This window comes from Amycolatopsis sp. TRM77291, from assembly GCF_054166285.1.
Genome location: NZ_JBSZHF010000001.1, coordinates 2,367,582 through 2,482,924 on the forward strand (window position 1 = coordinate 2,367,582; position 115,343 = coordinate 2,482,924).

A 115,343-nucleotide genomic window follows, 5' to 3' on the forward strand; every position below is an offset into this window, starting at 1 on the left:
GTCCCAGACGTTCGGCAGGACCAGCATTTCCCCGCTGTGCAGGGCACGGAGCGTTTCGGCTCCAGCGTTCAGATCGGTCATCGGTCTCCTCCTCGATCGGTACCGGACAGGGCGGGTGCCCGTGGTGTTCGGGCCGGTCGCCTGCCCGGCATCCCCAAGGCGACCAGCAGTCCCGTGAAGGCGAACGCGACGACGGTGCCCATCGCCGCGGTGAAACCGCCGCCGAATTCCTCCGGCGACCCGTGACTTCCGGAGCCGGCGAAGACGGTGACCGCCACCGCGACGCCGAACACCCCGCCGAAGATCCGCAACGTCATGAACGCGCCCGACGCCTGCCCGATCTCGGGCGGCCGGACGGCCCCGACGACCGATCGCTGCGCGGCTGGCATGGCCGAAGTGAGGCCGACGCCGCTGACGATCAGCCCCGGCAGCAGGGCGGCGTAGCTTGTGCCGGGCGCGGCGACCAGGGCGATCCAGCTCATGCCTACGGTCTGGAGCAACAGGCCGGCGGCCACGAACGTGCGCGCGCTGTACTTGTCCGCCAGTCTGCCCGCGACGGGCGCGCAGATCATCAGGGTCGCGGTCCACGGCATCAGGCGCAGTCCCGCCTCGAACGGTCCGAGTCCTTGCGCCGCCTGGAAGTACTGCGGCAGGAAGAACAACGTGCCGTACAGCGAGGCGAAGACGCAGAAGTTCGCCGCGTTCGCCGTGGAGAAGGCCCGCAGCCGGAAGAACCGCATCGGCAGCATCGGCGCTTCGCTGTGCCGTTCCCAGTACACGAACGCGATCACCAGCGCGACGCCGAGCGCCAGCGAGCCCAGTACTTCGCCACTGCCCCAGCCCGCGAGGTTTCCCCGGACCAGGCCCCACACGATGCCCAGCGATCCCAGCGTCACCAGCACGACGCCGCCCAGGTCGAATCGCGTGGCCGGTCCGGTGCTCTCGTCGACGCGCCGGAGCGTCAGCAGCACCGCGGCCACGCCGATCGGCAGGTTGAGCCAGAAGATCCCTTGCCAGGCCAGCCCTTCGGCGATGACACCGCCGATGAACGGGCCGCTGAACGTCGCCAGGCCGGTGAGTCCCAGATAGAGCCCCATCGCTTTGCCGCGCTGTTCGGGCGGGAAGATCGCGCTGATCAGGGTGAGCGACAGCGGCAGCACCATCGCGGCCCCGACGCCCTGCGCTGCCCGCGCGGCGATCAGCGTGCCGATGTCGGCCGACAGCGCGCAGCCCACCGAGGCGACGGTGAACACCGTGATGCCGGTGGCGAACATCCGGCGGCGGCCGAACCGGTCGCCGAGTGCCGCACCGGTGAGCAGCAGGACGGCGAAGCTGAGGTTGTAGGCGTTGACGGTCCATTCGAGCTGCTCGATCGACGCGGTCAGATCCCGGCGGATCGTGCCCAGCGCGGTCGTCACGACCTGGCTGTCCAGCGCCATCATGAACGACGCCAGTGAGGCGAGTCCCAGAACCCACACCTGTTTGGGTGTCAAGGTTTCTCCTTGGTGGAAGGTTTTCGGGCATGACGGGACACACGCCCGGCGGGCGTGGCCACGGAAGAGCGGTCGGTCAGCCGCGCAGCGAGCGCGGAAGGCCGAAGGCGGCGAGCAGCGAGTTGTCGAGGAACCGGGTCACCGCCGTGATCCGGTCACCGGCCAGTTCCAGCACGAGCACCCCGTGCGCGTGGCCGATCGGCGTCCCCGGATCACGGAGGTAGCAGCCGAAGGCTGGCTGGCCGTTCGCCCGGGTCGGGACCAGTGAGTACCGGCGGCCATCGCAGTACGCGACGGTCGCCAGGAAGTGCCCGACGGCGTCCGGACCCTGGTACTCCAGGGGAAGCGGGGGCATGGTCAGCCACGCGTCGTCGGTCAGCAGCGCCACGATGGCGTCGACGTCGCCGGCCTCGAAGGCGCGGGTGAACTCGTCGACGATCCGGCGTTCCCGCGGCGAATCCGGCAGGGGAGCGGTCTCGCGTCCGCCGCCGGGGATCTCCTTTGCCAGCGCCGAACGAGCCCGGTTCAGCGCGCTGGTCACGGCGTTCTCCGTGGTGTCGAGGATCCCGGCCACCTCGGCGGCGCGGAAGCCGAGGACGTCCCGCAGCACCAGCACGGCCCGCTGCCTCGGCGGAAGTTGCTGGAGTGCCGCCAGGAAAGCGAGCGAGATCGACTCCCTGGCCTCGTAGCGTGCCTCCGGCCCGGGCAGCTGATCGGCGATGCCGTCGAGCAGGACGTCGGGGTAGGGCTCCAGCCAGCTGGGTTCTGGGCGGCGGCGCGACGGCTCGGGCAACTCGACCTCCGGTCGGTAGGCCGCGTGGTCGTGCGGGCGGCGATCGCCCGCACGCAGCGCGTTGAGGCAGCGGTTGGTCGCGATCCGGTACAGCCAGGTCCGCACGGAGGCGCGTTCCTCGTACGCGCCGATCCCGCGCCAAGCGGCCAGCAAGGTCTCCTGCAGCAGATCCTCGGCGTCCTGCACCGAGCCCAGGATGCGGTAGCAGTGCACCTGCAGCTCACGGCGATACGGCGCGACGAGATCACGGAACGCCTCGCCGTCACCGGTCTTCGCCAAGGTCAGCAGCTCGTCCGCCCCCATGCCGGTTCCTTCCTCCTGTGGTGTCCCTCGAAAGGATGGACACCGGCGCCGCCGGAAACTGGTCGGTCGTCGCCCAGTTTCCTCCGAATCCGAGGAAAACCGGTTCCCGGCCCGCCTGCGGGTGGTTACACTCCTCGCGAATCATCCCGGCGAGGAAGGACAGGACAGTGCGTCATCACCACGCCGTCGTCGTCCCCTCGGTCCGCTACGAGGTGATCCTCGTGTCTCCGCGCGTCCGGTGCCTGCCGCGCGGCTAGCACCGGCCCGCTGACGAACGCCTGACTTTTCCGCGCCCTCTTCCCGTCGTTCCCCGGCGGCGAGGGTGCGTGCCCGCGTTCGCCCGAATCGCGCGTTCCGAGCTTTGGAGATCACTTTCGAAAGGCCCGCGCCATGCGCACCGTCCCGCTGTCCGCCGTCCGCAATCTGGGCATCCTCGCCCATGTCGACGCGGGCAAGACCACCCTCACCGAACGGATCCTGTACTTCACCGGCACCACCTACAAACGCGGTGAGGTCCACGACGGCACGACCGTGACCGACTTCGATTCCCAGGAGCGAGACCGTGGCATCACCATCTTCGCCGCCGCCGTCAGCTGTACGTGGGACGGTCATCTCGTCAACCTGATCGACACCCCCGGTCACGTCGACTTCTCCGACGAGGTCGAACGGTCGCTGCGGGTCCTCGACGGCGCTATCGCGGTGTTCGACGGCGTCGCCGGGGTCGAGCCGCAGAGCGAATCGGTGTGGCGCCAGGCCGACCGGCACGGCGTACCGCGGATCGCGTTCGTCAACAAACTCGACCGCGCGGGCGCCGATCTGGACGCGGCCGTGGAGTCCATCCGGGAGCGGCTGCATCCGCGTCCGCTGGTGGTCCAGCTGCCGATCGGGGCGGAACACGGTTTCGTGGGCGTCGTCGACCTGCTGCGGATGCGGTCGCTCGTCTGGGCGGACGGCGCCGGGACGGCCGAAGAAGGACCGGTTCCGGAGTCCCTTGTGGACGAAGCGAACCGGCGGCGGCTGCTGCTCGAAGAGACCGTGGCGGAACTCCATCCGGCCGCGCTGGAGGAATTCTGCGAGTCTTCGGCGGTGTCGACCGACACGCTGGTCTCGGCGCTGCGCGAGCTGACTCGCACGGGGGACGGCGTCGTGGTGCTGTGCGGCTCGGCCTACCGCAACCGCGGTGTGGAGCCGTTGCTGGAAGCCGTGGTGGCGTACCTGCCCTCGCCGTCGGATGTGCCGCCGGTGCGGGGCGAGTACGAAGGCACGACCCTGGAACGGCCCGCCGATCCGTCGGCGCCGTTCGCGGCACTGGTGTTCAAGGTGACCTCGACCGCCACCGGGCGGTTGACGTACCTGCGGGTGTATTCGGGCACTATCCGGACTTCGGAGGCGGTGATGGACGTGGGCGCCGGTCGTGCCGAGCGCGTCGGCCGCATCCTGCGGGTCCAGGCGGACCGGCACACCAGGGTGGACAGTGCCGTCGCGGGCGACATCGTCGCGGTGGTCGGGCTGAAGACGGCTCGGGCAGGCACGACACTGTGCACGCCGTCGGAGCCGCTCCTGCTCGAGCCGCCCGTCGTGGCCGATCCGGTCGTGTCGGTCGCCGTCGAGGCACGGACGGGAACCGAGACGGAACGGCTGATGACGGCGCTGGCACGGCTGGTCGAGGAGGACCCGTCGCTGGGCATCCGGACCGATCGCGAGACCGGCCAGACCCTGCTTTCGGGAATGGGTGAACTGCATCTGGAGGTGGCGGTGGAGAAGATCCGGCGCGATCACGGGCTGGACGTCGGCGTCGGGCGGCCTCGGGTCGCCTACCGGGAGACGGTGGCGCGCGGCGTGTCCGGTTTCGTCTACCGCCACGTCAAGCAGGACGGCGGCGCCGGGCAGTTCGCCCACGTCGTCATCGACACGGAACCCTTGGCGGACGGGGAATTCGAGTTCGAGTCCACTGTGGTCGGTGGCCGGGTGCCGAGGGAATACGTCCGCGCCGTCGAAGCGGGCTGCCGTGACGCGCTGGCGGAGGGCCCGCTCGGCGGTCATCCGGTGACCGGTGTCCGGGTCACGCTGACCGACGGGGCCACCCACTCGAAGGACTCGTCGGAGATGGCGTTCCGGACGGCCGGGCGGTTCGCGCTCCGGGAGGCGTTGCGTGCCGGCGCGATGACACTGCTGGAGCCGGTCGCCGAAGTGACCGTCACCGTGCCCGAAAGCGCCGTCGGCGTGGTGCTCGGTGACCTCGCGGCCCGGCGTGGCCGGGTGCTGGGTTCGGCGGTGCGCGCGGGAACGTCCGTGGTCACCGCGACCGTGCCGCTGGCCGAACTGTTCGGCTACGCGACCCGGCTGCGCAGCCGGACCCAGGGCCGGGGCACGTTCACCGCCCGGCCGACCGGGCACGCCCCGGCGCCGGTGGAACCGGTCCGGTAGCTCGACGATGGCCCGCCCACGGCACTGTGGGCGGGCCATCGCCCGAACCGCTGTCACCCGGCNCCGGACCCAGGGCCGGGGCACGTTCACCGCCCGGCCGACCGGGCACGCCCCGGCGCCGGTGGAACCGGTCCGGTAGCTCGACGATGGCCCGCCCACGGCACTGTGGGCGGGCCATCGCCCGAACCGCTGTCACCCGGCGATCGGGCGCCGGGTGACAGCCGTCTTCAGCCGGTCAGGCCACCGGCCACGGCGGACGGCAGTTCTGCCGCGGCAGCGCGTGCGATCCGTTGGTGTACACGCCGTCCGCGATCGTGTCCTCCATGATCGAGCGCCGATCGGCAGGCCGGGCCCACTGGTAGCACAGGTGCTGGGCGAAGTACCCGCCCGGCGCTTCGATGGTGTCGAAGTGGCAGACACCGTCGGTTTCGATGCAGTAGCGGATGTACGGGATACCGCCGAAGTCGGTGCGGCCGGGGCCGAACGACACGTAGCCGCCGAACGGCGACGGCGCCCCGGTACCGGCCGGGAGCACCGCGCTGATCCCGCGTCCCGGCGGACCGACGGGCTGCATCGGGTCGGCGAAGATCTTCGCCCTGAACCGCGACTTGTCCACGGCCAGCTTCCCGTCGGCGATGTCGTTGAGCACCAGGTTCGCGACCAGCGCGCCTTGCGAGTAGCCGACGACGGTGAATTCGGCGCCGGGGTTCTCGTCGAAGGAGCTTTGGGCGACACGGCGGGCTTCTTCGTGCCCGCGCGCGACGCTCTGGTCCATCGGCGTCTGGTCGCAGTTCGGCGCTCCGGCGGCCCCCGCCGGGTAGTGGACCACCTTCTTGATCCCGCCCCGCAACCAGGCGTCGTTGTAGACGGTCGCGGCCCCGTCGCAGGTGCCGCCGATGAGGATGTAGTAGCGCGACTGGTCGGCCTGTGCCGTCGGCGCGACGGCGCCGAGCAGACCGGCGGCCAGCGCGGTGGCGGCCAGGACCCCCCTGAGTTTCTTCATCCATCGTCCTTTCGTTCGATTACGGTGCGTGTCCGAACGCTAGGGACGAGTCATGAAATTTTGATGAAACCCCCTCAGCGGTGCGCTAGCACGTTGACCACGTGACCACCGGGATCGCGGACGAAGAACCGCCGGACGCCCCAAGGTTCGTCGGTCAGTTCGTGCACGATCTCGGCACCGGACGCCTTCGCTTCCTCGTACGCCGCGTCGACGTCGTCCACCTGGATCGAGACGGCCGGGACGACGGGCGCCGTCTCGTCGTGGGTCATGAGACTCAGCTGCACTTCCGGCCGCTCCGGATCGGCCAGGGTCACGATCCAGCCGTGGTCCATCACCACTTCGAAGCCGAGCACCCGCTCGTAGAAGGCCCTTGCCTGCTCAAGTGACTTGGTCTCGAGGTCGGCTACCACTCTCTTGATCGACATGTGCCGATACTGGCACAGGGGTCCGACGGTTTCGGGGGAGCAGGAGCGGGGTCGCCAGCATGAGCGCGCCCGCGACGCCGACCGCCACGCGGGGTCCGGTGAAGGCGGCGAGCAGGCCCCACAGCGCGGTCAGCGAGGCGGTGGTGAGTTTGCCGGCGATCGACCAGGCCGACAGCGTGCGCGCCGCACGATCGAGGGGAACCTGCTCGAGCCTGCTGGTGGCAAGCACCGGATTGAACACGCCGATGCAGGTGATCAGGCCGAATTCGACGACGATCACCAGGATCAGACCGGGAACACCGGGCTGGATGAACACCAGCCCGACGGGCCAGCAGACCCGAAGCCAACCGGCGACGAACAGGACCCTGTCCCGGCCGTACCGGGCGACCACGGTCCGCGAGAGCCTCGCCCCGAGCAGCCCGCCGAGACACGGCACGGCGAAGGCCACCGCGTACTCCCACGGCGCGAACCCCAGTCGCCCGAGCATCAGGACGGCCATCAGCGGCGCGGTCGCCATGATCAGGCCGTTGACCACGATCGTGTTGACGAACAGCGGCCGCAGCACCGGGTGGGTGAGGATGAACCGCCAGCCTTCCCGCAGGTCGCGGCCGGTCAGCCGGGGGCCTTCCGGTTTCACGGGTGGCGGCTCCGAACCACCGACCGCCCGGATCCCGAGCGCCGAAAGCAGATAGCTGACCGCGTCGGCGGCGATCGTGACCACCGGCCCGAACAGGCCGACGGCGAACCCGCCCAGCGGCGGGCCGAGGACGGTCGCCGTCCAGGTCGTCGATTCGAACCGGGCGTTCGCGACGAGCAGGTCCTCCCGTGGCAGCAGGGTTTTCAGGAACGCCCCGCTGGCGGCGAGGAACGTGATGTCGGCCGCGGCGACGACGACGGACACGGCGAGCAGCTGACCGAAACCGAGCAGCCCGAACGCGTACGCCACCGGGACGGTCAGCAGCGCGACACACCGGACGAGGTCCATCGCGATCATCACCGGCCGTTTGCGGCGGAACTCGACCCAGGGGCCGAGCGGCAGCGCGACCACCGCGCCGGCGACGAGCCCGGCCGACGCCAGGAGCGACACCTCCGTGGTGCCCGCGCCCAGCGCCACGATGGCGATCAGGCTGAACGCGTCGAACGCGAACCTGGTCCCGAACGCGCTCGCCGCGTACGCCGCCCACAGCCAGCCGAACCGTCGCCCCAGCGATCTCCCACCCACTCGCGAGATCCAAGCAAGCCGGGTCGCGCAAGTCGAACAACGGGTCGTTGGCGGGTCACAACCGCGGGTTGTGCGACCCGCTCAGAGGTCCCCGAGCGCGGTGACCGGGGACTCGACGCAGTCGGCGACGAACCGCAGGAATCCGCCGGCGGTCCCGCCGTCGCACACCCGGTGGTCGAACGCCAGGGTCAGTTCGCAGATCTTGCGCGCCACGAGTGCGCCGTCGACCACCCAGGCGCGGTCAATGATCCGGCCGATACCGAGGATCGCCGCCTCCGGGTGATTGATGATCGCGGCCGAGCCGTCGACCCCGAACACTCCGTAGTTGTTGACCGTGAAGGTCCCGCCGGTGAGTCCCGCCGGGCCGAGTTTCCCTTCCCTGGCCTGCGTGGTCCGCTCTCCGATCGCGGCCGAAAGCTCCCTTGTGGACAATGAGCCCGCGTCGCGGACCACCGGAACGACGAGACCGCGGTCGGTCTGCGCGGCGAAACCGAGGTTGATGTCCCGCAGCTGGACGATCTCGTCGCCCTCGACACGCGAGTTCAGCTCCGGGTACTTCCGCAGGCCCGCCACGGCGAATCGGGCGACGAGACCCAAAAGGCTCACCGGGCGATCCGGTGCCGAGGCGTTGAGCGACTTGCGCGCCGCGACGAGTCCGGTCGCGTCGACGTCGACCCAGACCGTCGCTTCGGGGATCTGACGGCGCGAAGTCGTCAGCTTGTCGGCGACCGCCTTGCGAACGCCGGTCAGCGAGATCCGAGTTTCGCCGTCTCTCTGTTCGGGGACGGTGAGCGCGGCTTCGACGTCGGCGCGCCGGATGATGCCGCCCGGGCCACTGCCGGTGAGCTTCGTCAGGTCGATCTTGTTGTCCGCGGCCATCTTGCGGACGAACGGCGAGATCACGCCGGGCGCTTTCGACGGCTTGTCCGGAGCGGTCACGACGGTGCGTGTGCGGCGGCGTCTCGTCGTTGTGGTCGTGCCGTAGCCGATGAGGACGTTGCCGCTGCCTTCGCTCGCGGTCGTCACGCCGGGTTCGGCGAAACCGGGGCCGATGGTGAGCAGGGGAGCGCCGACCGGCAGCGACTGACCGGGTTCGCCGTGGAGGCGGGTGACGACGCCGGCGAACGGCACCGGCACCTCGACCGCGGCCTTCGCGGTCTCCACTTCGACGACGGGCTGGTCGACGCCGACGGTGTCGCCCTCCGCGACCAGCCAGGTGACGATGGTGCCTTCGGTGAGCCCCTCACCGAGGTCCGGGAGCAGGAAGTCAGGCACCGGCCACCACCGGTTGGTCGTTCCACTGCAGCCGGGCGACGGTGTCCAGGATCCGGTCGACGTCCGGAAGCTGGTGGCGTTCCAGTTTCGGCGGCGGATAAGGGATGTCGAAGCCGGTGACCCGCAGGACGGGCGCGTGCAGCTGGTGGAAGCACTGCTCGGTGACCCGGGCGACGACCTCGGCGCCGTAGCCGCCGAATCCGGCCGCCTCGTGGACGACGACCGCGCGCCCGGTGCGGCGCACCGAAGCGGTCACGGTCTCGTCGTCGAACGGGCTGAGCGACCGGAGATCGACGACCTCGACGTCCCAGCCCTCCGCCGTCGCGGCCTCCGCGGTCTCCAGCGCGGTCGCGACCATCGGGCCGTACGCGATCAGCGTGACGTCCTTGCCCTCGCGGCGCACGACCGCGCGGTCCATGGCCGCCCCGTCCCGGGTGAAGGACACGGGCTCCTTCGACCAGTAGCGGCATTTGGGTTCGAGGAAGATCACCGGATCCGGTGAGTCGATCGCGTCGCGCAGGAGGTCGTAGGCGTCCTGCGGAGTGCCGGGCGTGACGACGCGCAGGCCGGGCGTGTGGGTGTAATAGGCCTCGCTCGAATCGCAGTGGTGCTCGACGCCGCCGATCCCGCCCGCGTAGGGGATGCGGATGACCATCGGCAGCGACAACGCGCCGCGGGTGCGGTTCCGCAGCTTCGCGACGTGCGAGGTGATCTGCTCGAAGGCGGGGTAGGCGAAGGCGTCGAACTGCATTTCGACCACCGGGCGGAACCCGCCCATCGCCATCCCGACCGCGAAACCGACGATGCCGGACTCGGCCAGCGGCGTGTCGAAACAGCGCTCCTCACCGAAGTCGGCGGTGATGCCGTCGGTCACCCGGAACACGCCGCCGAGCGGGCCGACGTCCTCGCCGAAGATGAGCACGCGGTCGTCGTCCTTGACCGCGTCGCGCAGGGCGGCGTTGAGCGCCTGTGCCATCGAGATCTCGGTCATCAGGCCTCCAGTTCGGCGGCGACCAGCGCGCGTTGGGCGGCCAGTTGGCGGGTCGGGACGGCGTACACGTGCTCGAACAGGGACAAGGGGTCGGGTTCGACGTCGGCGTTGAGGGTGTCGCGCACCCCGGCGGCGAACGTCTCCGCCTCGGCCCGGAATCGCTCGATATCGTTGTTGGACAACAGTTTCTTGGACGTGAGACAGGTTTCGAGACGGCGAACCGGGTCGGCCGCGCGCCACTTCTCGACCTCGGCCTGGTCGCGATAGCGGGTCGCGTCGTCGGCGTTGGTGTGCGCGTCGATCCGGTAGGTGTGCGCCTCGACCAGGACGGGCCCGCGACCGGACCGCGCGTGCGCGACGGCGTCGTCCAGCACGGAAAGGACGGCGACGGCGTCGTTGCCGTCGACCTGCTCGGAGCGGACGCCGTAGCCGACGCCCTTGTAGGCCAGCGCGGGGGCGGCGCTCTGCTTCTCGAACGGTACCGAGATCGCGAAACCGTTGTTCTGCACGAAGAACACCACCGGCGCCTTGAACACGGCCGCGAAGTTGAGTGCCTCGTGGAAGTCGCCTTCGCTGGTGGCGCCGTCACCGATGAGCGCGAACGCGACGCTGTCTTCACCGCGGCGCTGCATCGCGTGGGCGAGCCCGGCCGCGTGGAGGGTCTGGGTGGCCAGCGGCGTGCACTGCGGGGCGACGCGGGTCTCGGCGGGGTCGTAGCCACAGTGCGCGTCGCCGCGAAGCAGCGTCAGGATCTCGCCCGGTTCGAGCCCGCGGGCGACGAGCGCGACGGAGTCACGGTAGGTGGGGAAGAGCCAGTCGGAGTCGGTGAGGGCCAGCGCGCTCGCGACCTGGCAGGCCTCCTGGCCGGCACTCGACGGGTAGACCGCGAGGCGGCCCTGCTTGGTCAGCGCGGTCGCCTGGGCGTCGAACCGGCGGCCGAGCACCATCAACCGGTAGGCCTCGACGAGCCGCTCGGACGGCGGCTCGGAGTAGTGACCGTGCTCGTCGACGCGTGTGCCGTCTTCGGCGAGGAACCGCACCGGAACTTCGGACGGCAGCAACGCGGCGGCAGGGGTCTCCCGCGACATGGCGCAGCACCACCTTTCACAGACATATGATGCTGAGATGGTGGTTTCCGGAGTCCCAGTGTTCAAGAGGCACGCGAAATGAGCGACAAACTGTCCGCCGGATCGGTTCAGTCAGGCCAACCGTCCAGTAGTGGCGTGGCTCACGGGGCGGATCCGGGACGAACGGTCCTTGCCCTCGACGACATCGATCGCGCGATCCTCGCCGAACTGACCGCCGACGGCAGGCTCGCCGTCCGCGCCCTGGCGGAACGGCTGCACATCTCGCGCACCAACGCCTACGCGAGACTGGACCGGCTGATGTCCGACGGCGTCATCACGGGCTTCGGCGCGAGGATCGATCCGCGGCGCGCCGGACTCGGGACGAGCGCGTACATCCTGATCACCGTCGAGCAGACGTCATGGCGGACGATGTCGGCCGAACTGCGGCAGATCCCGTTCGTCGAGCACGTTTCGCTCGTCGGCGGCGACTTCGACATCCTCCTGCTGGTACGGACCCCGGACAACGCTTCGCTGCGCGATGTCGTGCTGGAACGGCTGCAGGCGCTGGACGGCGTGCGGTCGACGCGGACTTGGCTGATTTTCGAGGAGCAACCGGGCGTCGCCCCTCGTGAGTGGTGAGGACGGGTTCTGGTGGCGGCGGCCCGGCACCTTCCTGTAACGCTCTTCGCCTTCTCACCGAATACAGGCGGGTTCGATGGCGGAGGCGGAGGAATCATGGCGCAGGTGCCAGGCCGGTGGCTCCGCCGTCATCCGGGTCGGTGCGCCGCGGGCGAGACCGGAGCCGTGGCACCCTGTTGACCGAGACGCACCACCGAACACCCCATTCGGGTGATAACGGTTCGGCATTCGATGTATCTGACCTACTCCCCATTGACACCTTCCTACGATCGCGGCGACTGGGTGGAGGAATGCGGTGACGGTGGAGGGCGCGGGTCAGGACTACCTGACGCGGCAGATCGGGGCTCTGCTCGAAGCGATTCGTGAGGAGGGGCCGGTCGGCGAGGGCAGGCGCAGTTTCCGCCTCGCGGGGCATCTCGCGGCGGAGGGCGGGTTCCACCTCGGCGACATCCTCGCCGCGACGGCGCAGTTGCTGGCGGTCCACGCGTGGAACAACGGCTACCTCGCCGCGGCGGAGCTGCTGACGCGGCGCATGCGGGATTTCGGTGCCGAATCGGTGGAGCTGGTGCGGTACCTCGTGCGCTTGGAAACCGGTTGCGAGCAGGGCTGGCTCCCGCACGCGGATCGCGACGAACTGATCGCCTACGCCCGGCGCGTCCAGCGTGCCGACATCGAGGAGCGCGCGCAGTCCATCGAGCCCTCGTTGCCCGGGGTCACCGATCCCGAGCGTCCTGATCGGATGGCCAGTGAGTCGTGAGATGGTGCTCGGGGTCCGCGAGGATGCCGCGGATCACCGAGCCGGCGGCCCCGCGGACGGCGGCCCCGGTGCCGAGCGCCGAGCGGACGACCCGCACCGGCGACCACGCCGTGCTGGGCACGCGGCGTTCCAGCTCGGCGAGGAGTGGCTCACGCAGCCACGGCTCCAGCCGCGCGTAGGTTCCGCCTAGCACCACCGCCGGAACGTCCATCAGATTGACCACAGTGGACAGTCCGACGCCGAGATGCCCGGCGGCGGTGGTCGCCGCGGAAACAGCCGCGTCGTCGCCGGATTCCAGCGCGGAGACGAGATCGTCCACCGTGTCCACGCCCGCGAGCCGCAGGATCTCCTCCTGTCCCGCCATCCGTTCCAGGCAGCCGTTCGCGCCACACGAACACGGCGGTCCGTCGGGTGCCACCGGCAGGTGGCCGATCTCGCCGCCCGCGCCGCGGACGCCTTCGAACAGGGCGCGGTCCAGCACGATGCCCGCGCCGATCCCGATCTCCCCGGACACATGGACGAAATCCGGCAACGCCGAGCCGTGCCAGAGCTCGGCGAGGGCCGCGAAGTTCGCTTCGTTGGCGACGGTGAACGTCTCGCCGAGCCGGTCGGCGAGGTCGACGTCGCGCCAGCCCAGGTTGGGCGCGAGCCGCACGAGCCCGGATTCGACCAGGCCCGGAACCGCGATACCGACGCCGCCGACGGGGACGCCCAGCGCGTCCGCCTGCTTCCGTGCTTTGCGCAGGAACGCCGAGACGCGCTGGAAGACGCGCGGGGTCCGGTTGTCCGCGTACCGGACCTCCTGTGCCCGGACGGTGCCGGTCAGGTCGACGAGGCAGCACGCCAGGTAGTCGACGCCGATCTCGATGCCGAGCCCATGCGGGCCGGTGGGGGAGAGCGACACCACGGTGCCGCGCCGTCCGGGGCCGACGCGCTGTTCCGGCTCGCCTTCGGCCACGAGATCCGCCGCGATGAGGCGGTCGACCACGGTGGACACGGTGGCCTTCGTGAGTCCGGTGGCGGCGGCGAGGCCTGCCCGCGAAGTGCCCGGCCCGTCCGCGATCGCGCCGAGGACGAGGGCGGCGTTGTGCTGCCGCACGGTGTGCTGTCCCGCCGGGCGCGTGCCGATCATCGCGCGATTGTATTCGTTCGATGCCTGAACGAAAGCCTTGACCCGCCGGAGCGCCGTCGATAAGTTCAGGCATCAAACTAATTGGGAGGCGAGATGGCTCAGGCACCGACGCGTGAGGACAAGTTCAGCTTCGGGCTGTGGACCGTGGGCTGGCAGGCGAACGACATGTTCGGCCCGGCGAGCCGACCGCCGCTCGATCCGGTCGAAGCCGTGCACCGCCTTTCGGATCTCGGCGCCTGGGGGATCACCTTCCACGACGACGACCTCGTCCCGTTCGGCTCGGACGGCGCGGAACGCGCACGGCATCTCAAGCGCTTCCAGGGCGCGCTCGACGAGACCGGTCTCGTCGTCCCGATGGTCACCACGAACCTGTTCAGCCACCCCGTCTTCAAGGACGGCGGCCTCACCAGCAACGACCGCGACGTCCGCCGGTACGCGCTGCGGAAGGTGCTGCGGAACCTCGACCTCGCCGCCGAACTCGGCGCGTCGACGTTCGTGCTCTGGGGCGGCCGCGAAGGCAGCGAGACCGACGCCGCGAAGGACGTCCGCGCGGCGATGGACCGCTACCGCGAGGGTATCGATTTCCTCGCCCAGTACGTCCTCGACCAGGGCTACGGCCTCCGGCTCGCGCTCGAACCGAAGCCGAACGAACCACGTGGCGACATCCTGCTGCCCACCATCGGACACGCGCTGGCGTTCATCTCCACGCTGGACAACCACGAGATCGTCGGCGTGAACCCGGAGGTCGGGCACGAGCAGATGGCCGGGCTCAACATCGTCCACGGCATCGGGCAGGCCCTGTGGCAGGGCAAGCTGTTCCACATCGACCTCAACGGCCAGCGCGGCCCGCGGTTCGACCAGGACCTCGTGTTCGGGCACGGCGACGTCCTGTCGTCGTTCTTCCTGGTCGATCTGCTGGAGCACGGCGGCTACGACGGGCCGCGGCATTTCGACTACAAGCCCCTGCGCACGGAGAACATGGACGGCGTCTGGGCCAGTGCCGAGGCCAACATGGCGAGCTATCTCCTGTTCGCGGAACGCGCCCGCGCGTTCCGCGCCGATCCCGAGGTGCGTGCCGCGCTGGAAACCGCGCTCGTCCCCGAGCTGGCGACGCCGACCCTCGGCGAGGGCGAGACGGCGGCGGATCTGCTGGCCGACCGATCGGCGTTCGAGGACTTCGATCCGGACAAGGCCGCGGAACGCGGTTACGGCTTCATCCGCCTGTCCCAGCTGGCCCTCGAACACCTCACCGGGGCACGCTAGAACCGGTCGACGTCCAGGACGGCCTTGGCGAACTCCGCCGGGGCCTCCTGCGGGACGTTGTGGCCGATCCCGTTCAGCACGCGGTGCTCGTACTTGCCGGAGAACTTCGACCGGTACGCCTTCCCGTCGGTGTTCGGGCCGTCGAAATCGCTGCCGATGGTGATGGTGGGCACCGAAACCGCCGGCCCCTGCGCGAGTTTCGCTTCCAGCGCGTCGAGTTTCGGGTCGCCGTCGGCGAGGCTCAGCCGCCACCGGTAGTTGTGGATCACGATGGCCACGTGGTCCGGGTTGTCGAAGCAGGCCGCGGAACGGTCGTAGGTCGCGTCGTCGAAGGCCCACTTCGGCGACGCGATCTTCCAGATCAGCTTGTTGAAGTCGTGGCGGTTCTTCGTGTAGCCGAGGATGCCGCGCTCGGTGGCGAAATAATATTGGTACCACCAGCCGAGCTCGGCGGCCGGGGAGAGCGGCTGCTTGTTCGTCTCCCGGTTGGTGACCAGGTAGCCGCTCACCGAGACGAGCGCTTTGCACCGTTCGGGCCACAGTGCCGCGATGATGACGGCGGTGCGGGCGCCCCAGTCGAAGCCGCCGAAGACGGCCTTCTCGATCTTGAGGGCGTCCAGCAGCGCGACGATGTCGGCGGCGATCGCGGACTGCTGGCCGTTGCGGAACGTGTCCTTCGACAGGAACCGGGTCGGCCCGTAGCCGCGCAGGAACGGCACGATCACCCGGTACCCGGCCGCGACCAGGCGCGGGGTGACGTCGACGTAGCTGTGGATGTCGTAGGGCCAGCCGTGCAGGAGGACCACCACCGGGCCATCGGCGGGGCCCGCTTCGGCGTAACCGATGCTCAGTTCCCCGGCGTCGATCTGCTTGATCGGGCCGAACGACGTGTTACCGCCGGTCGTGGCGGGCGCGGCCGCCGGTGCCGCCGCGGGTTGGGCCGAGCAGCCCGCCACGGTGGCTCCCGCCGCGGCGGCGGCGACGGCCTGCGCGAACCTTCTCCTGCTGAGCATCTTGATTCCTCCCGCGAAACGTCTGGTACGGGACGAAATTAGGAGGACGGCTCCTGGCGCGGCGACCGTCGGACGACGTCACCGGTGTAAGTCACTAAGCGACTTCCGGCTCGACCTCCACGAAGGCCGCTTCCAGCCTGCGGATCCGGGCCCAGAACTCGGGCTCCCGGCCTGCCTCGAGAACACCCAGATATCCACCGGGTACGACGCGCCCCACGAACGGACCGGACGTCCAGACCCGCCAGCCGCCCGTGGCGTCGTCGCCCGAAGCGGACGCGGGATCGTCGGTCCCACGGATCGCCGCGATCGGGCACGGGAGCCGCGTCCTGGCGGGCCCGCGGTAGGCGTTCAGCAACTGGAGGTCGCCGAGAAGCAGGTCCAGTGCGTACTCCCAGCTTTCGGGCGAGTCGCGGTAACCCGCGACGGGGGTGAGCCCGGTGCGGCCGAACACCCGTCCCATCGCCGACGCGCCCGCCTTGGCGTTCTTGTCCGGTGAGCGCCGCTGCGGGGCGCACGCGTCCACGACGATCAGCGCGCCGGGGGCGACGCCGAGCCGTTGAGCGGTCTCCAACGCCACGAAGGCGCCCATTCCGAAGCCGATCGCCACGGAACGGGAGAACCACGCCTTCGGTGTCGCGGCGGCAAGGTGTGTGGCGAGTTCTTCGAGAGACGACGCCGGGGATTCCGCGAGCCGTTCTCCATGTCCGGGATATTCGAGGGCTCGGATGTCCGCGTCGACCGCTCCCGCGAGCGCGTCGAACGCCCGGCTGATGCCGCCCGCGGGAGGAAACAGCAGGTAGCCGGGTCCGCGACTGTCTGATGTGGACAGTGAAACCAGTGCGGCCGTCATGATCGAAAGATACGCGCGATTAACCCGAACGGGGTAACGGTTCGGATTCGACCAAGATCAATTCACCCGGCTGAGGGAGGTTTCGGCGAGAAGGTTGCCCGGCCGTGTCGTATCTGGCGCTCCCCGTTCGACGTCCTGATAAGAGCCGGAAGGAGAAAGCGATGAACACCACGACACTGGCCTCGACCACGCGGCTGAACCCGGTGAGCCGCACCCTGCCGGTTCTGCTGGCGATGGAGGACGACGCCGAAGACGTCGGCCGCCTGTCCCCGGACGACCGCCTGACCTGCCACGTGCACGGCCGCTGGATCCACCAATGCGTGGCTTCCCCGCTGCACGTCAACCCGATCACGCGGCACCGCTGGTGCCGTTCGTGCGCGACCGCGTTGACCGTCTCCGTCGACGAACTGTCCGGCGACGTCACGATGTCCTGTCCTCGGTGCGGTCACGGCGAAAGCGCCGCCTCTGCCCGTCTGATCGCCGCCTGTCGCGCGAGTTTGGCCGCGGCACGCCGAGGCGCCGGCGCGCGGGCGGCCTAAGCGGTTATGTCGAGGACCCGCTCGATGATCAGGTCGCGATCCCGCGGGCGGAGATAGAGGTAGTGACCGGCGTCCGGCAGGATTTCGACGTCGGCATGGGGGAGCAGGCTTTCCAGCCGTGCGGCGGCAGCGGCGGAATCGTGCACGACGCTGCGTCCGCCGAACAACGCGAGCGTGGGAACCCCGATGGACCGCAACGCCCCCTCGGCCGGGCAGACCTGGAACGGCACCCGGGCGCGATAGCACCGGATCCCGGCGAGCACGAGCCGGGCGGCGGGCTGATCGAAGACGTCCTCGCCGGCGGACCACGTCAAGAACCGGCGCCACAGCCGGTCGCTGTCGAGTACGGCGGCGACCAGGCCGTACAGGAACACCTTCCGGGTGAACGGCGCCGAGACGGTGGTCCCGTCCAGCAACACGATGGAGTCGAGTCTGCCGGGCGCGTGGATCGCCTGGTTGACCGCGTGCCAGCCACCGGTCGAACCGCCGACTAGACGCACGCCGGTCAGGCCCAGGTTCTCGAAGACGTCGTCGAGGGCGCTCGCGCGGTCGCGGACGTCCTTGAACGGAACCTTTTGCACGCTTCGGCCCGCTTCGCCGAGAGTGTCGATCGCGTAGACGGTGTGCCGTGACGCCATGGCGGGAATCAGCGCCGCGAAACAGACCGAGGTCGCCATGAATCCCGGCAGCAGGGCGATCGAACTGCCACTGTCGCCGTAGCGGTAGACCCGCGTGGTGCCGTGGCGGGTCTCGACGTCGAAGGTCGCGTCCGGTTCCGGGCATTCGGCCATGGCGCGGTCATAGGCGGCGAAGTAGCGTTTTTCGGCCGCGGGATTTCTGAAAGCCCCGATTTTGTTCATGACCGGAACGCTAGGAAAGACCGTCGTCCTGGTCTTGAACGAAAGTAAGATGACCGCATGGGCGGGTGGGGTCTCGTGGTGCCGCGGCGGGACATCGTCCGCGCGCCCGGCGAGCGGGTTCTCCGATGGCCGCACCCCGCCCTCGCCGCCCATGTGTCGAGTTATGTCGCGCACGACCTTCCCGGCGCGGGAACGAACTCCTGGCAGGTCACCCCGTTGTCAGTGCTCACCTGGGTGATCGACATCGACGCGCCGGCCAGGGGGCCGGAGATCCCCATTTCGCCGGTGCTGGGCTTGAGGGACCGGCCGTTACGAGTCGACCAGGCCGGCGCTTCGCGCGGGATCATCGTCACCCTCACGCCGCTCGGTTCGTACGCGTTGTTCGGGATTCCCTTGCGGGAACTGGCGAATTCGGTCGTCGCGGCGTCGGACCTGCTGCCATCGGCGTCGTTGACCGAACGGCTGGCCGAGGCAGCGGACTGGCCGGAGAGATTCCGGCTGCTGGACGAGTACCTCGCGGCGAGGCTCGTTCGCGGCCCAGAGCTGGCCGCACCTGTCCGATACGCGTGGGACCGGCTTTGCGCCGGCCTCGTCCGCGTCGACGTTCTCGCGGACGAGATCGGCTGGAGCAGACAGCACCTCAACGTCCGGTTCCGGGAACAGATCGGCCTGAACCCCCGCACGGTCGGACGGGTCGCCCGGCTCAATCGCGTGCTGGCACTCCTGGACCGGGCGCCGTCGCTCTCTTGGGCGGACGTCGCGCATTCGGGTGGCTACAGCGACCAGGCCCATCTCGTCCGGGAATTCCGGGCGCTGACGGGATGCAGCCCGACCGAGGCCGGGAAACCGGCGGGGCTGTTCGTTCCGCCCCGGTGAAGCCGTTCGTCTCTCGAAAACACACGCACGCGGATTTCCCGCCGTACAACGAGCGTTCACCCGATCGGCGGAGGTAGGTTGCGAGCATGACCCGGGTTTCGACGCCTGCCGAGGCTGCCACGAGGATCACCGGACGCGCCGTCGCCAGGCAGCGGAGCCTGTCGAACGGGGTGACCGAAGTGGTACTCGACAGCGGCGACACCGTGGTCGTCAAACGGGGTCACGCCCCGAACGCGACACCGGCCGAGGCCGCGGGCCTGCGGTGGCTGGGGGAGCCCGGCGCGGTGCGGGTGCCCGAGGTTCGCGGGCACGACGGCGAATGGCTGGTCACGGAACTGGTCGGTGGCGGACGGCCGACGCATCACGCGGCGGAGCGACTGGGGAGGGGGCTCGCGGAGCTGCACGCGGCGGGCGCGCCGTCGTTCGGCGCGGCGCCGCCGGACGGGCCCGCCAACGCGTGGATCGGCCTGGCCCCGATGGACAACACGCGGGGCGACGACTGGCCGACGTGGTACGCCGAACACCGGGTGCTGCCCTACGTCCGTCGCGCGGTCGACGAGGGCACGCTGACCGGTGATGAAGCCGCTGTCATCGAGCAGGCCTGCGCAAGGCTCCCCGAAGTGTCCGAACCTCCCGCGCGCCTGCACGGCGACCTGTGGAACGGCAACGTGCTGTGGGGAGCCGTCGAGGCGTCGCTCATCGATCCGGCCGCGCACGGCGGCCATCGCGAAACCGACCTGGCGATGCTGCAGTTGTTCGGCTGTCCGCTGCTCGACCGGGTGCTCGCCGCCTACCAGGAGGTCGCCCCGCTCGCCGACGGCTGGACCGACCGGATCGGCGCGCACCAGCTGTTCCCGCTCCTGGTGCACACCGTCCTTTTCGGACGGTCCTACGCCGGGCAGGCGGTCGCGGCGGCGAAGGCGGTCGGCCGGTAGCTCAGCGCGCGAGCCGGTCGAGCCATTCGCCGAGCATCGCCTGTTCGGCGGGGGTCAGGACGTCAACGGGTTCCTTGTCCAGCGCGGCTTTGAGCGCGATCGCGCGGCAGGGGATGTCCGAGGCCTTGTCCGTCTTGTCGCCGCTGTCGCCGCTGTCGGTGGTGATCGCCGCGATCACGTGTTCGCGCGCGGCGATGAGCAGGTCCGGATCGCGTTGCTCCGGCGGGCTCGCGAGGAACGAGAGGATCACCCCCATCCCGGTCGCGTGCACCAGCTGCGCGGCCTGTTCGACCGGGACCCGCAGCCTGCCCGCCTCGGCGATGCGCTCGATGATCCGGCGGAGCATCGCATCGGCCTCCCGGCGCGCTTCGCGGACCCGGGGCTCGCCGTACATGAGCATGTAGAAGGCGGGCTGGTGCAGGCCGAACTCGACGTGCAGGTCCCAGCCTCGCCGGAGGTCGCGCACCGGGTCGCCGGTCTGCCCGAGAGCGTGCTTTCCCTCCAGGTAGCTCTTGAAGCCGTACGAGGCGACGGCGTCGAGAAGTCCGTTCTTGTCACCGAAGGTCCGGTAGAGCGTCGGCGCCTGCACACCGGCGGCGGCGCTGACCGCACGCGTCGACAGCGCCTCGCGCCCGCCCTCCTCCAAGAGCTCCGCCGCCGCGCGGATCAGCCGGTCCTTCGTCGTCGCACTCATGTATCGATGATAACACCGATCAGGTAGCGACGGTTCGCTATCGCTGATACAGTGATCCCGTTATCAACGGAAACCCCTGATGGGAGCATTGGCATGGCACGCGTAGCGATCGTCACCGGCGGTTCGCGGGGTATCGGCAGGCAGTCGGCCGAGCGGCTGGCGTCCGACGGGTTCGCGGTCGTCGTCGTATACGGCGGCAACAAGGACGAGGCGCAGGCCGCGGTCGACGCCATCACCGCCGGCGGAGGTCAGGCGATCGCGGCGCAGGCCGACGTCGCCGACGAGCAGGCCGTCGCGGCCGTGTTCGACACCGCGGAGAAGACCTTCGGCGGAGTCGACGTCGTGGTCCACGCCGCGGGCACCCTGCACCTCGCGCCGGTGGCCGAACTGGATCTCGACCAGCTGGACCGGTTGCACCGCACCAACATCCGCGGCACCTTCGTGGTCGATCAGCAGGCCGCCCGCCGCGTCCGCGACGGTGGCGCGATCATCAACTTCTCCACGTCGGTGCTCGGCCTCGCGCTGCCGGGATACGCCGCCTATGCCGCCTCGAAGGGCGCGGTCGAGGCGATCACCCTGGTCCTCGCGCGTGAACTGCGCGGTCGCGACATCACCGTGAACGCGGTCGCCCCCGGTCCGACCGCCACGGCGCTGTTCCTCGACGGCAAGGACGAAGCGACCATCGCGAGCATGGCGGCGCAGCCCCCGCTCGAACGCCTCGGCACCCCGTCCGACATCGCCGAGGTCGTCTCGTTCCTCGCCGGGCCGGCGCGGTGGGTCAACGGCCAGGTCCTGCGCGCCAACGGCGGCATCGTCTGAGCGGCGGCCCGGATCCCGGGCCCCGGGCGCGTCGCGAAAGCCACTTTCGCGACGTCAGATGTCCTGAAAGTGGCTTTCGCGGCATGAAAAGCGGGCGGGCCCGCCGCCGAAGCACGAGCCCGCCCAAGTCCTTTATGGACAGATCAGACGACGGTACCCTCGGAGTCGTCGTCCGAGTCGGTCTCTTCGATCTTCCACTTCAGCTGGAACTCGACCTCTTCCTCGCCGTCACCGCGCTCGTGCTCGATCGAGAACTGCGCGCGGGCGGGGATGCGGAACCGTTCCCCGGCGATCTGGATGCGGAAAGAGGTCTCGGATTCGAGCGCGTCGGCGAGCCGGCGCAGTTTCGCGACGACGTCGGCGGTGGAGTAGACGCGTTCGACGTCTCGGGGAGCGGTTCCGGTCACGGTTTCCTCCAGGGTCCGACACCCTGGCCGGGTGTCCGTGCCGTCATTCAATCGCGTGATCATCATGTCGTGGTGGCGGGGTCACAGTGACCGGGCGAGGCGGAAGCCGACGTCGTCGACACGGAAGGTCGGGTGGCTGCGGCGCCGGACCGAGGCCCGGCAGCTCCAGTGCTCGTCGAACCAGCCACCGCCCCTCAGGACCCGGTACTCGCCGTACACCTCGGCGTCGTACACGTCCCAGCACCATTCCCAGACGTTGCCGAGCATGTCGTGCAGGCCCCACGCGTTGGGCGCCTTGCCGCCGACTTCGTGCACGGACTCCGCGGAGTTCTCGCGGTACCAGGCGATCTCGTCGAGCGGCCCGTAACGGGGGCCGGCCGTGCCGGCGCGGCAGGCGTGCTCCCATTCCGCTTCGGAGGGCAGCCGGTAGCCGTTCGCGGCCCGATGCCAGGCCAGGGAATCGAGCTGGTAGACGGGAGTCAGGCCTTCGCGTTCGGACAGGGTGTTGCAGAACGCGAGGGCGTCTTGCCAAGAGACATCGACAAGGGGCAGCCTGCCGGTCCCACGGGTGACCGGAACCGGGGCGAGCAGAAAGGACGCGACCTCGACGGTCCAGTTCCGTTGCGTCCGCCGGTCCGTCAGCGTCACCTCGCCCGCGGGCACAGTGATCATCTCCATGATGCGGCCGATGCTACCCAGCGCGGGGGGGGGGGGGGCGGCCGCCNCCTCGACGGTCCAGTTCCGTTGCGTCCGCCGGTCCGTCAGCGTCACCTCGCCCGCGGGCACAGTGATCATCTCCATGATGCGGCCGATGCTACCCAGCGCGCGGGCGGGTGGCTCGACGTCCACCCGCCCGCGCGGTTCATGAGCGCTTCCCTCGCAGGACGAGCGGCAGCGCGAGGAGAGTGATCGCCGCGCTGATCCAGATGGCGTGCCGGTAGTCACCGGTCGACTCCGTGACGAAACCGGCGAGCATCGGGCCCAGGAACGCGCCCGCGTTCAGCGCGACCGTCGCGAACGAGCCACCGAGCGTCGGAGCTCCCGGAGCCACGTGCATGACCCGGGCGACGAGCGCGGAACCACAGCCGAACGACAGTCCACCTTGGACGGCCGTCACGGCGAACAGGGCGACCGGGTGCGTGCCGACGATCGCCAGCACCGCCCAGCCCACCGGCAGGGCGCACAACCCGAGCACCAGGCCGCGCCGGAGTTCGCCGTCCCCCTTGCGACCCGCCACGGTGACACCGAGGAACGCGCCGACGCCGAAAGCCGCCAGCAGGCCGGAAACCGCCCCGGTTGGGAGGTGGGCGACATCTGTCGCGATGACCGCGAGGAAGGCGAACGTCGCGAAGGTGGCGCCGTTCACCAACGCGCCGAGGAGCATCGCCTGCCGCACGGGAGGTGCTTTCAGTTCACGTGCTTCGCGCCTGATCGAGACTTCGTGCGGCTCCGCCGCGCCGGCGGGCGCGGACCGGAACACCAGCACCAGCGCGGGAACGCACAACGCGGCGACGGCCCAGAACGCGGAACGCCAGCTCGCGAGGTCGCCCAGCACGGCACCCGCCGGCACTCCGGCGACACACGACAGCGTGATACCCGCGAGCAGGACCGCGGTCGCCCGCGCCTGCTTTCCCGGCGGAGCCAGAGCGACCGCCACGGGCATGGCGACGGCGAGGAAGCCGGCGTTGACGATGGCCGCGACGATCCGGGTGCCGAACAGCAGCGGGAAACTCGTCGTCACGGCGCCGATGACGTGCACCACGACGAAGGCGGTCAGGAAACCGGCCAAGGCCCGGCGGCGAGGCCAGCGCGCGCTGAGCACGGCCATGGCTGGTGCGCCGACGATCATTCCGACGGCGTAGGCCGACGTCAGCGCGGCGGCCGCGCCCACCGGGACGGACAGGTCACCGGCGATCCCCGGCACGAGACCGGAAGCCATGAATTCAGAGGTGCCTTGCGCGAAGACGGCAAGGCCGAGGACATAGACGAACAGGGGCAACGGACGACTCCCAAGGGAAAGTGAGCAGGAGGAGCCGTGCGCGAGGCAGGAGGAAACCCGGCCGGGCGCACGGAAACAGCGCTCCGGTCACCGGGAAGCGAGAGGACCGGCGCCTAACGGCCGGACACGACGACTCGCCGCCGGATGACCGGCGGCGGGGTTCTGTCCGACTCGGGGCTCGTCACGGGACGCACACTACACACGTCCGCCTTCGCGTCTCAACCCGATCGGAACAGGCTCCGTTCCGCGTACCGGAACGCTTTCGTTGCCCGCCGGAATGAACCCGAGTAATGCGCTCTGACCTGCGGTTTTTCCTAATTGTTTCGGTACTTGGATTCGGTTAACCTCGACCTCATGATTCCCACTGTTGTCTGGGGTACAGGCAACATCGGCCGTGCCTCCATCCGGGCCGTCGACGCGCATCCGGCGCTGGAACTCACCGGGGTGCTCGTGCACGATTCCGCGAAGGTCGGCCGTGACGCGGCCGCGCTCGCGGGAATCGACGGCGAACTGGGTGTGGCGGCGACCGATGATGTCGAAGCGGTTCTGGCGGCAGGCCCCCGGGCGGTGGTGTACGCGGCGTCCGGCGACATCCGGTCCGCCGACGCGCTGGCCGACATCGTCCGTGCGATCCGGGCCGGTGCGGTGGTGGTGACGCCCGCGCTCTACGCGTTGTACGACCAGCGCAACGCGCCCGCGGAACTGCGCGAGCCGGTGCTGGCGGCGATCGCGGAGGGCGGCGGCTCACTGTTCGTCTCCGGCGTGGATCCGGGGTGGGGCAACGACATCCTGCCGTTGCTGATCAGCGGGCTCGGCACGACCGTGGACGTCGTCCGCTGCCAGGAGATCTTCGACTACTCCACCTACGATCAGCCGGATTCCGTCCGCTACCTCGTCGGGATGGGGCAGCCGATGGACTACGAGCCGCCGATGCTGGCCCCGTCGGTGCCCACGATGGTGTGGGGCGGGCAGGTACGGCTGATCGCCCGCGGCCTCGGCGTCGACCTGGACGAGATCCGCGAGACGCTCGACCGCCGTCCGCTGGAGAAGACCGTGACCACGCGGGCGATGGGCGATTTCGAAGAGGGCACTCAGGGCGCGGTCCGCTTCGAAGTGCAGGGGATCGTGGACGGTGAGCCCCGGATCGTCATCGAGCACGTCACCCGGATCCATTCGTCGTGCGCGCCGGACTGGCCGATGCCGCCCAGCGGCGACGGGGCGCACAAGGTGATCATCGAGGGGCGTCCCAGGATCGAAGTCTCGGTCGAGGCCGTCGACGAGGGCGAGAACCGGTCCGCCGGCGGCAACGCGACCGCGGTCGGCAGGCTGGTCGGCGCCATCGACTGGCTCGTGGACGCCGAACCGGGCCTTTACGACGCACTCGACGTCCCCCTGCGACCGGCGACCGGCAAGCTCGGAAGGAGCGCGCGATGAACATCGACATTCCCGAGGGCAAGGACCCGATCGGCTACGTGTGGGGCGAGATGGTGCCCGGGATCGGTGTCGCGGCCTCGCAACTCTCGCTCGCGGTCTACTCGCACACCACACTGGGGCTCCGCGAGTTCGAGGCGGCCCGGTTGCGGATCGCGCAGATCAACGGCTGCGTCTTCTGCCTGGACTGGCGGACCGAACGCGACGGGGTGAAGGTCGAGGAGGAGTTCGCCGACGCGGTGACCGAGTGGCGCACCACCGACGCGTTCGACGAGCGGACCCGGCTGGCCGCCGAGTACGCCGAACGCTACGCGCTCGACCACCACGGCATCGACGACGAATTCTGGAAGCGGATGGCCGGGCACTACAGCCAGAAGGAAATCGTCGAACTGAGCATGAGCATCGGCTCCTGGCTCGCCTTCGGGCGGCTGAACCACGTTTTGGGGATCGACACCGTCTGCGTTCTTCCGAAAATGTGAGAATAGGCCGGGGTGGCGGCCCCGGCCTATTGTGGATCGTCGTCACAGATCGGTGGCGACGATCTTTTCGATATTCCTTTCCGCCAGCGCGGTAATGGTGACGAACGGATTGACCGAGGTGTTCCCCGGAATCAGCGCGCCGTCGATCACGTAAAGCCCCGGATAGCCGTGCAGCCTGCCGTAATTGTCGGTCGCCTTTCCGAGTATCGCGCCGCCGAGCGGGTGGTACGTGAGGTGGTCGCCCCAGATCTTGTAGGTGCCGAAGAGGTCGGTCCGGTAGATCGTGCCTTCCTTGGAATTGATCTTGTCGAAGATCGTCTTCGCCATGTCGATCGACGGCTGCTTCCACGCGGTCTGCCAGTCGAGGTCGACCCTGTTCGCGCTCGGGTTCCAGGAGAACGTCGCGCGGTGCGGGTTCTTGGTGATCGACAGGTAGAACGAGGCGTAGGTCTCGATACCGGTCGGCAACGGCGCGACCTCGGCGAACGCGCCGCCCGCCGCCCAGTTGTCGATACCCGCGGTCGGGATGGACGACTGGAGCGCCCCGGTGGCGTCCCACATGTGGTTCGCCCGGCCGCACATGACGTTCCCGTTGTCGCCCCAGCCCTTTCCGACCTCGTTGCTGAGGTTCGGCAGCGCGCCGGTTGCCTTGAGCTTGACCAGCAGTTTGCTCGTGCCGACGCTGCCGGCGGCGAAGAACACCTTGTCCGCGGTGACGGACTTCGTCGCCGTCACGGTGCCGCCGGTGTCGAGCTGCTCCATCACCACGGTGTACCCGCCGCCGGACGCGGGCGTCACCGACGTGACGCGGTGCAGCGGCGAGATCGTCACCCGGCCCGTCGCCTTGATCCGCGGGAGATAGGTCTGCTGCAACGATTTCTTGCCGGCGTTGTTGCCGTAGAGGATCTCCCCGGCCAGCGCGGACCTCGGCACCGTGCCCGCCTGCTCCTTCTTCATGTAGTCCCAGTCGTACACGTCCGGGACGAACAGGAACGGGAAGCCGGACCGCTGCGCGTGCTTCCGGCCGACCCGTGCGTACTGGTAGCACTCGGCGGTCTCGAACCAGTTCGGGTCGATGGTGGCGACGCCGAGCCCCGCGTTCGCGCGCGGGTAGTAGACGCCGTACATCTCGTCGGCGTTCACCGTCGGAAGGACGGAACCGAAGTTCTCGCGCTTCGGCGTGACGGCCATGCCGCCGTTCACCAGCGAGCCGCCGCCGACGCCGCGGCCCTGGTAGACGGTGATGCCGCCGAACTCCTCGGCGTCGAGGATCCCGGTGTGGCGCGGGACGTCCTTGTCCAGCGGGAAGCCGAGGAAGTTGCTCAACGGCTGCTTGGTCCGCGTCCTCAGCCAGAACGAGCGGTAGTCGGGCTTGGTGGTGTTGGCGAAGATCTTGCCGTCCGTGCCCGGCGTGTCCCAGGCCATGCCGAGTTCGACGAGATGGACGTTGACGCCGGCCTCGGCGAGCCGGAGCGCGGCGACGCAGCCGCCGTATCCGGAACCGACGACGAGTGCCGGGATTCGGGCGGCATCGGCGATCGAACTTTTCGCGGAAGCGGTCCCGCCGAGGGCGGCCGCGCCCAAGATAGAACCAGTTCCTGCAATAAAGAGGCGGCGGGATAACTGTCCGGAAGCGCTTCTCCGCATGGTTTCGTCGCTCACGTGATCTTCCTCACCGTTGAGGGATTTAGAACAAGTTATACCTGCGGCTATGCCGGGTGGCAATAAAGCGGACGTATGGGCCACTATGTACGGTTGTGGAGTCCACTCGAGTTGATCGCTGGCTGTGGGCCGTCCGGCTGACCAAGACGCGCCCGGACGCCGCGGCGGCGTGCCGTGGCGGCCATGTCCGCGTGAACGGCAAACCGGCCAAACCCGCGACCACGGTCGTGGCCGGTGACGAGGTGCGTGCGCGGGTGCACGACACGACGCGGATCCTGGAAGTGACGCGCGTGATCCAGAAACGGGTCGGCGCCGCCGACGCCGCGACCTGCTTCATCGACCGGACGCCCGCGCCGCCGCCCGAGGCCGCCATTCCGGTCGCGCGGCGGGAGCGGGGTGCGGGGCGTCCGACGAAACGGGAGCGCCGCGTGCTCGACCGGTTTCGCTCAGGTGAGCACTGACCCGTTGGCGCACAAGGTGTCGCCGAGCGCCGAGCGCGCGTAGAACACCTCGCGCCCGGTCCGGCGCCGGGTGATCAAGCCGGTGTCGTGCAGCACCTTCAGATGCTGACTGACCGCGCCGGGCGCCATCGAGAGCCGCCGGGCCAGCGCGGTCGTCGTCGCGCTCTCGGTGAGGGCCACGAGCACGCGGGCGCGGGTCCGCCCGATCAGGGCGTCCAGCGCGCCGGTGGTCGGGACGATGTCCCGCGCCCACACGGTGGCGACGCCGGGCGCGGGATAGACCAGGATCGGCTGATACGGCTCGGCCATCACCGCGGTGTCGGGCCAGTGGAAGACACTCGGGATCAGGATGAGCCCGTCGCCGCCCAGCGGCCCGCTGCGGGTCCACGCGCGGGTCCGCACCCGCAGCCGTCCGTCGTCCCAGGAGATGTTCGGGTGCAGGTCGTTGAACAGCGCCCCCGCTCCGTCGCGGGCCAGCTGACGGGATCGGCGGAGGATCTCCGCTTCGAACAGTCCCCGGATCTGCGGCCAGAACCGGGCCAGCGCAACGTCCCAGTAGAGCCGGAGCTCTTCGGTGGCACGCGCGACCCCCGCGGCGGGGTCCGCCAGGAACCGCTGTACGACCTCGCTCGCGGCGGCGGGGACCCGGGAGGCCTCCGCGACGGCCTCGTCGAGATCGGCGCGGGCGATCCGGTCGAGTTCGGCGTCGATGTCGGGAACCGGACTGGACGGCGGCGGAGTCAGGAAGTCCGCGAAGTAGGCGCCGAGCGGGACCAGCGCGAAGAGCAGACGCAGATCGAGGTCGCGGAGGAGCGGGCGGACGGCGCGGATCCACGGCAGGTGCACGGCATGCCTGCCGGGGTCCTGGAGCAGCCGCAGGCTGGCGATCGCCTCGGAAGCGGGGGAGAACGCGAAGCGCAACCGGGCCAGGTCGCTCGACGTGAAGTCGAACTCCGCCCACGAGGATTCAGCCACAATTGAAACTTTTATCGGCTCCGGTACCGCCGGTCAACGATGGACCGCATGATCACCCACACCTCCCCGCTCGCCGGGCCGCGGTCGCTCCCGCGTCCGTTCTGGATGCTGTGGCTGGGGATTGTCATCAATCGGGCCGGCGCGATGGTGCAGCCGTTCCTGTCCGTCTACCTGACCCGCGTGCAGGGCTTCGGTATCGGCGAGACCGGCGCGGTGATGGCCGCGTTCGGGGTCGGCTCGGTGCTTTCGCATGTGGTCGCGGGCAGGCTCGCCGACCGGCTCGGCCGCCGGGCGACCCTGACCGGTGGCATGCTCGCGACCTCCGTGTCGATGGTCCTCATGGGCGCCGCGAGCGGATTCGCGTTCGTGGCGGTGACGGCGTTCCTGCTCGGGCTCACCATCGAGTCCTACCGTCCCGCGTCGCAGGCGATGGTGGCCGATCTGGTCCCGCCTTCGGTCCGGCCGCGGGCGTACGGCCTGCTGTTCTGGGGCGTGAACCTCGGTTACGCCGTCGCGATGGTGGCGGGCGGCTGGTTCGCCGACCGCGGTGCGACCGCGATGTTCGGCGTCAACGCCGCCGTCGCGGTCGCCTTCGCGGTGCTCGTCTGGCGGGCGGTGCCGGAGTCCAGGCAGGCCGCGCCGACGGGTGGCGCCTGGGGGTCGGTGCTCCGGGACCCGGTGATGCTCGCCTTCAGTGTCGTGACGACGGCCTACGGCGCCATGTACGCGCAGGCGTTCACCACCTTGCCGCTCGCCATGGCCGGCCAAGGGATCAGTGGTGTCCACTTCGGACTTGTCATGGCGCTGAACGGTGTCCTGATCGTCGCCGTGCAGCCCTTGGCCGGGAAACGGCTCTCACGGCTCGATCCCAACCGGGTGCTGGCGGCGGGGACGGCCATCGTGGCCACCGGGTTCGCCCTGACGGCCTTCGTGCGCGACGCGGGAGGGCTCGCGGTCACGGTGGCGGTCTGGACGGCGGGGGAGATCGCGGTCGCGGGCTCGATCCCGACCATCGTGTCCCTTCTGTCGCCGCCCGCGCTACAAGGCACGTACGCGGGGGTGTCCGGGATGAGCTGGTCGGTGGGCGCGGTTCTCGCGCCGGTGCTCGGCTCCCTGCTGCTGCCGTTGGGGCCGGGCCCGTTTTGGGGCGGTGTCGCTGCGGTGGGGATGGCCGCGGCCTTGGGGGCGATCGCTCTGGGCGTGCCGGTGCGACTCCGTTCACATACATGGACGTGATTCACATCCGTTGACGAGCGACAGGGACGTGAACTATAAAGACGGGGTCCGGGTGTACACGCCGCAACACCTTCCGTCAGTCCGTCACGGAGGTTTCGGGTGTCCCGAAAAAGTCCTCTTCGTCGTGCCGCCCTACCGGCGGTCGCCGCCGTGGTCGCCACCGCCGCGCTCCTGCAGGTACCGCCCCAGGCGGCGGACGCGGCACCGGGACCCGGCGCGCTGCCCGGCCTCGACCTCGGAGCGGCCAACCGCCGCGCGCCGGTCCCTGGCCTCTACGACTGGTCCAAGGCCGGATATCGCGGCGGTGCCACGCTGCCCGGCTCCGGTGAGGTGAATCCGAACGCCACCTGCCAGGTCACCGCGGCCGAGCTGGCGAGCCAGTACAACGTCAAGCCCGACGACGGCGCCGACGACACGAACGGGATCCAGGCGGCGATCGACGGGATCAAGAGCGCGTGCTCGCCGTCCGGGAGCTACACGAAGCTCAGCACGATCACCTTCCCGGCCGGCCGGTTCGACGTCACGCACGAGATCCACGTCGACGCCGACTACCTGATCCTGCGTGGTGCGGGCAAGGACGCCACGAAGTTCGTCTACAAACCCGACGCGAACACCCTCTACGACACCCTCACCCCGGACGGTTCCGACTGGGACGAGGACGGGATGACCTCGGGCGCGGGCAAGGGCGGCTGGCTGTGGCCAGGCCGCGGGCTGTTCCGTGTCCAGTCCAGGGGTGTGCACACGTCCTATTCGAGCGATCACGCCTCGGCGCCCGCGAACCGCAAGGACATCTTCGAGGGCACGATCAACGTCCATTGGAAGGCCGGGGTGAAGCTGCGGGGCAAACCGGGCGACACCGCGTTCGCCGCGCGGACGGGGGACAAGGTCGTCCACCTGGCGAGCAGTGGGGCGCTGACCGCGCTCGCCGCCGGGAACCTGGTCAACATCAGGGCGGCCAACTCCCGGAAGTTCTACGAGCAGCAACAGGCGACGCCGACCACGTTCCCCTTGCTGAACATGCACATGCGCCAGCAGATCTTCACGATCGCGGCGCTCGACACGTCCGCGCGCACGATCACCCTGGACAAACCGCTCGAATACGACGTCCCGGTGAACTCCACTTCGGACGGTTCGGCGCCGATCGACGGTGCCACCTACGACTCGAAGGCGGCGCCGCTGGTCGACCCGGTGCTCGGTGTCGGGTTCGAGAACCTCGGCTTCACCCAGGACATGCCGGGCCTGAACCCCGCTGAGGCGAACAACAACTACGGGAACATGGCGCCGGCCGCGGAGATGCACGGGATCGTCTTCAAATGGGCGGCGAACTCCTGGGTCCGCGGTATCCGCGCGGACATGACCGGATCGCATCCGATCGTCACCGAGGAGGCCAAGAACCTCCAGATCGTCGACAACGAACTCAACGGTTCGTGGAACAAGGGCAAGGGCGGCAACGGCTACTTCCGCGGCTCCCGGGTCTGGGATTCGCTCTACGCCGGTAACACCTCCACCCTGCTGCGGCATTTCACCTTCCAGTGGTCCGCCGCGGGCAACGTGGTGATCGGCAACTCGTTCGACTCCGACCTGAACCTGCACGGGGGATGGGAACGCAACAACTTGTTCGAACTCAACACGGTCAAGGTCCCGTACGCGCACCGCTCCGGGAACTGCCGGGCCAACTGCGGTGAGGAGGGCGGCGGCGGTCCCGACGACTCGAACTGGTTCCCGATCTGGTGGGGCGCGGGCAAGAAGGCGGTCAAGTGGTCGGGCGCTTCCGGGTACCGCAACGTGTTCTTCAACAACGCCATGACCAAACAGCTCGTGGACAACGGCCCGTATAACGACTTCTACGCCGACCGGCACCGCGTCTACTCCTTCGGCTGGGACGGCACCACGTTCAAACACCTCGACATCGGCGGCACACCGATCGCCGACTGGGCGAAGAACGAGCAGCGGGACTACACCGGAGGGCACGGGGTCGACGCGAGCAAGACCGATGCCGCGTCGTCACTGTTCCTGAAGTCCGTCGACGGCACCCCGCCGTCTTCCCCGACTTCATCGTCTTCGCCGACGAGCCAGACCCCGAGCGCGTGCCTGAACGCGACGTTCACCCGTAAGTCGGTCTGGGACAGCGGCTATGGAGGCGCCTTCACGATCAGCAACACCTGTTCGGCCCCTGTCGGGTCGTGGACGGTCGAGTTCGATCTGCCCGCCGGGACGACGATCACCGGTTCGTGGAGTTCGGTGCCGACCAGGACCGGGCAGCACTACCGATTCGGGAACGCGGCCCACAACGGCAGCGTCGAACCCGGCGGCACGGCGACGTTCGGCTTCAACGCCGCCGGTCAGGGACTCCCGGTCGCGTGCTCGATCGCCGGAACGAAATGCGGAGGCACGGAATGACGAGGAAACGACTGCTCGCCGCGATCGCGGCCACGGCGTCTGCGGCGGGCCTGTTCGGCGCCGTCGTCACGGCCGAGGCCGCCGCACCCAGCCTGACCGCGACCTTCGCCCAGAGTTCGGCGTGGGACAGCGGATACGGCGGTAAGTACACGTTGACCAACGCGGGCGACGCGAACAGTACACAGTGGACGATCGAGTTCGATCTCCCCGAGGGCACCACGATCACGACGTCGTGGAGTTCGGTGCTGACCAGGACCGGCCAGCACTACAAGGTCACCAACGCCGGCTTCAACGGCACGATCAAACCCGGCGGCACCGCGTCCTTCGGTTTCAACACCACGGGGCTCGGCCTGCCGACCGGCTGCACGATCAACGGCAGCCCGTGCGGGGGAGGGGCGCCGAGCACCACGACGACCCCGCCCACCACCACGAGCGAACCGCCGGCCACGACCACCAGCGTTCCCGCGGGAGACGTGATCGACGTGAGCACGGCGACGGAACTGCGGGCCGCGCTGGCCGCCGCGAGCCCCGGCCAGACCATCCGGCTGGCCGCCGGAACCTATCGGGGTTCGTTCGTGGCCACGAAACCCGGCACGGCGGGCGCGCCGATCACGGTGACCGGACCGGCGACGGCGATCCTGATCAACGACGGCCCGTCCGGTGAAGCGCCTTCCTGCCCGGCACCGACCGCGGGCTGGGACTCCGGGTACGGGTTCTGGCTCTACGGCGCGCCGTACTGGCACCTCAAGGGCTTCACCGTGCAGGAGTCGAAGAAGGGGATCGTCGCGGACAACTCGCACCACACCGTGATCGAGGCGGTGCGGGTGCACCGGATCGACGAGGAGGCCGTGCACTTCCGCCGTTCCTCGGCGGACAGCGTCATCCGCGATTCGACGATCAGCCACACCGGCCTCGTGCAGGCGGGTTACGGCGAGGGCGTCTACCTCGGCTCGGCGAATTCCAACTGGGCGTGCCACGGGAACTCCGGCGGGGCCGACCGCAGCGACCGGATCCAGGTGCTCGACAACCACATCGGACCGTACGTCGCCGCGGAGGCCATCGATGTCAAGGAGGGCACCGTGGACGGCGTCATCCGGGGCAACACCTTCGACGGCCAAGGGGTTTCCGGGCAGAACTCGGCAGACTCCTGGGTCGACGTCAAGGGATCCGGTTACGTGATCGAGGGGAACACCGGCACCTTCGCTTCGCCGGGGACGTTCGCGAACGGCTACGAGACGCACAATCCCGCGACCACCCCGTCGTTCCCGAACGGCTGCGGGAACGTGTGGCGGGACAACAAGTCCGATCTCGGCGGGGTCGGCCAGTACGCCATCAAGATCACCTCGACGTCGAAGTGCTCGGAACGGCCCAACGTCGTCCACGCGTCCAACACCGTGTCGAGGGCGGTGAACGGGCTGACCAACATCCCTGTCACACCGTGACGTGCGCCGGTGACGGGAGCGGCGCGGCTCCCGTCACCGGCGGGTCAGTCCCGGACCGCGGTGATCGCGACGGTGGCGTAGCGGACGGTGAACCGTCCGCCCATCCTGTCGATCGCCGCGCCGACTTCAGCGAGGATCTCTTGTCGCACTGTGGATTCGACCCAGGTGAGCGAACCGAACGTCGGAAGCTGGCCCAGCCATTCGTCCCGGGTGTAGACCCGGTCCCAGTCGTGGCGGCTTCGTTCCGGTTCGCCGAACCCGCCTGCTTCGCGCAGGCCGTCGGCGACCTTCACGATGAGTGGCCCGTACGGGTCAGAGGGCTGTTTCGGCACGCTGTCGAGATCGATCGGGGAATCCGGCACGAGCCGCCGGTAAGCGTCCGCCAGGGCGTTCGCGACCTCTTCCGGCGGTTCGGGTACGTGCCAGAACGCGGCCAGGAGTCCGCGGGGCCGTAGTACTTCGGCGGCCTTGGCGGCGCCCGCCACCGGGTCGACCCAATGCCAGGCCTGTCCGGAGACGAGCAGATCGAACCGGCGTCCGGCGGGATCCCATTCCTCGAACTTCGCGACGTCGACGTCGATGCCGCTCCGGCGGGCGAACTCGGCCATCCGCGAGTCCGGCTCGACGCCCAGCACGCGGCAGCCCGCCGCCTGGAGTTGGCGCGCTTCGATACCGGTGCCGGCGCCCACGTCGAGGACCTCACGGCCGGGGGCGGCGTCGATGAGGTGACCGATGAGTTCCGGGGGATAGGCGGGCCGGGTCCGGTCGTAGCGTTCGACGTCCACGCCGAAGGATTCCGCGGCCTGTCGATAGCGATGAGGCTCTTGTCTCGACGGTAGAGTGGGCATGCGCCCACCTTAAGTGGGCACTTGCCCACTCGTCAACACAAGGGAGCCGTATGCCGACCGGAGTAGCCCTGCGCGCCGTCCGTGCGCAGTTGTTCGACGCGGCGGAGCGTGTCCTGCTGCGAGACGGGCCGAGCGGGCTCACCAGCCGTGCCGTGACCACGGAGGCGGACTGCGCGAAAGGCGTGCTCCATCGGCATTTCGACGACTTCGACGGATTCCTGGCCGAGTTCGTGCTGGATCGGATCGAGAAGCTGGACGAGAAAGGCCTGCGGGAGGCCGTCGGTACCGGAACGGTGGTGGACAACCTCACCTCGGCGCTCACCGCGGTGTTCGGGTCGGTCGCGGTCGCGATCGTCCCGCTCGTGATCTTCCGCGACGAACTGCGCGCCCGGTTGCGCCGCGAGTGGCCCGCCGGGGTTCCGGTGCTGACCCAGGCCGCCGTGATGATCGGCGGCTATCTCGACGCGGAACGGGCGAAGGGCCGGGTCGCGGCGGACGCCGACGTCGAGACCCTCGCGGCCACGCTGATCGGTGCCACGCACCTGCTCTACGCCGACCGCACCGCACCGACGCCGGAAACGGCACAGGTGCGGAAGGTGGTGGAGACGGTGATCGGGACGTAACTCGCGTGCTTGAAGGCGTAACTCACGTGATTGGAGGCGTAACTTCGTGTGCTGCCTCTGATCACGCGAGATACGCCTTCAATCACGCGAGTGCGGTGCCTGATCACAGGCAAGCGAAAGGCGGCGAGTCCTCAGTGGACTCACCGCCTTCGGTGGATCAGGACTGCGCGGCGGTGACCGTGTGCCGCAGCAGCAGTGAGGTCGTGACCGGGCCGACGCCACCGGGGACCGGCGTGATCGAGCCGGCGATCTCCTCGACCGCGGCCTGGTCGACGTCGCCGACAAGCCCGCCTTCCGGAGTCGGGTTCGTGCCGACGTCGATCACCACGGCGCCGGGCTTGACGTGGTCCGCGCCGATGAAGTGCGCGCGGCCGACGGCGACGACCAGGACGTCCGCGGTCTTGGTGACCGCCGCGAGATCCTTGGTGCGGGAGTGGCAGACGGTCACCGTCGCGTGCTCGCCGAGCAGCAGCAGAGCGGCGGGCTTGCCGACGATGGTCGAGCGGCCCACGACGGCGACCTGGGCTCCGGACAGGGCGACCTGCTCGCGCTTCAGGATCTCCAGCACCGCGGCGGCGGTGGCGGGCGCGTAGGTCGGGAGGCCCGCGGTGAGACGGCCGAGGCTGACCGGGTTGGCGCCGTCGACGTCCTTGGCCGGATCGATGTGCGCGCCGACGTGGTCGAGCGTGACCCCTTCTGGCAACGGGGTCTGGCAGATGATGCCGTGGACCGACGGGTCCGCGGAGAGCTCGTCGAGTTCGCGGGTGACGTCCTCGCCGGTCGGCTTTTCGAGCTGGACCACACGGCAGTCGACGCCGACCTTCTTGGCGGCGCGCTCGATCGAGCGCACGTACCAGGCGGTGGCGTCGTCGTCGGTCGGCACGAGCACGGCGAGCGTCGGGGCGGTGCCCGATTCGCGGAGCTTGGCGGCGGTCTCGGTGACCTCGGCGGTGATGGCGGCGGCGATCGCGCGCCCGTCGATCAGGGTCATCGGGCGAGCCTTTCGCGAACCTGGGCGATGAGGGCGTCGGCGCGCCCGGCGGCGGGGGTGTACTCGGTGAGGCGGGCCTCGGTCTCCTTGCGGAGCTGCTCGTCCGACATGGAAGCGAGGTTCACCTCGACGTTGACCACACCGGATTCGAGCGCGGACTTGGCGGACGAAGCCGCGACCGCGATGTCGGAGATGACGTTGGTGTTGGCGCCTTCGAGGATCGAGGCGGCGACGTCGATGACCTCGGCGGCGAGGGCGGCCGTGCGCAGCGGGACCTCGGCGGCGCCGACCAGCGCGGCCTGGATCGCGGCGGTGCGCGCCTGCTTCTCCTCGTCGGTGGCCTTGGGGAGCTTGTACGCGGCGACCACCGCGTCGAACGCGGCGGCGTCGTCGGCGGCGAGGCCGAGAGCGCGCGCACGGAGGTCTTCGGCCTTGGCCAGCGCCTCGGTCATGGTGACCTCGTGCTCGGCGTACTTCGGCTTGCCGATGGTCAGGTTGCACACCATGGAGACCAGGGCGGCACCGACCGCGGCGTTCATCGCGGCACCCGCGCCACCACCGGGCGTCGAGGCCTTCGATGCCAGCTCGTCGAGCCACTGACCGACCGGTTGAGCCTCCACGCGATGTTCCCTTCCCGCTGGTTTTGCCGTCGCGCCGAAGCCTACCCGGGGGTTCCCGGACAGCCCGAAGGCCACCTTCGCGACGATCGACATCGGCGAAGGCGGCCTCCGGCAGGCGGGGTCAGGACCGCTGGTACTCCTCCCAGGTCAGCTTCGGCGTGACGGCGGGGCCGTCGTCGGAACCGCGGCCGGCGAGGCCGTTGTAGCCGAGGTAGTAGTCACCGGCCTGGTGCTGCGCACCCGACGACAGGTCCGGATCGGACAGCGCGATGGCGTGGATGTGGTAGGCGAAACCCTGCGCCGGGGTCCGGACCCAAGCCGCGAAGCCCACCTGACGCAGCTTCCGCGCGACGTCGGTCCGCGTGGTCGAGGACATGCCCTCGACGCCGATGTCGAGCGCGCCGCCACCGTCGTGCGTGCCGGCCGAAGCGCCGACACCGCCGGGGTTGTACGAGCCCTGCGTGATGGTGAGCTGCCTGCCGAGCAGACCCTCGGCCTTAACCAGCATCGCCTTGGTGCGCGTGTTCATCGTCTTGCCGTGGTAGGTCAGGCGGCTACCCGCCGAAACCACCGCGGTGACGGTGTACCGGCCCTCGCCCAGCTTCTCGAGCGACGTCTTGCCCGGCAGGCCGGAGGCGTCGATCCCGGTGTAGCCCAGCGACTTCTGGTAGCTGGAGTACGCCGTGATGGTCGACGTCCCGAAATGGCCGTCGACGTACTGCTGGGCGAGCAGTCCCTTGTCGGCCAGCGCCTGCTCCACCAGCACCACGCTGTCCTTGGCGCCGGGGGTCAGCGCGCTGTCGGCCCGGCGCGGGTCGATCTGCGCGGCCTTGAGCACCGCTTCCATGCTGGCCGCGGGCAACGCGGTCACTTCGGCGCCGGCCGGTGCGGCGGCCACGCCGAGGGAGAGCGCGGTCGCTGTCGCGAGCACGGCTACCTTGGTCAACAATTCCTGCCTCCTGAACGGATTCGGTTGTCCGGACAGCATGGGCAGCGTGAATACAAGGGCCGTACAAACGAACCTTTCTCAGGTCCTTGTCCCCCGGACGGGTGTCACTCCGGCGAAATCGGAAACGAGCTGATAAGACTTCCGGTGGACGCCGAAAGGTCGAGACCCACATGGTGCTACGGACTCAGCCACCCTCAAGGGCTCATCTCAGACTGCTCGCGGCGGCGGACTCGGCCCCGCCGGCGCGGCGCCGCGACCGGTACAGCGAGATCCCCGACCGGAGGCTCGCCGCGATCCTCGCCGCGGAGGACGTGGCCGAGGAACACGGGCTGAGCGCGCACGTCCGGACGACGTGTTACGTCCATCGCGGCTGGGTGCATCAGTGCATCTCCGATCCGATGCACGTCCTGGTCGTCTCCGGGCACCGCTGGTGCCGCCGCTGCGATCGCACGGTCGAAGTCCGGGTCGACGAGACCTTCCCGGGCTCGGTCGAGCTCTTCTGTGACGGTTGCGGTGTCCCGCCGGACACTGTCGCGAACCGCGAGGTCCTCCTGGCCTGCCGGACCAGTCTGAGCGCCATGCACGGCGGGGAAGCGTCGACGCTCTACGTCGTCCCCGACCGCTGACCGGCGCCAGATAGCACCTCGCAAGGGCGCCGAACGGCCGTATGGCCTTCCGCTGTCCGGCGTATTCAGTGGTTTGGACCACCACTGTTACCGAAGCGTGATCTGGACATATCGCACGGACGGCTACTTTGTTGTGGCGCGCAACGAATTGCTTCGCCCGTGGATTTCCAACGCCGGAGGTGTCACGACGTGAACCGGATCCTTGTGCGGTCTCCATGGCGGAAAGGGGTGCGCGGCGTGCTCGCCGCCGGCCTTTCCGCACTCCTGATCGCGGCCGGGCTGGGCGGTGCCACCGCCGCGGCCGCCGACTACAGCCAGAGCGCCGCCTCCTTGAACACGAGTCAGGCGCAGTTCTCCTTCACGCCGTCGACGCCGGCGCGGTACGTCGACATCCACTACACCGGCGTCCCGGGGGTGGGGCAGCAGAACGTCCGGATGACCGAAAACGGCGGCACGTGGCGGCACACCGTCGGTTCCCTGTCGGCGGGCACGGTGCTCGACTACTGGTTCACCTACGAGAAGAGCGGGCCGCAGTACGACACCCCGCACTTCACGTACACCCACGGCGGCAGCGGCACGACCGTCGCCTCGCCGACGTTCGATCCGCCGGGTGGCAGCTATCCGAGCGCCCGCTCGGTGACGTTGTCGAGCGCGACCGCCGGCGCGACCATCCGGTACACAGTGGACGGTTCCACGCCGACCGCGTCGTCCACTGTGTACACCGGCCCGATCACGGTCTCCGCCACCTCGACGATCTCCGCGATCGCGCTCAAGGCCGGTTCGGCGAACTCCCCGGTGGCGTCGGCGAGCTACACGATCGGATCGACGCAGGCCACTTGCCCGGCGCAGGCCGAGGTCCCGGACTTCGGCCCGAACGTGCGGATCTTCGACCCCGGCATGTCGGCGTCGTCGATCCAGGCCAGGCTCGACGCGGACTTCAACGCGCAGAAGGACACCCTGACCGCGCAGTTCACCGAGCGCCGGTACGCGCACCTGTTCAAGCCCGGCGTGTACAACGGCATCCACGACAACGTCGGCTACTACACCTCCGTCGCGGGGCTCGGGCAGAACCCGGGCGACGTCGTGATCAACGGCGACGTGACCGTCGACGCGTTCAACGAGTCGGACAAGGGGGTGGCGCTGCAGAACTTCTGGCGCTCGGCGGAGAACCTGGCCGTCGTCCCGAGCAGCGGATCGACCCGTTGGGCCGTCGCGCAGGCCGCCCCGTTCCGGCGGATGGACATCCGTGGCGGGCTCCAGCTCTACCCGGCCAGCTACGGGTTCGCCAGCGGTGGCTACACCGCCGACAGTAAGGTGTCCGGGCAGACCGCGTCGATCTCGCAGCAGCAGTGGTACACCCGGGACAGCAGCTACGGCAGCTGGGACGGCGGGGTCTGGAACATGGTCTTCTCGGGGACGAGCGGCGCCCCCGCGAACACCTTCCCGAACCCGCCGGAGACGACGCTCGGCACCACGCCGGTGTCCCGTGACGTCCCGTATCTGTACCTCGACGGCTCCGGCAAGTACCGCGTGTTCCTGCCTTCTTTGCGCACCAACGCTTCCGGGCCGAGCTGGGCCAACGGCGGCACCCCGGGCAGCTCGCTGCCGATGAGCCAGTTCTACGTGGTGAAGGCGGGGGACACGGCGGCGTCGATCAACACCGCGCTCTCCCAGGGCTGCAACCTGTTCTTCACGCCGGGCGTCTACCACCTGAACCAGACGCTCAACGTGACGAAGGCGAACACCGTCGTCCTCGGCGTCGGCTACCCGACGCTGGTGCCGGACAACGGTGTCGACGCGATGAAGGTCGCCGACGTGGACGGCGTCCGGATCAAGGGCCTCCTGTTCGACGCCGGGACGACCAACTCGCAGTCGCTGCTCACGGTCGGGCAGGCGGGCTCGACGGCGAACCACTCCGCGAACCCGACCACCCTGCAGGACGTGTTCTTCCGGATCGGCGGCCAGATCGCAGGGAAGGCGACGAACAGCCTGATCGTCAACAGCCGTGACACGATCATCGACCACATCTGGGCCTGGCGGGCCGACCACGGCAACGCGGGCACCTACGGCTGGACGATCAACACCGGTGACACCGGCGTGGTCGTCAACGGCGACAACGTGCTGGCCACCGGCCTGTTCGTCGAGCACTACCAGAAGTACCAGGTGATCTGGAACGGCCAGAACGGCAGGACGATCTTCTTCCAGAACGAGATCCCGTACGACGTCCCGGATCAGGCCGGCTGGAAGAGTCCCAACGGGCTCAACGGATACGCCGCGTACAAGGTGGGGGACAACGTGACCTCCCACGAGGCGTGGGGCCTGGGCAGCTACTGCTTCTTCAACGACAACCCGTCGGTGAACCTGTATCACGCGTTCGAGGTGCCGAACCGCTCCGGCGTCCGGTTCCACAACATGGTGACGGTTTCGTTGAACTACAAAGGGACCATCACGCACGTGATCAACGACGCCGGGGCGGTGACGCCACCGGACACGCGGCCGAGCAACCTGGTGAGCTACCCGTAGTGTCCGTCCCCTGAAGTACGTGAAGGACCCCTTCACTGCGCTAGACGCAATGAAGGGGTCCTTCACGTTTCTCTTCTGTATAACGCCCTATACCGAGCGGCGACAAGCACCCGAGGTTAGGCTCAGGACCATGATCAGCAGGGATGCCCAAGCCGTCGTCGAAGAACTGCGCGACCTCTTTCGATCCGGCGTCACGAAGCCGGTGGAGTGGCGGCGGACGCAGCTCGCGGGTCTCAAGAGGCTACTGTCCGAGCAGGCCGACGTCTTCATCGAGGCGCTCTACGCCGATCTGCGCAAGAACGCCGTCGAGGCCAAACGTGCGGAGATCGCGCTCGTGCGCAACGAGATCGACCACACGCTGGAGAACCTCGACGCCTGGCTGACCCCGGAGCCCGCCGGTCTCCCGAACCCGCTGCGGCCGGGCGAAGGCCGCGTCGTACGCGAGCCGCTCGGGGTCGCGCTGATCATCGGGCCGTGGAACTACCCGTTGCAGCTGGTCCTCGCGCCGCTCGTCGGGGCGTTGGCGGCGGGGAACTGCGCGGTCGTGAAGCCGAGCGAACTGTCCCCGAACACCTCGGCGGCGATCGCGGAGCATCTGCCGGACTACGTCGAGGGCGTCCGGGTCATCGAGGGGGCGATCCCCGAGACGACGGCGCTGCTGGAGCAGAAGTTCGACACCATCTTCTACACCGGGAACGGCACGGTGGGCCGGATCGTCATGGCCGCGGCGGCGAAGCATCTCACGCCGGTCACGCTGGAACTGGGTGGGAAGAGCCCGGCGATCGTCGAGCCGGGAGCGGATCTCGCGGTGACCGCGCAGCGGCTCGCGTACGGCAAGTTCGCCAACGCGGGCCAGACCTGCGTCGCGCCCGACTACGTCCTCGCGATCGGTGACACCGGCCCGAAACTGGCTGAGCACCTTGCCGAAACGATCCGCGCGATGTTCGGCGAGGACCCGGCCACCAGCGACTCCTACGGCCGGATCATCTCGACCCGCCATCACGACCGGCTCGCCGCCCTGCTGGGCGACGGAACGGTCGTCGTCGGTGGTCAGGCCGACCGGGACGAGAAGTACATCGCGCCCACCGTGCTCACCGGCGTCTCCCCGGACGACCCGGTGATGCGGGACGAGATCTTCGGCCCGATCCTGCCGATCATCGACGTCCCCGACGTCGACGCGGCGCTGGCGTTCGTCAACGAGCGCGACAAGCCGCTGGCGTTGTACGCCTTCACCGAATCGGAGGAGACGAAGCGCCGGATCGAGACGGAGACGTCGTCGGGCGGGCTGGTGTTCGGTGCCGCGATCATCCACCTCGCGGCGCCGGAACTGCCGTTCGGCGGGGTGGGGGAGAGCGGGATGGGCCGCTACCACGGGCGCTACTCGATCGACAACTTCAGCCATGTGAAGGCCGTGCTGGACAAACCGCTCGCGGGGTGAGTCAGCGGCCTGCCCGGCTGCCCTCGTAGGCGCGCTCACGGAGCCCGCTGATCCAGCCGGGCCGCAGCTCCCAGCCGGGCGGTGGGTTGAGCATCGGATCGATGGCGGGACGAGGGGAGTCGTCGTCGACCTCGTCGAGGGTCAGCCTCGCGCAGGGGTTCCGATGTCCGTTCGCGCGGACGGTCTCGAAGAGGAAGGCCACCGGCCCTTCAGCCACCAGCCGCCTCAATCCGTCCAGCGACGCTTCGGCGTGCCGTGGCGTCTCCGCGCGGGCCGACAGCCAGACCAGTTCGCCCTTCGTGCGGTACGGCAACAACGTGCTGTAGCGGCCGGCGGTCCAGGCGCGAGCCGGCCGCGGCAGCACGCGGCCGATGAGGCCGGTACCCGAAGTGGTCAACGTGAGATCCCATGGATGACCTCCGACGGCGGGGATCCGCACCGCCAGCCCCAGCGCGTCAGGCGCGCGTCCCGGGAGACCGGCGCCCTTGGACATCCGCACGGTGACGGCGACCGGTTCCTCCGGCAGGGCGAGCTCATCACGCCGTAAAGCCTGAAGTTCACCGTTGAGCAGTAGACCGTTCGGGTGGAAGGCCCTGGCGCCGCGAAGTGCCGCCAGGGCGTGAAATCCGGCGCGGAAAAGCCTGCCGGCGGGCCCGGCCTGCGGTGTGTCGTCCTCGGCCACGATCTCCACCCTCCTGATGACGTGTGTGCTCCGCAGGGGCTACCCCGGACAGGCCGGGTTACACGCGAATTCGCACGGAATCGAAAACCCCCGTTTCCCGGTGTGACGGGCTTTCCCCCGGGTACTCGCGTGCTGTTCGCCCATCGGGCGTCCGACAGTCCTGTTCCACCTGGATCGGAGGAAATCATGACTGCATCGCCGGCCGCGGTTCGGCGGGCTCCGCGCCAGCTCATCGCCCTCGGCGTGGGCGCGGTCTTCCTGCTCGTCGGCCTTCTCGGCTTCATCCCCGGTATCACCACGAACTACGACCAGCTGAGCGGTGCCGGGCACGAGTCCGGCGCGTTGCTGCTCGGCGTGTTCCAGGTGTCGATCCTGCACAACATCGTCCACCTGGCGTTCGGCGTCGCGGGCATTCTGCTGGCCCGGACGGTGAGCGGCGCGAAGGCCTTCCTCGTCGGAGGCGGGGTGATCTACCTCGTGCTCTGGCTGTACGGGCTGCTGATCGACCACGGGTCGGCGGCGAATTTCGTGCCGGTCAACACCGCCGACAACTGGCTGCACCTCGGGCTCGCCATCGGGATGATCGCACTCGGGCTCATTCCGCTCTCCGGTTCCAAGGCGCCGATCGCCGACTCGCGCTGACCCGTTCTCTTCTCAATTCTCTGGAGGTTTTCTGTGTTCCGTCATACCAAATCGCTCCAATTCGAGGCTAAACCCGAAAAACCGGACGCTTTGTACGCCCGTAAGCTGCAGGAGCTCATCGGCGGCGCCTACGGTGAAATGACCGTCACCATGCAGTACCTGTTCCAGGGCTGGAATTGCCGGATCGAGGGCAAGTACAAGGATCTGATCATGGATACGGCGACCGAGGAGATCGGGCACGTCGAAATGCTCGCGACGATGGTCGCCAGACTGCTCGAAGGCGCGCCCGCCACCATGGTGGCCGAAGCCGCGAAGGATCCGGCCACCGCGGCGATCCTCGGCGGGATGGACCCGCAGCAGGCGATCATCTCCGGTGGCGGCGCCACGCCGAGCGACAGCCAGGGCTATCCCTGGAACGGCCGCTACGTCGTGGCCTCGGGCAATCTCCTGGCCGATTTCCGGGCGAACGCCGCGGCCGAGGCGCAGGGCCGCTTGCAGACGGCCCGGTTGTACAACATGACCGACGACCCCGGTGTGAAGGCGATGCTGCAGTTCAACCTCGCGCGGGACACGGTGCACCAGAAGCAGTGGCTCGCCGCGATCGAGGAACTCAAGGCCGACGGCCTGGAGAGCGACATCGCGCCGACGGCGTTGTTCGACGAGGAGAACCAGGAGCACAACAACACCATCTGGCATCTGTCCGACGGCCCGGACGGTTCGAAGGGCGGCTGGAGCTTCGGCGAAGACGGCATCGAGTACCTGATGGAGCCCGAGCCGCTCGGCGGACCGGGCACCGCTCCGAAGCCCGATCCTGCGCTTTACGGCACCTACGCGCCGCTGCAGGACGCGGTCGGGACGGTCAAGGGCAAGGTCAAGGACGCCAAGAAGAAGGCCACCAAGTCGAGCAAGAGCTAGCACCCCGATGTGAAGGGCTCCTCCCCGCGGCCGAGGGGAGGAGCCCTTCACATGTGTGGGAGACGGTCTTGCCACAGGGGTGAGGGGGTCGTGAGTGGCAATGATCGTTCTAAACCCCCTTTGCCACTCACGACCCCTTCGGCATACCCCGGAAAGTGTCCCTTGTGGACAGCCCGGAGAAGCCGGAGAAGGCAGTCGACGATGTCCAGTTCGTGTGTCAGTCGGCGTTCTTCGTTTCGGCTTCGGCGACCGCGGCCGCTTCGTCGTCGTCCATCGCCGCGGTGTCACGCGGTGGGAGGAAGGGCTCGTCGTCGGCGGGGGATCCGGAGGCCTGCTCCTTGCCGCGCGCGAGTTCGGCGTCCAGTTCGGCGCCGAGGAGGACCGCGATGTTCGAGATCCACAGCCAGATCAGGAACACGATGACACCGGCGAGCGAGCCGTAGACCTTGTTGTACGAGCCGAAGTTGCTGACGTAGAAGGCGAACCCGGCGGTGGCCGCGGCCCAGAGCAGCACGGCCACGATGCCGCCCGGCGTCAGCCACCGGAATTTCGGCTGCCGCACGTTGGGGCTCACCCAGTAGAGCATCGCGAACGCGAGTCCCGCCAGCAGCGCGATCACCGGCCATTTCACGATGTCCCAGACGAGGACACCGGTCGACCCGAGACCGATCAGGTCGCCGAGGTAGCGGGCGATCCCGCCGGTCGCCACCACCCCGGCGGCACACAGGGCGAGCACGATCAGCACGGCGATGGTGAGCCCGATCCGCAACGGCACGGTCTTCCAGATCGGGCGGCCTTCGGGCATCGAGTAGATGACGTTGGACGCCCGCATGAACGCGCCGATGTAGCCGGACGCGGACCACAACGCGCCCGCGGTGCCGATGATCGCCGCGGTTCCGGCCAGCCCGCCGGTCTTGGACAGCTCTTCGATCGCGCCGATCAGGATGTCCCGGCCCTGACCGGGCGCGATCCGGCCGACGTTCTCGACCAGTGCCTGGGTGGTCGACGGACCCATCAGACCGAGGATCGCGGTCAGCACGAGCAGACCGGGAAAGAGCGAGAGCACGCCGTAGTAAGTGAGCGCCGCCGCCCAGTCCAGCATGTTGTCGCGGTTGAACTGGACGAATGTCCGCTTGAGCACCGCCCACCACGATCGTCGGGACAACTCGGTGGGACCGTCAGGGTCTTTCGCTGTGGTAGCCAAGGGAACCTCCTGCTGGGGATTCCTTGGCTTACCCGGTGGCGCCGGGGCGAAAACGGGTGATCAGGCCGGGCGAGTCCGCGGCGGTGGCGGGGGCGGGACCGCCTTCGCGAGCACGATGTCGGCCAGCCGGATCGTGGCGAGCCCGCGTTTGGTCTCCACCGTGCATTCCGTGCCGTCACGGGAGCGGAGGTAGCCGAGCGCGTCGGTGAACCCGCCCTCGATCCGGTACCGCACGACGACCCTCGTGCCGAGCGGGACGTCCGGCAGGGTCACCGGTTCAGGTGGGCGGTGAGCTCGTCGTCGCTCGGCTCGACCAGATGGGTGCCGTCCGGCCAGACGATCGTCGGGATCCGCCGCTCACCGTTCTGCAGTGCCCGCACGGTCTCCTCCGCGCCGGAATCCGCTTCGACGTCGACGTAGTCGTACTCGATGCCCTTCGAGTCCAGGAGGGCACGGCTGCGTTTGACGTCGGGGCACCAGCCGGCGCCGTACACGATGAGGTCGCTCATGGATCACAGCATGCCAGGTCGCGGTCCGGCGGCGCGTGCGGCGAGTGCCGCACGGTCGGCGAGCCCGGTCTTGGCGAGCAGGCTCGCGACGTGCTTCTCGACCGTCCGCGGCGAGATGTGCAGGCGGGCGCCGATGTCCTTGTTGCCCATCCGCTCGGCGAGCAGCACCAGGACCTCGTACTCGCGCACGGTGACGCCGGACGCTCGCAGGTCCCCCGGGACGCGGTCGACCCCGGAGCGGCGCTGCCGGACGGGTGCGCCGATTTTGCGCAGGAGGGTCCGGCAGGCGGCCGCGACCGCCGGGATCTCCCTGCGGTGGAAGTACTCTTCGGCCTCTTTGAGCCAGCCGGCCGGATCACCCCAGCCGTCGGCGGCGGCCGGTTCGGCGATCAGCCGGAGCCCGAGATGCCGGGCGAGGGGATAGGGCGCCGACGTCTCCAGCGCGGAGGCCACAGCCTGTCCGGCCGCCGCCGTGTCGCCTCGTCTGCCGTGCTCGACCGCGTGCGCGAATTCGACGAACTGCCGGTTCCACCGCATCCCGCTTACGGCGGAGCCGTCCTCGGGGCAGGCGGCGCCGTGGAGGGTCTCGACCAGCGTCCGGAGCCCGTGCCTGCCGGCGAGGTGGAACCGGCTCGGCCGCCGTTCCTCCAGCTCGACGACCTGGCCGAGTTCGCGGCGAGCCCGGTCGAAGTCCTCTTCGAGCAGTGAACAGAAGACCCGCGCGAGCCCGATGCTGAGCACCATCTCCTGCGCGTTCTCTCCGCCGCTCTCCCGGAAGTCGTCGAGCGCCTGCTCCATCGCCGGGCGGTCCGCCCGGTGCCCGGCGGACATCGCTCTCGTCATATGGGCGTACTGCAGCAGCGCGGTCAACCGGAGCCTGCCGAGCACGGCGAGATTCTCCGCCAGCAGCGCGTGCGCGGTGCCGAATTCGCAGCGCAGGATCGCGTGCATGGTGCGCACGGAATCGACCGCGCAGTGCAGTGTGATCGACCCGGTGCGCTGGGCGTCCGCGCGGGCGAGCAGGAGGGTCTGCTCGTCGCCGTTCATCAGCACGCGATGCCCGCCCAGGCGGACCAGCGCCTGGGTGCGCAGATGGTGGAGATGGTTGTCCTCGGCGGTCCGCCGCGCGAGCTGCATGTAGTGCTCGGATTCGGTGAGATCCCGCGACAGCGCGAGCATGCCGAGCACCTGCAGGGCCTGGCAGACGACGAACGGCTGCTCGGTCGCCTCGGCCACCTTCCAGGCCTGGCGCGCGAGCCGTTCCGCCGTGTCCGCCCGGCCGGGAACGTCCAGCCAGAGGTTCGCTTCGACGGCGTCGAGCGCGGCTCGCTGGGCAGGGGAGATCGCCGAACCGAGGGGAGCGCGGGCGCGTTCGATCTGGGCGAGGCATTCGTCGTGCCGCCCGGCGATGTAGGCGGCCCAGGCGAGCTGGGTATGCAGTTTCGCGGCCCGTTCGAGGGTGCCGATCTCGCCGAATCCGGCGGAAAGCTCGACGGCGCGGTCGAACTGACCGGTCTGCCCGAGCGCGTGCACCAGCGTCTCCAGCACTTCGGCCCGATCACCCGCGTCGGCCCCGGCGAGCAGGTCGACGGCTTTGGTGAGCATCGTGACCGCGGAGTCGGCGGCGCCCGCGTCGAGGGCGCGGCGGCCGGTTTCGGCGAACAGGCGACCGGCCGCCTGTTCGTCCAGCGCGGTCAGCCGGAGCGACGCGACGAGGGCGCACAGGTCGCCCGGCAGCCCAGGGTAGAGCTTTTCGACGGCGTCGGCGGCCTGACGGGCGAGTGCGGCCTTCCGTGCCGGTGACTGGCGTGCCAGCAACGCTTCGGCGGTGAGCGGATGACGAAAGGCGTACCAGCCGGGCGTCGTCTCGTCGGTGGTCACCAGGTTCGCCGAGACCGCGGCGCTCAGGTGGTTGTGGAGGGTCCGGTCGTTGGTGCCGGTGACCGTCTGGACCACCGTCAGCGGGAAGCGGCGGCCGATGATCGCCGCGACCGACAGCAGTTCGCCCGCCTGCTCGCCGAGTTGCTCCATCCGGGCTCCGATGCTGGTGACCAGCGCGGCGGGAACGCGGGCGCGGAGTTCGCCGATGACTCGCCAGCCGTCGGGGCCCTCGACCAGCAGTCCGTCGTTCACCATGCCGTGGAGTAGTTCCTCGACGATGAACGGAAGGCCGGCGCTGTTGCGCCACAACAGGTCCGCCGCGGCCGACGGAAGCCGCTCCGGCTCGGTCTCGAGGCAGGCGGCGGCGAGGGCGCGGGTGTCGGCGAGGCCGAGCCTGCCCAGTTCGACGACGACGCAGCTCATCCGTTGCGCGCCGGTGGTCGCCAGGCGGAGGGCGTCGGAGGGTTCGTTGCGGAGCGTTCCCACGAAGAGGACCTGCGCCGCGGACAGGTTGTCGACGAGGTATTCGAGAATGAACAGCGTCTCCGCGTCGGCGTCCTGGAGATCGTCCAGGACCAGGAGGGCGCCGCGGTCGCGGCTGGTGACGGCCAGCAGCCGGAACACCGCTTCGGCGAGCACCAGCAGGGAGCCCGACTCCCGCGGCCGGTCGCCCCGGCCCCAGTCGGGGATGAGCTGGGCGAGCACGGGGATGAACGGGTCGAGTTCGGCCGCCGACGGCGGGCCTCCGCCGCGGAAATGCGACCACAGCGCCTGGGCCAGCGGACGGAACGGGACGAGCGGGCCGATCGAACCGGCCCGTCCTTGCAGCACCGGGATTTCGGCGGAGACCGCTCGTGCGGCGGCTTCGATCGCGAGCCGGGACTTGCCGATCCCGCCTTCACCCACGAGGAAGATCGCGCCGCCGCGACCCGCGATTGCGCGATCGAGAGCTCCGGAGAGCTCGGCCAGTTCGGCGTCGCGGCCGATCACCCGCGACGAACGGATACCCACCGCCGTGACTATAGCGAGCGGATTCCCGCGTCACCGGCGCGAAATGATCACGGAGGCGGGTGGCGCGAACCCGCCTCCGTGAGCCTGTCTCAGATCCAGCCGCCGGTGAAGACGCTGACGACGGACGGCGAGCCGGGGTCCGTGGACAGGGTGGCGAGCGGGTTGGCGCTCAGCCGCGGCTTGCCGCCCGCCAGCGCGTGGTTGCGCGAGCCGACCTCGAGGGCGCGCGGCAGGTTCACGGCGCCGAGGACGTCTTCGGTGGCGGGCAGTTCTCTGTCGTACATGCGGTTTTCTCCTCATACTCGATTTACCGGCGGAACTACGCTGGCCGCGGGATGCGGCCGGTCTGGGCGGAGCAGGAGCGCGGAGGGGACCCGGTCACCGAATCCCAGCCGCAGCAGGCCGTAACCGATTCCCGCCAGACCGCTCAGCAGCCCTGGCGAGGGCACCGCGCCGGGCGTCCCGCAGCGGGCACCGCGCTGGTCGATGGCGGCGAGCAGATGACCGGTCCGGCGGCGCACCGCGGCGGCGGCGCCAGTGTGCCCGTTCTCCGCCAGCACGCACAACACGTCCAGCACTCCGGACTCGCCGTGGCAGAGGCTGAGATCCTTCAGCGGCGCCCCGTCGGCCAGCCGTTTGATCGTCCGGTCGAGATCCCTGGCGTGCCCGGGATCGGGCAGGCGGGCGGCGAGGCCGAGCGCGTCACCCGCGAGACCTCCGCACCAGCCGCCGGTGCTTTCCACCCGATCGTCCGCCCTTCCGGGAAGTTCTTCGCCGGAACGGTCGTGCGCCCGCAACACCCAGTCGATCCCGGCACCACCGCGGGCGAACGACTTCTCTCGCGGACGTTCACGGCCGAGCAGCTCTCCGGCGTAGCGGTCGGCCCGCGCCAGCGCCGTGTCCAGTCCTGTTTGGACATACACCGACCGCATCGACGCGAGACCGCCCGCCAGCCCCGTCGTGAACCCGGACGGTGTTTCCGGGGTGGCGTCGGGCATCAGGTCGACCGCCTGCTCCATGAGATCGCCCGCGGGAAGGCCGACCAGGGTGCTGAGCCGGGCGATCGTGTACGCGACGCCGCCCAGGCCGAGAAGGCCACCACATCCGGCTGTGGCGGCCAGCTCCCGGTCGGCGCGGAGCGTGGCGAAAAGGCCGGGCAGCGGGCTGATCGCGTACGCGGCCAGATCGCGGTATCGCGCGATCCCGGTCAGTTCGGCGAGCTGGGCGAGGAACAACGCGACACCGCAGTAGCCCTCGCCGAGCCCGGCGCCCATCGGCAGCACGGTCCAGTACCGGTCGTCGACGAGCTCGATCCCGAGCCAGTTGGAGCGGTGTTCGTCGGAGAAGGCGTTGGCGACGATCTGGTCGGCGATGCCGCACGCGGTGACCAGCAATCGTTCCGCGTCGGGCGCCTGGTTCGGCGCCGCCGTTTCCGCGGTCTCGCCGCCGAGATGGCCCACGGTAGCCGTGCTGATGGCGAGGGTGGCCGAGATCAGCCATTCCTGGTCGCGCTGGTCGAGGGGATCCATGTCGGCGAGTTTCGCCAGCACGGTGTCCAGCGACGGCCGTTCGACCACGCCTTCGACGTTCTCGCCGCGTGAATCCACCAGCGACGTCGAACCGGGGTTCGAGGTGAACATCGGCACGTCGCCCGCCCAAAGGTCGTCCCGCTCGTGTGGCGCCAGGCGGAGCAGCTTCTCCTCCTCGGCGGAATCCTCTTCGAGCAGGTCGAACGCGCGGTCGCGGTCGGCGGCGTCGCGAAGCAGGTCGGGATGGGTGGTCTCGTCCAGCAACCGGAAGTAGAAGTTCGTCGGCCGGATGAGCACCCGGATGGGATCCTCGGCGCAGCGCCGGAGATGCTCGGCGAGTTCGTCCCGCGCACTGGAGATCGCGTCGTAGCCGAGCCGGAATCCGGCTAGCAGCGCGGCGCTGTGCTCGGCGGGCGTGATGTCGCGGCCGTCGAGACGCGGCAGGTTGTTCCCGCCCGCGAGTTCGCCGGGCACCCGGACCAGCCGCATGCGGTCGGTGCCCGGATCGGCCCAATCGACGCGGTCGGTGGGCAGCTTGCCACCGCGGCCGGCGAGGCCGGAGATGTCGACGGCACCGTGCTCGCCCGCGAAGAGCTGTGGGAGCAGCAGCGTGCGCTGGACCGAGCGCGCCAGCATCGCCGCCGCGGGGTCGCCCTCCGGCGGATCGGGCGGCGATGGCTGGAAGAGCGTCTCGATGTCGATCAGCACCGGCTGGTCGCCGCAGGCGATGATGTTCTCGTAGTGGACGTCGGTGGCGTCGAGCGCGTACAGGAGCGCCAGGAGGATGCCTTGCCGCCGGTAGAAACGGTCGACGTCACCGATATCGGCGCACGGCCGGTGCTCGACGAACCGGAGCCAGCCGTAGCCCGCACGCGGTAGCGCGTCCGCGGTCCGCAGTTCGAGTCCGGGCAGCCGTTTGTTCAGCAGCGTGACGACGTCGGTGAACCGCTCGTGCAGGATCAGCGGCCGGGGTTTGTAGATCACCTTGGCGCCGCTGGAGAACCGGAGCAGTTTGACCGAACGGCCGCGGGCGTGCGAATCACCGAACCCACCCGCGACCTCGACGAGCGTGCCGAGTTCGCCGTCGACGACCGAGCAGGGCAGCAAGGCGGCGTCGGCCGAGAACCGGGCCAGCGTTTCGGCGTGGGTTTCGACGGCGTGGAGGCACGCCTGGGCGACGAGCCGGGCCAGCACCGGGTACTCCCCGAACAACCGGACGAGCCCGGCCGGAGTGGCTTGCCGGCGCGCGAAATCCGAGAAGCGCTCTTCGGGCGTCTCACCCCGGAGGTTTCCGGCCTTGCGGTCGCGGTGGAGTTCGAGGACCAGTGTCCGGACCGCGAGCTTCAGCAGATGCTGGTCGAGCTGAGCCGCGAAACCCCGGCGGAGGGCTTCGACATCGGCGCCCGGGAGATCGTCCGGGACCGCGTCACGGGAAGCGGCGTGGACGAACGGCCTGAAGACCCCGGCGAAGTCGACACGCCAGTCACCGGCTGGGGGACGCTCCGGCAGAGGCGCGGTGATCGCGTGTTCGGCGAAGACCGCCCAGGTGGGCTTGTCCGCTGTCCGTTCGCGCGGGGTCTGGCCGGGTACCCACCACCTCGGCGGCAGGGACGTCGCAGATGGTCGGGGCGTCACGGAAGCCATGGTTTCAGCCCGCGGTCACACGCACATGGGGGCCACACCCCCACATTCAGCGCACGCACGAAGATGTCCGGAGAGTGACGGACGAGAGAGTCTTCAGCGGAATATGGGGTCCCGGCACCCATGCGCGGGGACCGGTCCCGGCCGCACCATGGTCGGGTGGCGCGGAACTCGGGCGCGGGCCGGTTACTGGGGGTCCGGCCCGCGTCCGCCCGGAACCCTTGAGAATTGACGCTCTTTCCTTTTTCGGCGATGAAAAACCGGAACCCGGTAAAGGGACACGACCGTGTCCCTTTACCGGGTCGCAAACACGAGGGGCCGACCCGCGCCAACAGATTGGCCCCCGTCAAACCCTGTGCTTAGAGCGTCAGACCAGCCATCCGAGCACGTGGGCCAGGTGCGCGAGCAGACCCGAGATCAGGTCGTGGCCGTGGTGCACGTGCTGGGTGAACATCTGCATTGAGGGGCTCCTTGTATCGGATTTCGTGTTCGGTTGTGCTCTCGCGAGGAGCGATCGAAGATTTTCACCACGTTGGCACGCTGTCAAAAAACGATTTCCCGGGCCGTCGGCGAGTCGTGAATCTTCCTACGATAAACACGTAAGTCTTTCGTGTTTTGCGCCAGGGGTGGGCTTCGCGGGCGATGACACTGTGCGTAGCGAGCGCGAGGCGGCTGATGTGGAAGCTAAGCCTCCGCTACGGCAAGTGGGCGGGCGGGAGACACGAATTGGTGATCCACACGCCACGAATGGTGAGTCGGCGAGAATCACCGATACGGGTGACGGCACTCCGCGGCCGATAGCTCGAAGGAAGCCGCTTCGCTCCGGCCGATCGCGGGACGGTGATCGCCGGGGCTTCCTGAAACGGGGAGGCGCGGGCACCGGCGAGGTCCGGACCGGTGGCCACTTCAGCGCCGAGGGCGCCCGGCAGGCTCCGGTGGGGCGATTTCGCCCCACCGGAGCCAGACACACGGGTTACCGCTTGATGTAGAGATCCCACGTCCAGGTCGACGCGGAGCAGAAGTAGGCCGACCACCGGCCACTCTGCTGGCCGGAGTGGCCGTTGATCCGGCAGTCACCCTCTGTGGACCAGCTGGATTCGTAGTAGTACCTCGGATCGACACCCGCGCCGGCAGGCTGCGCGAACGCGATCGTCGACGCCAGCGCGCCCAGGACGGCGGCGGTCGCCGCGATCTTCTTCTTCACTTGTGTAGCCCCAGTTCTCTTCTTCGAACACGTGCGTGCACAAACAATCACGAACCGGGCCCGCTTGTCCGCCGAACGGCCGAATTCGAGCCGTCCCGGCAAGTCTCATGAGATGGAGCGCAGTCGCCCTCGGGACTGGCTGTGCAAGTGGTCGACGGCCTGCGCCGTCTGGTCGTCCGCGGGCAGGAACACGACGATCTGCTGATCGTCGGCTGGCAGTTCCAGCGTTTCGCGCGTCAACCGAAGTTCGGCGCCGGACGGATGTTTGAGCCGCAGAACGCCTCGTCGTGGTACGTCATGGCGGTTCAGCCTGCGGGTGAAGTCGGTGCCCGCGAGCGGGATCAGCTCGGCGGCGAGCCATTCGAGATTCTCGACGGAGGGCGCGAGCCACAGGTCGAACGCCTGCTCGTCGGCGACGGAATCCCAATCGGTGAAGAAGGTGCGCGCGCGTGGATCGGTGAAGACGTAGCGCGTGATATTCGGGGTTTCGGCGTCGAGCAGACCGGTGCCGCTGGTGACCGTCGCGTACGTGCCGGTGCAGGCGAGGACGTCGCCGAGCCTGTTCGTCACGATGGCGATTCCCGGTTCGAGCATGCGCAACGTGTCCATGACGGACCGGCGCACCTGACGGCGCGGCGGGGCGGGCATGAAGTCGGCGGAGCATCGGTCCCCGGTGATCTTCGCAAGGTAGCGAAGGTGGTTGCGCTCCGAGGTGGCGAGGCTGAGCGCGTCGGCGATCGCGTTCACGACCGCGGTGGACGGGTTGCGGTCACGCCCCTGCTCGATGCGGGCCAGGTATTCCACGCTGATGCCCGCTCGAACGGCGAGGTCCAGACGGCGTAGTCCTGGCGACCGGCGGCGGCCTCGGTCCGGCAGCCCCAGGGATCCCGGCTGGACGGCGTCTCGTCTGGCCCGGATGAAGTCACCCAACGGCGTACCCATGGCCATCAACTTACGGTGCGATTTTCCCTGAGCGCACGACTCAGGGTAGCCCTGTGGGGACCAGCCTGAGCATGGTCTGGTCGCCGACGCGAGAGGGCCCGAACATGGGCGCATGGCTGACATGGGTTCCGCATTGGACGCACGACAGCCGGCACGTCGTTCCGGCCAGGCGTTGCTGCTCTGCGGTTTGCTGGTGATCGCGGCGAACCTGCGGCCGAGCCTGACCGGTGTCGGTCCGCTGCTGGATCGAGTGCAGGGTGACCTGGGGTTGTCGGCTGCCGTGGCCGGTCTGCTGAACACGTTGCCCCTCCTCGCTTTCGCGGTGATCTCCCCGCTGGTGCCGGGGCTGGCCGCTCGCCGCGGGCCCGAGCGAGTCCTCGCGGGCGCGCTCGTGGTGCTGACGGTGGGGATCGCGATCCGGTGGATCCCCACCGTGGCCGGCCTGTTCGGCGGGACCGTGCTGATCGGGGCCGGTATCGCGGTGGGCAACGTGCTCCTGCCGAGCCTCATCAAACGCGACTTCCCCACGAAAGTGGGTTTGCTGACGAGCGCGTACGCCACCGTCATGGGTGGTGTCGCGGCCGTGGCCTCCGGGGTGGCCGTGCCGATCAGCGAGGTCGCGCCCGGTGGTTGGTCCACCGCTCTGGGCTGCTGGATCGTGCTCGCGCTGCTGGCGTTCACGCTGTGGTCGCCGCAACTGCGGACCCCGCCGCCGGTCGCGGCGGCGGTGCGCGGTGGACATCGGCTGCCGTGGAAATCGGGCTTGGCATGGGCGGTCACGACGTTCATGGGACTGCAGTCACTGGGCTTCTACGTCGTCGTGACGTGGCTTCCCGGGGTGGTCCAGGACACCGGGATCAGCCCTGCCTCGGCGGGATGGCTGCTGTTCCTCTTCCAGATCGTCGCGGTGCTGACGAGTCTGGCCGCACCCGCGTTGCTGCGCCGGGCGCGTGACCAGCGGGGGTTGGCGACGGTGAACTCGCTGATCATGCTCGCCGGCTACGTCGGACTGCTCTTGGCGCCGGAATGGGCCGTGGTGTGGACCATCGTCCTCGGCTTCGGTGGCGGCGCCTGCCTGGTGCTCGCTCTGGCCTTCCTCGGTCTGCGTGCCCAGGACGCGGCCGGGGCGGGAGCGCTGTCGGCGATGGCACAGTCGGTCGGATACCTGCTGGCGGCGGTCGGACCGGTGCTGTTCGGGTTGCTGCACTCCGTCAGTTCGGGCTGGCGCGCACCGCTCGTCCTGATGTGCGTCGCCGCGTTCGGGCAGGCTGTCATCGCGATGGTGGCAGGCAAGGGGACCGTGCGTCCCTCCGGTGATCACCGGTCACCCGATCGAACTCGAGCGCCTGCTCGTTGATCAGGCGCGTGCCACCGTCTGGTGGGCGGTCACAAGCCGTCCACCAGACGGTGGCAGCGGGTCGGCGGGCTCCACCAATGGTAGGAATGCCTGGTGACCGAACCGAATTTGATCGAAGCAGCCGCCGAAGAGGCAGTCACCCTCACCAGTGAACTGATCCGCATCGACACCACCAACACGGGTGACCCGGACACGCTGGTCGGTGAACGCGCCGCGGCGGAGTACGTCGCCGAGAAGCTCACCGACGCGGGCTACGAGATCACCTACGTCGAGTCCGGCGGCAAGAACCGCCACAACGTGATCGTCCGGCTGCCGGGCGCCGACCCGTCGCGCGGCGCGCTCCTGATCCACGGTCACCTCGACGCCGTTCCCGCCGACGCCTCCGAGTGGTCGGTGCACCCGTTCTCCGGCGCGATCCAGGACGACTACGTCTGGGGCCGCGGCGCGGTGGACATGAAGGACATGTGCGGCATGGCGCTCGCGCTGGCCCGCCACTACAAGATCAACGGCATCGTCCCGCCGCGTGACCTGGTTTTCGCGTTCCTGGCCGACGAAGAGGCGGGAGGAAAGTACGGGGCGCAGTGGCTGGTCGAGAACCGGCCCGAGCTGTTCGAAGGTGTCACCGAGGCGATCAGCGAGGTCGGCGGCTTCTCGATCACGCTGAAGGACAACGTCCGCGCGTACCTCATCGAGACGGCCGAAAAGGGCATCCGCTGGATGAAGCTGCGGGTGCGCGGCACCGCCGGTCACGGCTCGATGATCCACCGCGACAACGCCGTCACCAAGCTGTCCGAGGCCGTCGCGAGGCTGGGCAACCACCGCTTCCCGCTGGTCATGACCGATTCCGTCCGCGAGTTCCTGGACGGCGTCACCGAGATCACCGGCTGGGACTTCCCCGAGGACGACATCGAGGGTTCCGTCGCCAAACTCGGCAACATCTCCCGGATGATCGGCGCGACCCTGCGCGACACGGCGAACCCGACGATGCTCACCGCGGGCTACAAGTCGAACGTCATCCCGTCCGTCGCGGAGGCTTCGGTCGACTGCCGGATCCTTCCCGGCAGGCTGGAGGCGTTCAACGCCGAACTGGACGAGATCCTCGGCCCGGACATCGAGAAGGAATGGATGGAGCTGCCGCCGGTCGAGACGACCTTCGACGGCGCCCTGGTCGACGCGATGACCAACGCGGTGCTCGCCGAGGACCCGGGCGCCCGCACGCTCCCGTACATGCTTTCCGGCGGCACCGACGCGAAGTCGTTCCAGTCGCTCGGGATCCGCAACTTCGGGTTCGCCCCGCTGCAGCTGCCCGCGGACCTCGACTTCTCGGCGCTGTTCCACGGGGTCGACGAGCGCGTCCCGGTCGACGCGTTGAAGTTCGGCGTGCGGGTACTCGACCGCTTCCTCCGCTCTGCCTGATGCCCGGTCTGCTGGCCGCCGACGGGACACCCCTGCACTTCGAGCGCTGGGGTGATCCGTCGGCGCCGGTGACCGTGGTGCTCCTCCACGGGTACGCCCTCGACAGACGAAGCTGGCGCGCCATCGCGCCCGTGCTGGCCGAGGCGTCCTCGGAGGAACCGCTGGCCGTGGTGGCCTACGACCAGCGCGGCCACGGCGAATCCGGTGAGGTCCGGGCCTCGTCGGCGACCATGGGGCACCTCGCCGACGATCTGGCCGAGGTCCTGGAGAAGGTGGTCCCCGCCGGCAAGGTCGTCCTGGTCGGTCATGACATGGGCGGCCTCGCGATCCTGTCGCTCGCCCAGCGCCACCCGGACGTCTTCGCGGCGCGGGTGGCGGGAATCGGGTTGCTCGCCATGTCGGCGGGCGGCGTCACTCCGGACGCGATCTGGCCGAACGCGCTCGGGAAACTCGGCCGCGACCTGGAGATCGTCTTCGGGACGAAGCTGATCGGCCTGGTGCGGGAGCACACGAGCAAAGCGGTGACCGCGGGGCTGCGGTGGTGGCTCTTCGGCGACGACCCGGTACCCGCCGACGTCGAACTGACCGTGCGGATGATCCGCGGCAACTGGCCACAGACGGTCTCCGCGTTCCGCCCCGCGCTGGACGCCTACACGCGGGAATCGGCGTTGTCGCAGGTCGGTGCGGTACCGGTGACGGCGATCGTGGGGGAGCGCGACAAGCTCGTGCCGACGGCGGACGTCGAGGAGCTGGCGGGCGCGGTGGAGAACGGGACGGCCGTGGTGCTGCCCGGCGTCGGGCATGTCGTGCCCCTCGAGGCGGCCCCCCAGGTGATTCCCCGCCTTCTGGCGCTGACTCGCCGACAACACGGCCTGTCTTGACAAGTTCTGTTTTCGGTGAAACCGTCTTGGCATGTTTTCCGTCGCGGTGATCGAGGACGCGGAAGCGGCCGAAGTGTCGCTGGATCCGGTCCGGGCCAGGCTGCTCGCCGAACTCGCCGAACCGGCGTCGGCCACGATGCTGGCCGCGCGGGTGGACCTGCCGAGACAGAAGGTGAACTACCACCTTCGCGCGCTTGAGAAGCACGGACTGGTCGAGCTCGTCGAGGAGAGGCGGAAGGGCAACGTCACCGAGCGCATGATGCGCGCGACCGCGTCTTCGTACGTCATCTCGCCGACGGCGCTCTCGGCCGTGCAACCCGATCCGGCCCAGTCACCAGACCGGCTGTCCGCGCGCTGGCTGCTCGCCGTGGCGGGCAGGCTGGTGCGCGATGTCGGCCTCCTGATCACCGGCGCGACCAAGGCGCGCAAACGGGTCGCGACCTTCGCGATCGACGGCGAGGTGCGGTTCTCCTCCGCCGCGGACCGGGCCGCGTTCGCCGAAGAGCTGACCGCCGCGATCACGAACCTGGTGAGCAAGTACCACGACGAAGACGCCGAACACGGCCGGGACCACCGGATCGTCGTCGCCGTCCACCCGAGCGTCCGCACCGAGCCCGAGGAGCGCTGAATGGGCCACGAATTCGAGATCACCGACCGCGTCGAGGTCGACGCGACACCGGAACAGGTCTGGGACGCCATCGCGACCGGGCCGGGGATCACGTCGTGGTTCATGGGGCGCAACGAGGTCGACGGAGGCGTCGGAGGAACGGTGAAGACCGCTTTCGGCGGTTTCGAACCCACCTCGGCGATCACGTCGTGGGACCCGCTGGAACGGCTCGTCTACGGCACGGAACCCGCGCCGGACGGCCGCTTCGTCGCCTACGAGTTCCTCATCGAGGGCCGCTCCGGCGGCAGCACCGTGCTGCGGACCGTGACGAGCGGCTTCCTGCCCGGCGACGACTGGGAAGACGAGTTCGAGGCGATGACCGCCGGCGGTCAGCTGTTCCTTCGCACCCTCGTCGAGTACCTCAACCGCTTCGCCGGCCGGAAGGCCCTTCCGGTGACGGTGTTCGGGCCGATGATCTCGGAGTGGGACAGCGCGTGGCTGACGCTGGGCCGGGAGCTGGGCCTGGCCGGGCGGCCGGAGAAGGGGGACCGGGTCCGGCTGTCCACCGGACCAATGTCCACTGTGGACGGCCAGGTCTACTTCACGAACGAGCAGACGGTCGGGATCCGGACCGAGGACGCGCTACTGAGGTTCGTCCGCGGTTTCGCCGGGCCGATATGCGCGATGCATCACCTGTTCGGCGACGTCGACTCCGCGGAACAGGACAAGCTCTGGGCCGAGTGGCTCGGCCGGGTGTTCAAGTGATGAGGCCGGGCAGGGGTGTGGCGGTGCGCTTCCGGCGCAACCACACCCTCCGCGTCCCATCGGAGTAGAGCCGGACGGTCGACAGCTCCCAGCCGGCGAACTCGGCGTGGATCGACAGCTGCGTCGCCGCCGCCCGCCGGGAAACACCGGGCGGAAGCTGCAACCGCCGGTATTCCCAATCCCCTTCGACCACCGCCTCGTCCACGACTGTCATGGCGTGATCACCTGGATCCCTTCTCCGATGGCCGAGCCGACGACCACACGGCCGCCCTGCTCGTCGACGGTGACCGAATCTGGCTGCCGCACGGTGGGGAACCGGTGCTTCTCGATCGGTTCCCCGCCGCGGACGTCGAAACCGACGACCTCGTTGCGTCCGGTGAGCGTGACCCAGACGAGGCCACGGGGGCGGTCGTAGGCGATGCCGTACGCGCCGCCGGGAACGGGATAACGCTGGCGCAGCAGCAACGGCGTCGTGGAGAACGCCAGCAGCGCTCCCGCCCGCGCGTCGGTGACGAAGACACGTCCGAGATCGTCGGTGACGGCGTTGGCCGCGCCGTCGCCCGCCCGGAGGCCCTCGCCGATCGTGCCCTCGTCGAGGTCGACGGCGAACAGAGCGGTGCGGAGCTTGTCGAGGACGACCACGCCGTCGCCGGTGTTCAGCACGTCGTCGGCGCTGTAGATCTGGCCGGTGATGGTCTTCGGTCCCGCGTTCTTCGACAGCACCTCGACGGCCTTGCGGTCCCGCACCGAGACCAGCGTCGCGTCACCGTCGGCGAGACCGGCCGACGGCTGCCCCGCGACCGGGACCGTCTCCAGCGCGCCACCGGGCAGCGAGACCTTCGCCAGCAGGCTCTTGCCAGGGACACTGGCGAGCACCTGGGATCCCGAGACGGTGAGCCGCTCGGCCGGGCCGGGCAACGCCACGGTCGCCTTCGGGGCGTCCAGGGCGGCGAGATCGTAGATACGCAGCGAAGGTGGCTCCGAAACGGCGACGACCAGCGTCTTGCTCGCCTCGTCGGTCACCAGCGCCTTCACGCCAGGCGTCGCGAACACCGACCCCGCGGGCTTGACCGTCACCGCGGGGGAGACCGCCGCGGTCGCCGCGACGGGGTTCTGCACGATCTGCAAGGTGTCGTTCGGTGTGTCGTCCGTACTACAGGACGAGAGCACCAGGATACCGGCGAGCGGGATCGCGATCCGGGAAACGGCGGACAGCCGACCCACCTTGGTGCCTCCACCTGCTACTCGTCGTACGGACCTGTCCAGCATCCTCCACGAACTCCACCACGTCACGTCCGCGTCACCCAACAGTCACCTGATCCAGTATTCGAGACGGCTCACAGGCCGCGTTCCGGGTACCCGACCTCGATCGCGCTGACGTCGTCGAGCGCCGAACGGATGGCGGGCGGGAGGGTGATCTCCTCGGCCGTGAGCGAACCGGTCAGTTGACCGGTGTCACGGGCTCCGACCACGGGCGCGACCACTCCGGGCCGGTCGCGGACCCACGCCAGCGCGACGGCCAGCGGCGACGTCCCGAGGCCGTCCGCGGCCGTCGCGACCGCCTGCACGATCCGGGCGGCACGATCGGTCCGGTGATGTTCGACATAGCCGGCGAAAACACTCGAAGCACCACGCGAATCGGCGGGAGTCCCGGTGCGGTACTTACCGGTGAGCACACCCCGGCCGAGCGGTGCCCACGGCAGGAGCCCGATCCCGTGGTGCTCCGCGGCTGGGACGACCTCGCGATCGACTCCGCGTTCCAGCAGCGAGTACTCGACCTGCGTCGAGACCAGCGGGGCGACGGCGGAGCTGCGGGCCGCGGCGGTCGCGAGCTGCCAGCCCGAGTAGTTGGAGACGCCGACGTAGCGGACCTTTCCGCAGGTCACGGCGTACTCGAGGGCGGCGAGCGTCTCGTCGACCGGCACGGTGGTGTCCCACGCGTGCAGCTGCCAGAGATCGATGTGGTCGGTGCCGAGCCGCCGGAGCGAGCCGTCGAGCGCGCTCAAGAGGGCACCGCGCGAGGCGCCGCCACCGAACGGGCCGTCGGTGCGGCGGGCGACGGCCTTGGTCGCGAGCACGATGTCGTCCCGGGGGACGAGGTCGCCGAGCAGCGCACCGAGGACGCGTTCGCTCTCGCCCTCGCCGTAGATGTCGGCGGTGTCGACCAGGGTGCCCCCGGCGTCGACGAACGCGACCAGCTGGCTGGCCGCCTCCTCCGAGTCGGTGTCGCCACCCCACGTCATGGTCCCGAGGGCCATCCGCGAGACCCGAAGTCCCGACCGGCCGAGCTGTCGCTTTTCCACGACGGGCGAGCCTAGCCGGAAGGCAAGTGCGGGACGCGGAGCAGGTGAGCGTGTCGTGATCGAGTACCACCGTGCGGGTCATCGCCGTGTCAACACCCTGAACGGAGGAGTGACTCTCCGGTGGATACATTCACGCCGTGCGACTCGGACTGAACTTGGGCTATTGGGGCGCGGGGAACGACGCGGCCAACCTGGCATTGGCGAAGAAGGCGGACGAACTGGACTACGCGGTCGTCTGGGCCGCGGAGGCCTACGGGTCGGACGCGCCGACAGTGCTCTCATGGGTGGCGGCGCAGACCTCACGGATCGACGTGGGCAGCGCGGTGCTCCAGATCCCCGCGCGGACGCCGGCGATGACCGCGATGACCGCCGCGACCCTGGACACGCTTTCGGGCGGCCGGTTCCGCCTCGGCCTGGGTGTTTCCGGCCCGCAGGTCTCCGAGGGCTGGCACGGCGTGAAGTTCGCGTCGCCGCTGGGCCGAACCCGCGAATACGTCGAGATCGTCCGCAAGGCGCTGAGCCGCGAGCGGGTCCGGTACGACGGCGACCACTTCCAGCTGCCCCTGCCCGGCGGTCCCGGCAAGGCGCTGACCCTGACCGTGCACCCCGTTCGCGAAGAGATCCCGGTGTACCTGGCCGCGATCGGCCCGAAGAACCTCGAGCTGACCGGCGAGATCGCGAACGGCTGGCTGCCGGTGTTCTACTCGCCCGAACACGCCGGTGAGCAGCTGAAGCTGATCCAGGCCGGTGCGGACAAGGCCGGGCGCACCCTCGACGGCTTCGACGTCGTGCCCACCGTCCCGCTCGTGGTCGGTGACGACTGGAAGGCCTGCGCCGACGCGGTCCGCGGCTACGCGGCGCTGTACATCGGCGGGATGGGCAGCCGGGAGAAGAACTTCTACAACCAGCTCGCCTGCCGGATGGGCTTCGAGCGCGAAGCCGCCGACGTCCAGCAGAAGTACCTGGGCAGGGACTACGAGGGCGCCATGAAGGCCGTCCCGCTGGAGTTCATCGACGCGACGTCGCTGCTGGGCCCGAAGGAGCGCATCGCCGAACGGATGCAGGCCTTCGCCGGGTCCGGCGTCACGACGCTGACCGTCGCGCCCGCCATGCCGGATCCGGAGGGCTCCGCACGCGCCCTCGAGGTCGCGGCCGAGGCGATCGAAACGGCCGGTGTCGCCTGATGGGCTGGTTCGAAGCGCTGGTCCTCGGTCTCGTCCAGGGCCTGACCGAGTTCCTGCCGATCTCCTCCAGCGCGCACCTGCGGATCACCGCGGCGCTCGCCGGCTGGGACGACCCCGGCGCCGCGTTCACCGCGGTGACCCAGATCGGTACCGAACTCGCGGTCATCCTGTACTTCTCGGCCAAGATCGGGAAGATCCTCCGCGCCTGGTTCTTCTCCATCTACAAGAAGGACTGGCGCCAGGACCCCGACGCCCGGCTGGGCTGGCTGATCATCGTCGGCTCGCTGCCGATCGTGGTGCTGGGCCTGCTGCTGCAGGACGCCATCGACGAAACCTTCCGTGACCTGCGGATCACCGCGACGACACTGATCGTGTTCGGCCTGATCCTGCTGGTGGCCGACCGCATCGGGAAGCAGCAGCGCACTCTCGACCACCTGACCGTGCCCCACGGCCTCGGCTTCGGGTTCGCCCAGGCGCTGGCGCTGATCCCGGGTGTCTCCCGCTCCGGTGGCACGACCAGCGCCGGGTTGCTGCTCGGCTACACCCGCGCGGAGGCGGCGGAGTACTCGTTCCTGCTGGCGCTGCCGGCGGTGTTCGGCTCGGGGCTGTACAAGCTGACCGACATCGGCAAGGACGGCGCCCCGGCGCAGTGGGGGCCGACGATCCTGGCGACGCTGGTCGCGTTCGGCGTCGGGTACGCCGTCATCGCCTGGCTGATGTCCTACATCAAGACCAAGAGCTTCGTGCCGTTCGTGATCTACCGGCTCGTGCTCGGCGTCCTGCTGTTCGTGCTGATCTTCACCGGTGTCCTCGACCCCGGCGCCGGTCCGCACATCTGATCCCGAGCATCCAGAGGACGAAACGCAGGGGTGGGCAAAGCACGACCCGTAGGGTGGGCCACGTGAGTACTGTGATCCTTCTGCGCCACGGCAAGTCCACGGCGAACGGTTCGGGCGTCCTTGCCGGGCGCACGCCCAAGGTCGGCCTGGACGACACCGGCCGGGCGCAGGCGGCCGCGCTCGTCGAGCGTCTGGCGCCGGTCCCGCTCGCGGAACTGGTGGTCTCGCCGATGCTCCGCTGCCGCCAAACGGTCGCGAAGCTGGCCGAGGCACGCGGTCTGGACAAGCTCAAAGAGCCCGGTTTGTCCGAAGTGGACTACGGCGAATGGACCGGACGCGCGCTCAAGGATCTGTTCAAGGAACCGCTGTGGCGCGTCGTGCAGGCGCATCCCTCGGCGGCGGTCTTCCCCGGCGGGGAAGGGCTCGCCGAGATGCAGGCGCGCGCGGTCGCCGCCGTTCGCGCGCACGACGCGAGGATCACCGCGAAGCACGGCGAAAACGCGGTGTGGCTCTTATGCAGCCATGGCGATGTGATCAAGGCGATCCTCGCCGACGCGCTCGGCCAGCACCTCGATTCCTTCCAGCGGATCGTGGTCGACCCGGCGTCGGTCTCGGTCGTCCGGTACACCGAGACTCGTCCGTTCGTGTTGCGCGTCAACGACAACGGCGGCGACCTGGCCGGTATCGCCCCACCCGAACCCCCGGCCAAAGCCAAGCGCGGCAAGGGAAAACGCAGCTCCGACGCGGTGGTGGGCGGTACCACCGGAGCGTGACCACTTCCGCCGTGGCGTCACCGCCACGGACGGCATCCACCGGCCCCTCGCTGCCCGTAAGGTGGCCAGACCAGCAGATTCGACGACCCGGGAGCAACACCGATGATTTCGCAGGACAACCCGTTCGCCGCGCCGAGTGAGCTGCCCTACGCCCTTCCGCCGTTCGACCGGATCGCCGACGAGCACTTCCTTCCCGCCTTCGAAGCGGGCCTGGCCGAGCACGCCGCCGAAATCGAGGAAATCGCCGGCTCGGCCGAGCCGGCGACCTTCGAGAACACCATCGTCGCGCTCGAAAAGTCCGGCAGGCTGCTGTCCCGGGTGTCCAGCGTGTTCTTCAACCTCGCCGGGTCGAACGCGAACGACGAGATCCAGCGCGTGCAGGCCGAGATGGCGCCGCGGCTGGCCGCGCACGCCGACGCCATCAACCTGAACCCGGCGCTGTTCGCGCGGATCAACTCCCTGTTCGAGCGCCGGGACGAACTCGGCCTCGACGCCGAGTCGCTGCGTCTGCTGGAGCGTCACCACACCGACGTGCGCCGTGCCGGCGCCGGGCTTCCCGAAGCCGATCAGAAGCGCCTGCGTGAGCTGAACGAACAGATTTCGACGCTGTCGACGCGGTTCCAGCAGAACCTGCTCAAGGACACCAACGAACTGGCCGTGGTCGTCGACGACGTCGCGCAACTCGCGGGTCTCGGTGATGACGAGATCGCGACGGCCGCCGAAACCGCAGGCGAGGAGGGCAAGTACGTCCTCAAGCTGACCCTGCCGACCGCGCAAGCCGCGTTGGGTTCGCTGGAAGACCGCGCGCTGCGTGAGCGGATCTTCACCGCGTCGGTCTCCCGCGGCAACCGGGGCAACGAGTTCGACAACAACGAGGTCGTGGCCCAGCTGGTCCGGTTGCGTGCCGAGCGGGCCGCCGTGCTCGGCTTCCCCGACCACGCCTCGTACGTCATCGAGGACGAGACCGCGAAGACCGCGGAGGCCGCCGTCGGTCTCCTGGAGCGGCTCGCGCCCGTCGCGGTCGCCAACGCCAAGGCGGAGGCCGAAGAGCTGCAGCGGTACCTCGAAGCCGACATCCCCGGCGCGGTCCTGCGGCCGTGGGACTGGGCGTTCTACGCCGAACGCGTCCGCAAGGACCGGTTCGAGGTCGACACCGCCGCGCTGCGCCCGTACTTCGAGCTGAACCGGGTGCTGACCGACGGCGTCTTCTTCGCCGCGTCCAAGCTGTACGGCCTGAGCTTCACCGAGCGGGAAGACCTGCCGAAGTACCACCCCGAGGTCCGGATCTTCGAGGTCTTCGACGCCGACGGTGCGGAACTCGGCCTGTTCCTGCTCGACTACTACGCCCGCGACTCGAAGCGCGGCGGCGCCTGGATGAACAACTTCGTCGACCAGACGAGGCTGCTGGGCACGAAGACGGTCGTGGTGAACGTGCTCAACGTCGCAAAGCCGCCGGCGGGGGAGCCGACCCTGCTGACCTTCGACGAGGTCGTCACCGCGTTCCACGAGTTCGGGCACGCACTGCACTCGCTGCTTTCGGATGTCGAGTACCCGATGTTCTCGGGCACCAACGTCCCGCGTGACTTCGTCGAGTATCCCTCGCAGGTCAACGAGATGTGGATGCTCTGGCCCGAGGTGCTGGCCAACTACGCCAAGCACCACGTGACCGGTGAGCCGCTGCCGCAGGAGCAGATCGACAAGCTCCTGGCGTCGCAGCAGTACGGCGAAGGCTTCTCGACCACCGAGTACCTCGCGGCGTCCCTCCTCGACCAGGCATGGCACGCGCTGGGCACCGAGGACAACGTCGAGGACGTCCAGCGGTTCGAGGCCGAGGCGCTGACCAAGGCCGGTGTCGCGCTGGAAGCCGTGCCGCCGCGCTACCGCACCACCTACTTCGCGCACATCTTCAGCGGCGGCTACAGCGCCGGGTACTACTCCTACATCTGGAGTGAGGTCCTCGACGCCGACACCGTCCAGTGGTTCCGGGAGAACGGCGGGCTCACCAGGGAGAACGGCGACCACTTCCGCCGCGAACTCCTCGGCCGGGGCGGCAGCGTCGACCCGATGGCCGCCTTCCGCGCGTTCCGCGGCCGCGACCCGGAGATCGAGCCGCTCCTGAAGCGGCGCGGCCTCGCGGGCGCCTGACCCTGACGGTTCCCCCGCCCGGACACCCCCAGTGTCCAGGCGGGGGAACCGCGCTCAGGCGGCCAGTTCGGCGACGGCCGCGGCCACGTCGTCCACCTCCCGTTCGGTGTTGTAGTAGTGCGGGCTCAGCCGGAGGCACCAGTCGACGTCCTTGTCCCCGAAGTCGAACTGCGCGAACTCCCGGTAGCTGAGCGCCGAGTTGATCCGGCGGGCGTCCATCGCCGCCTTGAAGGGCACGGCTTCCCAGCCCTTGATGGAGAACGTCACCAGCGCGCCCAGTTCCGGGCCCCGGTCGAGCACTTCGACGCCGGGGATGGCGGCGAGCCCGTGCCGCAGTCTCGCCGCGAGCGCGGGAGTGCGCCGTGAGATCGCCTCCAGGCCGACCTCACGGGCGTACCTCGCGGCGGCGGCGCATCCGAGCACGGTGGCGTAGGGGAATTCCCATTCTTCGAACCGGGAAGCGGACTTCGCCGGTTCGTACGCGCCGGGCGCGCTCCAGCGGGCTCCGTGCATGTCGATGAACAACGGCTCGTGCCCGGCGTCGAGGAAGCGGTCGGAGACGTACAGGAACCCCGAACCACGTGGCCCGCGCAGGAATTTGCGACACGTCGAGGTGAGCAGGTCGGCGCCGATCTCCTCGACGTCGACGGGGTACTGTCCGATCGACTGGCAGGCGTCGACCAGGTAGAGCAGGCCGAGGTCCCGGCAGTGCCGCCCGATCTCGGCGACCGGCTGGACGAGGCCAGAGTTGGTCGGGATATGCGTGGCGGCGACCAGCTTCGGTTTCTTGGCGCGCATCAGAGCCGCCATCGCTTCGACGTCGACACCGCCCTCCCGCGAGTCCGGCGCGTGCACGACCTCGACTCCGAAGCGCTTCCGCAGCGACAGGAACGCGATCTGGTTGGAGATGAAGTCGTTGCGGGTGGTGAGGACGACGTCGCCGGGTTCGAACCGGATCGACGACAAGGCCGTGGAGTAGGCGTGGGTGGCGCTCGCGGCGAAGGCGATGTTGCGGGGCCGCGCGTTGATGAGCGCGGCGATCTCGTCGTAGAAACCGGTGACCTCGGCCGCGCGGGCCGCGGCGGCCTCGTATCCGCCGATCTCGGCTTCGAGGTTCAGATGATCGAGCATCGCGGCCAAGACCGGCTTCGCCAGAAGCCCGCAGCCGGCGTTGTTGAAATGGATGACCTTCTCGCAGCCCGGGGTATCGGCTCGCAGGGCCGGGACGTCCAGTAGTGATTCCGCCGGAATTCCAGTAGCACTATCATGTTGCTTCATGTCGGATAGTAGCACTTCCGCGCTCGTCGCCCAGTTGCGTTCCCTCATCCGCTCGGCGGCCGCGGGGGAGAGGTTGCCCAGCAGCCGGGAGCTGATCGAGCGCTACCGGGTCGGCCCGGGAACGGTCTCTCGCGCCATCGCCCTGCTGGCCGCCGAGGGTGCGGTCGTGACCCGTCCCGGGAGCGGGACGTACGTCGCGACGAAGCCGGCAGCTGCGGGCGAGCCGGTCGACACGGCGTGGCAGACGGTCGCGCTGACCGATCGCAGCATCGACACCAGATCCCTCACCGGTGTCCTCGGCCCGCCACCGGAGGGTGCGATCTTGCTCGACGGCGGCTATCCGCATCGGTCGTTGCAGGCGACTCGCTCCCTGAGCGCGGCACTGGCGCGGGCGGGCCGCCGCCCGGACGCCTGGGATCGCGCACCCGCCGCCGGTCTGCCCGCGCTGAGGGCGGTGTTCGCGGGCCCGGCCGGTGCGTCACCGGACGACGTCCTGATCACCGCCGGCGGACAGAGCGGGCTGTCCATGGCGTTCCGTGCCATCGCGGCGCCCGGCAGCCCGGTCCTCGTCGAATCGCCGACCTATCCGGGGGCGCTCGCCGCCGCGCGGGCGGCGGGGCTCCGGCCGGTGCCGGTCCCGATCGACGAGGACGGGGTCCGCCCGGACCTGCTGGCCGAGGCGTTCGCGATGACCGGTGCCCGGCTGTTCTACTGCCAGCCGGCCTTTCACAACCCGACCGGGACGGTGCTCGCGGCCGAACGGCGTACGCGGGTACTGGACGTCGCCCGGGCGGCGGGCGCGTTCGTCCTGGAGGATGACTTCGCCCGATACCTCTCCCACGGGGCGGCCGCACCGCGTCCGCTGATCACCGACGACCGCGACGGCGCGGTCGTCCACCTGACGTCGGTGACCAAGGCCGCCGCGCCGAGCCTCCGGATCGGCGCATTGATCGCGCGAGGGCCGGTCCTCGACCGGATGAAGGCGATCCGGCGGGTCGACGACTTCTTCGTCTCCCGCCCACTGCAGGAGGCCGCCCTCGAACTGCTCAGCGCGCCTTCGTGGGAACGGCACGTCCGGAGGCTCGGTTCAGAACTGCGGGAACGATGCGTGAAAGCGGCCGCGGCGCTGGCGGGGAAGTGTCCTGAGTGGACTATCGCGCGGCTCCCCGAGGGGGGCCTTCACCTGTGGGTGCGACTGCCCTCGGGGAGTGACGCGAACGCGCTCGCTCGTGTAGCGAGAGAGCGAGGAGTTGTGGTCGGGGCAGGGGAGAGGTTCTTCGCCACCGAGCCGTCCGGACCGTTCCTCCGGCTGAACTTCGCGGCCGCCGCCGACATCGCCGAACTCACCGAAGGCATCCGGCGGCTCGACCCGAATGTATAACGACCTATACAGTCCGGCTCAGGACAAAATCGCTTCCAGGAACAGATAAACACCACCGCCGAGGACGACGTCGGTGGCCACTCCGGCCGTGACCTCGGCCTTGGTGTGATCGCCGAGCTCGACGCGGGACCAGCAGACCCAGCCGACGCCGAGGAAGAGGAGCGCGAGCCAGGGGCCGTAGACGCGGATGAGCATCACGGCAGCACCCGCGGCCACCATCGCGTGCATCGAGATCTTGAACTTCAGCCCGAAGGTGATCGCGAGCGCGGCGACCAGGCAGACGAGTTCCGCGGCCGCGAGCGCGATCATCTCGTGCGGGGAACCGCCGGCGACGAGAATGGCGAATCCGGCGGCCAGCGAGCCGATGCAGACCGCGAACGGGACGAGCCGTCCGGCGCGATCGGTGACGTGGTGACTGTCCCACTTGCCTTTCCGGGCGCCGCGCACGATCACGGCCATCGGGATCAGCGAGCCGGTCACGCCGACGACGAGTCCCCACAGCACGGTCTCGCCGAGGTGGTGGGCGGTGACCTTCCAGGCGACGACCAGCGGCAGGCCGAGCACCCAGACCCAGGGAGCGAGCACCTCGGTGGCGAACCGCGCGAGGTGCCGGCGGATCCCGGGGGCTTCCGTCGCCTGGGTGGGCATGGCGTGTGGTCTCCTCGGGATCGTGGCCGGATCGGCTCCTGCCGGACTCGCGCCCGGCAGGAGCGGTGATCATCGTTCCAGACCGCGGCGCCCCGCTCGCGCGAGGATGTCGGCGCCGGCCGGATCGGCGCGGACGGCGTCGTCGAAGCCTTCCTTCGGCAGCACGGTGTTCCCGGCCACGGCCACGGTCTGGGGCGGGGTGTCGTAGCCGTCGGGCAGGGCGTCCCAGAAGTTGCCGACGAAGGCGACGTTCTCCATCGGCGGGCCCACCTGTAGCACGATAGGGGTGTCGGCCCGGCAGACGATGTTGCCCAGCACAGTGATCCACGCCGCGCCGTAGTCGGCGTACAGCCCGAAGTTGTACGAGGTGAGGACGTCGCGGATCACGTTCCCGCGGACCAGCGCCCCGCCCGCGAACGACGAGCCCTGTGGGGCCGACAGGTAGATCCCGCCGCCGTCCATCAGCTTCCCCATGCTGCGTTCGACGAGATTCGAGAGCACCTGGGTGGCCTTGGCCTTCTCCCCGCCGGTGATCACGATGCCGTTGTGCGGGACGTCGTGGATCTCGTTGTGGGCCACGGTGGTCTCTTCGGACTCGACGACGAGGACGGCGGGGGAGCCGCGGTACTCGGTGCCGATGTGGTGGACGAGGTTGTCCTCCATGGAGACCCGGGTACCGGCGTGGACGGCGATCCCACTGCCGGAGATCTCGTCGAAGACGTTCGCCCGGATGCCGACATCGGTGCCGCCCTCGATCAGGAGTGCTCCCGCACCGAGCCGGGTGAAGTGGTTGCCCTCCAAGGTGACCCGGTTCGCCGACGTGAGGCTGACGTTGGCGGGCAGCTGGACCGGCTCGGCAGGTACATGGACGTAGCCCACCTCGGCACCGAGGTCGATCTTCTGGAATTCGCCCCGCTCGTAGCGGGCGTTGCCGTGATAGTGCAGGTAGCCGCCGGTGCGGGCGACGCCGGACCAGGTCGCGTCGGCGAAGGTGAAGCCACGCAGCACGAGGTCGTGCACGCCCCGCCCGGTGATGAGCGACTCGAGCATCGGGGCGACGACCCTGGTCTTGCCGATCTCCTCGCCGGGGCGGGGACGGTAGTGCAGGACGTGGCCGTCCCCTTCGGTACGGCTGACGGCGAAGGTGCCCGGTTCGGTCAGGAAGGCCACGTTGTTTTCGAGCAGGGAAGGCGCGGCGAGTCCGTCCCAGGTGCCGTCTCCGCCCGCGCCGTACCACTTGGAGTCGTAGAGGGAGTTGGCGCGGTCGAAGGCGGGCTGAGCCATGGTGATCGTGGTGGAGGTGGTGTCGCCGGTGATCGACGCGACCGCGAGGCGTGCTTCGGACCATGGGTAGACGCCGGGGTAGACGAACTCCAGATCCGACGGGTCCGGCCACGATTGCGGCACGGTGCTGTCCGTGACGTAACCAGTCGCTGTTTTCGTCACGTTCCCGGGTAGACCCGTGGTGCGGGTCGCCCTTGCGGCGGGCCGGCCGTCCACGGTTAGCCGTCGCGGGGCGAGGTCTCCGACCGGTGCCGTCCAGATACCGTCGCGGCCCGTCGCCCAGCCGGTGATTTCGTGGCCGCCGCTCAGTTCGACCTTCGCCTGTTCCGGTGTTCCGTAGCCATCCGCCTGGTAGATCACGCGGAAACCGTTCGAGCCGGAATCGCCGAGTGCGTCGTCGAAAACAACGGGTGCCTCAAGATGGTGGACACCTGCGCCGAAGGTGACGATGACGTCGCCGGTCATTCCGGCGGTGATGGCGCGGACGGCCTCCTGTGCTGCTTTCGGGGAGCCGAACGGCCGGTCGGCGGTGCCTGCCCAGTCGTCTCTACCCTCGGGGGACACGAAGAACCTGATCTCAGGCATGCTGAAGCGCTCCTGTGAAGTGGTTTATGGGATATACTGAGGTTTATCAGCTAAACACGAACGAGCGACGAGCGTCAAGGGAGTGCGGGTGGCGGAAGACGACGCGCAGCCGGATCCGGAGCGTGCGATCGAACTGCTGTGGGGAACTCCCGAGCCGGAGCGGCCGGGGTTGAGCCTAGGCCGGATCGTCGCCGCGGCCGTCGAAGTCGCGGACGCGGAAGGGCTCGCCGCCCTGTCGATGCGCAAGGTCGCTGAACGGTTCGGCACCACCACCATGTCGCTCTACCGGTACGTACCCGGCAAGGCGGAGCTGGTCGAACTCATGCGCGACGCCGTGTACGGCAGGTTCCCGATGGAGCCTTCGGACGGGCTCGGCTGGCGAGCGGGACTCGAACGGTGGGCGCGGCGGGCATGGGAGATGCATCGCCATCACCCGTGGCTGGTGGACAGTGCCGGGAGCCGTCGGCTGCCAGGGCCGAACATCATGGCCGGATACGACCACGCGCTGGATGTGGCCTCGCGGAGTGGTCTGGCGCCGGCGCAGGTGATCGCGGTCGTGAACCTGGTGGGCGGCTTCGTGGAGTCCGTCGCGCGCCAGGCGGGGGAGACCGCGGAACTCCAGCGGCGCACCGGTGTGTCCCATGAGCGCTGGTGGAGCGAACGTGAGTCGCTGTTCGAGCGGATGGACGCCTACCCGGCCTTGGAGCGGCTGTGGAAGGACGGAGGGATGGACGCTCCGGTCGACCCGTTCGAATTCGGGTTGCAGCGCACTCTCGACGGCGTGCAAGCGCTCATCGAAAGCCGAGGGCGTGAGGTAATGCGTGACGAAACTGAGCTCGGCGAGTGTGCCGTCTGTGGCAAGGAGCTGGATGGGGGCGGGCGGGGCAGGCCTCGGGACTACTGCTCCAGGGCTTGCCAGCAGCGGGCCTACCGCCGCCGCCAGGCTGGGACTTCCTGAGGTGTTCCGTCCCACCGTGGTCGAACTCGCCGTTCTTCGCGCCGAGAACGAAGGCCTTGATCTCGTGCGGTTCGAGAACAAGGACGGGGCTGATCTCGCCTGGGCTTCGGGATCGGCTATACGGCGGGGCGGATCTGTCGCAGGGGGAGCGGGTGTCCTTCCGTCAAGGTGCCACGATCACCCATCCCGGCTTGGTCGCGGAATATCAGCACTCGGCCCCGGGGGAGGGGAGCACCTCATACGGGTGAAGGCCTCCGGGTGGGGGAGGGAGACGACAGGTCCCGAAACCCGCGCCGAGGCTTGTCGGCGACGCCCTCGGTTCGTCGCTATCAAGGTGTATAACGACCTATTCAGCGTGGCGTCGAAAAAGATCATTTCATTCAGTTGAGAAAGATCCGCAAAGACTGTCGGGGCCTCTGGTTAGGGTTGCCGAGTGATCACCGAGGTCTTGCTGGAGCAGCCCGAAGAGGACGTTCGGACGCCGGTGCTCTTCAAGGGTTTCCTGGAACCCGGAGCGCAGGCGGCCCAAGCGCTGCTCGTGCTGGGGAAGATCGCCCGCACCCGGTTCTGGATGCCGCCGTCCATGGTGAACCGGCTCATCGCCGAGTCCGATCCGGTGTTCACCGCGGACAGGACGACTCTGCGTGTGGAAGCCTTTTCCCCGTGCTGCGGGCTTTACGCCAGGCTCGATCTGCCGGAGGTGGGTGACCTCGGCGAGGGCTGCACGAACGTCGATCTGTCCGACGCGACGAGGACCGTCCTCGCGGGAGTCGTGGCCCAGGATCCCTTGCACCTGACCGTTCGTGGTGAAGGAATCCGCCTTCGCACGCTGGACGGGCGGAACGACGAGTCCGTGGTGCCGCTGCCGGACCGCTGGGTGGCGGGATTCGCCGAGGTCGCCGCTGTCACGGAGGGTGCCGTCGAGAGGGTGAATCTGGACAAGGCGGAGACGCGGAACTTCCTGAGGCGGCTTCCTACCGCCGTAGGCCGGTCGTGGGTGGTCGCGTCCGGCCGCGGGCTCCGGCTGACCTCACGGCCGGGACGTGACTCGATCCCGGCGACCGGATTGCATCGGCTGCGAGTGATCGAGCCCCTCGTCCGGTTCGCCCAAGGGCTGACCGTCTACACGCGACCGGACAGTGAGGTCGCCACCTGGGTGCTTGAGCTGGACCGAGCGCGGCTCGTCGTCACATTGTCGCCGGAGCCGTCCCGTGGCTTCTCGGGCGAAGGCGGGTGGCTGAACTCGCTGGCCGCCGGGCTGGAAGCGCCGGACGTCGTCGCGGGTCGCGCCGGTCACGACGTCGTCGACGGCACGTGGTTCCCACGTGAACTCCCGAGCGGGAACGCTCCGGCGAACGGCCGCCTGGCGAAGGCTCGCGAGCTCGTCGCCGCCGGAGCGGTCCGTTTGTTGCCGGACGGTGGATACGAGATCACGCGCGCCGGCTCCGTGCAACGCGTCCGGCTTTCGCCGGCCGGGTGCACGTGTGCGTGGTGGGCCAAGCATCAGGAGACCCGGGGCCCGTGTTCGCACGTCCTGGCGGCCCGGATGTCATCGGCGGAGTCGTGATGCCGCCTTAGCCGCTTTCGAACTGCCTTTGAAGCGGGCCAGCCATTCCTTCGTTTCGGCGCTGATCGTCCCCGCTCCGCGTTCCACGAGGTCCGCGGCGAGTTCCAGAAGCGCGAAGATACCGCGTTGTGAATGCTCCAGCTCCGGCAGCAGAGTGTCCAGTGTGGACAGAACGGCGACCGGGTGTTCGTTCGCGATGATCGAAAGCCGGGATGCCAGCCGGGGTGCGATGAGGTACGGGCCGAGCACTCCCAGGGCCGCGCCGAGCGCACGGGGGCCGAGCATCCGTCGGTCGAGGAGGGTCAGTACGGCGTCCGTGCCCAGTTGGACGGCGGTGGAGCGTTTCAGCGTGAGGGTGGTGGCGAGGAGCATCGTGCCGGGGAAGCCCGGGATCGAGGGGCTGTCCAGGAACGGCGGCAGTGCGGCCTTCTCCACGGGGTCGCCGAATTCGGTGTTGTTGAAGAAGAGGTTTCCGGCGACGGCGGCTTCGATGTGGTCCCGGTCGTAGGGGGAGGCGACCGCTTCGTGGCATTCGGTGAAGCCGAGCCATTCGGGGGCCGGGCCGTCGAACGGCACGCCCAGCCAGGGAACTTTCGGTGAGGCCGCTTCCGGAGTCGGTTCGATGTCCAGTGTGGTCAGGTTGTGGCGGCCGCTGGGTCCGGCTTTCGCCGTCCAGGTGAGCGGCGGTCCGGGTTCTCCGCGGAGCGCGGCGGCGGGGTCGGCGGATTCCGGGTGCCGGGCGCGGGCGGCGGCGAGGGCGATCCAGCCGGTTTCTCGGCTGGCCGGTCCGCCGAGCGCGTAACGGATGTTGTCGGCGTGAGGTCCGGTGAGTTCCGCGGCGAGGGCGAGGGCTTCGGGCCTGGTGTCCGGGGCGAGTCTCAGGAGGGCGTCGACGACGTCGTCTTCGGCCGCGTCGGGGTGTTCGAGCATGCGGGAGACGAACACGACGGGATCGAGCCAGCCGCCTTGGTGGGTGGCGGAGGAGACGGGGGCTGCGGTGCCTTCGAGCAGGGCGGTGATCCGGTGGTGGAGCGGACGTCGCCAGTCGCCGACCTTGGGTGGGTGCGGAACGTCGTGGCCGGTGAGGCCGAGGACGAGGGTGGCGATCATCTTCGGCACGGCCGGGCCGTATCTCTGGCCGTCGATTCTGGCCGCGCGTTTCACCAGTGGTTTGAGGGCGTCCGGGAGTTCGTCCGCGACGCGGTGGGCGCCGTCGAGGGCGGCCAGGAGGAGGTCGGCTTGGTCGGGGTCGGCGAGCAGGGACGAGAAGGCCTCGGCGACCGCGGCCGGGGTGCCGGGGATGTCGAGCGGGATGGTCAGTGTCTTGCGCTGGTCCCATGGCGGTCGCGTGGGTTCCGGGTATTCGGCGGTTTCGATGGCGGGTGCCTCGTCCGGGGTGACGCCGAGCCGGGCGATGGCGAGAGCACGGACGTTGGATGCCTCATGGGTGAGTGCCGCTTCGAAGACCTCGTCGGCGAGGCCGCTGAGGTCGGGGCGTCGGTCGGCGATGCGGCCGGCGAGTTTGAGGGCGCGTTCGGCGGTGGTGGCGCCGCGTCCGGCCGCTGCCGCGGGGAGGTGCTGGAGCGCGACTTCGTCGTCGAGCGTGCCTTGTTTGTCCACGAGGGACAGTGCTTTGACGGCGAAGGAGACGGTGCGCGGGAGGCCGCTTCCGCATAGCCGGGCGTAGCGGTGTTGCGCGTTCCTGCGTTCGGCCGGGGTGGGGGCGAGCGCTTCGTGGAGCGCGGCGTACCACTGGGCGCGGAAGGCGGCGAAGTCGCGCGCGAGGATGTCCAGGGTGAGGTCGAGCAGTCTGGTGCGGTCGACTTCGCCGGTCTTGGTGAGTTCGAACAGCGCGGTGGACCATTTGTCCTGGTCGCGGACGTATTTGTCGAAGGCGGCGAAGCTGGCGTCTCCGTTGCCTTCGATCGTGAGTAGTTCCCAGAGTTCGGTGAGGGCTTCGGGTTCGGTTCGGAGCCGCTCTGCGAGGGGTTTGCCCCCGAAGCGGCTGACCCAGCGGAACCAGCCGGCGTGGTACTCGGGTGTCCGGATGGGTTCGAGGTCGCCGTCGAGGATCATGCGGCGGACGGCTTCCCAGGCGGTCTGGTGGCCGATGACGCGCAGCGCGATCGTCTTGCGTTCGGCGAGTGGCCGGTCTTGGAGGACCCGGTCGAGGATCGTGGGTGAGGCGATCCAGAGTTTGGCGAGCAGGGGGTCGCTCGCGGGGAGGACGGCCCAGAGCGCGGTGGCGGCTTGCTGGCCTCTGAGCGGGTTGCGGACGCCGTAGGTGTTGGGCTTGATCTCGATGAATTCGCTGCTGTCCTTGAACGCGGCCAGGAGTTCGGGGACGAGGGCTTTCCGCTCGGCGCGGGTGAGTGCGAGGACCCGGGTGAGGACTTCCGAGGGTTGGCCGGTGAGGAGCGCGTCGAGCTGCACGTGCCCATTGTGTCGTGAGTGGTGGGGACGGTCAGAGCCAACCGGGCCTTCACGAGCCGCGTTCTCCGACGGCGAACCGCCGAGTGACGCGAAAGCCACTTTCGGGACATCAGAGGTCGCGAAAGTGGCTTTCGCGACCTCTATTCCGGCCGGGCTGTTCGCACCGGCGATGTCACGTGACTGGAAGGACGTCGCGCGTGATCAGGCGGACGTCACGCGTGTCTGGATGGACGACACGCCCGTGGCCGGATCAAGGCGCGGCTGTTCCGGCGCTGCGACGGCAGCGGAGCCGGATCGACGACGCGATCGGTGAGCTGGAGACCACCCGCGCGAACCTCGACACGATCATCGGCAGCGAAAAGGCGGCCGCGTCCCGGGGGACACGGCCGCCTTCGTGAGGTGGTTCAGGCTCAGATGAGGCCGAGCTTCTTCACCGCGTCGCGCTCTTCGGCCAGCTCCTTGACCGAAGCGTCGATGCGGGCGCGCGAGAAGTCGTCGATCTCCAGGCCCTGGACGATCTTGTACTCGCCGTTCGCGGCGGTGACCGGGAACGAGGAGATCAGGCCCTCCGGGACACCGTAGGAACCGTCGGACACGACCGCCGCCGAGGTCCAGTCACCCTCCGGGGTGCCGTTGACCCAGGTGTAGACGTGGTCGATCGCCGCGGAGGCGGCCGAGGCCGCGGAGGACAGGCCGCGGGCCTCGATGATCGCCGCGCCGCGCTTGGCGACGGTCGGGATGAAGTCGTCGGCCAGCCACTGCTGGTCGGTGATGACCTCGGTCGCGGGCTTGCCGGACACCTCGGCGTGCGCGATCGACGGGTACTGGGTCGCGGAGTGGTTGCCCCAGATCGCGACCTTCTTCAGCTCGGTCACCGGCACGCCCAGCTTCTTCGACAGCTGCGCGAGGGCGCGGTTGTGGTCGAGGCGGGTCATCGCGGTGAAGCGCTCGGCCGGGACGTCGGGCGCGTGCGCCTGCGCGATGAGGGCGTTGGTGTTGGCCGGGTTGCCGACCACGAGGACCTTGATGTCGCTAGCCGCGCCGGCGTTGATGGCCTCACCCTGCGGCTTGAAGATGCCACCGTTGGCCTCGAGCAGGTCGCCGCGCTCCATGCCCTTCGCGCGGGGACGGGCGCCGACCAGCAGGGCGACGTTCGCGCCCTCGAAAGCCTGCTTCGGGTCGTCGAAGATGTCGATGCCCGACAGCAGCGGGAACGCGCCGTCTTCGAGTTCCATCGCGGTACCCTCAGCCGCCTTGACCGCCTGCGGGATCTCCAGGAGCCGCAGCTTCACCGGGGTGTCCGGGCCGAGCAGCTGGCCGGACGCGATGCGGAAGAGCAGCGCGTAGCCGATCTGGCCGGCCGCACCGGTGACGGTGACGTTGACAGGGGCTTGGGTCATTGCGGTTCTCCAGCTTGAGGCGACATCGACTTGTACCGAGATGCTAGTCCTGTCCGGAGTCGCCGTTCGGGTGCGTCCAGTCACTGTTTTCTTGATCGATGCGGTCCGCGGCCACGTCACACCGCCGGGTGACCCGGCTCACGTACTCGACGACGCCGTGCGCGGTACGGAAAGCCTGTCTCACCGGAATCGTCAACGGTGAATCCGCGAAAGCGGTTTTCATATCGTGCGAAGTGAATGGTGTTTTCCCGGGGTGCCGGTGTTCCCATTGGCTCCGGAAAACGGTTACAGACCACATCTTCATTTCATGAACCGATTGCCGGGATGTTTGCGTCCGATCGGCGGGCGGCATCGTGTAGATCGTTTCGCTAACATGAGTCCGCCCAGATCCCCGCCCCCGTGTGAAAGTCTCCGGGAAGGACCCCATGCTCAATGCAATGGTCGCCGCCGTATCCCTTTTCTCGTCGATAATAACGCCGAACAGCATGTCTCCGCCGCCGGGACCGCCGCCGGATCGCGTCGTCATCGACGTCGTCACCGTCAACGGTTCCGGATGTCCGCCGGGTTCGTCCGCGGTCGCCGTCGCCAAGGACAATACCGCGTTCACCGTCACCTACAGCGAATACACCGCCCAGGTCGGCGTCGGCGCGAAACCCACCGACTTCAGGAAGAACTGCCAGCTCAACCTCAACATCCACGTTCCGCAGGGGTTCACCTACGGTATCGCCAGTGCCGACTACCGCGGTTTCGCGTCTCTCGAATCCGGCGCCAAGGCGCTGCAGCGGGCGAATTACTACTTCCAGGGGAATTCGCCGACCGCGCATGTCAGTCATCCCGTCAACGGGCCGATTTCGGACAACTGGCAATTCCGTGACGAGGCCGAAGGCGGCGTCATCATCTACAAGCCGTGCGGCGAGGACCGGAACCTCAACGTGAACACGGAACTGAGGGTCGGCGCCGGTTCGTCGGATCCGAAGAAGACCACCAGTTTCATCACGATGGATTCGACCGACGGCGCGTTCAAGACCACCTACCACTTCTCGTGGAAGACCTGCCCGACCTCCTGACAGCCGCTCCCGGGTGACGGCCTGCTTCCCGGTCCGGAAGAAGGCCGTCCCACCCATGCCCGGTCAGGGTCTTGGCCGCCCTGAAGGAGGGCCTCAGCGCTCGTCGCCGCCCGCCCGGCGGCGACGAGCCTTCCAGACGACCTCGTTTTCGGCGGTCACCCCTGCCCGGTGACCGAAACCGTTTCGTCAGATCGTCTCGCTGACCTCGAATCCGCCCGGTTCCCGCCGTGTGGAAGCTTTGGGAAGGATCCCATGCTCAACGCGCTGGTTGCTGCCGTAATGCTTTCCTCGTCGGCCGTCACTCCGAACGCCTGGGTGCCGCCTCCGTTGCCGTCCGACAAAATAGTCATCGACGTCGTGACCGTCAACGGAACCGGATGCAAACCGGGTACGGCGGCCGTTTCCGTCTCACCGGACAACACCGCCTTCACCGTCACCTACAGTGAATACACCGCCCAGGTCGGCGTCGGCGCGAAACCGACCGATCTGCGGAAGAACTGCCAGCTCAACCTGTATGTGCACGTGCCGCAGGGATTCACCTACGGCATCGCGGGCACGGATTACCGTGGCTTCGCATCCTTGGCCGCCGGGGCCACCGGGCTGGAACGGGCCAACTATTACTTCCAGGGCAATTCCCCGACGTCCTATGTGACCCACAGTCTCAAAGGCCCGTTCGAGGACAACTGGCAGTTCACCGACAATATCGAAGTCGGCGCCATCGTCTACAAACCCTGTGGCGAGGACCGCAACTTCAACATCAACACCGAACTGCGGGCCGCGGTCGGCACTTCCGATCCGAAGAAGACCACCAGTTTCGTCACGATGGATTCGACCGACGGTTCCATCAAGACCACGTACCATTTCTCGTGGAAGAACTGCCCCAAACCGAAGAACTGATCCCTGACGGCTCGTGAGTGGTAAGGACGGTTCTAACCGTCCTTACCACTCACGGCTTGCCGGACGGCTCCGGATCGGTGGCCTCGACCCCGAACGCACGGCCCAGCGCGATCACCGTCTCGTCGAGGTGCCCGAGGCTGGTGAGCACCGAACGCGCCCGCGGATCGTCGATCCGGTCGGCCACCGGCGTACCGTCGTCCCGGATCAGCGTCCCGTGCCCCGAACCGCCGGGATCCCCGATCGCCTTCCTCAGCACCGCGACGTTCTCCCGGATCCGCCCGGTGTACAGCAGCAGCCGGTCCGCCTCGTTGAGCAGCAGCCCGGCCTGCGACCGCGCCGCGACGTGACGGGCGCGGAAGGCGATCGTCTCCACCGTGGTGAGCACGTGCCAGCCGTAGTCACGACGGCTGCTGAGATTCACCGGATGGGTGAGCGGCTCGATCGTCGTGCGGACCTTGTCCACCGCCCGGTCCAGGTCACGCGACTTCTCGATGACACTCACGTTCTCCGCGCCGGACAGCAGGCCCGCGGCCTTCTCGACGAACTCGTCCAGCTCCTCCAGCAGCGCCGAGACGTCGTCCAGCATCACCGCTCGCGTGCGCACCGGCACGATCACCACCGCCGCCAGCACCCCGGCCGCCGCGCCCACCGCGGTCTCCGCGACCCGGATCCAGAGCACCTCGATGCTGAATGTCCCCAGCAGGCTGTAGAGCAGCCCGAGCATGCTGGTGATGAAGAACGCCATGATCACCTGAGACACGCGCGCCATGTAGACCATGCCGAACACGCACACCAGGATCAGCGCCAGCGTCGCCGGCACACTGCCCGACACCAGCAGCGTCAGCACCAGCCCGCCCACGATGCCGATCAGCGTGCCGCCGAGCCGCCGCACACCCTTGACGAACGTCGCGCCCGCGGTCGACGAGCCGATGAACACCACGAACACGGTCAGCACCGCCCAGTACCAGCGCTGGCTCGACACCAGCTCCCCGCCGAGCACGGCCAGCCCGCCACCCACCACGGCCTGGATGGCGCTGCGCGTCTGGTTGTCGTAGGCGAACGCCGACGACTTCTCCTCGTCGGGGTCTTCGGGATCGTCGACGGCGTCGGACACGTCGTGCTCGGCCACGCGCTGTGCCCGCACGTCGGCCAGCGCCAGCTCGGCGAGCGCGCGGCGGACGCCGTCGCCGGGCGCGGCGTGCTCGTCGATCCGGCTGCCTTCCACCAGCATCTTGCTGAACTCTTCGGTCTCGCTGATCAGCGGCAGCTCGCGTGGGTCGCGCTCGATCCGTGACCGGAACCGCCGCATCCGCGCGATCAGGTCGTCGCGGACGTCTTCGTCGAGATCTTCGGCGCAGGTGCGCTGCACCGTGATCGTCAGCCACTGCACGGCCAGCTCGACCTCGATCGCCCGGCGGCGGAGCCGGTTCACCGAGTCCGCCCCGATCACCTCCGGAGCGGTGTCCTCGATGAGGAGCACGGACTCGTGCATCCGGGCGTTCGTCCGGCGAAGCCGCTTGCGGGTGCGTTCGCTGCCGCCCACCGCCAGGTGGTCCTCGGCCGCGCGCACCACCGCGGCGAGCCGGGCCCGGAACGCCCGCCGGATCCGCAGGAACTCCGCGTCGGTATGCCGGCGCAGCAGGACGAACCGGACCACCGCGTTGGCCGCGATCCCGATGGTCAGCGCCAGCAGCAGCGCCGGGACCTGCTTCAGATGCGTCTGCAGGAACATCGCGAAGAAGAACAGGAAGAACGACAGCGAGCCCAGCGCGATCCCGCGCGAGCCGAACCGCTGGGCGTAGACCGCGACGAAGATCAGCAGGACGAACACGACGCTGTCCAGCGGCGGCACCGCCGAGCCGACGCTCGCCGCCGTCAGCGACGCCGCACCGAGGACGAGCCCCAGCACCAGCGTCACCGCCTGCTTCCCCGGGGTCTCGTCGTTGACGGTGAAAGCCGAGGTCATCGCCGCGATCGCGGCGACCAGGATCACCGTGAGCGGCTGGTGGAACGGCAGGATCGCCAGTACCGCGACGATGATGCTGAGCACGGCCGAGAAACCGAGCCGGAGCCGGACCAGACCGGGATCGGAGGCGACCAGACGGTCGGTCGTGGCCTGGGTGATGCGGGAGATCATCGGGCGAGCAGCTCTCCTTGGGCGAGGGTGACCCGCCGGGCGGTGGACGAGGTGACGCGAAGACGGTATCTGGCGTGCCGTGCCGGCCCGGCGAGGGCGAACGGCCGCGTCTGACGGCGCCACCGGAACTTCTCGCCCTCGCGCTGGTCCAGCAGCGTCCAGTGCTCGCCGTCGTCGGATCCCTCCAGTACCCACGAACGCGGGTCACCCCGGCGGCTGCCCGAGGTCAGCGTGTACATCACGACCTCCCGCGACCCGTCCTCGACAGGGAACTCGATGACGGGTTCGCGCTCGAGGAAGGTGATCTCGGTCCTGGTGGTGTCGTCGAACAGGGGACCGTCGGCCACCGTGATGTCCGTGAGCGGTCGCGGGGCGGCGGGCTCGACGGGGGAGCGGCCCCAGTCCGACGGCTGCTCGCCCATCGTGAACTTCAGCACCGCGCCGTCGGCGATGGCGGAATGCGAGAGTGTGCTGGTGTCGTGCGGGTGTCCGTCGATCGTGAGCCCCTGGACGTACACGGTGTCGCCGGTGTTGCCGGGCGCCTCGACGACCAGGTCCTTCCCGTTCTCCAGATGGACGGTCGCCTTCGTGAACAGCGGCGCGCCGATCACGTACTCGGGGCTGCCCATCGCCAGCGGATAGAACCCGAGCGCGGCGAAGACGTACCAAGCGGACATCTCGCCGTTGTCCTCGTCGCCGGGATAGCCCTGGCCGAGATCGCTTCCGACGTAGAGCCGCCGCAGGACCTCACGCACGATCCGCTGCGTCTTCGACGGCGCGCCCGCGTAGTGATAGATCCAGGGGATGTGGTGAGACGGCTGGTTGGAATGTCCGTACTGTCCCATCCGGACGTCGCGGGCCTCGGTCATCTCGTGGATCAGCCCACCGTAGGAACCAGGTTTGCGGCCGGTCTCCGGGGTCGCGAAGAAAGCGTCCAGTTTGGACTCCAGCGCTTCGGTGCCGCCGTGCAGCGCGGCGAGGCCGGCACCGTCGTGGGGCACGGAGAACGCGGTGTTCCAGGAGTTCGTCTCGGTGAAGTCGCCGCCCCACGCCTCGGGGTCGTAGCCCTCGGCCGCGAAATGGCGGCTGCCGTCACGGTTGCGACCCTGGAAGAACCCGATCAGCGGATCGAAGTGGTTCGCGTACTGCTGTGCACGCTGCCGGAGGTACGCGGCGTCGTCGTGGTGCCCGAGCGCTTCGGCGAAATTGGCCAGGCCGAAGTCGTTGATGCAGCCTTCCAGCGCCCAAGACAGCCCTTCGTGGACCGACGTCGGCGTGAAGCCGAGGAAGATCGACTCGTGCAGGCCCTTGCGGCCGACGCTCTGCCCGCGCGGCGTCACCGTCGCGTTCTTCAGCGCCGCTTCGTAGGCGGCCTCGACGTCGAATCCGCGCACGCCTTTGAGGTACGCGTCGGCGAACGCAACGTCGGAACTGGTGCCGGTCATGAGGTTGGCGTAGCCGGGGGAGGACCAGCGCGAGATCCAGCCGCCTTCGCGGTATTGCTGGACGAACCCGTCGATCATCTTCCCGCACCGGCCTGGCGTGAGCAGGGCGTACGCGGGCCACGTGGTGCGGTAGGTGTCCCAGAAGCCGTTGTTGACGTACATCTCGCCGTCGACGACCTTCGCGCCGGTCCTGGTGCGCGTGCTTGGCCAGAGGCGGCGGACGACCGGGCTCGCGTGACGGACACCCTTCGGGGTGACCTCGTGCGCGGAGTTCGGATACAGGAACAGCCGGTAGAGGTTCGAGTAGAACGTGGTGCGCTGGTCCTCGGTCGCGCCCTCGATCTGGACCCGGTCCAGGACCCGGGCCCACTGTGCACGGGCCTGGTCACGGACCTGCTCGAAGGTCGTGCCCGCCGGGATCTCCTGGTCGAGGTTCCGCTTGGCCTGCGCGAGGCTGATCAGCGACGTCGCGATCCGCATCGTCACCTCGCCCGCGGCGAACTCCAGGAAACCGGTCACCGTGCGCCACACCGGACGCCTGATCCTCGCGCCGCGTTCGGCCGGGACATCGAACTCGGCGTACACGAACATCCGCCGCGCCCCGGCCGACAACCGGCTGCGCACCCAGGTGTGGCCGGTGACCACGCCGTTCGCCGCGTCGAGCCGCAACCCGCCCCGGTTGCGGGCGTTGTCGAACAGCAGCCATCCGCGATCACCCGGGAAGGTGAAGCGGAACAGCGCCGCGTGATCCGCCGGGGCGATGTGGGTGGTGACGCCGTTGGCGAACCGGACACCGTAGTGATGCGGCCGGTCGATCTCGTCGTCATGGGAGAACGCGAGCGCGCGTTTGGTCCGGTCGGGCTCGACCGGGCCGATCCCCGGCATGACCTGGAAGGTGTGCCGGTCGCCCATCCACGGACTCGGCTGATGCGACAGCGCGAACGCCTGCAACGCCGGCCGGTTCGCGGCGTCGTTGTGCCGGTGGTAGCTGTAGATCCAGTTCGTGGCGCCCGCGTCGGTGACCGGGGTCCAGAAGTTGAAGCCGTGCGGGACCGCGGTCGCGGGGAAGTTGTTGCCCCGGGAGAACTTGTCGCTGGAATGCGTGCCGCGGGTGGTGCGGACGTGGTCGACCGGCTCGCGGGCCTCGATCGCGCGTTCGGCGATCCGGACGTCGTCCACCCAGCCCGTGCCCTCGCCGTCCGGCGGCTCGCTGACCAGGACGATCCGGGCGATCCGCCGTCCGGCGAACTCACCCAGCCGGCAGCGCACGAGGTTCCACTGATCCACGTACAACGTCTTGTCCAGGCCTTGCTCCGTGGCGCTGAACCCGGCCGACGTCCCGTCGGCGAACTCGACGTCCAGCGCCACGAAGGTGCCGCGGTAGTCGGGCACGGCCTCGGGGAAGACCACATAGGACAGTTCGGTGCGCGCGGTGACCTCGACGTCCACTTCGAACACGGTCGCGCGCAGCGTGTTCTCGTAGCGGAGGGCGTGCGCGCCGGTGAACCCGGCACCGGTCTTCGCGGTCGGCGACGACGCCGGGCCGGTACCGACGCGCAGGGCCGGATCCACCGGCTGCGGATCACCCGTTTCGAAGGAGGAGAAGAACCCGGTGATCGTCACCAGGCCACCGTAACTCGGACGCGTGAGCGCGGCTCGGTGTGCCGCATCGAGAGGACTAAACGCGTGAGGAAAGGAACTCCTCGAAGGTGCCAGCGCCGGTCGCGTTCTCCGGCGTCAGGTTCCCGCCCGCGCGGAACGCCCTGGCCGCCTTGCCCGGCAGCCACAGTGACACGATCGGCTTCCGGCGCCCGGCCGACCGCTGATACGCCTCCGCCAGGTCACGGGCGCTTCGCACCTCGGGGCCACCCAGGTCCGGCGCCCGCCCCGACGGCGGACCCGACACCAGCGCGACCAGCCTGTCCGCGACGTCGCCGGTGCTGACCGGCTGGAACCGGAATCCCGACGGCACGATCGTCACCGGCAGCCGCCGCTGCGCCGACGACATCCGCGCGACCAGCTCGTGGAACTGGGTCGCGCGCAGCACCGTCCACGGCAGACCGGACTCCTCGATCACCTTCTCGCAGGCCAGCTTCTCGTCGTAGTAGAAGAACCGGATCACGTCGATGCCGACGATCGAGATGTACACCAGATGCGGACCGCCCGCCCGCTTCGCCGCCTCGACCAGGTTCCGCGTCACCTGCTCGTCCCCGCGCCCCAGCGTCGACGCGCAATGGACGATCGCCGAGACACCGTCGACCGCCTCGGCGAGACCGTCACCGGTCTTCAGATCGCACCGCGCCCATCCGTTCGGCTCATCGGCGGGACGTGGCCGCCTGCTCATGATCCGGACCGGCCTGCCTCCGGCCACCAGCCGCCGCACCACCTCGCGGCCGAGGTCGCCGGTACCGCCGGTCACCAGAATCGGGTTCGTCACCTTGGTCCTCCGTTCACGAGAGCTTCCACCCTCAAGAACCGGCGGGCCACCCGGAACGTGACAGCTGTCCCGAAAGGAACGCGAGCTTCTCCGGATTCGCGACCGCGCGGAGCCCGCGGATCCGCCCGTCGACGACCTCGAACCCGAGGATGCCGAACAGGACGTCACCGGCCCTCGCGACCACCGCGGGTTCGCCGTTGACCTCGAGGATCCCGATCGACACCTGGCCGACACCGGCGAACATCCCGGCGTACAGCCGCGCGACCTTGGCCGCGCCGTGCACCGGACGCCGGGCCGCGGTGGCCTTGCCGCCGCCGTCCGACCACGCCGTGACGTCGGCGGTCAGCAGACTCTCCAAAGCGGGCAGATCGCCGTCCCGCGCCGCCGACAGGAAGCTCTCGACCAGCTTTTCGAGTTCGAAACCCGTCGCTCAGGCGAGCGGTCAAGCGCCTTTCGCGCGCGGCTGTGCAGCTGGCGCGAGTTGACCTCGGAGACGTCGAGGATCGCGGCGATCTCACGATGGCTGTAGGCGAAGGCCTCCTTCAGCACGAACACCGCCCGCTCGACCGGGCTGAGCTGCTCCAGCAACACCAGCATCGCCAGCGACACCGAATCCCGCTGCTCCGCGGTCTCCAGTGGGCCGAGCACGTCGTCCGAGGTCAGGACCGGTTCGGGCAGCCATGGCCCGACATACCGCTCCCGCTGTGCCCTGGCCGAGGTCAGCCGGTTCAGGCAGAGATTGGTGACCACCTTCGCCAGCCACGCCCGCGGCGACGCGATCGACTCCCGTTCGGCGCCCGCCCACTTCGGGTAGGCGTCCTGAACGACGTCTTCCGCCTCCGCGGCCGATCCGAGCAGGCGGTACGCGAGCCCGAACATGACAGGCCGCAGCCGCTCGAATTCCGTCGCGCCGTCCATTTTCCCCTACGAATCCCGCTCAATCCACTGTGGACACCCCTTCGGCGAGGGTACCGCTCACCGGGATCGCCGTACCTGATCGGCGCTGATGCCACCGTGACCGTATCGGTACGAATGAAACGTCTGCGTCACCACCGAGAGAGGGGTCTGGAGTGACGTCAAGTTCGTCGCGTTCGCGTGCCTCGTTGTGCGCCGCGACCGCCATCACAGTATTAGCGCTGGTCACAGCGCCCCAAGCCGGCGCGGCACCGGCGCCGGGCGCGGTGCACACCACGCCGGACAGATCCGGGAAAGACGTCGATGTCCGCGACACGGCGAGAACCAGCCCGCGCGTCCTCGCCGCGCGGGACCGGCTCACGGCGTCCCGTGCGACGTCCGTCACGAAGGCACGGGCGGAACTGGGACACCAGGCCCTGCTCGACTTCGACGAGCTGACCGGCACGCCCCGCGTCCTGGCCCGTACCGACGGCTTCCTCACCGGGCCGAGCGGCGCGTCACCCCACGACATCGTGCTGAACTACCTGCGGGAAAAGGAAGGACTCGTCGGTCTCAGCGCCGGCGACACCGCGAAACTGAACCTGCGCAAGGACTACGTCGACGTCGAAGGCACGCACCATCTCTCCTTCACCCAGTCCGTCGGCGGAATCCCCGTGTTCGGCAACGGGTTGAAGGCGCACGTCACCAAGGACGGCAGGCTGATCCAGCTGGACGGCGCGCCCGTGCGCGATCTTCCCGCCTCGCTGGGCGCGACGACGTTGGCCGCCCCGGCCCCGGACTCCAAGCAGGTCGCGTTCCTGACCGGCGACGGGCTCCGCCCCGCCTGGTACACGCTGACCAAACCCGCCGTGGACAAGATGTTCCAGGAGGTGACCGACGCCGGCACCGGAAAGCTGCTCTACCGCAAGAACCTGGTGAACCACGCCAACGACGACGCCGCCGGTGCCAAGGGGCTCGCCTGGGAGGCCCAGCCAGGCCCGCAGAAGCAGGTCGACCTGAGCCAGAAGGGCTGGCTGCCCACCGACGCCAAGACCCTGGACGGCAACGTCGCGCACGTCGCCGCCGACGTCAACGGCGACCTGAAATTCCAGCCGCAGGAGGAGATCGGCCGGAACACAGACGGCACCTTCCGTTACCGGTTCACCGACTTCACCGCCGTCGTCGGCCCGCCGTGCTCGGCGGCGAGGCCGTGCTCCTGGGACCCGAAGACCCCGGGCTCGTGGGCGAAGAACCGGGAACAGAACGCCGTGCAGGCACTCGCGTACGTCGGAAGCTTCCACGACCACCTCGCGTCCTTCCCGATCGGCTTCACCCGGCAGGCGGGCAACTTCGAGAAGGTCGACGGCGACGCCGTCCAGGTCCACACCCTGCTCGGCGCGCAGGAACCGGGCTACTACGACAACGCGTTCATGGGCACCCCGCCGGACGGGCAGCCGCCGACGATGGGGATGTTCCTGTTCCACGACCCCAGGAATCCCGACGACCCGTTCCTCGCCGCGAACTCCGCCGACGACGCCACGATCATCCACCACGAATACGGCCACGGCCTGTCCAACCGGCTCGTCGTCGACGCGCAGGGCAACTCCACGCTCAACTCCTTCCAGTCCGGCGCGATGGGCGAGGCGTGGAGCGACTGGTACGCCTTCGATTACCTCGTCGGACGCAACGCGGTCAAGGACACCTCGGCTCCCGGTGAACTCCTCGGCGGCGACTACGTCAGCAACGGTGTCCCCCTCGCCCGCACCCAGCCGCTGGACTGCCCGGTCGGCGCCGGCGCGCCGCAGTGCCCCGGCACGCCAGGGGCAGGCCCCGGTGGCTACACCTACGGCGACCTCGGCCGGATCATCGGCTTCCCGGAGGTCCACGCCGACGGCGAGATCTGGGCGAGCGCGCTGTGGGACATCCGCTCGGCGCTGGGTGTGCAGCTGACGCGGGCGCTGGTCACCCGCGCGATGGAGCTTTCGCCCGCGTCGCCGTCCTTCCTGGACATGCGGAACTCGATCCTGCAGGCCGACACGGTGATCAACGGCGGCCGTGCGCACGCGAAACTGTGGAAGGCGTTCGCGGCGCGCGGCATGGGCTACTTCGCCGGTTCGATCACCGGAGCCGACACCGCACCGGCCGAGGACTTCTCCACGCCGCCGCCCGCGGGCACGCCGACCGGGACCGTGACCGGCAAGGTCACCGACCGCGAAGGCGGGGCTCCGATCGCGGGTGTCGCCGTGCGGTTCAGCGGGCACGACTCCGGGTTCGCCGGTTCGCTGTCCGCGGTCACCGACGCGGCCGGCGTCTACACCATCCCCGGCGTGCTCCCGGGCACCTATCCGAAGGTCTACGCGCACGGAGGTGGCGCGGACGGCGAGGTCCGCGCGGTCTCGGTGCGGTCGGGGACCACCAAGGTCGACTGGTCGCTGCGGTTCAACTGGGCATCCAGCGGCGCCGGGGCCGGCGTCACCGCGTTCAACGGCGAGGACTTCACCCAGTACGGCTGCGGCCCTGGCGATCTACTGGCCTCGTCGGTGCTCGGCGGGGGCGGCTGGTCGACCGACAAGGTCATCCGCCCCGACGGCACGGTCGAGTCGCGGTTCGTCACGATCCGGCTCGGCAAACCGGTCAACGTCAGCGCCATCGAGATCGACCCGGCCAACGTCTGCGGCGACGACCCGCCCGCCGCGGCCAAGGACGTCACCGTCGAAACCTCGGTGGACGGCACGACATGGGTGAAGGCGGGCACCGGTGACTTCAAGCCCGCCGATCTGAACAAGCTCACCGCGCTCCAGCTCGCGCCGGGCAGCGCGACCGGTGTGCGGTTCGTGCGGCTGACCGTTTCGTCCAACCAGCTGTCGTTCTATCCGGACAGGACCTGTTCGCCGCAGCCCACGACGGCCGGGTGCCTGTACCTGGACGTGCAGAAACTGGCGGTACGGGGCGCTTCCGCCTGACCTGCCGCGATCGGCAGACCGATCGGAAGTGCTGTCGCGAAAGCCACCTTCGGGACATCAGACGTCCCGAAAGTGGCTTTCGCGACATGCTCACCAGGGCGGTGCCGGGTCCGGCCAAGCCCAGCACCCGGCAGAACCCCGCCCGCCGAGTACATGAAGGTCCCCTTCCTTGCGCNCCCCCCCCCCCCCCCCCCCCCCCCCCCCCCCCCCCCCCCCCCCCGACACTCGACGGTTGGCCGTCGGAGGACGACTCGCGTGATCAGGTGGACGACAAGCCGTGTCGTCCGTCCAATCACGCGTGTCGTCCACCTGATCACAGGAGTCGTCCTTCTGATCACGAGTGCAGTAGGATCGAGGCATCGGGGTAGAAACGTGCTCTCCTCGACTGGGCACGCGCATACGCGGTATCGAACGAACCGTCACTCCTTCACTTCGAAGGAGTCGACCTTTGCGTTCCCCTGTTCAGAACCGTTCCCTGCGCGAAGCATGGCCCGCGCTGGCCGGGCTATCGGCCGTGTTCCTGGTCGAAATGCTCGACAACTCGATCCTCAACGTCGCGTTGCCGACCATCGGCCGTGAACTCTCCGCCTCGACGACCACCACCCTGCAATGGGTGACCGGCGCGTACTCCGTCGTGTTCGGCAGCCTGATGCTGGCCTTCGGCGCGCTGGCCGACCGGGTGGGCAGGCGCAAGATCATGCTCACAGGGCTCGCCCTGCTCGGCATGGCGAGCCTGGCCACGCTGCTCGTCACCGCCGCGTGGCAGCTCATCGCCGTCCGCGCGCTCATGGGTGTCGCGGCCGCGATGACAACCCCGGGATCACTCGCCCTCGCGTTCCGCCTGTTCGACGAGGACGTCCTGCGCGTCCGCGCCACCACACTGATCTCGACCGTGGGCCTGATCGGCCTCGCCGTCGGCCCCACCGCCGGAGGGCTCGCGCTCACCGTCGCGCCGTGGCACGCACTGCTGCTGGTGAACGTGCCGGTCGCCGCGCTCGCGTTCCTCGGTATCCGGGCCGGTATCCCCGCCGACGATCCCGCCGGGCTGCACCGCGATCCGATCGACGTCGCCGGTGCGATGCTGGGAACGGCGACGATCGTCCTCGCGCTGCTCGCCCCGACGCTCTTCATCGAAGCGGGCACGGCCTCGGCTCTGCCCTGGGGTGCCACCGTGGCCGCGCTCACCGCCGGAACCTGCTTCGTCGTCCGCGAGAAGACCGCCCGGCACCCCCTGCTCGACCTGAAACTGATCGCGCGCCCGCTCGTGTCCAGCGGACTGGCGCTCAAAGCCGCGGCGGGGCTGGCGACCGCCGGGCTCGGCTACCTCGTGACCCTGCAGCTCCAGTTCGGTCTCGGCTGGGCACCCGCCCAAGCCGCGCTGGGGATGCTGCCCCAGGTCGTCGTCCTCATCGCCGGCGGCGCCCTCATCGGCCCGCTGATCACCCGCGTCGGTCTCACCAAGGCCGCCTGGCTCAGCGCCGCCGCGGTGGTGTGCGGGCTCACGGTCTACACCGTGTTCGGCGGGCTCGGCTACGTCTGGATCGCCGTCGCGCTCGCCCTCGTCGCGGCGGGGATGCGCGTGGTCGGTGTCGTGGCGGGCACCAACGTCATGCGCGGCCTGCCCTCGAACCGGACCACCATCGGAGCCGCGCTCGTCGACACCGCCAGCGAGGTCACCACCGGGATCGGTATCGCGCTCAGCGGCACCATCCTCGCGCTGGTCTTACCCGGCGCCTTGACGGCGGCTCGGCAGTCGGCCGACTTCCCGAAGGCGATCACCTGCGCCGGTCTCGCGCTCACGCTGCTGGCCGCGGCGCTGGTCGGCTTCGGCCTCCTCCGCGGCCGGCGCCCCGAATAGACGTGAAGGCCCCCTTCACTGCGTCTAGCGCAATGAAGGGGGCCTTCACGTACTTACCGGAGGACTACAGCTTCGCGCACTGCCCGGCGGCCGGGCCGCGGACGGTGTTCTGCAGGTCGTAGTCCGTCGGAGCGGGGGAGTTGGCCGCGCACGCCAGAGGTCCGCCGATCGTGCTGGCAGTCAGCACCGGCCCCTTGTTGCCCGTCAACGCCACCGGCCCGCCGATCTCGGTCAGCTCGATCGAGACCGTCCCGGTCGTCCCGGTGATCGCCACCGGGCCGCCCACCTTCGTCCGGTCCAGCACCACCTGCGCCGCGCCGGTCGCCGTCAGCGGACCGGAGATCGAGCCGCCGCGGACGATCAGGCTCGCCCCCGCCGACACCGACACCGGACCGGAGATCGTCGCACCGTCCACACAGGTCACCCCGTTCCGCACGGTCAGCGGACCCTTGCGCTCGCCGGTGATCGTCTGCGCGCACGCCGCGTCGGGCTTGCCAAGCACCTCGAACTCCGACAGCGACGCCTCGCCACCCGTGGTCGCGGTGACCTCGAGCCGGTAGTAGGCGTAGTGCGCCGGATTCGCGATCTTGAACGCCCTGGTCTGCTGACGCCACTGGAACGTCTGGTCGGCCCGCTGATCCGCGACCGCCCACGTCTTCCCGTCGTAGGAGCCCTTCAGCACCCAGCTCTTCGCGTCACCCGCGCCCTTGCCCGAAGTCAGCGTGTAGAACGAACCAGCCTCGTTCGTCGAAGGCACCTGGTACTGGATCGGCGCCTTGACCTTCGCCTCGGTCCGCGACGTGTTGTCGAAGAACGCGGCGTCCCCGCCGGAGACCGGCTTGGTCAGGTCGTGCACCGGGGTCGGCACCGCATCGCCCTTGGTGATCGACTTCGGCGCGTCGTCCGGGCCGGTTCCCCACGACGACGGGTTCGGACCCATGTCGAAGTCGAGCGTCCCGCCGTTTGCGATCGCCGAATGCGGCAGCGACGTCGACGTCTGTGCCTTGCCGTTGACCTTCAGGCCCTGCACGTAGACGTTCTTCGCGCTGTTCTTCGGCGCGTTGACCACGATCTTCTTGCCGCCGGGTAGGTTCACGGTCGCCTTGGTGAACAGGGGCGAGCCGATCGCGTAGTCCGAGCTGCCGACCTGCAGCGGGTAGAAGCCCAGCATGCCGAACAGCCACCAAGCCGACTGCTCACCGTTGTCCTCGTCACCGCCGTAGCCCTGGCCGAGCTCACTGCCGACGTACAACCTGGCCAGCGCCTCGCGGACCTTCGCCTGCGTCTTCGACGGCTGACCCGCGTAGTCGTACATGTAGAGGGTGTGATGCGCGGCCTGGTTCGAGTGCGCGTACATGCCCATCCGCACGTCTCGCGCCTCGGTCATCTCGTGGATGACTCCGGGGTAGGTGCCGAACTTGAGCCCCTGCTCCGGCTTGGCGAAGAACTCGTCCAATTTGGACGCCAGCCCCGCCTTGCCGCCGAAGAGGTTCGCCAGGCCCTGACCGTCCTGCGGAACCGAGAACCGCATGCCGTAGGCGTTGGTCTCGGTGTAGTCGATACCCCAGACCTCCGGGTCGAACTCCTCCTTGCTCCTGGTGAACTTGCCTGCCGCGTCACGGCCCTGGAAGAAGCCGACACTCGGGTCGAACACGTTCACGTACTGGGTGGCCCGCTCGGTGAAGTACCCGTAGTTGTCCAGGTACTCCTGCTTGCGCGGATCGTTCGCCGGAGCCTCGTCGTGGAGCTTCTTCGACATGTTCGCGATCGCGTTGTCGTTGACGTAGCCCTCGATCGCCCACGAGAACCCGTGGTCCGCGGTGTTCGGCGCGTATCCGAGGAACGTGCCCTCGTCGATGCCCTTGCGGCCGACCGCGCCGTTCGGCGGGGTCACCGTGGCGTTCTTGATCGCCGAGTCGTAGGCCGACTGGACGTCGAAACCCTTGACCCCCTTGAGATAGGCGTCCGCGAACGCGGCGTCCGAACTGGTCCCGGTCATCAGATCCGCGTAACCGGGGGAGGACCAGCGCGAGATCCAGCCGCCGTCACGGTACTGCTGCACGAAACCGTCGACGAGCCTGCCCGCTGTGTCCGGGCTCAGCAACGAATACGCCGACCACACCGTGCGATAGGTGTCCCAGAACCCGTTGTTGACGTAGAACTCGCCGTCGACCAGTTTCGCCCCGGTCTGGGTCGGCGTGTCCTGACCGGCCTTGGGCGACACCGGGCTCGCGTACCTCTTCACCGGCTTCTCGACGGTGCCGACGTTCTCGAAGCCCGAGTTCGGGTACAGGAACAGGCGGTAGAGGTTGGAGTACAACGTGATCAGCTGGTCCTTCGAGGCACCTTCGACCTCGATGACCTTGAGCTTCTCGTCCCACGCGTTCTGCGCGGTGTCGGCGACGGATTCGAGCGTCGCGTTCGGGGCGAGCTCCTGCTCCATGTTCTTCTTCGCCTGGTCCACACTGATCAGCGACGTCGCGATCCGCATGTTCACCGTCTTGTCGGCACCCGCGTCGAACTTCAGGTAGCCGAGGACGTTGTCCCGCTTCTGGTCACCCGAACCGGTCGACAGCTTCGAACCGGCGGTCACCGGCTTGTCGAAGGTGGCGTAAACGAACATCCGGGTCGCACCCGCCGACAGCCCGCTCTTCACGTCGCTGTATCCGGTGATGGACCGGCCCGCCGGGTCGAGGGTCAGCCCGCCGTTGTTGTTGACGTTGTCGAAGATCAGGTTCGAGTCCGCCCCGGGGAACTTGAAGCGGTACAGCGCCGCGTGATCGGTCGGCGCGACCTCGGCCTTGATCCCGTTCTCGAAGTCGACACCGTAGTAGTGCGCCCGTGCGGTCTCGTTGGAGTGCTTGAACGGCAGCTTCCGCGCCTCACGGTCCGGATTCGGCACGCCGGACGCGGTCGAGGGCAGGAACTGGAAGGTCTGCCGGTCCGCCATCCACGGGCTCGGCGCGTGGCTCGCGGAGAACGCCTGCAGCGCCGGGAGGTTCTGCTCGTTGTTGCGCGAGTGGTACGAGTACATCCAGCTCAACGTGCCCGCGTCGGTCGTCGGGATCCAGAAGTTGAACCCGTGCGGGACCGCGGTCGCGGGCATGTTGTTGCCGCGCGAGAACGACCCGTTCGACAGCGAGCCGCGCGTGGTCAGCACGTTGTCGGACGGGCGAAGGCTCGCCGGCGGCGTCGGCGTCGCCGAGACCTTGATGTCGTCCAGCCAGCCCTGCAGCGACCCCGGGCCGTCTGCGTTGTCGTAACCGACCAGGATCCGGTCGACCGTCTTGCCCTTGGCGACCACGCCGATCTGCGAGCGCACCAGGTTCCACTGGTTGGTGTAGAGCACCTTGCTCGCGCCCTGGCCCTGCGGGGAGAGCCCGAAACCGTACTGGTCGACCGCGCCGAGCTGGCTCAGGTAGGTGCCGTCGGTGAACGCCAGGTCCACCGCGACGTTCGTGCTCGGGTACTTGAGGTCGCCGCGGATGAACTCCGGCTGCACCTTGTACGACAGCTCCGAGGTCGCCGCCACCGGGATGTCGACGTCGAAGATCTTGTTGTACGACCAGCCGTGCCCCGGCGCCTTGTGGCTGCCGGAGTAGCGGAACGCGCGCAGGCCGGTGAACCCGACCCGGTTCTTGCTGGTGTAACCGCTGCCCGGGCCGCTGTCGGTGAAGCTGCGCATGTTCGGCAGCGCCGGCGGGGCCGGGTCCTCGTTGGCCAGCAGCAGCTCCGAGAGCTGCAGGATCGGGCCCCCGTTGTTCTTGGTGATCTCGAGCCGGAAGAACTTGTACGCGGCGCTCGCGGCGGCGAGACGGTACTCCTTCTTCTGGAACGGCTCGCTGAACTTCTGCCCGGTCTGCCGGTCCAGATCGGTCCAGGACTTGCCATCGGCCGAGCCCTGGAGCGTCCAGTCCTGCGGGTTGCGGTTGTCGAAGTCGTTCGCCGACGACAACGCGTACCGGGTGATCGACGTCGGCTCGGACAGCGTGATCCGCGCCCAGCCGGTCGGGGTCCAGGCCAGCCACTTGGTGTCGGTCGACCCGTCGACCAGGTTCGCCACCCCCTCGTTCGGGGTGTTCTCGCTGTTGGCGGAGACCTCGGTGACCTTGCCGCGGATGTCACCGGGGATGGTGGTGGCGTTCGCGCCGTCGACACCGAACGCCTTCGGCTTGCCGGACGGGTCGACGTCGACGGTGTCGCTCCACGTCGGCTCCGGTTCGCCCGGCTCGAACGAGGAGTAGAAGTCCGGTGGGACCTCTTCGGCCGCGGCGGTGGCGGGGAGGGCTACCAGCCCGGACGCCACGACCGTGGCACTCAGAAGGCTGCAGACCCAGGGTCTGACGCTTCGGGGCATCGTTGCACCAATGCTTTCTCACAGGGGGACCGGTGACGCCAAGAGAGAAAAACTCGGTTGTGACATCGATGTCAAGACACCCGGACAAACCTGGCCCGAACTGGACAACCCGGATGCCCGGAAACCTGGTGGACAACCGACGAGGCCGGGGCCAGGGTGAAGACACGACTGAAGCCGATCCGGGAAACTGGGGTGGGGATATGCGGCGGTTGTCCATGCTCGGCGTGGCAGCGCTCGTCACGGCAGGCTCGATACTCACGGCACCGGCGGCCACCGCCGGTGAGACGACCTTCCGCCCGGTGCGCACCTGCGCCGACCTGGTGCGGACCTATGACGTCCCCGGCGCGGTCACGCACGTCGAGACCGCGACCGTGGTGCCCGCGACGGCGACCGAACCGGAGAACTGCGACGTCCGCGGCTACGTCGAACCGGCGGTGCGGTTCCAGCTGCGGCTGCCGACCAAGACCTACGCGGGGCGGTACCTGCAGTTCGGCTGCGGCGGCTTCTGCGGGGTGGTCAACACGCCTCCGTTCGCCGATTGCGGCCTCCCGCACGGCGGCGACGTCGCGGTCGCGGCCACCGACGACGGGCACGTCGGCAAGACCCCGGCCATCGTCGACGACGGCAAGTGGGCAGAGAACGATCAGGCCGCGCGCGACGACTTCGCCTTCCGCGCACCGCACGTGGTCTCGAAGGCCTCCAAGCGCCTGATCACCCACTTCTACGGCGCTCCGCCGAAGAAGTCGTACTTCAGCGGTTGCTCTGACGGCGGTCGTGAAGCGCTGTTGCTCGCGCAGCGCTACCCCCACGACTTCGACGGCATCGTCGCCGGCGCGCCGGCCGGATACTGGGGGCCGCTGCTCGGCGTCTACCAGACCTGGCTCGCCAAGGTGAACACCGGCGCCGACGGCAAACCGATCCTGACCGAAGACAAACTGCCGGCCCTGCACGCCGCCGCACTGTCCACTTGCGACAAATCCGACGGTCTCGGCGACGGCGCCATCGACGATCCGCGCACCTGCCGCTTCGACCCGGCCACGATCGCCTGCCCGCCGGGCACCGACAACGCGGGCTGCCTCACCACCGCGCAGGTCGAAGCCACCAAGAAGATCTACGCGCCGCCGACCGACGAACGCGGCCGCAAACTGTACCCGGGCGGCCAGACCGTCGGCTCCGAACTCTCGTGGTACGGCTGGATCATCCCGTCGCCGGAAACCGGCGGAATCCCGTTCGCGCACGCGCTCGCCGACAACTATCTGAAGTACATGGCTTACCCGATCGGGACACCGCATTCGTCGGTCGAGAAGTTCGGCTTCACCGCCCGTGAATTCGACAGGCTGACCCCGGAAGGCGTCCGCTCCAACGCGATGTCGACGGATCTGCGCGAATTCCGGCGTGCGGGCGGGAAACTCGTGATCTGGCACGGCTGGGCGGACCAGGCGATCCCCGCCGCGGGCAGTATCGACTACTACGAACGGCTCACCCGCGCCAACGGCGGCCCCGCCGCGACGCGGGACTGGGCGCGGCTGTTCATGGTGCCCGGCCTGTACCACTGCGCGACCGGCGACAAGCTGACCGAATACGACCCGCTGAAGGAACTCGTCTCCTGGGTCGAGCGCGGCACCGCGCCGGACCGGACGATCGCCACCGGCCGCAACACCGACGGCAAGGTCTTCCGCACGCGGCCGGTGTTCCCGTACCCGCTGCAAGCGAAGTACGACGGCACCGGAAGCGTCGACGACGCGGCGAACTTCGTGCCTGTCCCGCCTGCGCGGCCCTCGCACGATCTTGTGAACTGGGCGGGGAACGGGTTGTACGGGAAGGCGGGGCCGGTCGCTCCGTAGTGGTCCGTGAAGGCCTCCTTCCCTACCTTCAGGGTAGGCAAGGAGGCCTTCACGGACNGGGAGACGGAGCAGGCGGTCGTCGCGGTCAAGACGGCCTTCTACGACCAGTTCCTGCCCGCCTCGTGAACGTGGCGAGCACCTGTCCGTGAAGGCCTCCTTCCCTACCTTCAGGGTAGGCAAGGAGGCCTTCACGGACCGGTACCTCAGGAGAGGACGCCGTCCAGCAGCCGTACCCGCCGGTCCGCGATCCGGTGCACCTCGTCGTCGTGCGTCGCCACGATGACCGCCGCGCCCTCTTCGGCGCAGCGCCGCAACAGCCGAAGCACCCGTGGCGTGCTCCCGGCGTCCAGATGCGCCGTCGGCTCGTCGGTGAGCAGAACCCGAGGCCGCCCGCTGACCGCCCTGGCGAGCGCGACCCGCTGCTGCTGCCCGAACGAGACCTCGAGCGGGTAGCGGTCCCCGAGATCGCCGATCCCGAGTTCCTCCAGCAGATCCGAAACCCGCGTGTGGATGTCCTTCGCGCTGGGCTTGGGGACGTCGGACCGGAGCCTCAACGGCAGCGCCACGTTCTCCGCGATGGTCAGTTCGTTCGCGAGGCCGAGTGCCTGCGGCAGGACGGCGCAGGTGTGCCACGGCGGCGCGCCCGCTATCGGGACGCCGTCCAGGAGGACACTGCCGGAATCGGGCGAGTCGAAACCGCACAGCAGCGCCAGCAGCGCGCTCTTGCCGGAACCCGACCGGCCGGACACGGTGACCAGTTCGCCCGCGGCCACCCGCAGTTCGAGCCCGCGCAGGACTTCGACGTCCCCGCTGGGATGGGGGAACCGGCGGCGCAACCCGACGGCCTCGAGGGCGGGTTCCGCCATCACGGCACGACCTCCCGTTCTTCGACTTCTTCCAGTCTGCCCTTGTGCATCCGCGCGACGCGGCTGCCGAGTTCGATGAGCCGGTCGTCGTGCGACGCGACGATGACGGCGAAATCCTGACCCGCCAGGTACTTCAGGGTGTCGAGCACCCGGTCGGCGGAGCCTTCGTCCAATTGGGACGTCGGCTCGTCGGCGAGCACGACGGTCGAGCGGCGAGCCAGGGTGCAGCCGAACGCGAGCCGTTGCTGCTGCCCGCCCGACAGTGCGGAGATCCGCCAGCTGCCGGTCCCGCCGAGCCCCAGCTGTTCGAGGATGTCGTCGGGCAGGCATTCGGTCCCGGCCGATTCGGCGGCTGCGCGCAGATTGTCCGCGACGCTCAGATACGCGAGCAGGTTGTCGGTCGGGTTCTGGAACACCAGGCCGAGATGGGTCCGCCGCAGCGCCCGCCGGTCACGATGCCGCAGCTTGCCGGTTTCGCTGCCCTGGAACGAGATCGTGCCCCGCACGGGCTGTTCGAAGAGGCCGAGCGTCCGCAGCAGGGTGGACTTGCCGGAGCCGGAGGGCCCCGCCAGCACGGTGATCCCGCGCGCCGGGATGTCGAAGGTGACGTCTTCGACGCCGGTGACCGTGCCCGCCGGCGTCTGGTAGTCGACGCCGATCCCGCGCAGCCGGAAGATCGGTTTCTCAGGCACGGATCAACTCCGCGGTCCGGGCGGTGCGCACCGAGCGCATCGCGATCCAGCCCGCCAGCGCCACGACGAGCACACCGACGGCGAGTACGGTCAGGGCGAGCGGGGTCGGGTCGGGCAGCGCCGATTGCGGCGGGAGGAACGTCGCCGGATCGAACCGCGGCACCGAAAGCCCCGCGACCGAGACACCGCATACGACGCCGATGACCACGGCCAGCCCGCTGAGGGTGCCCAGTTCCATCAGATGGCTCGCCAGCAGGGCACGTGGCCGCATCCCCATCCGCAGCACCAGTGCCCCGGCGAGCGCGTTCTGCCGTCGCCGGACTTCGACCGCGACCAGCAGCGACAGCACGGCCACCACGCCGAGTACGGCCCCGAGCAGGGCCATGAACGAGAACGTCCACGACACCACGTAGAAGGGGAGCGCGTCGAGCGCGGACTCACGGGTGACGCGGTTGACCGCCGTCATCACCCCCACGGAGGCCAGCGCTTCGGTCACCTGCGTCATCGACGAGCTGGAGAGCACGCTCCACTTGGGCACGGTGCGCAACTGCGCCTCGGTGAGCGATTCCCGCGAGATCACGTACCCGGCCTTGGTGCCGATGATCGGGAACATCGGCAGCTCGCCGATCACCTCGGCGTCGGCGAGACCGGCGGGCAGCCTGGTCTTCTGGGCGGTGTCGTGTCCGATCCGGATCGCCGGGACCCCGGTGCCAGGGCTCGACAGGCCGGTCATCAACCGGTCGACCTCGGCGCCGTCGAGCGGACCGAGCGTGGCGGCCTGCCGGAAGGTCCGCGGGTCCACGACCAGCACGACGTTGCCGGTGCCGGTCAGCTCGCCGACGATCGTGGTGCCGCCGTCCAGCGAGGCGGGCAGCGAGACCTTCCCGGTGCCGACGACGCTTTCGGTGTCGACCCTGGTCTCGGCCCCGACGAAGATGGCGGACTTCGTCTGCAGGGCCTCTTCCTGACCGCGCGCGATGCCGATGCCGGTGGCCAGGGTCCCGATGGCGAGCGTGCCGATCACGAGCACACCGGTCACCGGCGCGCGGGCACTGGCGAGCCGCCGGATCGCCAGCTGCAACGCGGGCCGGGACCACAGCCGCGCGCGATGCGACGCGTGCAGGGCGAGCCAGGCCAGTCGTGCGGCGACGAGCCCGACCGTCAGGACGACGAACACCGGATACGTGAGCGCGAGCGGGTCGACCTGGGGGAGCGGATTGCCGATCCGCGACCCCTTGCTGTAGTCGACGAGCCGGTTCCAGCCGAGCAGGGCGACACCGGCGGTGAGCAGTTCCCAGGGGAAGAAGGCCAGGAACTTCATCTTCTTGCGCCGTCCGGAGCGGACCCGGCCGAGTTCGAACTCCCGATGGGTGCGGACGGAGATCACCCCGGCGAGCAGCACCAGCGAGACGAGCAGGATCGCGGCCGCGACGAGCGATCCCCAGAACGTCGCGCCGTCGTCCAGTTCACCCGGTGGCCCGTAAAGCCCGAGCAGCAACCGGGCGAGCACCGCGCCCGCCGCACCACCGGCGACGATCGGGAGCCCGAGTTCGGCGACCGCGAGCAGCCCCAGCGCCCCGGGACCGCTGCCCCGCGCGGACAGCAACCTCAGCTGCGGGTGCCGCCGCTGGTACCACTGCAACGCGACCGTGCCGATCCCCGCGCAGCCGACGAGGATGCTGATGGCCGCGAGCGGCAGGATCGAGATCAGGACGTTCGATTCCGCCTGCTTGCTGATCTGGACCGAGCGCTCGAACGGTAGCGACCCGACGATCGCGTCTCCGAGGCCGCGGGAGCCCAGATCCGCCTTGACCGCGGCGATGAGGGCCTTCCCGCGTTCCTCCAGGTCCTCGGCCTCGCTCACCGTCTTGGGCGGAGCCTCGTAGAACGACATGTGCAGCGTCTTGATCATCGGGATGCCCAGCGCGCGGACCGTGTCGTCGAAGGTCTTGCCGTCGTTGGCGAACATGACCGAGTCGAGCGGGTCGTTGGCGAGCCTGCTCACGACGGCGTTCCGCTGCTGTGAACACCACCAGCGCGGTGCCGGGTCGGGAAGGTCCCGGTACAGCCCGGTCACCGGAGGTATCGGGGTGCCCTGGATGCTCGGCGTGGCCCCGACCTTGATGTTCTCCGCCCCGGCGACGACGGTGCCGAGCAGGAAACCGGAGCCCGCGGATCCGCTCGTCACGTCGAGATGGCCCTGCGCCGCCTGGTCACGATGGGCGAGCACGACCTTGTAGTTGGGGTCGCCGTTGAACTCGGTGCCGAAGAGGTACGGCGTGTAGCGGGAGGTGACCGGCGCGGGGAAGCCGTGTGCCGGGGCGTTCCGGCGGACCGAGTCGACGACCTGCGGAGCCACCGCTGCGGGCACGTTGTCCTTGCTGAAGACCGGCCCGTAGTAATCCGGGCACACGATGCCGGACTGGTACGTGACGGCCGCGCCACCCGAGGCCGAGGCCTGCAGGACGGCGGCGGTGCCGAGGAAACAGGCCAGCAAGGCCGTCACCGCGGCGATGATCAAAGTCAGGGGACTGGTCAGTGCCGCTTTCGGAGCCGCTCGCCACGGCATTGTCACCCTGGGCCCGCCGGGAGCCCCCCACCTCACCCGCATGGATACGCACGCTACCGGTCACGGCGCTCTGATGACAGGAAGGAATCACTGTTTGTTGCTGACGTGAAGTAAGGTCTGGTCCATTGTGGTGACACGGGTGCGTTGTCACTGACTGTCCGTCACCAATTGGTCGATCGGCGTTGTCTCACCCTCCTCACTCTCCGCCGAGAATGCGGTTTCTCCGAGTGCCGTGACGATCACGCAGGTGATCCGGTCGACGTCGACCCGTTCGGCTTTCGGCAGGGGAGCGCCCACCGATCGCCGCGCGGCGGCCGCGGCACCGAGCAGCCGCGCGGCCAGGGGATACGAGCCGGCCGCCGCCTCCGCGCCGGCCAGGCCCTCGAGACCGAGGGCGATCGCACGGGGGTCCTCGCTGTGGCGAGCGATCGCGAGACCGTCCAAGTGGAGCCGTTTCGCCGCCGCCGCGTCGCCGCGTTGCTCGGCGATGAACCCGAGCTCGGCGAGGATCAGGGTGCTGCCCGCTTCGGACTCCACGCGGCGATGCCAGTCCAATATGGACAGCAGCCGCAGCTCGGCCTCGTCGAACCGCCCCTGACGCCGTGCGCCGAGCGCGAGCCCTGTCTCGGCGTAGACCTCACCCGGTTTGAAGCTGTACTCGACGGCCAGCGTCCTGGCTCGCTCGTGGAACTCCTTCGCTGCTTCGAAGTCGCCAGTGAGCAGCGCCGTCCGGCCCAGCCACGACAATTTGTAGGAGACCTCCGGCCACAGCTCCAATTCCTCCGCGCGGCGAAGACTTTCCCGATGGACGCGGGCGGCGTGCTCGTAGTCCCCGGCGATCGACGCCAGCATGCCGATCACGAAGGAGGCCTGCAACCAGCCCCAGCGTTCGCCGAGCCCGTCGAAGATGGCGGCGCTCTGCGCGGCGATCCGGCCGCCTCCGGTGAGGTCGCCGCCGGCGATCAGGTGGGCCGCCCGGTCGCTCAGCGCGGCGGCGGCGCTCCAGTCGTCACCGATGTCGCGGGCGGTTTCCAGCGCGCCGAGCGTGAACTTCTCCGCCCGGCACAGGTCGCCGACCGTGGACCACGCGTAGCCGAGGAACCACAACGCCCGCGCCCGCACGAGAGGATCGGCGATACCCCACACGGTCTCGTCCGCCGCATCGCCGGTGCCGTCGAGCACGGCGATCCCGGTGCGCCAGGCGAGCGCCTGCGCGTACTCGTCTCCGGTGCCGGAATCGGTGGCCAGCACGAGGTCCAGCGAGCGCCGGACCTCGGTGAGCCGTCCACGGAGGTACCAGAACCACGACGTCGCGTTCACCAGCCGCAACGCGAGCCGATGCTCTCCTCGCCGTAGCAGCGTTTCCAGCGCGCGACGGGTGTTGGCCCCTTCGGCGTCCAGCCTGTCGAGCCAGCGCCGCTGCTCTTTCCCGCGCAGACCCGCGTCCCCGCGTTCGGCCAGCTCGACGTGGAAACGAGCGTGCCGCAAGTACAGGTCGTCGAGTTCGCCTGCCTGCTCGGCGTGCCCCAAGGCGTACGCGGACACGGACTCCAGCAGCCGGAACCGCGGTTCGCCCGACCGGCCCGGCCTGCTGACCACCAGTGACCTGTCGACCAGCCGGGACAAGAGGTCCAGCACGTCACCGGCGGCGATCTCGCCGCCCGCGCAGACGGACTCGGCCGCGTCGAGCCCGCAGCCCTCGGCGTGGACGGCGAGCCTGCGCAGCACGATCTGCTCGGGCTCGCTCAGCAGGCTCCAGCTCCAGTCGATCATCGCCCGGAGCGTCTGCTGACGACGCGGCCCGCCTCGTCTGCCGGAAGACAAGAGGGCGAACCGGTCGTCGAGGCGGGCGAGGAGTTCGTGCACGCCCAGCGTCCGGACCCGGGTGGCGGCGAGTTCGAGCGCCAGCGGGATGCCGTCGAGCGTGCGGCAGATCCGCGCGACCACCGCCGCGTTCTCCGCGTCGAGCGCGAACCCCGGCGCGGCCGCCGCGGCACGGGCGGCGAACAGCCGGACGGCACTCGACTCCCGCACGGCGGCGAAATCCGGCAGGTCGGGCAGCTCCAGCGGCGGTACCGCCCAGACGTTCTCCCCCGGCAACCCGAGCGGCTCCTGGCTGGTGGCGAGCATACGCAGCCGTGGTGCCGTCGCGAGCAGCTTCTCCACCAGTGCGGCGACCGGTTCTACGACCTGCTCACAGTTGTCCAGGACGAGCAGGATCTCCTTGTCCCGCAACGCATCGGCCAGCGACTGGGTCAGCGTCCCGGCAGATGTCGCGTCTTCCCGGAGATCCAGCACGGCCGCCACGACGACGGCGACGAGATCCTCGGGCGGGCACGTCGGGCACTCGACGTTGTCCAGCCCTGCCAGCTCGACGAGCCAGGTGCCGTCGCCCATCGCGATCTTCGACGCGGCCTCGATGGCGAGCCTGGTCTTGCCCACACCGCCAGGCCCGGTCAGGGTGACCAGCCGCGCGTCGGTGACGAGCGCTCCGACCTCCTTGACCGCCGTCGTCCGGCCGATCAGCTCGGTGACCGCCTCGGGCAGGTTCCCGCGCACCGGCCCGGCGACGCGGACCGGCTCGAGGTCCGGGCTGCGGGTGAGGACCGCCTGGTGCAACGCCGCGAGCTCCGGACCCGGTTCGAGACCGGATTCGTCACGCAGGCGGGCACGCAGTTCGGCGTAGGTTTCGAGGGCTTCGCTGTGCCGCCCGGCCGCGTACAACGCGCGCATCAGCAGCCCGCGGAGCCGCTCCCGCAGCGGATGCCGCGCGACCAGCCCGGCCAGCTCCCCGGTGAGAATGCCGTGCTCGCCGAGCGCCAGCCGGGCTTCGGCTCGCTCCTCTTCGGCGAGCAGCCTTTCCTCCTCCAGCCGCTGCGCGGCGGCGACGGCGAACGGCTCGTCTTCGAACCCGGCGTACGCGGGCCCCCGCCACAAGGCCAGCGCATCCGCCAGCAGAGCGGCACGGGCGCGCGGGTCGACGGTGTCGCGGGCACGGGCGGTGAGCGCGCGGAACCGATGGACGTCCAGGTCGCCCGGCTCGACGGCGAGGACGTACCCGGCGGGTTGGTGCGTCACGAGATCCCGCGCGCCCGGCTCGGCGCGATCCAGCGCGCGGCGCAACTGGGAGACCTTCGTCTGCAGGGTGTTGCCCGGATTGCCCGGCGGATGCTCGCCCCACAGGTCGTCGGTCAACGACGACACCGACGCCGCCCTGCCGTCGCGGCTGAGCAGCCCCGCGAGCAGGAGGCGGACCTTCGCCTCGGGCACGACGACGGGCTCGCCCGCGGTCGTCCACACGGCGAGTGGTCCCAGCACTCCGAATCGCACGAAACCGACGTTAGCGCGGACCACCGACAGGATCGTGCGCGAGGCCGTGCGCGGACCCGCAGCGATCCGTGCGCGGCCCGCGTCACGGTGGTCCCATGAGCGAACACGGCAAGACCCCGGTGACGGTACTGGGGCTGGGCGCGATGGGAACCGCGCTCACAGAGGCACTACTGGCCGCGGGCCATCCGGTCACGGTGTGGAACCGGACCGCGGGCCGCGCCGAGGCGGTAGCGGCGAAGGGAGCTTCGGTCGCTTCGACCATCTCGGAGGCTCTCGCGGCGAACCAGATCGTGATCGCCTGCCTGCTCGACTACGACTCGGTCCACGAGGTCCTCGGCCCGGTGGCTTCCGAGCTCAAGGGGCGGCAGCTGATCAACCTGACCAACGGCACCCCCGGCCAAGCGCGCGAAATGAGTGCCTGGGCCGAAGAACTGGGCGCGGAGTACCTGGACGGCGGGATCATGGCCGTCCCGCCGATGATCGGCACTCCCGCGGCGTTCATCTTCTACAGCGGTTCGGGCACGGTCTTCGGCCGGGCACGCACCGCGCTCGACACCTTCGGCGGCGCCAACTACCTCGGCGCCGACCCGGGGCTGGCGCCGTTGCACGACATCGCGCTGCTCAGCGGGATGTACGGGTACTTCATCGGCGTCATCCAGGCGTACGCGCTGGTCGGCTCGGCCGGGGTCAAGGCGCGGGAATTCGCGCCGCTGCTCCGGGCATGGATCGACGCGATGAGCGGCTTCCTGGAGCGCTCCGCCGAGCAGATCGACGACGGCGACTACGTGACCGACGTCGTGTCGAACATCGAGATGCAGGCGGCCGCCTACCCGAACCTCGCGCAGGCGGCGAAGGACCAGGGCATCAGCGCCGAACTGCTCACCCCGCTCCAGTCGCTGATGGACAAGCGGGTCGCCGACGGACACGGCGCCGAAGACCTCATCGGCGTCATCGAACTCCTCAAGAAGTAAAGGAAGACACAATGATCACAATGATCGGGCTCGGCCCGATGGGACAGGCCATGGTCCGGGTGCTCCTGGAGAACGGCAACGGAGTGACGGTCTGGAACCGCACCGCCGCCCGCGCGGACGACGTCGTCGCCGCGGGTGCCGTGCGCGCCGCTACCCCCGCGGACGCGGTGGCGGCCTCGGAGCTGGTGTTGCTGAGCCTCACCGACTACGCCGCGATGTACGACATCCTTGGCAAGGCCGAGGATGCCCTGGCGGGCAAGGTGATCGTCAATCTCAGCTCGGACACCCCGGAGAAGACCCGCGAAGCCGCGGAATGGGTCGAGGCCAGGGGCGGGCGGTTCATCGCCGGTGGCGTGATGGTGCCCGCCGAGCTGGTGGGCAAGGACGAGGCGTACGTCTTCTACAGCGGCCCGGCCGACGTCTTCGAGAAGCACCGCGAAACGCTGGCGCTGATCGGGCGACCGGACTTCCTCGGCGAGGACGTCCGGCTGGCGCAGCTGTTCTACCAGGCGCAGCTGGACATCTTCCTGACCTCGCTTTCGGTGTTCCTGCACGCGAGCGCGCTGGTCCGCTCGGCAGGCGTGCCCGCGCAGAAGTTCGTCCCGTACGCCAAGGACAACTTCAAGATGATGGATTTCTACCTGGACGCCGCCGCCGAACAGATCGAGAAGGGCGAGCACCCCGGCGACGACGCCAACGTGACCATGATGGGCGCGACGGCCGACCACATCGTCCAGGCGAGCCGGGACGCCGGGATCGACGTGGTCCTGCCGGAGGCGGTCAAGTCGCACTACGACCAGGCGATCGCCGCCGGGCACGGACGTAGCTCGTGGACCAGCCTCTTCGAGATCATCAAGGCGGACCGCAAGTAAGCGCCCGTGGCTCGTGAGTGGTGAGGACGGTCAGAACCGTGGGTGTCTCAGGTACCTACTGATCGTGGCGGCAGTGGTCGCAGGTCCGTGAAGGCCTCCTTGGCGGCTTTTCAACTTAGGTTCCCAAACTCATGAACGGAACTCAAGCAGTTCAAGGTGCTGGACCTGCGGAAACGCGGGTCCAGCACTCCATCAATGCTCCTGTGTCGCGTGGCTTGTCGGCTAGACTTGACATGCACATACAGGGGTCCAATGGCGACCACCGCCCGGCGAGATGCTGGGGGTTTGTTCGTGGGTAAGGCACTGAACCGCAAGCTGTCGCGGTCGATCACTGGGGAGGTTCCACCGCTGTTCGCGGTGATCTACGCCAGGGCGTCGAACGAGACGAAGGCCCGGAAGGTCGCGGTGTCGACGCAGATCGCGGTCGGCCGCAAGTTCTGCGAGGACAACGGCATCGCCGTCGTGGCGGTCCTGGTGGACAACAACCTGTCGGCATCGCGGTACGCGACCGAGGAGCGGCAGGACTACACCGAGGCGTTGCGCCTGTTGTCGACCGGTCGGGCGAATCTGCTGTGGACCTGGGAGAACTCGCGGGCTCAGCGCAATCTGTCGATGTTCGCCCGGCTACGCGAGATCCTGGAGAAGGTCGGCGGCTACTGGGCCTACGACGACCGGATCTATGACATGAACGATCCCGACGACCGGATCGACACAGCCGAGGACGCCGTCGACGCGGAGCGGGAGTCGGAGAAGATCCGCAAGCGGACCCGCCGAGGTGTCGAGGCCCGCGCGCTCGAAGGGCTGTGGGCTGGCCCGCTGGGCTACGGCTACCGGATCGTCTATGACCAGCGCACGGGCGAGGCACACCGTGAGGTCGATCCGGAGACGGCGCCGATCGCGGAAGCGATCGTGGACCGGCTGATCGAGGAACCGAACGCGTCGGTGCTGGTGCGGGAACTGATCGAGGCCGGTGTGCCGTGCGCTCGCGGTCACGTGTGGCGTGCGGATCACGTGAAGAAGCTCCAGCACCTGTCGAAGGACCCGCACGGCTGGGCGAAGCTCATCGACTCACTGTCCACCGCGCAGCAGGAGGCCGCGTATGAGGCGCTGGTGCGGGCGCGGAAGGACACGCCGTCGCAGGTCGCGCAGCAGATGAACCGGGAACAGTGGGATCACCCGCTGCCCGGCGAGTGGAATGTCTCCAAGGTTCGCAACATCGCGCTCAGCCCTGTGATCGCCGGGTTGCGGGTGTTCCGCAAACAGATCATCGGCAAGGGAGTCTGGCAGTCGATCATCAGCGATCGGAAACGCGCGCTGATCGTGGCCCGCCTGGGCGATCCGAGCCGCAGTACGGTGCGCGACGGAACGCGGGTCAAGTACTTGCAGACCGGGATCCTGTTGTGCGGGATCTGCGAGACCCCGACCCGCTCCACCCCGCTGCACCGTGCACGGCCCGGCTACCGCTGCCCCCATGGGCATCTCACGCGGGACATGGAACGCACCGACGCCTACGTAGTGGAGGCGGTGCTGACTCGACTGGAGTCCGAGGACGCGCGGGAGCTCTTCCGCTACGAAGACCAGGCTGACGAGCTGACGAAGGCCGTGGCGACCGCGCGGGAGCTGCGCGCCCGGCTGGACGGGTTCACCGACTCGGCCGCCAGCGGCGGGATCGGGCCGGAACGGTTGTCGCGGATCGAGGCGAAGCTGGTGCCTCAGATCGAGGCGGCCGAGGAACGCGTGCGCCAGATCGGAGTGTCGCCGGTTGTCGCGGACCTGCTCGGCGCGGACGCCAGGACAGTGTGGGCTGGGCTGTCGCTGTCGCAACAGCGGGAGGTTCTGCGGGCGGTCGTCACTCCCCGCCTCCTGCCCACCAAGGGCGGGCGCGCACCGTTCAACCCGGACGACATCATGCTGACCTGGCTGGGCGCCCCGGCAGCCATACCGGGCGTGGACGACTCGTTCGACGACGAAGTGCTGGCCGAGGTCAGCTGAGACGAATAGAGCGTGGCCCCGGCATCCTCTGAGGTTGCCGGGGCCACGTGCTGTCAGCCGACTGCCTTGTTCAGGTGGACCCGGCGCACGGTCGGGCCGAAGATGCAGGAGAGCCGGTCACGCTGCGCCGTGGTGAACGGCGGCGCGGTGGCCGCCGCAGCTCGGGCGGCCTGGAGAACGGCGGGTGTGAGCACGGAGGCCGGATCTGTGATCGCCGTGCCGGAGTGGGTGTCAGCCACGGCCGGTCTCCCGGCCCCCAGCGGCCCGGTACGGGGTGTCTACGGCGGTCTCAGCGGGCACCAGCGGTGCCCCCTGACGGGTGCGGGGGTCTACCAGCGGGGTGACCTTCCTTTCGGTGGAGATGACGACGCCGAACGCTGCCAGCAGAGTCACCAGGCCGGTAATGACACCGGTGGTGGCGTTGCCCTGGTCGGTGGTGATCAGTCCGGAGCCGACGAGGCCGGACACGATCGCCGTGAGCGCGCCGACGATGGACCCGGCGATGCGCAGGGGGTAACGAGACACGGTGCTTACTCCTTGGGTGTGCGGGGTGGGAGGGAATCGAGGTAGTCGTAGGCGCGGACGAACGCGCGGGCGGTTTTCCAGGCCAGCCAGACGAACAGGACGAGCAGGAGCAGCCAGCCGCCGTTGCCGGTCACGGGATCGTCAGCCACTGGCCCGCGTAGATGCGGTTCGGGTTCGAGATGTTGTTCCGCGAGGCGAGAGCGGAGACGCTGGTCCCGAACTTCGCGGCGATGCCGGAGAGGGTGTCACCGGACCGGACCTGGTATCGCTGGCCGCCCGATGTGCCGCCGCGGATTCGGATCTGCTGCCCGGCGTAAATGCGGTTCGGGTTGGCGATCCCGTTGAGTGCGGCCAGCGCGGCGACGGTGGTACCGAACCGCGCGGCGATGCCCGAGAGGGTGTCGCCGGAGCGGACGGTGTAGACCTCGGTGTCGGCCGGTGGCGTCGGTGTCGGCGGAACCGGCTGCGGCGCCGGGCCGTTGCCGCCGGTGACGAGATCGGACAGCGTGAACTGTCCGATGGTGGCGTTGCGGTCGACGTGGCCGCCGATGCCGGGAACGGTTCCGGTCTGGGTGTGCTGGTGCAGCGCGAGTTTCGGGTGGGTCCAGCCGGGGTTTCCGGGGTTGCCGTTGTAGCGGGCGATCCACAGCAGCACCCCGTCATCGGCCCACTGTCCGGGGTCGAGGACTCGGGTGAACCAGTCCAGGTTCGCGTACACCAGAACCTTGCGGACGCCGGTTACGGCGCGCAGGCGGGCGATGAACCGCGGAATGAAGGCGTTGGCGGTGCCGCGCAGTTCGGCGGCTTCCATGTCGAGCATCGGCGCCAGGGATCCGCTGGTGTGCAGGCTGTTCTGGCGCAGGTGGTTAGCGAAGTGATCCGCCTGGGCGTCCGGGTCGCCGGGTCGGGCGAAGTGGTAGCCGCCGGGGACGACGCCGGCGAGCCGGGCGGCCGGGGCACGGGGGCCGCTGGTGCGGTCGGTGTAGCCGGTTCCTTCGGTGAGTTTGAACGAGCAGTAGGTGATTCCGTTGCCTCGCACGGCGTTCCAGTCGTGGACCGGATTCCAGTGCGACACATCGATGCCGTAGTCGGTCAAGGGGTCGGTGGTCCTTCGGGTGGGCGGTTCATCTGGGCGCGCAGGGCGCCGACTTCGAGCAGCAGCCGCGCGTTCTCCTGGCGCACGGCGGACAGTTCGGTCTTCACAGCCGTGAGTTCGGCCAGGACGTCACGGGTGTGCGTGGCACGGTCTTTCAGCAGCGCCTGATACCCGGCGTGCAGCTCGGCCAGCGCCTGGTGATCGGCCGAGGTACGAGCGGTGCGGATCGCGCGGCGAGCCGCGAGAAGGCCGGTGAGGGCACCGGTGGCGGGGCCGAGGGTCGCGGCCAGCGCGGTGAGCCAGTCAGGCGTCACGGGCGGCTCCAGGGTTCAGCGGCGGACCCGGAGGGTGAGGGTGTCGGCGAGGCCGTCGGTGGTGCTGAGGGTGCGGCGGCTGCCGATGACGACAGCGGCGATAGGGCCGCCGAGCCCGTCGGGGTCATGGATGTGGAGTGTGTCGAGGAGTCGTCGGCGAGGGTCTCCGACGACGGCGATGTCTCGAAGGACGGTGGTGGGCCGGGTGAGGTCGGCCAGCAGGGACGTCGTGATGGCCTGCATGGAGTCGAGGGTTTGCCGGAACGGGTTGTCCGGCAGGGCGAGGACACGTCGGCCATAGCGGGCGATGGAGGCGTCATGGGTGGCGACGTGGGCTATGGGGCGGCCGTTGATCACGGGATTACCGACCAGGCGCAAGGCTGGCGTGCGGCGGTCGTCGAGGGCGAAGCGCAGGGCAAAGGTGTTGGTGTTCTGGATTTCCAGCTTGACGCGGTCCTGGCTGACGGGCATGGCTGCCACCGTGATGCCGGTGGTGACCTCGGCTCCGGTGTCCCGGCGTATCGGGCGGCACGCGGAGAACCGTGTGTAATCGTCCCTGGTGTAGGTGCTGAGGGGGTACACCAAAAGAAGGTTGCCGCGGAAGTTGGATCTGGTTTGGAAAGTGACGATCGGTCGGCTGGTGCCCATGGGGGCTTCGAGTTCGTCGGCGGTCGCGGGTTCGTAGACGTTGACGTCTTTCATGGATTTCAGCCGGGGTGTGGCGGTGAGGCTGATCTCGTTGCGGATCGAGTCCAGCGAGGTCGAGAGCGACAGTTCCGTGAGCGCCCCGGCAGCAGAGAGGGTGGCTGTCGCTGGTCGCGCGGCCAGGGCGCGGACGGTGTCGCGGTTAAGGAACCGGAACCGCCCGTTCTCGCTGTAAGTGATCACCCCGAACTCCGCTGCCGCTGCTTGTTTGAGGACGCCGAAGGAGTCGGCGTTGACGATGTCGGGCAGGCCGGTCATCCAGTTCAGGCCGGTGTCGATCTCCGCTCGCGGCGTGTGCGGTGCGCCCCAGTCCACGGGTGGCGCGGCCGCGATGCTGATTTGCAGGCAGCTCACCGGGACCGGTGTGCAGGCGAAGACCGGGGTTCCACCGGTGCTGCGTTCCTCGGAGATCATGGGCACGGCCACGGTCGCGAGCGGCGTGATCGTTCCATCGACCATCCAACGAGTCTCAATGGTCCGCTCGGATGTCGTGTTGTAGCGGACCCACAGCCCGACCCGATGCCACGCGGCCTCACCCGTGAAGGCAGGGCCGTTGATCGTGGTGACAAGGTCTCTATTCGACTGCACCTTCAGCACGAGACGCCCGGCGGTGGTCACCGCGACGGTGAACATGGCACCTAAGATGCCCCGGACACCGGTGCCGATAGTGAGGATGTCACCGTTCATGTTCGGCGCGAAGGTGTTGCTGGCACCGGCTTTGCAGTGAAATTCGAACAGGTGCCCCCGGCCCGGCCAGCCCGGATAGAACTCCAACGCCGCGTTGGCGTTCATGTTCGCGGACAGTTTCGCCGTCCCGTTCGCCGCGAGCATCCCGTAGGGGCCAGGGATGAACGCGGGCACGCTCGCGTCGAGCTTTTCACCGTAGCCGAAGTCGGAGTTGAACCCGACGTCGGCGATCAGGCCGCCGTGACAGGTCATCGCGAACATGCAGTCGGGCCGGGGTGGTGGGGAGGCGAAAATCCCGTTGCGCCGCAACACATAGTCGATGACCCATTGGGTGTTGATGCGCCATTGGAACGGCCACTCGGTGGTGTTGTAGTGCTGCTCCTCCTCTTGCGCGACCGGCGGCAGCGTCACCGACGCCCGGAGCGTTTCGGCAGGGTCCAGCGCGGCTAATTCCACCGACCGGCCGGTCGCCGAAAACGTCAGCGTGCGAGTGGAGCCGGTGAACTGGCGGACGAGTTCCCGCCCCGACGCGGTGAGCAACCCCAGGTCACACGTCAGCGGAGCGTCGACGAGGTCGGTGTCGCGCAGCAGGGAATCCGGCCTGTACGGCGTGAGCATCCTGGCGATGTCGCGGGAATCGTCGGCGCGCTGGCCGGCGAGAGTGGCAGCCAGGGTCGCGGTCGTGTAGCCCTCGATCAAGGTGCACTCATCCGGGAGATCACCGGAGATCTGCCGTTCGATGACCAGGCTTTCGGCCACAGTGGACAGATCAGAGAGCGGATGGTCGAACCCGCCGCTCCGGCCCCAGTCCACGCGAACCTTGGCGCGGGGCTGGCGTTGCGCGGCGTCGACCGCCGCCGCCAGCTCGTCGGGTTGGGTCACCTAGACCTCCAGCAGGGTGAGCGTGGTCGCGAACGACCCGGGAACGGGGTACTTCCACGGCATCGACTCGATCAGCACCATCGCGGCACCACCCCCGGCCGACCACACCACCGGCTCCGGACCGCTGGTGAGCGACCACGCCGAGGTGGTCACCGTCCCGGCCTGCCCGAGCAGCAACCCGGGGCGCACCGACGCGGCACCGTCGGTCGCGGGCACGGTCAACCGCATCCGGGCGCCGCCACTGGTGGGTGTGGCCGGTGTCGTCGACATGGTGGTGATCACGACGTCGGCCGCGTTGAGCACGAACGCGGTCAGCGCCACCGGAACCGTGGAGGCGACGCTCGCGGCGAACGTCACCGGCTCGCCCGGCAGGATCGGAACGGCGGACCGGGTCAGCAGCAGACCACCGCCAGTGGCGGCCGTGGTCCACGTCAGAGCCCCGGACCCCGCAGGTACCGGGTGATCGGCAGGGGTGACCGGGGCGGCCTCCCAGGTGAGGGCTCCGGCGGTGGCGAAACCTTCCGGGCCATGCTCGACGCTCCCGGCCGTTGCCACCTGGACAGGTAGCCGGTTTCCGGCGGTCGGGTCCAGCAACCACACCGGGCTGCCGAGCAGACCCGCGTGCAGCAGCGACAGCCACCGGTGGGTGTCCTCGTCAAGGTAAGGCCAGGTGAGGACCCAGGTGCGGCGGATCCCGAGCCGGTCGATTGTCGGGCGCCCCGTGATCGACCGATGCAGCCCGCCGGTGCGGACTGGCACCATTTCCGGGGCTCCGCCCAGCGACGGTGACGGCAGCGCCCGTAGCGCGCCGAGCGGCCCCAGCCAGAACACGGAATCACCCACCACGACCACCGTCCCTTTCGTCAGCGTCGGGCGTTGGCTGCGTTGACCGTGTTCACCAGTCGCGCAGTCCCCGCCCCATCAACGCGGAGCCGTGCGCCATCCAGCGCGAGCAGCACCCCCGCCGTCACGGCGGCCGAGATCGACGCGGCGTCCAACGCGGACGTTCCCGGCGGGAACACCGGCCGGACCGGTGCAGCCGTCTGGCCGTTCACCGCCGATGCGGTGCCAGGAGCGGGTGGTGTGTCCACGTGCAGGGTGTTGGTGAGGCCGGTCAGGTAGTCCCGGATCTGCGGTTCGCCGTCTTCCAGCCCGCTCAGCAGACCGCGCATGATCAAGCGGCCGTTCCCGGTGAGGAGGACCCGGTCCCGTGCGGGCGGCCCCTTCCACGAGGTGATCCAGTTGGTGAGTTCCCCGAGCCGGTCTTTCACCCAGCCGAACCCGGAGGTGAGACCGTCGACCAAGCCGCGGATCACGTTCCGCCCGGCATCCCACAGCAGGGAGCCGAGGTTGCCGAGCGCACCGAGGATGCGGCCGGGAATGCTGGCGACGAGATCGAGCACGCCGCCGATGCTGTGCGAGACAATCCCTTTGATCATTCCCCAGGCACCGGAGACGATGTTCTTCACACCGGTCCACGCCTGATCCCAGTT

Annotated in this window: 97 protein-coding genes and 1 pseudogene (2 of these 98 cut by a window edge); 41 read left to right on the top strand and 57 right to left on the bottom strand. The window is 69.1% G+C overall.

The features are described from left to right. The 3 genes from ACXIZN_RS11145 to ACXIZN_RS11155 all read right to left on the bottom strand — a co-directional run. On the bottom strand, positions 1 to 81 hold the start of the coding sequence (locus tag ACXIZN_RS11145) for an isocitrate lyase/PEP mutase family protein (protein WP_457954136.1). Its footprint begins 663 nt before the window's first position; 81 of the gene's 744 nt are visible here — the first part of the coding sequence; the start codon lies at positions 79 to 81; the stop codon falls past the left edge of the window. Then, positions 78 to 1,493 (bottom strand): MFS transporter, encoded by a 1,416-nt coding sequence (locus ACXIZN_RS11150; RefSeq protein ID WP_457954138.1) that lies wholly within the window; start codon positions 1,491 to 1,493, stop codon positions 78 to 80. Before ACXIZN_RS11150 ends, ACXIZN_RS11145 begins: the two co-directional genes overlap by 4 nt. Positions 1,494 to 1,569: 76 nt before the next feature. After that, entirely contained in the window at positions 1,570 to 2,589 is a 1,020-nt protein-coding gene (locus ACXIZN_RS11155; RefSeq protein WP_457954140.1) for a sigma-70 family RNA polymerase sigma factor, read from the bottom strand. A gap of 390 nt (positions 2,590 to 2,979) precedes the next feature. Between ACXIZN_RS11155 and fusA the strand changes: the two genes are divergently transcribed. Further along, entirely contained in the window at positions 2,980 to 5,016 is a 2,037-nt protein-coding gene (fusA, locus tag ACXIZN_RS11160; RefSeq protein ID WP_457954141.1) for an elongation factor G, read from the top strand. Between the two features lie 235 nt (positions 5,017 to 5,251). Here the strand turns inward: fusA and ACXIZN_RS11165 are convergent, their stop codons facing one another. The 6 genes from ACXIZN_RS11165 to pdhA form a co-directional block, all read right to left on the bottom strand. Continuing rightward, the gene (locus tag ACXIZN_RS11165) at positions 5,252 to 6,019 is read right to left on the bottom strand and encodes a PE-PPE domain-containing protein (RefSeq protein ID WP_457954143.1); all 768 of its coding nucleotides are present in this window, start codon (positions 6,017 to 6,019) and stop codon (positions 5,252 to 5,254) included. Between the two features lie 74 nt (positions 6,020 to 6,093). Continuing rightward, the gene (locus tag ACXIZN_RS11170; protein WP_457954144.1) at positions 6,094 to 6,444 is read right to left on the bottom strand and encodes a VOC family protein; all 351 of its coding nucleotides are present in this window, start codon (positions 6,442 to 6,444) and stop codon (positions 6,094 to 6,096) included. Continuing rightward, the gene (locus ACXIZN_RS11175) at positions 6,398 to 7,666 is read right to left on the bottom strand and encodes an MFS transporter (RefSeq protein WP_457954145.1); all 1,269 of its coding nucleotides are present in this window, start codon (positions 7,664 to 7,666) and stop codon (positions 6,398 to 6,400) included. Before ACXIZN_RS11175 ends, ACXIZN_RS11170 begins: the two co-directional genes overlap by 47 nt. An 81-nt stretch (positions 7,667 to 7,747) precedes the next feature. Continuing rightward, the gene (locus ACXIZN_RS11180) at positions 7,748 to 8,941 is read right to left on the bottom strand and encodes a dihydrolipoamide acetyltransferase family protein (protein ID WP_457954147.1); all 1,194 of its coding nucleotides are present in this window, start codon (positions 8,939 to 8,941) and stop codon (positions 7,748 to 7,750) included. After that, the gene (locus ACXIZN_RS11185) at positions 8,934 to 9,932 is read right to left on the bottom strand and encodes an alpha-ketoacid dehydrogenase subunit beta (protein ID WP_457954148.1); all 999 of its coding nucleotides are present in this window, start codon (positions 9,930 to 9,932) and stop codon (positions 8,934 to 8,936) included. Before ACXIZN_RS11185 ends, ACXIZN_RS11180 begins: the two co-directional genes overlap by 8 nt. Continuing rightward, a complete protein-coding gene (gene pdhA, locus ACXIZN_RS11190; protein WP_457954150.1) occupies positions 9,932 to 11,020 on the bottom strand; it encodes a pyruvate dehydrogenase (acetyl-transferring) E1 component subunit alpha in 1,089 nt (362 codons plus the stop codon). The genes ACXIZN_RS11185 and pdhA overlap by 1 nt, the downstream gene beginning before the upstream one ends. A gap of 135 nt (positions 11,021 to 11,155) precedes the next feature. Here pdhA and ACXIZN_RS11195 point away from each other — a divergent pair, with 135 nt between their 5' ends. Both ACXIZN_RS11195 and ACXIZN_RS11200 read left to right on the top strand, forming a co-directional pair. After that, a complete protein-coding gene (locus tag ACXIZN_RS11195; RefSeq protein WP_457954152.1) occupies positions 11,156 to 11,638 on the top strand; it encodes an Lrp/AsnC family transcriptional regulator in 483 nt (160 codons plus the stop codon). A gap of 295 nt (positions 11,639 to 11,933) precedes the next feature. Further along, a complete protein-coding gene (locus ACXIZN_RS11200) occupies positions 11,934 to 12,395 on the top strand; it encodes a hypothetical protein (protein WP_257486425.1) in 462 nt (153 codons plus the stop codon). On the opposite strand, the gene ACXIZN_RS11205 is transcribed toward ACXIZN_RS11200, so the two are convergent. Beyond that, positions 12,352 to 13,527 (bottom strand): ROK family transcriptional regulator, encoded by a 1,176-nt coding sequence (locus ACXIZN_RS11205; protein WP_457954154.1) that lies wholly within the window; start codon positions 13,525 to 13,527, stop codon positions 12,352 to 12,354. The two genes, ACXIZN_RS11200 and ACXIZN_RS11205, sit on opposite strands and share 44 nt — an antisense overlap. 93 nt (positions 13,528 to 13,620) lie before the next feature. Between ACXIZN_RS11205 and xylA the strand changes: the two genes are divergently transcribed. After that, positions 13,621 to 14,790, top strand: coding sequence for a xylose isomerase (gene xylA / locus ACXIZN_RS11210; protein ID WP_457954155.1), 1,170 nt, complete (start codon positions 13,621 to 13,623; stop codon positions 14,788 to 14,790). On the opposite strand, the gene ACXIZN_RS11215 is transcribed toward xylA, so the two are convergent. Next, a complete protein-coding gene (locus ACXIZN_RS11215; protein ID WP_457954157.1) occupies positions 14,787 to 15,803 on the bottom strand; it encodes an alpha/beta fold hydrolase in 1,017 nt (338 codons plus the stop codon). The genes xylA and ACXIZN_RS11215 overlap by 4 nt on opposite strands. A gap of 94 nt (positions 15,804 to 15,897) precedes the next feature. Beyond that, positions 15,898 to 16,653, bottom strand: a complete 756-nt coding sequence (locus tag ACXIZN_RS11220) for a thioesterase II family protein (protein WP_457954158.1) — start codon at positions 16,651 to 16,653, stop codon at positions 15,898 to 15,900. 161 nt (positions 16,654 to 16,814) lie between these two features. On the opposite strand from ACXIZN_RS11220, the gene ACXIZN_RS11225 reads away from it, so the two are divergent. Then, on the top strand, positions 16,815 to 17,192 hold the full coding sequence (locus tag ACXIZN_RS11225) for a hypothetical protein (RefSeq protein ID WP_126735117.1): 378 nt from the start codon (positions 16,815 to 16,817) through the stop codon (positions 17,190 to 17,192). On the opposite strand, the gene ACXIZN_RS11230 is transcribed toward ACXIZN_RS11225, so the two are convergent. After that, the gene (locus ACXIZN_RS11230; RefSeq protein WP_457954159.1) at positions 17,189 to 18,052 is read right to left on the bottom strand and encodes an alpha/beta fold hydrolase; all 864 of its coding nucleotides are present in this window, start codon (positions 18,050 to 18,052) and stop codon (positions 17,189 to 17,191) included. The two genes, ACXIZN_RS11225 and ACXIZN_RS11230, sit on opposite strands and share 4 nt — an antisense overlap. Before the next feature lie 57 nt (positions 18,053 to 18,109). Between ACXIZN_RS11230 and ACXIZN_RS11235 the strand changes: the two genes are divergently transcribed. Both ACXIZN_RS11235 and ACXIZN_RS11240 read left to right on the top strand, forming a co-directional pair. Continuing rightward, positions 18,110 to 18,928, top strand: coding sequence for a helix-turn-helix domain-containing protein (locus ACXIZN_RS11235; RefSeq protein ID WP_457954160.1), 819 nt, complete (start codon positions 18,110 to 18,112; stop codon positions 18,926 to 18,928). Positions 18,929 to 19,014: 86 nt separating this feature from the next. Continuing rightward, a complete protein-coding gene (locus ACXIZN_RS11240; protein WP_457954161.1) occupies positions 19,015 to 19,863 on the top strand; it encodes a fructosamine kinase family protein in 849 nt (282 codons plus the stop codon). Position 19,864: 1 nt separating this feature from the next. Here ACXIZN_RS11240 and ACXIZN_RS11245 read toward each other — a convergent pair whose 3' ends face one another. Further along, positions 19,865 to 20,557 (bottom strand): TetR/AcrR family transcriptional regulator, encoded by a 693-nt coding sequence (locus tag ACXIZN_RS11245; protein ID WP_457954163.1) that lies wholly within the window; start codon positions 20,555 to 20,557, stop codon positions 19,865 to 19,867. A gap of 93 nt (positions 20,558 to 20,650) precedes the next feature. Between ACXIZN_RS11245 and ACXIZN_RS11250 the strand changes: the two genes are divergently transcribed. Next, positions 20,651 to 21,376, top strand: a complete 726-nt coding sequence (locus ACXIZN_RS11250) for an SDR family oxidoreductase (RefSeq protein ID WP_457954164.1) — start codon at positions 20,651 to 20,653, stop codon at positions 21,374 to 21,376. A 143-nt stretch (positions 21,377 to 21,519) separates the two neighbouring features. Here the strand turns inward: ACXIZN_RS11250 and ACXIZN_RS11255 are convergent, their stop codons facing one another. From ACXIZN_RS11255 to ACXIZN_RS11265, 3 genes are all read right to left on the bottom strand, one after another. Then, a complete protein-coding gene (locus ACXIZN_RS11255; RefSeq protein WP_457954165.1) occupies positions 21,520 to 21,783 on the bottom strand; it encodes an amphi-Trp domain-containing protein in 264 nt (87 codons plus the stop codon). 81 nt (positions 21,784 to 21,864) lie between these two features. After that, positions 21,865 to 22,461, bottom strand: coding sequence for a formylglycine-generating enzyme family protein (locus tag ACXIZN_RS11260; RefSeq protein WP_457954166.1), 597 nt, complete (start codon positions 22,459 to 22,461; stop codon positions 21,865 to 21,867). Between the two features lie 184 nt (positions 22,462 to 22,645). Then, positions 22,646 to 23,782: a Cmx/CmrA family chloramphenicol efflux MFS transporter gene (locus ACXIZN_RS11265; RefSeq protein WP_457954167.1), complete on the bottom strand. Its 1,137-nt coding sequence runs from the start codon at positions 23,780 to 23,782 to the stop codon at positions 22,646 to 22,648. A gap of 354 nt (positions 23,783 to 24,136) precedes the next feature. Here ACXIZN_RS11265 and ACXIZN_RS11270 point away from each other — a divergent pair, with 354 nt between their 5' ends. Both ACXIZN_RS11270 and ACXIZN_RS11275 read left to right on the top strand, forming a co-directional pair. Next, positions 24,137 to 25,216 carry an NAD(P)H-dependent amine dehydrogenase family protein gene (locus ACXIZN_RS11270; RefSeq protein WP_457954168.1) on the top strand — a complete coding sequence of 360 codons (1,080 nt, stop codon included), beginning with the start codon at positions 24,137 to 24,139 and terminating at the stop codon, positions 25,214 to 25,216. After that, positions 25,213 to 25,692, top strand: coding sequence for a carboxymuconolactone decarboxylase family protein (locus ACXIZN_RS11275; protein ID WP_457954170.1), 480 nt, complete (start codon positions 25,213 to 25,215; stop codon positions 25,690 to 25,692). The genes ACXIZN_RS11270 and ACXIZN_RS11275 overlap by 4 nt, the downstream gene beginning before the upstream one ends. 42 nt (positions 25,693 to 25,734) lie before the next feature. Here ACXIZN_RS11275 and ACXIZN_RS11280 read toward each other — a convergent pair whose 3' ends face one another. Continuing rightward, positions 25,735 to 27,276 (bottom strand): GMC oxidoreductase, encoded by a 1,542-nt coding sequence (locus ACXIZN_RS11280; protein WP_457954171.1) that lies wholly within the window; start codon positions 27,274 to 27,276, stop codon positions 25,735 to 25,737. Positions 27,277 to 27,449: 173 nt separating this feature from the next. Here ACXIZN_RS11280 and ACXIZN_RS11285 point away from each other — a divergent pair, with 173 nt between their 5' ends. After that, positions 27,450 to 27,815: an RNA-binding S4 domain-containing protein gene (locus ACXIZN_RS11285; RefSeq protein WP_034318646.1), complete on the top strand. Its 366-nt coding sequence runs from the start codon at positions 27,450 to 27,452 to the stop codon at positions 27,813 to 27,815. Here ACXIZN_RS11285 and ACXIZN_RS11290 read toward each other — a convergent pair. Next, positions 27,801 to 28,790 carry a DUF5937 family protein gene (locus ACXIZN_RS11290; protein ID WP_457954172.1) on the bottom strand — a complete coding sequence of 330 codons (990 nt, stop codon included), beginning with the start codon at positions 28,788 to 28,790 and terminating at the stop codon, positions 27,801 to 27,803. The two genes, ACXIZN_RS11285 and ACXIZN_RS11290, sit on opposite strands and share 15 nt — an antisense overlap. A gap of 48 nt (positions 28,791 to 28,838) precedes the next feature. Between ACXIZN_RS11290 and ACXIZN_RS11295 the strand changes: the two genes are divergently transcribed. From ACXIZN_RS11295 to ACXIZN_RS11305, 3 genes are all read left to right on the top strand, one after another. After that, a complete protein-coding gene (locus ACXIZN_RS11295) occupies positions 28,839 to 30,026 on the top strand; it encodes an MFS transporter (protein WP_457954173.1) in 1,188 nt (395 codons plus the stop codon). 99 nt (positions 30,027 to 30,125) lie between these two features. After that, complete coding sequence (locus ACXIZN_RS11300; RefSeq protein ID WP_457954174.1) at positions 30,126 to 32,426, top strand: cellulose binding domain-containing protein; 2,301 nt, start codon at positions 30,126 to 30,128, stop codon at positions 32,424 to 32,426. After that, a complete protein-coding gene (locus ACXIZN_RS11305) occupies positions 32,423 to 33,868 on the top strand; it encodes a cellulose binding domain-containing protein (protein WP_457954175.1) in 1,446 nt (481 codons plus the stop codon). The genes ACXIZN_RS11300 and ACXIZN_RS11305 overlap by 4 nt, the downstream gene beginning before the upstream one ends. Before the next feature lie 44 nt (positions 33,869 to 33,912). Here ACXIZN_RS11305 and ACXIZN_RS11310 read toward each other — a convergent pair whose 3' ends face one another. Further along, entirely contained in the window at positions 33,913 to 34,653 is a 741-nt protein-coding gene (locus ACXIZN_RS11310; RefSeq protein WP_457960495.1) for a class I SAM-dependent methyltransferase, read from the bottom strand. Positions 34,654 to 34,766: 113 nt separating this feature from the next. On the opposite strand from ACXIZN_RS11310, the gene ACXIZN_RS11315 reads away from it, so the two are divergent. Beyond that, entirely contained in the window at positions 34,767 to 35,339 is a 573-nt protein-coding gene (locus ACXIZN_RS11315; RefSeq protein WP_457954177.1) for a TetR/AcrR family transcriptional regulator, read from the top strand. 157 nt (positions 35,340 to 35,496) lie between these two features. Here the strand turns inward: ACXIZN_RS11315 and ACXIZN_RS11320 are convergent, their stop codons facing one another. The 3 genes from ACXIZN_RS11320 to ACXIZN_RS11330 form a co-directional block, all read right to left on the bottom strand. After that, positions 35,497 to 36,330 carry a bifunctional 5,10-methylenetetrahydrofolate dehydrogenase/5,10-methenyltetrahydrofolate cyclohydrolase gene (locus tag ACXIZN_RS11320; protein WP_457954179.1) on the bottom strand — a complete coding sequence of 278 codons (834 nt, stop codon included), beginning with the start codon at positions 36,328 to 36,330 and terminating at the stop codon, positions 35,497 to 35,499. After that, positions 36,327 to 36,950: a cyclodeaminase/cyclohydrolase family protein gene (locus tag ACXIZN_RS11325; RefSeq protein ID WP_457954181.1), complete on the bottom strand. Its 624-nt coding sequence runs from the start codon at positions 36,948 to 36,950 to the stop codon at positions 36,327 to 36,329. The genes ACXIZN_RS11320 and ACXIZN_RS11325 overlap by 4 nt, the downstream gene beginning before the upstream one ends. A 121-nt stretch (positions 36,951 to 37,071) precedes the next feature. Beyond that, positions 37,072 to 37,899 (bottom strand): peptidoglycan-binding protein, encoded by an 828-nt coding sequence (locus tag ACXIZN_RS11330; RefSeq protein ID WP_192742305.1) that lies wholly within the window; start codon positions 37,897 to 37,899, stop codon positions 37,072 to 37,074. Between the two features lie 170 nt (positions 37,900 to 38,069). On the opposite strand from ACXIZN_RS11330, the gene ACXIZN_RS11335 reads away from it, so the two are divergent. From ACXIZN_RS11335 to ACXIZN_RS11345, 3 genes are all read left to right on the top strand, one after another. Beyond that, the gene (locus ACXIZN_RS11335) at positions 38,070 to 38,525 is read left to right on the top strand and encodes a hypothetical protein (RefSeq protein ID WP_257486444.1); all 456 of its coding nucleotides are present in this window, start codon (positions 38,070 to 38,072) and stop codon (positions 38,523 to 38,525) included. A 198-nt stretch (positions 38,526 to 38,723) separates the two neighbouring features. Continuing rightward, positions 38,724 to 41,048: a chitobiase/beta-hexosaminidase C-terminal domain-containing protein gene (locus tag ACXIZN_RS11340; RefSeq protein WP_457960496.1), complete on the top strand. Its 2,325-nt coding sequence runs from the start codon at positions 38,724 to 38,726 to the stop codon at positions 41,046 to 41,048. 130 nt (positions 41,049 to 41,178) lie between these two features. Further along, positions 41,179 to 42,486: an aldehyde dehydrogenase family protein gene (locus ACXIZN_RS11345; protein ID WP_457954183.1), complete on the top strand. Its 1,308-nt coding sequence runs from the start codon at positions 41,179 to 41,181 to the stop codon at positions 42,484 to 42,486. Position 42,487: 1 nt separating this feature from the next. On the opposite strand, the gene ACXIZN_RS11350 is transcribed toward ACXIZN_RS11345, so the two are convergent. Continuing rightward, positions 42,488 to 43,168 (bottom strand): hypothetical protein, encoded by a 681-nt coding sequence (locus tag ACXIZN_RS11350; protein WP_457954185.1) that lies wholly within the window; start codon positions 43,166 to 43,168, stop codon positions 42,488 to 42,490. A 186-nt stretch (positions 43,169 to 43,354) separates the two neighbouring features. Here ACXIZN_RS11350 and ACXIZN_RS11355 point away from each other — a divergent pair, with 186 nt between their 5' ends. Together ACXIZN_RS11355 and ACXIZN_RS11360 are read left to right on the top strand one after the other, a co-directional pair. Further along, the gene (locus ACXIZN_RS11355) at positions 43,355 to 43,810 is read left to right on the top strand and encodes a DUF4383 domain-containing protein (protein ID WP_457954186.1); all 456 of its coding nucleotides are present in this window, start codon (positions 43,355 to 43,357) and stop codon (positions 43,808 to 43,810) included. 33 nt (positions 43,811 to 43,843) lie between these two features. Beyond that, the gene (locus tag ACXIZN_RS11360; protein WP_034318613.1) at positions 43,844 to 44,725 is read left to right on the top strand and encodes a manganese catalase; all 882 of its coding nucleotides are present in this window, start codon (positions 43,844 to 43,846) and stop codon (positions 44,723 to 44,725) included. 217 nt (positions 44,726 to 44,942) lie between these two features. Here the strand turns inward: ACXIZN_RS11360 and ACXIZN_RS11365 are convergent, their stop codons facing one another. The 8 genes from ACXIZN_RS11365 to ACXIZN_RS11400 all read right to left on the bottom strand — a co-directional run bounded on the left by ACXIZN_RS11365 (position 44,943) and on the right by ACXIZN_RS11400 (position 54,646). Next, entirely contained in the window at positions 44,943 to 45,929 is a 987-nt protein-coding gene (locus ACXIZN_RS11365) for a YihY/virulence factor BrkB family protein (RefSeq protein WP_457954188.1), read from the bottom strand. A gap of 60 nt (positions 45,930 to 45,989) precedes the next feature. Beyond that, positions 45,990 to 46,202 (bottom strand): putative acetyltransferase, encoded by a 213-nt coding sequence (locus ACXIZN_RS11370; protein WP_457954189.1) that lies wholly within the window; start codon positions 46,200 to 46,202, stop codon positions 45,990 to 45,992. Beyond that, entirely contained in the window at positions 46,199 to 46,438 is a 240-nt protein-coding gene (locus ACXIZN_RS11375) for a glutaredoxin family protein (RefSeq protein WP_126733136.1), read from the bottom strand. The genes ACXIZN_RS11370 and ACXIZN_RS11375 overlap by 4 nt, the downstream gene beginning before the upstream one ends. 3 nt (positions 46,439 to 46,441) lie before the next feature. After that, a complete protein-coding gene (locus ACXIZN_RS11380; RefSeq protein ID WP_457954190.1) occupies positions 46,442 to 49,330 on the bottom strand; it encodes a helix-turn-helix transcriptional regulator in 2,889 nt (962 codons plus the stop codon). 89 nt (positions 49,331 to 49,419) lie between these two features. Continuing rightward, the gene (locus tag ACXIZN_RS11385) at positions 49,420 to 49,614 is read right to left on the bottom strand and encodes a hypothetical protein (RefSeq protein WP_192742314.1); all 195 of its coding nucleotides are present in this window, start codon (positions 49,612 to 49,614) and stop codon (positions 49,420 to 49,422) included. Between the two features lie 12 nt (positions 49,615 to 49,626). Further along, positions 49,627 to 52,503 (bottom strand): type 2 lanthipeptide synthetase LanM family protein, encoded by a 2,877-nt coding sequence (locus tag ACXIZN_RS11390; RefSeq protein WP_457954192.1) that lies wholly within the window; start codon positions 52,501 to 52,503, stop codon positions 49,627 to 49,629. Between the two features lie 970 nt (positions 52,504 to 53,473). Continuing rightward, positions 53,474 to 53,704: a hypothetical protein gene (locus ACXIZN_RS11395; RefSeq protein WP_457954194.1), complete on the bottom strand. Its 231-nt coding sequence runs from the start codon at positions 53,702 to 53,704 to the stop codon at positions 53,474 to 53,476. Positions 53,705 to 53,809: 105 nt separating this feature from the next. Continuing rightward, positions 53,810 to 54,646, bottom strand: a complete 837-nt coding sequence (locus ACXIZN_RS11400) for a helix-turn-helix domain-containing protein (protein WP_457954195.1) — start codon at positions 54,644 to 54,646, stop codon at positions 53,810 to 53,812. A 112-nt stretch (positions 54,647 to 54,758) separates the two neighbouring features. Here ACXIZN_RS11400 and ACXIZN_RS11405 point away from each other — a divergent pair, with 112 nt between their 5' ends. The 5 genes from ACXIZN_RS11405 (at position 54,759) to ACXIZN_RS11425 (ending at position 59,672) form a co-directional block, all read left to right on the top strand. Next, entirely contained in the window at positions 54,759 to 56,003 is a 1,245-nt protein-coding gene (locus ACXIZN_RS11405) for an MFS transporter (RefSeq protein ID WP_457954196.1), read from the top strand. Between the two features lie 93 nt (positions 56,004 to 56,096). Further along, positions 56,097 to 57,419: a M20/M25/M40 family metallo-hydrolase gene (locus tag ACXIZN_RS11410; protein WP_257486462.1), complete on the top strand. Its 1,323-nt coding sequence runs from the start codon at positions 56,097 to 56,099 to the stop codon at positions 57,417 to 57,419. Beyond that, positions 57,419 to 58,300 (top strand): alpha/beta fold hydrolase, encoded by an 882-nt coding sequence (locus ACXIZN_RS11415; protein ID WP_457954197.1) that lies wholly within the window; start codon positions 57,419 to 57,421, stop codon positions 58,298 to 58,300. The genes ACXIZN_RS11410 and ACXIZN_RS11415 overlap by 1 nt, the downstream gene beginning before the upstream one ends. Before the next feature lie 31 nt (positions 58,301 to 58,331). Then, positions 58,332 to 58,928 carry a winged helix-turn-helix domain-containing protein gene (locus ACXIZN_RS11420; protein WP_457954199.1) on the top strand — a complete coding sequence of 199 codons (597 nt, stop codon included), beginning with the start codon at positions 58,332 to 58,334 and terminating at the stop codon, positions 58,926 to 58,928. Beyond that, complete coding sequence (locus ACXIZN_RS11425; protein ID WP_457954200.1) at positions 58,929 to 59,672, top strand: SRPBCC family protein; 744 nt, start codon at positions 58,929 to 58,931, stop codon at positions 59,670 to 59,672. It abuts the gene before it with no gap. On the opposite strand, the gene ACXIZN_RS11430 is transcribed toward ACXIZN_RS11425, so the two are convergent. From ACXIZN_RS11430 to ACXIZN_RS11440, 3 genes are all read right to left on the bottom strand, one after another. Continuing rightward, the gene (locus ACXIZN_RS11430) at positions 59,665 to 59,886 is read right to left on the bottom strand and encodes a DUF5703 family protein (protein ID WP_016334446.1); all 222 of its coding nucleotides are present in this window, start codon (positions 59,884 to 59,886) and stop codon (positions 59,665 to 59,667) included. The two genes, ACXIZN_RS11425 and ACXIZN_RS11430, sit on opposite strands and share 8 nt — an antisense overlap. Further along, the gene (locus ACXIZN_RS11435) at positions 59,883 to 60,896 is read right to left on the bottom strand and encodes a YncE family protein (protein ID WP_457954203.1); all 1,014 of its coding nucleotides are present in this window, start codon (positions 60,894 to 60,896) and stop codon (positions 59,883 to 59,885) included. Before ACXIZN_RS11435 ends, ACXIZN_RS11430 begins: the two co-directional genes overlap by 4 nt. Before the next feature lie 113 nt (positions 60,897 to 61,009). Then, the gene (locus ACXIZN_RS11440; protein ID WP_185927109.1) at positions 61,010 to 61,975 is read right to left on the bottom strand and encodes an aldo/keto reductase; all 966 of its coding nucleotides are present in this window, start codon (positions 61,973 to 61,975) and stop codon (positions 61,010 to 61,012) included. Between the two features lie 137 nt (positions 61,976 to 62,112). Here ACXIZN_RS11440 and ACXIZN_RS11445 point away from each other — a divergent pair, with 137 nt between their 5' ends. The 4 genes from ACXIZN_RS11445 to ACXIZN_RS11460 all read left to right on the top strand — a co-directional run bounded on the left by ACXIZN_RS11445 (position 62,113) and on the right by ACXIZN_RS11460 (position 66,916). Then, a complete protein-coding gene (locus ACXIZN_RS11445; protein WP_457954205.1) occupies positions 62,113 to 63,159 on the top strand; it encodes an LLM class F420-dependent oxidoreductase in 1,047 nt (348 codons plus the stop codon). Further along, entirely contained in the window at positions 63,159 to 63,998 is an 840-nt protein-coding gene (locus ACXIZN_RS11450; RefSeq protein ID WP_034318569.1) for an undecaprenyl-diphosphate phosphatase, read from the top strand. Before ACXIZN_RS11445 ends, ACXIZN_RS11450 begins: the two co-directional genes overlap by 1 nt. Positions 63,999 to 64,060: 62 nt before the next feature. Next, positions 64,061 to 64,771: a histidine phosphatase family protein gene (locus tag ACXIZN_RS11455; RefSeq protein ID WP_126733119.1), complete on the top strand. Its 711-nt coding sequence runs from the start codon at positions 64,061 to 64,063 to the stop codon at positions 64,769 to 64,771. A gap of 102 nt (positions 64,772 to 64,873) precedes the next feature. Beyond that, positions 64,874 to 66,916 carry a M3 family metallopeptidase gene (locus tag ACXIZN_RS11460; protein WP_457954207.1) on the top strand — a complete coding sequence of 681 codons (2,043 nt, stop codon included), beginning with the start codon at positions 64,874 to 64,876 and terminating at the stop codon, positions 66,914 to 66,916. A gap of 54 nt (positions 66,917 to 66,970) precedes the next feature. Here the strand turns inward: ACXIZN_RS11460 and ACXIZN_RS11465 are convergent, their stop codons facing one another. After that, the gene (locus ACXIZN_RS11465; protein WP_457954209.1) at positions 66,971 to 68,194 is read right to left on the bottom strand and encodes an aminotransferase class V-fold PLP-dependent enzyme; all 1,224 of its coding nucleotides are present in this window, start codon (positions 68,192 to 68,194) and stop codon (positions 66,971 to 66,973) included. Between ACXIZN_RS11465 and ACXIZN_RS11470 the strand changes: the two genes are divergently transcribed. Continuing rightward, positions 68,193 to 69,575 carry an aminotransferase-like domain-containing protein gene (locus ACXIZN_RS11470; protein ID WP_457954211.1) on the top strand — a complete coding sequence of 461 codons (1,383 nt, stop codon included), beginning with the start codon at positions 68,193 to 68,195 and terminating at the stop codon, positions 69,573 to 69,575. The genes ACXIZN_RS11465 and ACXIZN_RS11470 overlap by 2 nt on opposite strands. Before the next feature lie 18 nt (positions 69,576 to 69,593). Here the strand turns inward: ACXIZN_RS11470 and ACXIZN_RS11475 are convergent, their stop codons facing one another. Both ACXIZN_RS11475 and ACXIZN_RS11480 read right to left on the bottom strand, forming a co-directional pair. Continuing rightward, a complete protein-coding gene (locus tag ACXIZN_RS11475) occupies positions 69,594 to 70,223 on the bottom strand; it encodes a hypothetical protein (RefSeq protein WP_457954212.1) in 630 nt (209 codons plus the stop codon). A gap of 69 nt (positions 70,224 to 70,292) precedes the next feature. After that, positions 70,293 to 72,092: a right-handed parallel beta-helix repeat-containing protein gene (locus ACXIZN_RS11480; RefSeq protein ID WP_457954214.1), complete on the bottom strand. Its 1,800-nt coding sequence runs from the start codon at positions 72,090 to 72,092 to the stop codon at positions 70,293 to 70,295. Positions 72,093 to 72,180: 88 nt separating this feature from the next. On the opposite strand from ACXIZN_RS11480, the gene ACXIZN_RS11485 reads away from it, so the two are divergent. Both ACXIZN_RS11485 and ACXIZN_RS11490 read left to right on the top strand, forming a co-directional pair. After that, positions 72,181 to 73,050: a TetR/AcrR family transcriptional regulator gene (locus ACXIZN_RS11485; protein ID WP_457954215.1), complete on the top strand. Its 870-nt coding sequence runs from the start codon at positions 72,181 to 72,183 to the stop codon at positions 73,048 to 73,050. A 433-nt stretch (positions 73,051 to 73,483) separates the two neighbouring features. Beyond that, positions 73,484 to 74,617, top strand: coding sequence for an SWIM zinc finger family protein (locus ACXIZN_RS11490; protein ID WP_457954217.1), 1,134 nt, complete (start codon positions 73,484 to 73,486; stop codon positions 74,615 to 74,617). On the opposite strand, the gene ACXIZN_RS11495 is transcribed toward ACXIZN_RS11490, so the two are convergent. Then, the gene (locus ACXIZN_RS11495; RefSeq protein ID WP_457954219.1) at positions 74,600 to 77,050 is read right to left on the bottom strand and encodes a DUF6493 family protein; all 2,451 of its coding nucleotides are present in this window, start codon (positions 77,048 to 77,050) and stop codon (positions 74,600 to 74,602) included. The genes ACXIZN_RS11490 and ACXIZN_RS11495 overlap by 18 nt on opposite strands. A 218-nt stretch (positions 77,051 to 77,268) precedes the next feature. Here ACXIZN_RS11495 and ACXIZN_RS11500 point away from each other — a divergent pair, with 218 nt between their 5' ends. Continuing rightward, entirely contained in the window at positions 77,269 to 77,448 is a 180-nt protein-coding gene (locus tag ACXIZN_RS11500) for a hypothetical protein (RefSeq protein ID WP_457954220.1), read from the top strand. 12 nt (positions 77,449 to 77,460) lie between these two features. Here the strand turns inward: ACXIZN_RS11500 and ACXIZN_RS11505 are convergent, their stop codons facing one another. After that, the gene (locus ACXIZN_RS11505; protein WP_457954221.1) at positions 77,461 to 78,450 is read right to left on the bottom strand and encodes a malate dehydrogenase; all 990 of its coding nucleotides are present in this window, start codon (positions 78,448 to 78,450) and stop codon (positions 77,461 to 77,463) included. Positions 78,451 to 78,935: 485 nt separating this feature from the next. Here ACXIZN_RS11505 and ACXIZN_RS11510 point away from each other — a divergent pair, with 485 nt between their 5' ends. After that, positions 78,936 to 79,517 (top strand): DUF4360 domain-containing protein, encoded by a 582-nt coding sequence (locus ACXIZN_RS11510; RefSeq protein WP_126733160.1) that lies wholly within the window; start codon positions 78,936 to 78,938, stop codon positions 79,515 to 79,517. Between the two features lie 252 nt (positions 79,518 to 79,769). Then, the gene (locus ACXIZN_RS11515; RefSeq protein ID WP_185927107.1) at positions 79,770 to 80,414 is read left to right on the top strand and encodes a DUF4360 domain-containing protein; all 645 of its coding nucleotides are present in this window, start codon (positions 79,770 to 79,772) and stop codon (positions 80,412 to 80,414) included. A 49-nt stretch (positions 80,415 to 80,463) separates the two neighbouring features. On the opposite strand, the gene ACXIZN_RS11520 is transcribed toward ACXIZN_RS11515, so the two are convergent. The 4 genes and pseudogenes from ACXIZN_RS11520 to ACXIZN_RS11535 all read right to left on the bottom strand — a co-directional run bounded on the left by ACXIZN_RS11520 (position 80,464) and on the right by ACXIZN_RS11535 (position 87,351). Further along, complete coding sequence (locus tag ACXIZN_RS11520; protein ID WP_457954223.1) at positions 80,464 to 82,551, bottom strand: FUSC family protein; 2,088 nt, start codon at positions 82,549 to 82,551, stop codon at positions 80,464 to 80,466. After that, positions 82,548 to 85,619 carry a GH92 family glycosyl hydrolase gene (locus ACXIZN_RS11525; protein WP_457954224.1) on the bottom strand — a complete coding sequence of 1,024 codons (3,072 nt, stop codon included), beginning with the start codon at positions 85,617 to 85,619 and terminating at the stop codon, positions 82,548 to 82,550. Before ACXIZN_RS11525 ends, ACXIZN_RS11520 begins: the two co-directional genes overlap by 4 nt. A 55-nt stretch (positions 85,620 to 85,674) precedes the next feature. After that, on the bottom strand, positions 85,675 to 86,433 hold the full coding sequence (locus ACXIZN_RS11530) for an SDR family oxidoreductase (protein WP_457954226.1): 759 nt from the start codon (positions 86,431 to 86,433) through the stop codon (positions 85,675 to 85,677). Positions 86,434 to 86,464: 31 nt separating this feature from the next. Then, a pseudogene (locus ACXIZN_RS11535) lies at positions 86,465 to 87,351 on the bottom strand (RNA polymerase sigma-70 factor). A gap of 152 nt (positions 87,352 to 87,503) precedes the next feature. Here ACXIZN_RS11535 and ACXIZN_RS11540 point away from each other — a divergent pair. After that, positions 87,504 to 90,290, top strand: coding sequence for a M36 family metallopeptidase (locus ACXIZN_RS11540; protein WP_457954228.1), 2,787 nt, complete (start codon positions 87,504 to 87,506; stop codon positions 90,288 to 90,290). Between the two features lie 448 nt (positions 90,291 to 90,738). Continuing rightward, positions 90,739 to 92,148 carry an MFS transporter gene (locus ACXIZN_RS11545; RefSeq protein ID WP_457954229.1) on the top strand — a complete coding sequence of 470 codons (1,410 nt, stop codon included), beginning with the start codon at positions 90,739 to 90,741 and terminating at the stop codon, positions 92,146 to 92,148. 64 nt (positions 92,149 to 92,212) lie between these two features. Here the strand turns inward: ACXIZN_RS11545 and ACXIZN_RS11550 are convergent, their stop codons facing one another. Next, positions 92,213 to 96,505 carry a GH92 family glycosyl hydrolase gene (locus tag ACXIZN_RS11550; RefSeq protein WP_457954231.1) on the bottom strand — a complete coding sequence of 1,431 codons (4,293 nt, stop codon included), beginning with the start codon at positions 96,503 to 96,505 and terminating at the stop codon, positions 92,213 to 92,215. A gap of 215 nt (positions 96,506 to 96,720) precedes the next feature. Here ACXIZN_RS11550 and ACXIZN_RS11555 point away from each other — a divergent pair, with 215 nt between their 5' ends. After that, complete coding sequence (locus ACXIZN_RS11555; RefSeq protein WP_457960497.1) at positions 96,721 to 98,349, top strand: tannase/feruloyl esterase family alpha/beta hydrolase; 1,629 nt, start codon at positions 96,721 to 96,723, stop codon at positions 98,347 to 98,349. A 203-nt stretch (positions 98,350 to 98,552) separates the two neighbouring features. Here the strand turns inward: ACXIZN_RS11555 and ACXIZN_RS11560 are convergent, their stop codons facing one another. From ACXIZN_RS11560 to ACXIZN_RS11575, 4 genes are all read right to left on the bottom strand, one after another. Continuing rightward, positions 98,553 to 99,215, bottom strand: a complete 663-nt coding sequence (locus ACXIZN_RS11560) for an ABC transporter ATP-binding protein (RefSeq protein ID WP_125677525.1) — start codon at positions 99,213 to 99,215, stop codon at positions 98,553 to 98,555. After that, complete coding sequence (locus tag ACXIZN_RS11565; protein WP_457954233.1) at positions 99,215 to 99,907, bottom strand: ABC transporter ATP-binding protein; 693 nt, start codon at positions 99,905 to 99,907, stop codon at positions 99,215 to 99,217. The genes ACXIZN_RS11560 and ACXIZN_RS11565 overlap by 1 nt, the downstream gene beginning before the upstream one ends. Beyond that, positions 99,900 to 102,476 carry an FtsX-like permease family protein gene (locus ACXIZN_RS11570; RefSeq protein WP_457954235.1) on the bottom strand — a complete coding sequence of 859 codons (2,577 nt, stop codon included), beginning with the start codon at positions 102,474 to 102,476 and terminating at the stop codon, positions 99,900 to 99,902. Before ACXIZN_RS11570 ends, ACXIZN_RS11565 begins: the two co-directional genes overlap by 8 nt. Positions 102,477 to 102,623: 147 nt before the next feature. Then, positions 102,624 to 105,806, bottom strand: a complete 3,183-nt coding sequence (locus tag ACXIZN_RS11575) for a BTAD domain-containing putative transcriptional regulator (RefSeq protein WP_457954237.1) — start codon at positions 105,804 to 105,806, stop codon at positions 102,624 to 102,626. A 95-nt stretch (positions 105,807 to 105,901) separates the two neighbouring features. Between ACXIZN_RS11575 and ACXIZN_RS11580 the strand changes: the two genes are divergently transcribed. The 3 genes from ACXIZN_RS11580 (at position 105,902) to ACXIZN_RS11590 (ending at position 109,641) form a co-directional block, all read left to right on the top strand. Continuing rightward, complete coding sequence (locus ACXIZN_RS11580) at positions 105,902 to 106,777, top strand: NAD(P)-dependent oxidoreductase (protein ID WP_457954239.1); 876 nt, start codon at positions 105,902 to 105,904, stop codon at positions 106,775 to 106,777. A gap of 11 nt (positions 106,778 to 106,788) precedes the next feature. Beyond that, entirely contained in the window at positions 106,789 to 107,649 is an 861-nt protein-coding gene (locus ACXIZN_RS11585) for an NAD(P)-dependent oxidoreductase (protein ID WP_457954241.1), read from the top strand. A 291-nt stretch (positions 107,650 to 107,940) separates the two neighbouring features. Further along, complete coding sequence (locus ACXIZN_RS11590; protein ID WP_457954242.1) at positions 107,941 to 109,641, top strand: recombinase family protein; 1,701 nt, start codon at positions 107,941 to 107,943, stop codon at positions 109,639 to 109,641. A gap of 53 nt (positions 109,642 to 109,694) precedes the next feature. Here the strand turns inward: ACXIZN_RS11590 and ACXIZN_RS11595 are convergent, their stop codons facing one another. The 8 genes from ACXIZN_RS11595 to ACXIZN_RS11630 all read right to left on the bottom strand — a co-directional run. Beyond that, a complete protein-coding gene (locus tag ACXIZN_RS11595) occupies positions 109,695 to 109,880 on the bottom strand; it encodes a hypothetical protein (RefSeq protein ID WP_457954244.1) in 186 nt (61 codons plus the stop codon). Beyond that, positions 109,873 to 110,166: a hypothetical protein gene (locus tag ACXIZN_RS11600; protein WP_457954245.1), complete on the bottom strand. Its 294-nt coding sequence runs from the start codon at positions 110,164 to 110,166 to the stop codon at positions 109,873 to 109,875. Before ACXIZN_RS11600 ends, ACXIZN_RS11595 begins: the two co-directional genes overlap by 8 nt. A 5-nt stretch (positions 110,167 to 110,171) precedes the next feature. Next, entirely contained in the window at positions 110,172 to 110,315 is a 144-nt protein-coding gene (locus tag ACXIZN_RS11605) for a hypothetical protein (RefSeq protein ID WP_378344491.1), read from the bottom strand. Continuing rightward, positions 110,297 to 111,262 (bottom strand): LysM peptidoglycan-binding domain-containing protein, encoded by a 966-nt coding sequence (locus tag ACXIZN_RS11610; RefSeq protein WP_457954247.1) that lies wholly within the window; start codon positions 111,260 to 111,262, stop codon positions 110,297 to 110,299. Before ACXIZN_RS11610 ends, ACXIZN_RS11605 begins: the two co-directional genes overlap by 19 nt. Further along, positions 111,259 to 111,576 (bottom strand): hypothetical protein, encoded by a 318-nt coding sequence (locus tag ACXIZN_RS11615; RefSeq protein WP_257487856.1) that lies wholly within the window; start codon positions 111,574 to 111,576, stop codon positions 111,259 to 111,261. The genes ACXIZN_RS11610 and ACXIZN_RS11615 overlap by 4 nt, the downstream gene beginning before the upstream one ends. Before the next feature lie 15 nt (positions 111,577 to 111,591). Beyond that, the gene (locus ACXIZN_RS11620; RefSeq protein ID WP_457954249.1) at positions 111,592 to 113,508 is read right to left on the bottom strand and encodes a hypothetical protein; all 1,917 of its coding nucleotides are present in this window, start codon (positions 113,506 to 113,508) and stop codon (positions 111,592 to 111,594) included. Between the two features lie 342 nt (positions 113,509 to 113,850). Then, entirely contained in the window at positions 113,851 to 114,693 is an 843-nt protein-coding gene (locus tag ACXIZN_RS11625) for a hypothetical protein (RefSeq protein WP_457954250.1), read from the bottom strand. 20 nt (positions 114,694 to 114,713) lie between these two features. After that, on the bottom strand, positions 114,714 to 115,343 hold the 3' end of the coding sequence (locus ACXIZN_RS11630; RefSeq protein WP_457954252.1) for a phage tail protein. It continues 2,187 nt past the right edge of the window; 630 of the gene's 2,817 nt are visible here — the last part of the coding sequence; its start codon lies off the right edge, out of view; it ends in the stop codon at positions 114,714 to 114,716.

What these genes read in the sequence shown, in the direction of transcription:
- ACXIZN_RS11315 (WP_457954177.1), top strand. Translation starts at nt 34,767, where the DNA reads ATGCCGACCGGAGTAGCCCTGCGCGCCGTCCGTGCGCAGTTGTTCGAC.
- ACXIZN_RS11260 (WP_457954166.1), bottom strand. Translation starts at nt 22,461, where the DNA reads ATGGAGATGATCACTGTGCCCGCGGGCGAGGTGACGCTGACGGACCGG.
- ACXIZN_RS11275 (WP_457954170.1), top strand. Translation starts at nt 25,213, where the DNA reads ATGAACATCGACATTCCCGAGGGCAAGGACCCGATCGGCTACGTGTGG.
- ACXIZN_RS11165 (WP_457954143.1), bottom strand. Translation starts at nt 6,019, where the DNA reads ATGAAGAAACTCAGGGGGGTCCTGGCCGCCACCGCGCTGGCCGCCGGT.
- ACXIZN_RS11425 (WP_457954200.1), top strand. Translation starts at nt 58,929, where the DNA reads ATGGGCCACGAATTCGAGATCACCGACCGCGTCGAGGTCGACGCGACA.
- ACXIZN_RS11270 (WP_457954168.1), top strand. Translation starts at nt 24,137, where the DNA reads ATGATTCCCACTGTTGTCTGGGGTACAGGCAACATCGGCCGTGCCTCC.
- ACXIZN_RS11560 (WP_125677525.1), bottom strand. Translation starts at nt 99,215, where the DNA reads ATGGCGGAACCCGCCCTCGAGGCCGTCGGGTTGCGCCGCCGGTTCCCC.
- ACXIZN_RS11570 (WP_457954235.1), bottom strand. Translation starts at nt 102,476, where the DNA reads ATGCCGTGGCGAGCGGCTCCGAAAGCGGCACTGACCAGTCCCCTGACT.
- ACXIZN_RS11250 (WP_457954164.1), top strand. Translation starts at nt 20,651, where the DNA reads ATGGCACGCGTAGCGATCGTCACCGGCGGTTCGCGGGGTATCGGCAGG.
- ACXIZN_RS11220 (WP_457954158.1), bottom strand. Translation starts at nt 16,653, where the DNA reads ATGACGGCCGCACTGGTTTCACTGTCCACATCAGACAGTCGCGGACCC.
- ACXIZN_RS11415 (WP_457954197.1), top strand. Translation starts at nt 57,419, where the DNA reads ATGCCCGGTCTGCTGGCCGCCGACGGGACACCCCTGCACTTCGAGCGC.
- ACXIZN_RS11320 (WP_457954179.1), bottom strand. Translation starts at nt 36,330, where the DNA reads ATGACCCTGATCGACGGGCGCGCGATCGCCGCCGCCATCACCGCCGAG.
- ACXIZN_RS11305 (WP_457954175.1), top strand. Translation starts at nt 32,423, where the DNA reads ATGACGAGGAAACGACTGCTCGCCGCGATCGCGGCCACGGCGTCTGCG.
- ACXIZN_RS11295 (WP_457954173.1), top strand. Translation starts at nt 28,839, where the DNA reads ATGATCACCCACACCTCCCCGCTCGCCGGGCCGCGGTCGCTCCCGCGT.
- ACXIZN_RS11505 (WP_457954221.1), bottom strand. Translation starts at nt 78,450, where the DNA reads ATGACCCAAGCCCCTGTCAACGTCACCGTCACCGGTGCGGCCGGCCAG.
- ACXIZN_RS11405 (WP_457954196.1), top strand. Translation starts at nt 54,759, where the DNA reads ATGGCTGACATGGGTTCCGCATTGGACGCACGACAGCCGGCACGTCGT.
- ACXIZN_RS11550 (WP_457954231.1), bottom strand. Translation starts at nt 96,505, where the DNA reads ATGCCCCGAAGCGTCAGACCCTGGGTCTGCAGCCTTCTGAGTGCCACG.
- ACXIZN_RS11355 (WP_457954186.1), top strand. Translation starts at nt 43,355, where the DNA reads ATGACTGCATCGCCGGCCGCGGTTCGGCGGGCTCCGCGCCAGCTCATC.
- ACXIZN_RS11460 (WP_457954207.1), top strand. Translation starts at nt 64,874, where the DNA reads ATGATTTCGCAGGACAACCCGTTCGCCGCGCCGAGTGAGCTGCCCTAC.
- ACXIZN_RS11235 (WP_457954160.1), top strand. Translation starts at nt 18,110, where the DNA reads ATGGGCGGGTGGGGTCTCGTGGTGCCGCGGCGGGACATCGTCCGCGCG.
- ACXIZN_RS11520 (WP_457954223.1), bottom strand. Translation starts at nt 82,551, where the DNA reads ATGATCTCCCGCATCACCCAGGCCACGACCGACCGTCTGGTCGCCTCC.
- ACXIZN_RS11515 (WP_185927107.1), top strand. Translation starts at nt 79,770, where the DNA reads ATGCTCAACGCGCTGGTTGCTGCCGTAATGCTTTCCTCGTCGGCCGTC.
- ACXIZN_RS11185 (WP_457954148.1), bottom strand. Translation starts at nt 9,932, where the DNA reads ATGACCGAGATCTCGATGGCACAGGCGCTCAACGCCGCCCTGCGCGAC.
- ACXIZN_RS11375 (WP_126733136.1), bottom strand. Translation starts at nt 46,438, where the DNA reads ATGAGCGACCTCATCGTGTACGGCGCCGGCTGGTGCCCCGACGTCAAA.
- ACXIZN_RS11580 (WP_457954239.1), top strand. Translation starts at nt 105,902, where the DNA reads ATGAGCGAACACGGCAAGACCCCGGTGACGGTACTGGGGCTGGGCGCG.
- ACXIZN_RS11470 (WP_457954211.1), top strand. Translation starts at nt 68,193, where the DNA reads ATGTCGGATAGTAGCACTTCCGCGCTCGTCGCCCAGTTGCGTTCCCTC.
- ACXIZN_RS11205 (WP_457954154.1), bottom strand. Translation starts at nt 13,527, where the DNA reads ATGATCGGCACGCGCCCGGCGGGACAGCACACCGTGCGGCAGCACAAC.
- ACXIZN_RS11450 (WP_034318569.1), top strand. Translation starts at nt 63,159, where the DNA reads ATGGGCTGGTTCGAAGCGCTGGTCCTCGGTCTCGTCCAGGGCCTGACC.
- ACXIZN_RS11585 (WP_457954241.1), top strand. Translation starts at nt 106,789, where the DNA reads ATGATCACAATGATCGGGCTCGGCCCGATGGGACAGGCCATGGTCCGG.
- pdhA (WP_457954150.1), bottom strand. Translation starts at nt 11,020, where the DNA reads ATGTCGCGGGAGACCCCTGCCGCCGCGTTGCTGCCGTCCGAAGTTCCG.
- ACXIZN_RS11475 (WP_457954212.1), bottom strand. Translation starts at nt 70,223, where the DNA reads ATGCCCACCCAGGCGACGGAAGCCCCCGGGATCCGCCGGCACCTCGCG.
- ACXIZN_RS11170 (WP_457954144.1), bottom strand. Translation starts at nt 6,444, where the DNA reads ATGTCGATCAAGAGAGTGGTAGCCGACCTCGAGACCAAGTCACTTGAG.
- ACXIZN_RS11345 (WP_457954183.1), top strand. Translation starts at nt 41,179, where the DNA reads ATGATCAGCAGGGATGCCCAAGCCGTCGTCGAAGAACTGCGCGACCTC.
- xylA (WP_457954155.1), top strand. Translation starts at nt 13,621, where the DNA reads ATGGCTCAGGCACCGACGCGTGAGGACAAGTTCAGCTTCGGGCTGTGG.
- ACXIZN_RS11245 (WP_457954163.1), bottom strand. Translation starts at nt 20,557, where the DNA reads ATGAGTGCGACGACGAAGGACCGGCTGATCCGCGCGGCGGCGGAGCTC.
- ACXIZN_RS11335 (WP_257486444.1), top strand. Translation starts at nt 38,070, where the DNA reads ATGGTGCTACGGACTCAGCCACCCTCAAGGGCTCATCTCAGACTGCTC.
- ACXIZN_RS11510 (WP_126733160.1), top strand. Translation starts at nt 78,936, where the DNA reads ATGTCTCCGCCGCCGGGACCGCCGCCGGATCGCGTCGTCATCGACGTC.
- fusA (WP_457954141.1), top strand. Translation starts at nt 2,980, where the DNA reads ATGCGCACCGTCCCGCTGTCCGCCGTCCGCAATCTGGGCATCCTCGCC.
- ACXIZN_RS11215 (WP_457954157.1), bottom strand. Translation starts at nt 15,803, where the DNA reads ATGCTCAGCAGGAGAAGGTTCGCGCAGGCCGTCGCCGCCGCCGCGGCG.
- ACXIZN_RS11400 (WP_457954195.1), bottom strand. Translation starts at nt 54,646, where the DNA reads ATGGGTACGCCGTTGGGTGACTTCATCCGGGCCAGACGAGACGCCGTC.
- ACXIZN_RS11465 (WP_457954209.1), bottom strand. Translation starts at nt 68,194, where the DNA reads ATGAAGCAACATGATAGTGCTACTGGAATTCCGGCGGAATCACTACTG.
- ACXIZN_RS11230 (WP_457954159.1), bottom strand. Translation starts at nt 18,052, where the DNA reads ATGAACAAAATCGGGGCTTTCAGAAATCCCGCGGCCGAAAAACGCTAC.
- ACXIZN_RS11390 (WP_457954192.1), bottom strand. Translation starts at nt 52,503, where the DNA reads ATGGCTTCCGTGACGCCCCGACCATCTGCGACGTCCCTGCCGCCGAGG.
- ACXIZN_RS11385 (WP_192742314.1), bottom strand. Translation starts at nt 49,614, where the DNA reads ATGTACGACAGAGAACTGCCCGCCACCGAAGACGTCCTCGGCGCCGTG.
- ACXIZN_RS11240 (WP_457954161.1), top strand. Translation starts at nt 19,015, where the DNA reads ATGACCCGGGTTTCGACGCCTGCCGAGGCTGCCACGAGGATCACCGGA.
- ACXIZN_RS11555 (WP_457960497.1), top strand. Translation starts at nt 96,721, where the DNA reads ATGCTCGGCGTGGCAGCGCTCGTCACGGCAGGCTCGATACTCACGGCA.
- ACXIZN_RS11225 (WP_126735117.1), top strand. Translation starts at nt 16,815, where the DNA reads ATGAACACCACGACACTGGCCTCGACCACGCGGCTGAACCCGGTGAGC.
- ACXIZN_RS11430 (WP_016334446.1), bottom strand. Translation starts at nt 59,886, where the DNA reads ATGACAGTCGTGGACGAGGCGGTGGTCGAAGGGGATTGGGAATACCGG.
- ACXIZN_RS11155 (WP_457954140.1), bottom strand. Translation starts at nt 2,589, where the DNA reads ATGGGGGCGGACGAGCTGCTGACCTTGGCGAAGACCGGTGACGGCGAG.
- ACXIZN_RS11480 (WP_457954214.1), bottom strand. Translation starts at nt 72,092, where the DNA reads ATGCCTGAGATCAGGTTCTTCGTGTCCCCCGAGGGTAGAGACGACTGG.
- ACXIZN_RS11420 (WP_457954199.1), top strand. Translation starts at nt 58,332, where the DNA reads ATGTTTTCCGTCGCGGTGATCGAGGACGCGGAAGCGGCCGAAGTGTCG.